At 71.4% G+C, this 115,343-nt stretch carries 89 protein-coding genes and 1 tRNA gene (1 of these 90 running past the window's edge); 33 read left to right on the forward strand and 57 right to left on the reverse strand.

Annotated features, from left to right (window positions below):
- Positions 1-95: 95 nt before the first annotated feature.
- From KHP12_RS24690 to KHP12_RS24700, 3 genes are all read right to left on the reverse strand, one after another.
- Positions 96-1,364 carry a cytochrome P450 gene (locus KHP12_RS24690; RefSeq protein ID WP_211833759.1) on the reverse strand — a complete coding sequence of 423 codons (1,269 nt, stop codon included), beginning with the start codon at positions 1,362-1,364 and terminating at the stop codon, positions 96-98.
- Between the two features lie 16 nt (positions 1,365-1,380).
- The gene (locus KHP12_RS24695; protein WP_211833794.1) at positions 1,381-13,548 is read right to left on the reverse strand and encodes a non-ribosomal peptide synthetase; all 12,168 of its coding nucleotides are present in this window, start codon (positions 13,546-13,548) and stop codon (positions 1,381-1,383) included.
- A gap of 247 nt (positions 13,549-13,795) precedes the next feature.
- Entirely contained in the window at positions 13,796-24,796 is an 11,001-nt protein-coding gene (locus KHP12_RS24700) for a non-ribosomal peptide synthetase (protein ID WP_211833796.1), read from the reverse strand.
- A gap of 288 nt (positions 24,797-25,084) precedes the next feature.
- Between KHP12_RS24700 and KHP12_RS24705 the strand changes: the two genes are divergently transcribed.
- Both KHP12_RS24705 and KHP12_RS24710 read left to right on the forward strand, forming a co-directional pair.
- Positions 25,085-26,302 (forward strand): cytochrome P450 family protein, encoded by a 1,218-nt coding sequence (locus KHP12_RS24705; RefSeq protein ID WP_037961521.1) that lies wholly within the window; start codon positions 25,085-25,087, stop codon positions 26,300-26,302.
- Positions 26,303-26,382: 80 nt separating this feature from the next.
- Positions 26,383-27,456, forward strand: a complete 1,074-nt coding sequence (locus KHP12_RS24710) for a MupA/Atu3671 family FMN-dependent luciferase-like monooxygenase (protein WP_211833797.1) — start codon at positions 26,383-26,385, stop codon at positions 27,454-27,456.
- 104 nt (positions 27,457-27,560) lie between these two features.
- On the opposite strand, the gene KHP12_RS24715 is transcribed toward KHP12_RS24710, so the two are convergent.
- Genes KHP12_RS24715 through KHP12_RS24725 form a run of 3 tightly spaced genes read right to left on the reverse strand, consistent with a single transcriptional unit; the run spans position 27,561 to position 30,610 of the window.
- Positions 27,561-28,355 carry an ABC transporter permease gene (locus tag KHP12_RS24715; RefSeq protein ID WP_086879648.1) on the reverse strand — a complete coding sequence of 265 codons (795 nt, stop codon included), beginning with the start codon at positions 28,353-28,355 and terminating at the stop codon, positions 27,561-27,563.
- Positions 28,352-29,338, reverse strand: coding sequence for an ATP-binding cassette domain-containing protein (locus KHP12_RS24720; RefSeq protein ID WP_086879649.1), 987 nt, complete (start codon positions 29,336-29,338; stop codon positions 28,352-28,354). Before KHP12_RS24720 ends, KHP12_RS24715 begins: the two co-directional genes overlap by 4 nt.
- A gap of 45 nt (positions 29,339-29,383) precedes the next feature.
- Positions 29,384-30,610, reverse strand: a complete 1,227-nt coding sequence (locus tag KHP12_RS24725; RefSeq protein WP_211833798.1) for a cytochrome P450 family protein — start codon at positions 30,608-30,610, stop codon at positions 29,384-29,386.
- Positions 30,611-30,935: 325 nt separating this feature from the next.
- On the opposite strand from KHP12_RS24725, the gene KHP12_RS24730 reads away from it, so the two are divergent.
- The 4 genes from KHP12_RS24730 (at position 30,936) to KHP12_RS24745 (ending at position 36,521) form a co-directional block, all read left to right on the forward strand.
- Positions 30,936-31,547 (forward strand): hypothetical protein, encoded by a 612-nt coding sequence (locus KHP12_RS24730; protein WP_143677807.1) that lies wholly within the window; start codon positions 30,936-30,938, stop codon positions 31,545-31,547.
- Positions 31,548-31,813: 266 nt separating this feature from the next.
- The gene (hppD, locus tag KHP12_RS24735; protein ID WP_167442338.1) at positions 31,814-32,845 is read left to right on the forward strand and encodes a 4-hydroxyphenylpyruvate dioxygenase; all 1,032 of its coding nucleotides are present in this window, start codon (positions 31,814-31,816) and stop codon (positions 32,843-32,845) included.
- Positions 32,842-35,415 carry an aminotransferase class I/II-fold pyridoxal phosphate-dependent enzyme gene (locus KHP12_RS24740; RefSeq protein WP_211833799.1) on the forward strand — a complete coding sequence of 858 codons (2,574 nt, stop codon included), beginning with the start codon at positions 32,842-32,844 and terminating at the stop codon, positions 35,413-35,415. Before hppD ends, KHP12_RS24740 begins: the two co-directional genes overlap by 4 nt.
- Positions 35,412-36,521 carry a prephenate dehydrogenase gene (locus KHP12_RS24745; RefSeq protein ID WP_037961506.1) on the forward strand — a complete coding sequence of 370 codons (1,110 nt, stop codon included), beginning with the start codon at positions 35,412-35,414 and terminating at the stop codon, positions 36,519-36,521. Before KHP12_RS24740 ends, KHP12_RS24745 begins: the two co-directional genes overlap by 4 nt.
- A 232-nt stretch (positions 36,522-36,753) precedes the next feature.
- Here the strand turns inward: KHP12_RS24745 and KHP12_RS24750 are convergent, their stop codons facing one another.
- From KHP12_RS24750 to KHP12_RS24810, 13 genes are all read right to left on the reverse strand, one after another.
- Positions 36,754-38,841: an ABC1 kinase family protein gene (locus KHP12_RS24750; RefSeq protein ID WP_211833800.1), complete on the reverse strand. Its 2,088-nt coding sequence runs from the start codon at positions 38,839-38,841 to the stop codon at positions 36,754-36,756.
- Positions 38,842-39,002: 161 nt separating this feature from the next.
- Positions 39,003-39,209, reverse strand: a complete 207-nt coding sequence (locus KHP12_RS24755) for an MbtH family protein (protein ID WP_014061551.1) — start codon at positions 39,207-39,209, stop codon at positions 39,003-39,005.
- Between the two features lie 114 nt (positions 39,210-39,323).
- A complete protein-coding gene (locus KHP12_RS24760) occupies positions 39,324-40,037 on the reverse strand; it encodes a 2-hydroxychromene-2-carboxylate isomerase (RefSeq protein WP_086883602.1) in 714 nt (237 codons plus the stop codon).
- 26 nt (positions 40,038-40,063) lie between these two features.
- Positions 40,064-40,810 (reverse strand): 3-oxoacyl-[acyl-carrier-protein] reductase, encoded by a 747-nt coding sequence (gene fabG, locus KHP12_RS24765; protein WP_086883601.1) that lies wholly within the window; start codon positions 40,808-40,810, stop codon positions 40,064-40,066.
- 56 nt (positions 40,811-40,866) lie between these two features.
- On the reverse strand, positions 40,867-41,361 hold the full coding sequence (locus KHP12_RS24770; RefSeq protein ID WP_086883600.1) for a 3-hydroxyacyl-ACP dehydratase FabZ family protein: 495 nt from the start codon (positions 41,359-41,361) through the stop codon (positions 40,867-40,869).
- The gene (locus KHP12_RS24775) at positions 41,361-41,888 is read right to left on the reverse strand and encodes a 3-hydroxyacyl-ACP dehydratase FabZ family protein (protein WP_245010120.1); all 528 of its coding nucleotides are present in this window, start codon (positions 41,886-41,888) and stop codon (positions 41,361-41,363) included. Before KHP12_RS24775 ends, KHP12_RS24770 begins: the two co-directional genes overlap by 1 nt.
- A complete protein-coding gene (locus KHP12_RS24780) occupies positions 41,885-43,012 on the reverse strand; it encodes a beta-ketoacyl synthase N-terminal-like domain-containing protein (protein ID WP_086886045.1) in 1,128 nt (375 codons plus the stop codon). The genes KHP12_RS24775 and KHP12_RS24780 overlap by 4 nt, the downstream gene beginning before the upstream one ends.
- Before the next feature lie 31 nt (positions 43,013-43,043).
- Complete coding sequence (locus KHP12_RS24785) at positions 43,044-44,063, reverse strand: hypothetical protein (RefSeq protein ID WP_086886046.1); 1,020 nt, start codon at positions 44,061-44,063, stop codon at positions 43,044-43,046.
- Positions 44,060-44,983: an alpha/beta fold hydrolase gene (locus KHP12_RS24790; protein WP_037961487.1), complete on the reverse strand. Its 924-nt coding sequence runs from the start codon at positions 44,981-44,983 to the stop codon at positions 44,060-44,062. The genes KHP12_RS24785 and KHP12_RS24790 overlap by 4 nt, the downstream gene beginning before the upstream one ends.
- Complete coding sequence (locus KHP12_RS24795; RefSeq protein ID WP_086886047.1) at positions 44,983-45,993, reverse strand: beta-ketoacyl synthase N-terminal-like domain-containing protein; 1,011 nt, start codon at positions 45,991-45,993, stop codon at positions 44,983-44,985. Before KHP12_RS24795 ends, KHP12_RS24790 begins: the two co-directional genes overlap by 1 nt.
- Entirely contained in the window at positions 45,990-47,123 is a 1,134-nt protein-coding gene (locus KHP12_RS24800; protein ID WP_086886048.1) for a beta-ketoacyl-[acyl-carrier-protein] synthase family protein, read from the reverse strand. Before KHP12_RS24800 ends, KHP12_RS24795 begins: the two co-directional genes overlap by 4 nt.
- Positions 47,120-48,361: a beta-ketoacyl-[acyl-carrier-protein] synthase family protein gene (locus KHP12_RS24805; protein ID WP_037961481.1), complete on the reverse strand. Its 1,242-nt coding sequence runs from the start codon at positions 48,359-48,361 to the stop codon at positions 47,120-47,122. The genes KHP12_RS24800 and KHP12_RS24805 overlap by 4 nt, the downstream gene beginning before the upstream one ends.
- A 55-nt stretch (positions 48,362-48,416) precedes the next feature.
- Entirely contained in the window at positions 48,417-48,668 is a 252-nt protein-coding gene (locus KHP12_RS24810; protein ID WP_014061562.1) for an acyl carrier protein, read from the reverse strand.
- 589 nt (positions 48,669-49,257) lie between these two features.
- Here KHP12_RS24810 and KHP12_RS24815 point away from each other — a divergent pair.
- Positions 49,258-49,755, forward strand: a complete 498-nt coding sequence (locus KHP12_RS24815; RefSeq protein ID WP_086886049.1) for a hypothetical protein — start codon at positions 49,258-49,260, stop codon at positions 49,753-49,755.
- A gap of 119 nt (positions 49,756-49,874) precedes the next feature.
- Positions 49,875-50,141, forward strand: a complete 267-nt coding sequence (locus KHP12_RS24820) for a hypothetical protein (RefSeq protein WP_143678463.1) — start codon at positions 49,875-49,877, stop codon at positions 50,139-50,141.
- A 161-nt stretch (positions 50,142-50,302) separates the two neighbouring features.
- On the opposite strand, the gene KHP12_RS24825 is transcribed toward KHP12_RS24820, so the two are convergent.
- The 8 genes from KHP12_RS24825 to KHP12_RS24860 all read right to left on the reverse strand — a co-directional run bounded on the left by KHP12_RS24825 (position 50,303) and on the right by KHP12_RS24860 (position 56,974).
- Positions 50,303-52,174: an AfsR/SARP family transcriptional regulator gene (locus KHP12_RS24825; RefSeq protein ID WP_308016941.1), complete on the reverse strand. Its 1,872-nt coding sequence runs from the start codon at positions 52,172-52,174 to the stop codon at positions 50,303-50,305.
- 85 nt (positions 52,175-52,259) lie between these two features.
- Positions 52,260-52,988 carry an IclR family transcriptional regulator gene (locus tag KHP12_RS24830; RefSeq protein WP_086884555.1) on the reverse strand — a complete coding sequence of 243 codons (729 nt, stop codon included), beginning with the start codon at positions 52,986-52,988 and terminating at the stop codon, positions 52,260-52,262.
- 4 nt (positions 52,989-52,992) lie between these two features.
- Positions 52,993-53,736, reverse strand: a complete 744-nt coding sequence (locus tag KHP12_RS24835) for a thioesterase II family protein (RefSeq protein ID WP_037961530.1) — start codon at positions 53,734-53,736, stop codon at positions 52,993-52,995.
- 157 nt (positions 53,737-53,893) lie between these two features.
- A complete protein-coding gene (locus KHP12_RS24840) occupies positions 53,894-54,703 on the reverse strand; it encodes a helix-turn-helix domain-containing protein (protein WP_086884556.1) in 810 nt (269 codons plus the stop codon).
- A gap of 114 nt (positions 54,704-54,817) precedes the next feature.
- Positions 54,818-55,546: a helix-turn-helix domain-containing protein gene (locus KHP12_RS24845; protein ID WP_244203212.1), complete on the reverse strand. Its 729-nt coding sequence runs from the start codon at positions 55,544-55,546 to the stop codon at positions 54,818-54,820.
- A gap of 651 nt (positions 55,547-56,197) precedes the next feature.
- Positions 56,198-56,455: a LysR family transcriptional regulator gene (locus KHP12_RS24850; protein WP_014061570.1), complete on the reverse strand. Its 258-nt coding sequence runs from the start codon at positions 56,453-56,455 to the stop codon at positions 56,198-56,200.
- A 214-nt stretch (positions 56,456-56,669) separates the two neighbouring features.
- A complete protein-coding gene (locus KHP12_RS24855) occupies positions 56,670-56,852 on the reverse strand; it encodes a hypothetical protein (RefSeq protein ID WP_211833801.1) in 183 nt (60 codons plus the stop codon).
- Between the two features lie 49 nt (positions 56,853-56,901).
- A tRNA-Thr gene (locus tag KHP12_RS24860) sits at positions 56,902-56,974 on the reverse strand.
- 176 nt (positions 56,975-57,150) lie between these two features.
- Between KHP12_RS24860 and KHP12_RS24865 the strand changes: the two genes are divergently transcribed.
- The 3 genes from KHP12_RS24865 to KHP12_RS24875 all read left to right on the forward strand — a co-directional run bounded on the left by KHP12_RS24865 (position 57,151) and on the right by KHP12_RS24875 (position 59,886).
- A complete protein-coding gene (locus tag KHP12_RS24865) occupies positions 57,151-58,287 on the forward strand; it encodes an ABC transporter ATP-binding protein (protein ID WP_037961528.1) in 1,137 nt (378 codons plus the stop codon).
- A gap of 297 nt (positions 58,288-58,584) precedes the next feature.
- Positions 58,585-59,004, forward strand: a complete 420-nt coding sequence (locus KHP12_RS24870; RefSeq protein WP_020870433.1) for a hypothetical protein — start codon at positions 58,585-58,587, stop codon at positions 59,002-59,004.
- A gap of 81 nt (positions 59,005-59,085) precedes the next feature.
- Positions 59,086-59,886: a nucleotidyltransferase family protein gene (locus tag KHP12_RS24875; protein WP_210609457.1), complete on the forward strand. Its 801-nt coding sequence runs from the start codon at positions 59,086-59,088 to the stop codon at positions 59,884-59,886.
- A gap of 821 nt (positions 59,887-60,707) precedes the next feature.
- On the opposite strand, the gene KHP12_RS24880 is transcribed toward KHP12_RS24875, so the two are convergent.
- The 6 genes from KHP12_RS24880 to KHP12_RS24905 form a co-directional block, all read right to left on the reverse strand.
- Positions 60,708-62,480 (reverse strand): DoxX family protein, encoded by a 1,773-nt coding sequence (locus KHP12_RS24880; RefSeq protein ID WP_211833802.1) that lies wholly within the window; start codon positions 62,478-62,480, stop codon positions 60,708-60,710.
- A 193-nt stretch (positions 62,481-62,673) separates the two neighbouring features.
- Positions 62,674-63,624 (reverse strand): 23S rRNA (guanosine(2251)-2'-O)-methyltransferase RlmB, encoded by a 951-nt coding sequence (gene rlmB / locus KHP12_RS24885; protein WP_086881484.1) that lies wholly within the window; start codon positions 63,622-63,624, stop codon positions 62,674-62,676.
- Positions 63,625-63,775: 151 nt separating this feature from the next.
- Positions 63,776-65,173 carry a cysteine--tRNA ligase gene (gene cysS, locus KHP12_RS24890; RefSeq protein WP_086881485.1) on the reverse strand — a complete coding sequence of 466 codons (1,398 nt, stop codon included), beginning with the start codon at positions 65,171-65,173 and terminating at the stop codon, positions 63,776-63,778.
- A gap of 182 nt (positions 65,174-65,355) precedes the next feature.
- Positions 65,356-65,847 carry a 2-C-methyl-D-erythritol 2,4-cyclodiphosphate synthase gene (gene ispF, locus KHP12_RS24895; protein WP_086881486.1) on the reverse strand — a complete coding sequence of 164 codons (492 nt, stop codon included), beginning with the start codon at positions 65,845-65,847 and terminating at the stop codon, positions 65,356-65,358.
- Positions 65,837-66,631, reverse strand: coding sequence for a 2-C-methyl-D-erythritol 4-phosphate cytidylyltransferase (ispD, locus tag KHP12_RS24900; protein ID WP_037961461.1), 795 nt, complete (start codon positions 66,629-66,631; stop codon positions 65,837-65,839). The genes ispF and ispD overlap by 11 nt, the downstream gene beginning before the upstream one ends.
- A 328-nt stretch (positions 66,632-66,959) precedes the next feature.
- Entirely contained in the window at positions 66,960-67,442 is a 483-nt protein-coding gene (locus KHP12_RS24905) for a CarD family transcriptional regulator (RefSeq protein WP_009716930.1), read from the reverse strand.
- A 632-nt stretch (positions 67,443-68,074) separates the two neighbouring features.
- Between KHP12_RS24905 and KHP12_RS24910 the strand changes: the two genes are divergently transcribed.
- On the forward strand, positions 68,075-68,782 hold the full coding sequence (locus KHP12_RS24910; RefSeq protein WP_086881487.1) for a DUF461 domain-containing protein: 708 nt from the start codon (positions 68,075-68,077) through the stop codon (positions 68,780-68,782).
- 242 nt (positions 68,783-69,024) lie between these two features.
- On the opposite strand, the gene phoP is transcribed toward KHP12_RS24910, so the two are convergent.
- On the reverse strand, positions 69,025-69,705 hold the full coding sequence (gene phoP / locus KHP12_RS24915) for a two-component system response regulator PhoP (RefSeq protein ID WP_037960596.1): 681 nt from the start codon (positions 69,703-69,705) through the stop codon (positions 69,025-69,027).
- On the reverse strand, positions 69,702-70,997 hold the full coding sequence (gene phoR, locus KHP12_RS24920) for a two-component system sensor histidine kinase PhoR (RefSeq protein ID WP_086881488.1): 1,296 nt from the start codon (positions 70,995-70,997) through the stop codon (positions 69,702-69,704). Before phoR ends, phoP begins: the two co-directional genes overlap by 4 nt.
- A gap of 324 nt (positions 70,998-71,321) precedes the next feature.
- Here phoR and phoU point away from each other — a divergent pair, with 324 nt between their 5' ends.
- The 4 genes from phoU to KHP12_RS24940 all read left to right on the forward strand — a co-directional run bounded on the left by phoU (position 71,322) and on the right by KHP12_RS24940 (position 78,489).
- Positions 71,322-71,999 carry a phosphate signaling complex protein PhoU gene (phoU, locus tag KHP12_RS24925; protein WP_086881489.1) on the forward strand — a complete coding sequence of 226 codons (678 nt, stop codon included), beginning with the start codon at positions 71,322-71,324 and terminating at the stop codon, positions 71,997-71,999.
- A gap of 473 nt (positions 72,000-72,472) precedes the next feature.
- The gene (locus tag KHP12_RS24930) at positions 72,473-72,703 is read left to right on the forward strand and encodes a hypothetical protein (protein WP_037960586.1); all 231 of its coding nucleotides are present in this window, start codon (positions 72,473-72,475) and stop codon (positions 72,701-72,703) included.
- A 472-nt stretch (positions 72,704-73,175) separates the two neighbouring features.
- Positions 73,176-77,318, forward strand: coding sequence for an nSTAND1 domain-containing NTPase (locus KHP12_RS24935; RefSeq protein WP_107471741.1), 4,143 nt, complete (start codon positions 73,176-73,178; stop codon positions 77,316-77,318).
- Positions 77,319-77,565: 247 nt separating this feature from the next.
- Positions 77,566-78,489: an FkbM family methyltransferase gene (locus tag KHP12_RS24940; RefSeq protein ID WP_086881496.1), complete on the forward strand. Its 924-nt coding sequence runs from the start codon at positions 77,566-77,568 to the stop codon at positions 78,487-78,489.
- Between the two features lie 28 nt (positions 78,490-78,517).
- Here KHP12_RS24940 and KHP12_RS24945 read toward each other — a convergent pair whose 3' ends face one another.
- The 5 genes from KHP12_RS24945 to KHP12_RS24965 form a co-directional block, all read right to left on the reverse strand.
- The gene (locus tag KHP12_RS24945) at positions 78,518-79,132 is read right to left on the reverse strand and encodes a dihydrofolate reductase family protein (protein WP_211833803.1); all 615 of its coding nucleotides are present in this window, start codon (positions 79,130-79,132) and stop codon (positions 78,518-78,520) included.
- A 92-nt stretch (positions 79,133-79,224) separates the two neighbouring features.
- On the reverse strand, positions 79,225-79,986 hold the full coding sequence (locus KHP12_RS24950) for a glycosyltransferase family 2 protein (protein ID WP_086881497.1): 762 nt from the start codon (positions 79,984-79,986) through the stop codon (positions 79,225-79,227).
- Between the two features lie 2 nt (positions 79,987-79,988).
- Positions 79,989-80,774, reverse strand: a complete 786-nt coding sequence (locus KHP12_RS24955) for a GntR family transcriptional regulator (RefSeq protein WP_086881491.1) — start codon at positions 80,772-80,774, stop codon at positions 79,989-79,991.
- A gap of 318 nt (positions 80,775-81,092) precedes the next feature.
- The gene (locus KHP12_RS24960; RefSeq protein ID WP_086881492.1) at positions 81,093-82,067 is read right to left on the reverse strand and encodes a CU044_5270 family protein; all 975 of its coding nucleotides are present in this window, start codon (positions 82,065-82,067) and stop codon (positions 81,093-81,095) included.
- Positions 82,060-82,677, reverse strand: a complete 618-nt coding sequence (locus tag KHP12_RS24965; protein ID WP_037960569.1) for an RNA polymerase sigma factor — start codon at positions 82,675-82,677, stop codon at positions 82,060-82,062. Before KHP12_RS24965 ends, KHP12_RS24960 begins: the two co-directional genes overlap by 8 nt.
- A gap of 405 nt (positions 82,678-83,082) precedes the next feature.
- Between KHP12_RS24965 and KHP12_RS24970 the strand changes: the two genes are divergently transcribed.
- The 3 genes from KHP12_RS24970 (at position 83,083) to KHP12_RS24980 (ending at position 85,632) form a co-directional block, all read left to right on the forward strand.
- Complete coding sequence (locus KHP12_RS24970) at positions 83,083-83,601, forward strand: HAD domain-containing protein (RefSeq protein ID WP_211833804.1); 519 nt, start codon at positions 83,083-83,085, stop codon at positions 83,599-83,601.
- A 119-nt stretch (positions 83,602-83,720) separates the two neighbouring features.
- A complete protein-coding gene (locus KHP12_RS24975) occupies positions 83,721-84,902 on the forward strand; it encodes a DUF262 domain-containing protein (RefSeq protein ID WP_211833805.1) in 1,182 nt (393 codons plus the stop codon).
- Positions 84,903-84,909: 7 nt separating this feature from the next.
- Positions 84,910-85,632, forward strand: a complete 723-nt coding sequence (locus KHP12_RS24980) for a HEPN domain-containing protein (protein ID WP_211833806.1) — start codon at positions 84,910-84,912, stop codon at positions 85,630-85,632.
- A 362-nt stretch (positions 85,633-85,994) separates the two neighbouring features.
- On the opposite strand, the gene KHP12_RS24985 is transcribed toward KHP12_RS24980, so the two are convergent.
- From KHP12_RS24985 to KHP12_RS24995, 3 genes are all read right to left on the reverse strand, one after another.
- Positions 85,995-86,408 carry a hypothetical protein gene (locus tag KHP12_RS24985; protein ID WP_211833807.1) on the reverse strand — a complete coding sequence of 138 codons (414 nt, stop codon included), beginning with the start codon at positions 86,406-86,408 and terminating at the stop codon, positions 85,995-85,997.
- Entirely contained in the window at positions 86,402-86,788 is a 387-nt protein-coding gene (locus KHP12_RS24990) for an ATP-binding protein (RefSeq protein WP_308289506.1), read from the reverse strand. Before KHP12_RS24990 ends, KHP12_RS24985 begins: the two co-directional genes overlap by 7 nt.
- A gap of 84 nt (positions 86,789-86,872) precedes the next feature.
- Positions 86,873-87,280: an NUDIX hydrolase gene (locus tag KHP12_RS24995; protein WP_102935581.1), complete on the reverse strand. Its 408-nt coding sequence runs from the start codon at positions 87,278-87,280 to the stop codon at positions 86,873-86,875.
- Between the two features lie 111 nt (positions 87,281-87,391).
- Here KHP12_RS24995 and KHP12_RS25000 point away from each other — a divergent pair, with 111 nt between their 5' ends.
- The 11 genes from KHP12_RS25000 to KHP12_RS25050 all read left to right on the forward strand — a co-directional run bounded on the left by KHP12_RS25000 (position 87,392) and on the right by KHP12_RS25050 (position 94,676).
- Entirely contained in the window at positions 87,392-88,177 is a 786-nt protein-coding gene (locus KHP12_RS25000) for a GntR family transcriptional regulator (RefSeq protein WP_211833809.1), read from the forward strand.
- Between the two features lie 185 nt (positions 88,178-88,362).
- Entirely contained in the window at positions 88,363-88,713 is a 351-nt protein-coding gene (locus tag KHP12_RS25005; RefSeq protein WP_030836282.1) for an SCO3933 family regulatory protein, read from the forward strand.
- A gap of 5 nt (positions 88,714-88,718) precedes the next feature.
- Positions 88,719-90,095 carry an FtsK/SpoIIIE domain-containing protein gene (locus KHP12_RS25010; protein WP_211833810.1) on the forward strand — a complete coding sequence of 459 codons (1,377 nt, stop codon included), beginning with the start codon at positions 88,719-88,721 and terminating at the stop codon, positions 90,093-90,095.
- 82 nt (positions 90,096-90,177) lie between these two features.
- Positions 90,178-90,387, forward strand: coding sequence for a hypothetical protein (locus KHP12_RS25015; RefSeq protein WP_211833811.1), 210 nt, complete (start codon positions 90,178-90,180; stop codon positions 90,385-90,387).
- 23 nt (positions 90,388-90,410) lie between these two features.
- Positions 90,411-91,037, forward strand: a complete 627-nt coding sequence (locus tag KHP12_RS25020; RefSeq protein ID WP_211833812.1) for a DUF2637 domain-containing protein — start codon at positions 90,411-90,413, stop codon at positions 91,035-91,037.
- 11 nt (positions 91,038-91,048) lie between these two features.
- Complete coding sequence (locus KHP12_RS25025) at positions 91,049-91,234, forward strand: mobile element transfer protein (protein WP_211833813.1); 186 nt, start codon at positions 91,049-91,051, stop codon at positions 91,232-91,234.
- A gap of 15 nt (positions 91,235-91,249) precedes the next feature.
- On the forward strand, positions 91,250-91,444 hold the full coding sequence (locus KHP12_RS25030) for a hypothetical protein (protein ID WP_020869652.1): 195 nt from the start codon (positions 91,250-91,252) through the stop codon (positions 91,442-91,444).
- A gap of 24 nt (positions 91,445-91,468) precedes the next feature.
- Positions 91,469-91,765 (forward strand): hypothetical protein, encoded by a 297-nt coding sequence (locus KHP12_RS25035; RefSeq protein ID WP_211833814.1) that lies wholly within the window; start codon positions 91,469-91,471, stop codon positions 91,763-91,765.
- 163 nt (positions 91,766-91,928) lie between these two features.
- Positions 91,929-93,218: a replication initiator gene (locus KHP12_RS25040; RefSeq protein WP_211833815.1), complete on the forward strand. Its 1,290-nt coding sequence runs from the start codon at positions 91,929-91,931 to the stop codon at positions 93,216-93,218.
- Positions 93,211-93,450 (forward strand): helix-turn-helix domain-containing protein, encoded by a 240-nt coding sequence (locus KHP12_RS25045; protein ID WP_211833816.1) that lies wholly within the window; start codon positions 93,211-93,213, stop codon positions 93,448-93,450. Before KHP12_RS25040 ends, KHP12_RS25045 begins: the two co-directional genes overlap by 8 nt.
- Positions 93,450-94,676: a tyrosine-type recombinase/integrase gene (locus tag KHP12_RS25050; protein WP_211833817.1), complete on the forward strand. Its 1,227-nt coding sequence runs from the start codon at positions 93,450-93,452 to the stop codon at positions 94,674-94,676. The genes KHP12_RS25045 and KHP12_RS25050 overlap by 1 nt, the downstream gene beginning before the upstream one ends.
- A gap of 671 nt (positions 94,677-95,347) precedes the next feature.
- Here KHP12_RS25050 and KHP12_RS25055 read toward each other — a convergent pair.
- Positions 95,348-96,109, reverse strand: coding sequence for a phosphoglyceromutase (locus tag KHP12_RS25055; RefSeq protein ID WP_086881493.1), 762 nt, complete (start codon positions 96,107-96,109; stop codon positions 95,348-95,350).
- Positions 96,110-96,300: 191 nt separating this feature from the next.
- Between KHP12_RS25055 and KHP12_RS25060 the strand changes: the two genes are divergently transcribed.
- Positions 96,301-97,614, forward strand: a complete 1,314-nt coding sequence (locus tag KHP12_RS25060; protein ID WP_086881494.1) for an MDR family MFS transporter — start codon at positions 96,301-96,303, stop codon at positions 97,612-97,614.
- Positions 97,615-97,640: 26 nt separating this feature from the next.
- On the opposite strand, the gene KHP12_RS25065 is transcribed toward KHP12_RS25060, so the two are convergent.
- The 6 genes from KHP12_RS25065 to mshA all read right to left on the reverse strand — a co-directional run bounded on the left by KHP12_RS25065 (position 97,641) and on the right by mshA (position 104,695).
- A complete protein-coding gene (locus tag KHP12_RS25065; protein ID WP_211833818.1) occupies positions 97,641-99,668 on the reverse strand; it encodes a M48 family metalloprotease in 2,028 nt (675 codons plus the stop codon).
- Positions 99,665-100,348, reverse strand: a complete 684-nt coding sequence (locus KHP12_RS25070) for an RNA polymerase sigma factor (protein WP_245010121.1) — start codon at positions 100,346-100,348, stop codon at positions 99,665-99,667. The genes KHP12_RS25065 and KHP12_RS25070 overlap by 4 nt, the downstream gene beginning before the upstream one ends.
- On the reverse strand, positions 100,345-100,635 hold the full coding sequence (locus KHP12_RS25075; protein ID WP_210609461.1) for a hypothetical protein: 291 nt from the start codon (positions 100,633-100,635) through the stop codon (positions 100,345-100,347). The genes KHP12_RS25070 and KHP12_RS25075 overlap by 4 nt, the downstream gene beginning before the upstream one ends.
- Before the next feature lie 139 nt (positions 100,636-100,774).
- The gene (locus KHP12_RS25080; RefSeq protein ID WP_210609463.1) at positions 100,775-102,538 is read right to left on the reverse strand and encodes a glycoside hydrolase family 55 protein; all 1,764 of its coding nucleotides are present in this window, start codon (positions 102,536-102,538) and stop codon (positions 100,775-100,777) included.
- Positions 102,539-102,696: 158 nt separating this feature from the next.
- Entirely contained in the window at positions 102,697-103,167 is a 471-nt protein-coding gene (locus KHP12_RS25085) for a type III secretion system chaperone family protein (protein ID WP_037960618.1), read from the reverse strand.
- A 166-nt stretch (positions 103,168-103,333) separates the two neighbouring features.
- Positions 103,334-104,695, reverse strand: coding sequence for a D-inositol-3-phosphate glycosyltransferase (mshA, locus tag KHP12_RS25090; protein WP_107471917.1), 1,362 nt, complete (start codon positions 104,693-104,695; stop codon positions 103,334-103,336).
- A gap of 164 nt (positions 104,696-104,859) precedes the next feature.
- Between mshA and KHP12_RS25095 the strand changes: the two genes are divergently transcribed.
- Positions 104,860-105,672, forward strand: a complete 813-nt coding sequence (locus KHP12_RS25095) for a class I SAM-dependent methyltransferase (RefSeq protein ID WP_037960548.1) — start codon at positions 104,860-104,862, stop codon at positions 105,670-105,672.
- Here KHP12_RS25095 and KHP12_RS25100 read toward each other — a convergent pair.
- Positions 105,635-107,164, reverse strand: a complete 1,530-nt coding sequence (locus tag KHP12_RS25100; RefSeq protein WP_086885778.1) for an APC family permease — start codon at positions 107,162-107,164, stop codon at positions 105,635-105,637. The genes KHP12_RS25095 and KHP12_RS25100 overlap by 38 nt on opposite strands.
- A gap of 187 nt (positions 107,165-107,351) precedes the next feature.
- A complete protein-coding gene (locus tag KHP12_RS25105; protein WP_086885779.1) occupies positions 107,352-108,200 on the reverse strand; it encodes a helix-turn-helix transcriptional regulator in 849 nt (282 codons plus the stop codon).
- A 174-nt stretch (positions 108,201-108,374) separates the two neighbouring features.
- Here KHP12_RS25105 and KHP12_RS25110 point away from each other — a divergent pair, with 174 nt between their 5' ends.
- Positions 108,375-109,400, forward strand: a complete 1,026-nt coding sequence (locus tag KHP12_RS25110) for an aldo/keto reductase (protein ID WP_086885780.1) — start codon at positions 108,375-108,377, stop codon at positions 109,398-109,400.
- A gap of 32 nt (positions 109,401-109,432) precedes the next feature.
- Here the strand turns inward: KHP12_RS25110 and KHP12_RS25115 are convergent, their stop codons facing one another.
- From KHP12_RS25115 to KHP12_RS25140, 5 genes are all read right to left on the reverse strand, one after another.
- On the reverse strand, positions 109,433-109,939 hold the full coding sequence (locus KHP12_RS25115; RefSeq protein ID WP_211833819.1) for an NUDIX hydrolase: 507 nt from the start codon (positions 109,937-109,939) through the stop codon (positions 109,433-109,435).
- Between the two features lie 119 nt (positions 109,940-110,058).
- Positions 110,059-111,807 carry a CHAD domain-containing protein gene (locus KHP12_RS51280; protein ID WP_308016937.1) on the reverse strand — a complete coding sequence of 583 codons (1,749 nt, stop codon included), beginning with the start codon at positions 111,805-111,807 and terminating at the stop codon, positions 110,059-110,061.
- A complete protein-coding gene (locus KHP12_RS25130; protein WP_086885781.1) occupies positions 111,791-114,043 on the reverse strand; it encodes an RNA degradosome polyphosphate kinase in 2,253 nt (750 codons plus the stop codon). Before KHP12_RS25130 ends, KHP12_RS51280 begins: the two co-directional genes overlap by 17 nt.
- Before the next feature lie 267 nt (positions 114,044-114,310).
- A complete protein-coding gene (gene mshD, locus KHP12_RS25135) occupies positions 114,311-115,243 on the reverse strand; it encodes a mycothiol synthase (protein ID WP_086886598.1) in 933 nt (310 codons plus the stop codon).
- A gap of 62 nt (positions 115,244-115,305) precedes the next feature.
- Positions 115,306-115,343 carry the final stretch of a PDDEXK nuclease domain-containing protein gene (locus KHP12_RS25140; RefSeq protein ID WP_086884520.1) on the reverse strand. It continues 1,030 nt past the right edge of the window, so 38 of the gene's 1,068 nt are visible here — the last part of the coding sequence; its start codon lies off the right edge, out of view; it ends in the stop codon at positions 115,306-115,308.

The following is a 115,343-nucleotide window of genomic DNA, read 5'->3' on the forward strand; positions in this document are numbered from 1 at the left end:
GTGCTGACGGGCCCGACGACGGACAACAGGGCCGCCCGGCGCCCCCTCGTGGGGGCGCCGGGCGGCCGTTCGTCCGGGTGCGGTGCCGGGGCCGGTCAGCCGTCGGCGGCGGTGGCCAGCCCCGCCTCGTCCGGCAGGAACCGGACCGGCAGGGTCGACATCCCGGTCATCAGATTGGAGTGGATCCGGCGCGGCTCACCGGTGAGCTCGACACCGTTGCTGAACGTCCGCATCGCGTCCAGCATCTCCTTCACCTCGACCCGCGCCAGATAGGCGCCGAGGCAGAAGTGCGGACCGTAGCCGAAGGTGATGTGCTTGTTCGGCGAACGGCCCAGGTCCAGGACGTACGGGTCGTCGAAGACCGACTCGTCGCGGTTGGCCGAGGTGTTCCACAGCGTCACCACGTCGCCCGCCTTGATGGTCCCCCCGGCCATCTCGATGTCGACCAGCGCGGTGCGGCCGAAGTTCATCGCGGGGGTGGCCCAGCGCAGCGCCTCCTCGGTGGCCGACTCCAGCGTCACCGAACCTTCCTTGAGCCGCTTCCACTGCTCCGGCTCACGGCTGAGGGTGTAGAGGGAGTCGATCATCGTGAGCCGGCTGGTCTCGTCGCCGCCCAGGATGAGGCTGTAGCAGTTGAAGACGATGTCCTGATCGGTCAGCGGCACACCGTTGATGTCACTGGCGGTGAGCGTGCTGATCACGTCGTCCTGCGGATCGGCGCGCCGCTCGGCGACCAGATCGCTGAAGTACAGCAGGATCTCGTTGCGCGCCAGGAACGCCTCCTCCGGGGCCTGGTCCGCCTCGTCCGAGCTGAGCGAGGACTTGGTCAGACCCAGCAGATAGGCGTGGTCCTTCACCGGCACCCCGAGCAGACCGCCCACGGTGGTCAGCGGGATCACCTGGGCCACCTCGGCCGCGAAGTCCCCCTCCCCCCGAAGGACCGCTTCGGCGATCATCCGGCGGGCGTTGACCCGGACCAGCGCCGCCACCTTGGACAGGGCTCGCGGCGAGAACGCCTTGAGCATCACATTGCGCAGGTCCTTGTGGCGCTGGCCGTCGGTCACCGCCAGCATCTGGCCGGCGGCCGAGTCGCCGCCCGCCAGCAGCGTCACCAGCACGTTGCCCTTCTCCGAGGTGAGCCGCTGGTTGTCCCGGTAGAGCGCCATCACATCGGCGTAGCGGCTGACCACCCAGAAGCCGGGAGCGCCGTCGACCGGCGGATGCCAGTGCAGCGGGTGGTCGGCGCGCAGCCGGCGCCAGTACGCGTCCATGTCGTGCTCGAGGTAGGTCTTGGGGTCGACCAGGTTGACCGCCGAGATCTCCTCCGGTACCTCTTCGCGGCTCATCGCTGTCTGCACGCTCATCTCTCCACCAATCGGGTCACTTGAGTTCCCGGAGCTTCTCGTTGAGTACGCGGCCGATCTCGGCGGCCGGTTCGGGCCGCATCAGATACGGGTGGGCGTAAGGGATCCGCCGGTACTCGATCCGTCCGTCGACAAAGGGCCGCCACCGCTCGGCGCGCCCGGCCAGGTCGGCCGCGGGCACCGACGGGTCCTCCTCGGCCACCAGCACCAGCAGGTCGCCCCGGTAGCGGGCCGGTTCATAGGCCAGGAACAGCCGGCGGTTGTTGGCGAAGGCACGGGCCAGCGCGGCCACGTTGTCCTCGTCCAGGCTGGCCAGCACCGACTGCCGCTCCCGCAGCATGGTCACCACCTGGCCGTGAGTCAGCCGCGCGTCGCCCAGGGCGGTCACGTCGTACCCCTCGAAGTCCAGCAGCACGCGCAGCGCGTCCTGCTCGTCCGGCAGCCGGTCGGGCAGCGGCTGGGAGCGGTCGAGCGGGTACTCGTCCAGATTGACCAGCAGCGCCACCTCCTCGCCCTCGGCCTGGAGCAGCGCCGCCATGGCGTGGATGACCGTGCCGCCGAGCGACCAGCCGAGCAGGACGTACGGTCCGGTGGGCCGGACCCGGCGGATCTGGGCGACATAGTCGGCCGCCATCTCCTCCAGGGTCCCGGGGAGCGCGTCCCCCTCGCCGTCGAGTCCGCGGCACTGGAGGCCGTAGACCGGGTGCTCGGCGTCCACGCTCCGCAGCAGCGCCGAGTAGCTCCAGCTCAGCCCGCCCGCGGGGTGGACACAGAACAGCGGGACGCGACTGCCGTGCTCGCGCAGCGGAAGCAGCACATCGAGCGAGTCCTGCTCCGCGTCGCCGCCGAGCCGCTGGGCCAGTTCGGCGACGGTGGGCGCGGTCAGCACCGTCCGCATGCCGAGCTTCACGCCGAACGCCGACCGGATCCGGTTGACCAGGCCCATCGACATGATGCTGTCGCCGCCCAGGTCGAAGAAGCTGTCATGGATCCCCACCACGTCAAGACCCAGCGCCTCCCGGAACAGCCCGCACAGGATCTCCTCCTGCGGGGTGCGCGGTCCGCTCCACTCGCGGGGGGTGTAGTCGGGTGCGGGCAGCGCCTTGCGGTCGACCTTCCCGTTGGCGTTCAGCGGGAGCTCCTGAAGGACCGTGAACGCGGCCGGGACCATGTAGTCCGGTACCGCCGCGGCCAGCCGCTCGCGCACCGCGGCGGGGTCCAGCCCGCCGCCCGCCGCCGGCACCAGATAGGCGGCCAGCCGCTTGCCCGCGCCCTCGTCCGAGCGCAGCACGACCGTCGCCCGGCCCACCTCGGGATCCCGGGCCAGCGCGGCCTCGATCTCGCCGAGTTCCACGCGGTAGCCGCGGACCTTGACCTGCTCGTCCACCCGGCCCAGGTACTCCAGCTGCCCGTCCGCGTTCCAGCGCGCCAGGTCGCCGGTGCGGTACAGCCGGCCGCCCGGCGCGCCGAACGGATCGGCCACGAACCGGGCCGCCGTCAGCGCGGGCCGGTTCAGATAGCCGCGGGCCAGCTGGCCGCCGCCGATGTAGAGCTCGCCGACGGCGCCGCGCGGCGCGGGCCGCAGCGCCGCGTCCAGCACATACAGCCGGGTGTTCGGGGTGGGCCGGCCGATCGGCACCGCACCCGACGGTGTCTCCTCGCCCGGTTCCAGCCGCAGCACCGCGCAGCCGACGGTGGCCTCGGTCGGCCCGTACTCGTTCACCACGGCCACGTCCGGGTGGGCGGCGCGCCAGGGGGCCAGCGCCTCGCCCAGCAGCTGCTCACCGCCGATCACCAGCTCCCGGGTCGGGGAGCACTCCGGGTCCACACCGGCCAGCAGCGGCAGATGGGAGGGGGTGACCTTGCAGAACGCCGGCCGGACCCGCCCTTCCGCGGGCTGCTCCAGCTCCGCCACATGCACACAGCCGCCGGTCGTCAGCGGGCCGAACAGCGAGGTGACCGCCATGTCGAAGGAGACCGGCGAGTGCAGCAGGGCCCGCTCTCCCAGCGACGGGTACGCCTCGGCGGCGTAGTCGAGGTACTGGGCGAACGAACGGTGCTCCACCACGACGCCCTTGGGCCGCCCGGTGGACCCCGAGGTGTAGATGACATACGCGGGGCTCTGGGCCTGCCACCGGTGGCCGCCGGAACCGGCGGGGGCGGCGGAACCGGCGGGGGCGGCGGAACCGGCGGGGGCGGCGGAACCACCGGAACCGCCGGAGACGGACTCGGCCGGCTCACTCGTACCGGCCTCGTCCAGCAGCCGCACCGGCGCCGCCGTCCGCGGCAGGCCGGGCGCGATGTCCGAGCGGGTCAGCACCAGCACCGGAGTCGCGTCGGTGAGGACGTGCGCCAGCCGGTCCGCCGGGTCGCCCGGGTCCACGGGCAGATAGCCGCCGCCCGCCTTGAGCACCGCGAGGGCGGCGATCACCAGGTCGGCCGAGCGCGGCAGGGCCAGTGCCACCAGCCGCTCGGGGCCCACTCCGGCGCCGATCAGCTCGGCGGCCAGCCGGTCGGCGGCCGCGTCGAGCCGCGCGTAGCTGAGCCGGGTGCCGTCCGCGGCCAGCAGCGCCGGGGCGTCCGGGGTGCGGGCGACCTGGGCCTTGAAGCGCTCGGGCACCAGGGTGACGGGCGCGGGCCGCGCCGTGGCGGTGAACTCCTCGAGCAGCGTGCGGCGTTCGTCCGTGGCCAGCAGATCGACCCGGTTCACCGGCTGCTCCGGCGCGTCGATCATGGCCTCGAACGCGCGGACCAGCCGGCCGCCGATGGCCTCCACGGCGTCGGGGGCCACGAGGTCCGGCCGGTAGCCCAGGCGCAGCCGCAGGGCGCGTCCCGGCATCGCCACCAGACTGATCGGGTAGTGGTTGGCGTCCGAGCCGTACAGGCCGACGATGCGCAGCCCGTCCTCGACGGCGGGCATTCCGTCGCCGTCCAGCGGATAGTTCTCGGTCACCACGATCGTGTCGAACAGCGTGTCCGGCTCGACCAGGCGCAGCACGTCCTGGAGGCCCAGGTAGTGGTGGTCCATCACCGCCGTCTGCTGGGCTCGCAGCCGCTCCAGCAGCGTCGTCCAGGTGTCGGTCGTCCTCAGCTCGGCGCGGACCGGGACGGTGTTGATGAACAGGCCGACCATGGTCTCCACACCCGGGAGGTCCGCGGGGCGGCCGGAGACGGTGGCGCCGAACACCACGTCGGTCCGGCCGGTGAGCCCGGACAGCACCACGCTCCAGGCCGCCTGCACGACCGTGTTCAGGGTCGCGTCGTGGCGTCGGGCCAGCGCGGTCAGCTCCGTGGTGGTGCGCTCGGGGAGTTCCACGAGCAGATCGCCGGGGACCTCGACGGTCCGTCCGTCGCTGTCGGACGCGATGAGCGTCGCGCCGTCCACCCCGGAGAGCACCGTGCGCCATGCTTCGCGTGCCGCCTGCTTGTCCTGCCGGCCGAGCCACGCGAGATAGTCGCGGTACGGGGTGACCTCCGGCAGCGCCGACTCGTCGCCGTCCGCCTCGTACAGCGTGAACAGCTCACGCACCAGCAGCGGGCCCGACCAGCCGTCGAGCAGCAGATGATGGTTGGTCATCAGGAACCGGGCCAACTGGTCGCCCATGTGGATCAGGGTGAAGCGCAGCAGCGGCGGCCGCTCGGGGTCGAACCGGCGCACCCGGTCCTCGTCCATCAGCGCGTCCAGCCGGGCGGCCCGCTCCGCCTCGGGCAGATGGCCGAAGTCCAGTTCCACCCAGGGCAGTTCGACGTCGGCGGCCACCACCTGTACGGGGCGGCTCAGCCCCTGCTGGCGGAAGCCCGCGCGCAGGTTGGCATGGCGCCGCAGCAGGGTCCGCGCCGCGCCGCGCAGCCGGTCCGCGTCCAGGGGGCCCGCGAGGTCGATGCCGAGCTGCACGGTGTAGAGGTCGGGCTCGTCCTCGTCGAACTGGGCGTGGAAGAGCAGCCCCTCCTGCATCGGCGTGAGCGGCAGGACGTCCTCCAGCCGCTCCGCCCCCGCGGACTCGACCGCCTCGATCTCGTCCTGGGTCAGCGGGACCAGCGTCAGGTCGGAGGGGCTGTAGCCGCCCGCCTCCGGCCCCTCGGCGTGCCTGACCAGGGCGGTGAGCGCGGTCAGCCAGTTCTGGCCCAGCTCGTGGACCTCGTCCTCGCTCAGCAGCTCGCCCGCCCAGGACACATCGGCGACCAGATGCGGGCCGTCCGGCAGGTCCTGGGTCATCGCGGTGATGTCGATGGTGTGCGCGATCGGGCGCCCGGGGTCGCTGCCGCCATCGAGGTCGAAGCCCTCCGGGGCCGGTCCCCAGTCGGCCGGGGCGGTCTTCTCGGTCGCCACGGCGCCGGGGAAACGGCCCAGGTAGTTGAAGCTGATCTGGGGCTCGGGCAGCCGGATAAGCACCGGAGCGGTCTGCGGGTTGAGGTACCGCAGCAGGCCGAAACCGATCCCGTTGTCCGGCAGGGCGCGCAGTTGCTCCTTGACCCGCTTGAGCACCCGGCCGGTCGCCGGACCGCCCGCGCGGTACTCGGCCCAGTCGTGCGGGCCGGGGTCGAGCCGTACCGGGAACAGGCTGGTGAACCAGCCGACGGTCCGGGACAGGTCGACGCCCTCGTCGAGCTCCTCACGGCCGTGGCCCTCCAGGTTGACCAGAACATGGCCGGCTTGGTGGCCCCGCTGTGCGCGCCACTGGACGACGGCGGCCGCGAACGCGCTCAGCAGGACGTCGTTGATCCGGGCGTGGAACGCGGCGGGCACCGTGGTGAGCAGGGCCGAGGTCTGCTCGGCGGGCAGCGTGAGCAGCAGCCGCTTCGTCGTCGCGGTGATGTCCCGCCGGGGGTCGAGCGGCCGGTCGGCGAGCGCCGGGTCGGGCTCGGCGAGGGTGTCCAGCCAGAACGTCAGCTCCTCGATCCGCTCCGGCCGCTGGGCGGCGTCGGAGAGCCGCTGCGCCCACTCCCGGAACGAGGTGCCGACGGCGTCGAGCCCGGAGGTGCCGCCGCCGTTCAGCCCGGAGGTGCCGCCCTCCGTCTGCGCGGACCACGCCGTGGTCAGGTCCGGCAGCAGGATGCGCCAGGACACCCCGTCGACCGCCAGGTGGTGGACGGTGAGCAGCAGCCTGCCGGAGACGTCCGGGCCGGCGTCGAACCAGACCGCCTGGAGCATCAGCCCCGCCTCGGGGTCGAGCCGGTCCCAGGCGCCCTTGGTCTCCTCGGCCATACGGGCACGGGCCCGCTCCTCGTCGAGACCGGTCAGATCGACCCGGCGCAGGCAGTCCGCCACCTGGACCGCGCCGCGCTCGGGCACCTCCAGGCTCCACACCACGCCACCGGTGCGGCGCAGCCGCATCCGCAGCGCGTCGTGGTGGTCGAGCACCGTCTGCAACGCGGACCGCAGGCGCTGCTCGCCGACGTCCGCCGGGACCACGATCATGTTGGTCTGGCTGAACCGGTCGGGGCGGCCGCCCCGCTCGCGCATCCAGTGGATGATCGGCGTCAGCGGTACGTCGCCGATCCCCGCCGAGGCCGCCACGGGCTCGGCCGCGGGGCCTTCCGCGGGGCCTTCCGCGGGGGCGTCCTCGACGGCCGTGGCCTTGGCCAGCGCGGCCACCGTCTTGTGCTCGAACACATCCCGCGGCGTCAGCTTGACGCCCGCGTCACGGGCCCGGCGGACCAGCTGGATGGACATGATGCTGTCCCCGCCGGTGTCGAAGAAGCTGTCGTGGATGCCGACCCGCTCCAGCCCGAGGACCTCCGCGAACAGCCCGCGCAGCAGCTCCTCGTGAGGAGTGCGCGGTTCGTCGGCGGGGCCGGTGGCCGTGGTGGTGTACTCCGGCGCGGGAAGCGCCTTGCGGTCGGTCTTGCCGTTCGGGGTCACCGGCAGCGAGTCGAGCACCACCACCGCCGCGGGCACCATGTACTCGGGCAGTTCCGCGGCCAGCTGAGCGCGCAGGTCGGCACCGGTGAGCGGCCCGGCCGCGCCCTCGGCCACCGCGTAGGCCACCAGCCGCGGCTCACCGGGGCGGTCCTCGCGCACCATCACCTCGGCCTGCCGGACCGAGGTCCCGCGCAGCAGCACCGAGCGGATCTCGCCGAGCTCGATCCGGAACCCGTGCAGCTTGACCTGCTCGTCGGCGCGGCCGACGAACATCAGCACCCCGTCGCGGGTCCACTTGGCCAGGTCACCCGTGCGGTACATACGGGTGCCGGGCGGGCCGAACGGGTCGGCGACGAAGCGCTCCGCGCTCGCCGCGGGCCGGTTGAGGTAGCCGCGGGCGAGCCCGGGACCCGAGAGGTACAGCTCGCCGACCACCCCGGGGGCCGTCGGCCGCAGCGCCGCGTCGAGCACCCGCACCCGGGCGTTGGGGATCGGTGTGCCGAGGGGCGGTTCGGCCACGCCGGACAACGGCGCGCTGATGGTGGCGCACACCGTCGTCTCGGTCGGACCGTACGCGTTCACCATCCGCCGCCCCGCCGACCAGCGGCCGGCCAGCTCCGGCGGGGTCGCCTCCCCCGCCACCAGCAGGGTGACGCCCGCGGGCACCTCACCGTCCGTCATGACACCGAGCGCGGCCGGCGGGATGGTCGCCTGGGTGACGCGCTGCTCGGTGAGCAGCGCGGCCAGCGGGGCGCCGGGGTCCAGGCGCTCGGACGGCGCCATCACCAGCGTGGAGCCGGAGAGGAGCGCCTTGCACAGCTCCGCGAAGGCGGCGTCGAAGCTCGGCGAGGCGAACTGGAGGACGCGGCTGCCCGGACCGAGTCCGAGCGCCTCCGTATAGCCGGTGAGCAGACTGGCGAAGCCGGTGTGCGGGACCACCACGCCCTTCGGCCTGCCGGTGGAGCCGGAGGTGTAGATCAGATAGGCCGGGTGGTCCACCGACAGCCGGACCTCCGGCGCGGTCTCCGGCGCCTTCGCGATCCTGGCCTCGGTGGCCTCGTCGTCGAGGAGGAGGACCGTGGTGTCGCCCATGGGGGGCAAGGTCTCGGCGATCGGCCGGGTGGTGACGACCACACCGGGCCGGGCGTCGGAGAGCATGGAGGCGAGGCGCTCGGCGGGGTACGCCGGATCGAGCGGCAGATAGGCCGCGCCCGCCTTGTGCACGGCCAGGACCGCGGCCGGCCAGTCGGGGGACCGGGGGAGCGCCAGGGCGACGAACCGCTCGGGGGCCGCGCCCTCGGCGCGCAGCACATGCGCGAGCCGGTTCGCCCTCCGGTCCAGTTCGGCGAAGGACATCTCGCGGCCCTCGAAGGCCACCGCGGGGTCGTCGGGCGCCTCGGCCACCCGACGGGCGAACAGCGCGGGGAAGGTCGCCGGGGGAAGGTCGCGCGCGGTGTCGTTCGCGGCGGCCAGCACGGCGTGCTCTTCCTCGGTGAGCGGGGAGATGTCGCCCACCCGCAGGTCCGGATCCTCGGTGACCCGCTCCAGAAGCCGCGTCAGACGCTCGAACAGGGCCTCGACCGTCTCCCGGTCGAAGAGGTCGAGCCGGAAGTCGATCAGCGCCTGGAGACCGGCCGGGGCGCCGCCGGGACCGGTGCTCTCGTTGAAGGTGAAGGCCAGGTCGAACTGGGTCGCGTTGACCGGCACCGGATACGCGACGGCGTCGACCCCGGGCAGACCGGTCGGCGAGGTGGTGGTGGTCTCGAGGTTCTGTACGTTCAGCCAGATCTGGAACAGCGGGTGCCAGGCCAGCGAGCGCTCGGGGTTGAGCAGCTCGACCAGGCGCTCGAAGGGCACCTCCTGGTGGGCGTACGCGGCCAGGTCGTACTCGCGGACCCGGTCCAGCAGTTCGCGGAAGGTGGGGTCGCCCGAGGTGTCGGTGCGCAGCACCAGTGTGTTGACGAAGAAGCCGATCATTTCCTCGAGCGCCTTGTCGTTGCGCCCGGCGATCGGCGAGCCCATGGGGATGTCGGTGCCCGCGCCGTGCGCGGAGAGCAACGAGGCCAGACCGGCCTGCAACACCATGAACAGGCTGGTCCCGGTCGTGCGGGCGACGCGGGCCAGCGCGCGGTGCAGCTCGGGTGAGATCCGCCCCTCGACCGTCTCGGCCGTGTAGTCGGCCTCCGGCGGACGCGGGCGGTCGGTCGGCAGCCGCAACACATCGGGGCTGCCCTCGAGGCGCTGCCGCCAGAATTCGAGCTGCTCGCTGACCAGGCTCCCGGGGTCGCTCTCCTCGCCGAGGACCGAGTAGTTCCAGATCGTGTAGTCGGCGTACTGGACCGGCAGTGGCTCCCAGTCCGGGGCCCGGCCGGCCGTCCGCGCCAGATAGGCCGAGGTGAGGTCGGCGGCGAAGGGGCCGACCGACCAGCCGTCGCCCGCGATGTGGTGCAGGATGATCAGCAGGACGTGGTGGTCCGGGGCCACCTGGAACAGCGTCACCCGCAGCGGGGTCTCGGTCGCCAGGTCGAAGTCGCGCGCCGCCTGTTCGGCGATCGCCGCGTCCAGCGCCCGCTCGTCGACGGTGGTGACGACCATCTCGGCCGGGCACTGGTCCGGGGGCAGGATCAGCTGCCGCGCGGCGCCGCCGGTCTCCGGGAAGATCGTGCGCAGCGTCTCGTGCCGGGCCGTGACGTCCCGGACGGCCGCCCGCAGCGCCTCGTGGTCCAGCGTGCCCGTCAGCCGCAGCCCCAGGCTGATGTTGTGCGCCGCGGCGCCGTTCTCGAACCGGTTGAGGAACCACAGCCTGCGCTGGGCGTAGGACAGCGGGATCCGCTCCGGGCGCTCCACCGGGACCACCGGCGGCCGCGCGGTGTCGGCGTCACGGAGCCGTTCCGCCAGCTTCGCCACCGTGGGCGCCTCCCACAGCGCACGCAGCGGCAGTTCCACGGAGAAGGCGGTCCGGGTCCGGCTGACCATCCGGGTGGCGTGCAGCGAGTGCCCGCCCAGCTCGAAGAAGTCGTCGTGAATGCCGACCGAGTCCAGCTCCAGCGCCTCCATGAACAGGCCGCACAGGATCTCCTCCTGCGGGGTGCGCGGGGCCACGCTGGTGGACAGTGCGGTGAGGTCCGGCGCGGGAAGCGCCTTGCGGTCGGTCTTCCCGTTGGGCGTCAGCGGCATCTCGTCGAGCACCATGAACGCCGAGGGCGTCATGTACTCCGGCAGCCGCGCGGCGACGGCCCGGCGCAGCGCGGGCACCGGCACCGCCGCGCCCGGGGCCGCGACGACGTACGCCACCAGCCGCTGCTCGCCCGACCCGGCCTCGCGGGCCACCACCGCCGCCTGGGCGACCTCGGGCAGTTCGGCGAGCACGGTCTCGATCTCGCCCAGCTCGATGCGGAAACCGCGCACCTTGACCTGGTCGTCGGTGCGGCCGCCGAACTCGAGCTGGCCGTCGTCCGTCCACCGGGCCACGTCACCGGTCCGGTACATCCGGGTGCCGGGCGCGCCGAACGGGCAGGCGACGAACCGCTCCGCGGTCAGGTCCGGACGGCCCGCGTAGCCGCGCGCCACGCCCCGCCCGGCGATGTAGAGGTCGCCGAGGACCCCGGGCGGGGCCGGGGACAGCCCGGCGTCCAGGACATAGACCTGGGTGCTCGCGATGGGCCTGCCGATGACTGGTGCGGTGCTCGGTGTCCCAGTGCCGTCAGGTCCCCCGTCGGGCCCGGCGAGACGGGCGGCGGTGGGCTGCACCGCGTTACTGCTCAGTGTGGTGCTCGGCGTTCCACTGCCGGCGGGCCCGGTGAGACGGGCGGCCGTGGGCTGCACCGCGTTACTGCTCAGTGTGGTGCTCGGCGTTCCACTGCCGGCGGGCCCGGTGAGACGGGCGGCCGTGGGCTGCACCGCGTTACTGCTCAGTGTGGTGCTCGGCGTTCCACTGCCGGCGGGCCCGGTGAGGCGGGCGGCCGTGGGCTGCACCGCGTTACTGCTCAGTGTGGTGCTCGGCGTTCCACTGCCGGCGGGCCCGGTGAGACGGGCGGCCGTGGACCACACGGTGGTTTCGGTGGGGCCGTACAGGTTCGTCACCTCGGAGCCGAGTTCGCACAGCCGGGAGGCGAGCCCGGCGGGCAGCGCCTCGCCGCCGACGAGCACGCGCAGCCCGGAGAGCGCCTCGGGGTGCTGGGACACCAGCGCCTGCCACAGGGTGGGCGTCGCCTGCATGACCGAGGCGCCGGTGCTCTCCAGCAGCGCGGCCAGCGCGGGGACGTCGATCACCTCGTCGCGGGTGGCCAGCACCACCGCGGCGCCGGACACCAGCGGGGTGTACAGCTCCAGGCCCGCGATGTCGAAGGCGATGGTGGTCACCGCGGCCAGCCGGTCCCCGGGCCGCAGGGCGAACCGGTCCCGCATGTCCTGGACGAAGTTGGTGAGGTTGTCCCGGGTGACGACGACGCCCTTGGGCCTGCCCGTGGAACCCGAGGTGTAGATGGTGTAGGCGGGGTGGTCCCCCGCCACCGGGGCCGGTTCCGGGGCCTCGCCGGACAGGGCGGCCAGCCGGTCGCGGACCGCCGGGTCGTCCAGCAGCACCCGCGCCGCACCACCGGTCGCGGGCACCGAGGACACCGAGGAGTCCGTCACCACGACCGCGGGCGCGGCGTCGGTCACGATGTACTCGACGCGCTCGGCCGGGTATTCGGGGTCCAGCGGGACGTACGCGCCACCGGTCTTCAGGACCGCGAGCAGGGTGGCCACCAGATCCGCCCCGCGCGGCAGCGCCACCGCCACCCGCGTCTCGGGGCCGACGCCGAGCCCGGACAGCAGCCGGGCCAGCCGGTTGGCGCGGGCGTCCAGCTCGCCGTAGGAGACCTCGGCCCCGTCCGCGACCAGGGCCACCGCCGCCGGGTCGGCGGCCACGGCGGCCGCGAACAGCTCGGGCACCGAAGTCTCCGGCGCCCCGGCGTCGGGCTCGTTCCAGCCGTCCAGGACGGTGCGCAGCAGCTCGGGCGCGAGCACCTCGGTGCGGCCCACCGGGAGGGACGGGTCCGCCTCGATCCGCTCCAGCATCCGGCAGAAGCCGTCCAGCAGGGCCCGCGCCCGCCTCGCCGGGTACAGATCGGGGCGGTATCCCAGGCGCAGCCGCAGGGTGGGGCCGGGGGTCGGGAACAGGGTGAGCGCGTAGTGGGTGGCGTCCTGGCCGGTGATGTCGGTGATCCGCGGCCCGTCGACGCGCTCGGTGATGCCGTCGGAGTCCAGCGGGTAGTTCTCGAAGACGACCAGCGTGTCGAAGAGTTCACCGGTGACCGGCGTGGACTCCTGCACGGCGGACAGCGGCAGGTGGTGGTGGTCGAGCAGCGCTGCCTGCTGCCGCTGGACCGCGGTCAGCAGGTCGGTCCAGGAGGCGCCGTGGTCCACCCGCACCCGGACCGGCAGGGTGTTGATGAACAGCCCCACCATGGACTCCACACCGGGGATGTCCGCCGGGCGCCCGGACACGGTGGCGCCGAACACCACGTCGTCGCGGCCGGTCAGCCGGCCGAGCAGCACCCCCCAGGCGCTCTGCACCAGCGTGTTCAGGGTGACACCGGCGGAGCGGGCCAGCTCGCCGAGGCGGGCGGTGAGGTCCGCGTCCACCTCGGCGACCAGGTCCTCGGGCAGCACCTCCGCGCCGGGGCCCGCCTCGGGCACCACCAGCGTGGCCGAGTCCACCCCTTCCAGCGCCTCTCGCCAGGCCCGCTTCGCCGCGTCCTTGTCCTGCCGGGCCAGCCAGGCGAGATAGGTGCGGTAGGGGGTGACCGGCGGCAGGGTGGTGTCCTCGCCGCCCGCGCGGTAGTGCTGGAACAGCTCCTGCATCACCAGCGGGGCGGACCAGCCGTCCAGCAGGATGTGGTGGGCGGTGAGGACCAGCCAGAAGGCGTCCGCCGCGACCTTGATCATGGTGACCCGCAGCAGCGGCGGCCGCTCCATGTCGAAGCGCCGCTCACGGTCCCCGGCGGCGAACTCCCGGACCTTCGCCCGCTGCTCGTCCTCGGAAACACCACTGAAGTCCAGCTCGGTCACAGGGAGTTCGAGGTCCCGGAGGATCACCTGCATCGGGTCGCCGGTCTTGCGGCGCCGGAACCCCGCGCGCAGGCTCGCGTGCCGCCGCACCAGCGCGGCCGCGGCGCGGCGCACCGCCGGAGCGTCCACCGGGCCCTGGATCCGCACCGCCAGCTGGACGGTGTAGACGTCGAGCGCGTCCGCGTCCTCGGAGTACTGCGCGTGGAAGAGCAGCCCTTCCTGGAGCGGCGACAAAGGCAGAAGGTCCTCGATACGTGTCTGCTTCACTGCACAGGCTCCCTGGGCGTCTTCGTGATGCGATGTGTGACGAGTGCGCAGTCGAGATCGGCGGGGCCCCTCTCGCCCGTCGGCGAGGCCCGCCGATCCGACCGTAACGGCGCCGCGGCCCGGTGAAAGCCGCACATAAACAACTCGGAAGTGGGGCTACTGCCAGTCGCCGCCAGTCGTCCAGCTCGCTCGCGAGCTGGACGACTCGTCCTGGCCGAAACCGCACACCAACGACTCGGAAATGGGGCTACTGCCAGTCGTCCAGTTCGCTCGCGAGCTGGTCCAACTCTTCCTGGCTTACGTCGATCAGATCCATGTCGGAGGGGGTGTGGCGGACGGCCTGCGGGGTGTCGGCATGGCGGGCCAGCGCCTCCAGCGCCCGGATCCACGCCTGTGCGAGGTCCCGCACCACGGACTCCTCCAGCAGCGCCGAGGGCCACTGCCAGAGCACCGACAACTCGGGGCCGTCGCTGCGGTCCTGGGTGGACGCGGTGACCTCCAGCGCGTGGGCGACCGGCATGTCCGGGTCCTCGCCGCCGACGGCGCCCGCCTCGGGGGCGAGCGCCCAGTCGGCGGCCTCGGGCGCGGCCGAGGTGTCGAAGCGACCGAGGTAGTTGAACCCGATCTGCGGCTCGGCCAGGCCCCGCAGCGAGGGCGCGGTGTCCGGGTTGAGATGGCGCAGCAGGCCGTAGCCGATGCCGTTGTCGGGCACCTGGCGCAGCTGCTCCTTGATCCGGGCGAGGACGTCGCCGACGGTCGCCCCGCCGGTCCACACCTGGCCCCAGTCGATCCGCCCGGGGTCCAGGAACAGCGGGTACACGCTGGTGAACCAGCCGACCGTACGGGACAGTTCGGTGTGCTCGGCGATCTCCTCGCGGCCGTGGCCCTCGAGGGCCACCAGCAGCCCGCCCGTGGCCCCGCCGAAGTGCCGGCGGCGCCAGTCGGCCACCGCCAGGGTCAGCCCGGTGAGCAGCACGTCGTTGACGGACGCGCGGAACATCTCGGGCAGCCGGGTGAGCAGGGTCCGGGTGGTGTCCGCGGGCAGCGCCATGGTGATCGAGCGCTGGGTGCGGGTGAGGTCCCTGGACGGGTCGACGGTCAGCTGGGCCAGGGGCTCCGGGGCCTGGGCGAGGCGGCCGCGCCAGACCGGGAGTTCGGCGATCCGCTCCGGTGTGACGGCCTCCTCGGCCAGCGTCCGCGACCAGCGGCGCAAGGAGGTGCCCACCGGGTCGAGCCGGGGGGTGTGCCCGTCCCGTACCGCCTCCCAGGCCCGTGCCAGGTCCGGCAGCAGGATCCGCCAGGAGACGCCGTCGACGACCAGGTGGTGCAGCGAGAACCACAGCCTGCCGCGCTCACCGGACCCGGCGTCGAACCACACGAACTGCGCCATCGTGCCGTGCTCGGGGTCGAGCCGGCCCACCGCCGCGTCGCTGTGCTCGGCGAGGCGGGCGCGGCGCTCCGCGTCGTCCAGGCCGGTGAGGTCGACCCGCCGGATCAGGTCCGCCGCGCGGACCGCGCCGCGGGCCGCCACCTCCAGCGACCACTGCCTTCCGGTCCGGTTCAGCCGCGCCCGCAGGGCGTCGTGGTGGTCCAGCAGCGTCTGCACGACGGTGACCAGTCGGTCCAGGTCCAGCTCCGCGGGCGTCTGGAGCAGCATCGACTGGTGGAACCGGCCGATGGGCCCGTTCCGCTCGCTGAGCCAGTTGAGGATCGGGGTCGCGGGGATCTCCCCGATACCGGCGTCCGGGTCCTCCGCCTCGGCCTCGGGGACGGTGCCCGCGGCGGCCGCGAGGGCCGCGACCGTCTGGTGGCGGAAGACGTCCTTCGGGGTGAAGAGCAGACCCGCGGCGCGCGCCCTGGCCACCAGCTGGATCGAGACGATGCTGTCGCCGCCCAGGTAGAAGAAGCTGTCGTCGACGCCGACTTCCTCGACTCCGAGCCCCAGCACCTCCGCGACCAGCCTGCGCAGGGTCTCCTCACGGGCGCCGCTCGGCGCCCGGGACGTGCCGCCCTGTTCCGGGGCGGGCAGCGCCTTGCGGTCGATCTTTCCGCTGGTGGTCAGCGGAAGCGTCTCGAGCGTCACGAACGCCGCCGGAACCATGTAGTCGGGCAGGCGTCGCGCCAGCCCGGCCCGCAGTTCGTCGATGTCGATGCCGCCCGCCCCGGCGGTGGGCACCACATAGGCCGTCAGCAGCCGCACCCCCGGGCGGTCCTCGCGCACGACGGTGGTGGCGCGGTGCACCCCGGGGTGGTCCGAGACGGCCGCGGTGATCTCGCCCAGCTCGATCCGCAGCCCGCGCAGCTTCACCTGGTCGTCGGTGCGCCCGACGAACTCCAGCTCGCCGTCGGCGCGGCGGCGCACCAGGTCGCCGGTGCGGTACATCCGCGATCCGGGCGGGCCGAACGGGTCGGCCACATAACGCTCGGCGGTCAGCCCGGGGCGGCGCAGATAGCCGCGGGCCAGTGAGACGCCCGCGATGTGCAACTCGCCCACGCAGCCCAGCGGCACCGGACGGAGCCGCTCGTCCAGCACATGCAGCCGCGAGTCGGCCACGGGCGCGCCGAGCGCCGGTACGGCGTCGTCGGTCAGCAGCCCGCTCATCGCCGCCACACAAGTGGCCTCGGTCGGGCCGTACACATTGTGCATCCGCACCGTGTGCCGCCACCGGCCGATCAGCTCCGGTCCGAAGGACTCACCGCCGACGACGATCTCCATGCCCTCGGGCAGCCCGCCCTCGGGCAGCGCGGCCAGCGAGGCGGGGGTGATGAAGACGTGGGTGACGCCGTATTCGGCGCACAGGTCGAGATACGCCTGTCCGGACGTCGGCCGGTCGGCCGGGACCACCACCAGCGCGCCGCCCACCAGCAGGCTCATGGACATCTCCAGGAACGCCGCGTCGAAGCTGGCCGAGGCCAGCTGCGGCACCCGGGCGCCCGGGCCGACGCCCGCCCGCTCCACCAGCGTCGCGCACAGGTGCGCCACTCCGGCGTGGGTCACGGTCACGCCCTTGGGCCTGCCGGTCGATCCGGAGGTGTAGATGACGTAGGCGGGGTGCTGGGGCGACAGGGCGGCGGCGGGCACGGGCGCGTCGGCCGCGGGCTCCGTCGCGTCCAGCGTGTCGAACAGCACCGTGGGCACGGTGGTCCGCGGCAGCCGTCCGGCGACGGCGCCGGAGGTCAGCAGCAGGGCGGGCGCGGCGTCGTCGAGCATGTACCCGATGCGGTCGCGCGGCAGGTCCGGGTTGACCGGCAGATAGGCCGCCCCGGCCCGCACCACCGCGAGCAGCGAGACGATCAGCTCCGGGGAGCGCGGCAGCGCCACCGCCACCAGCTTCTCCGGTCCCGCTCCCCGCGCGGCCAGCGCCCGGGCGATCCGCTCGGCCCGCGCGTCGAGTTCGGCGAAGGTCCAGGTGCGGTCCTCGGCCAGCAGGGCGGGCGCGTCCGGGGTGCGGGCCACCCATCCGGCGAACAGCTCCGCCATGGTCGCCGGGGGCACCTCGCGCACCGCGGCGTCGTTCCACTCCTCGACGATCCGGTGGCGCTCCCCGGGCAGCAGGACGTCCAGCTGGTCCACCGAGCGGGACGGATCGGCGACGGCGGCGGCCAGCAGCCGCGCCAGCCGGTCCACCAGCATCCGCACCGTGTCCCGTTCGAACAGGTCGGTGCTGTAGGTGAGCGCCCCCTCGATGCCCGCGGGCGCGCCGTCGTCGGTATGGGTCTCCGACAGGGTGAAGGACAGGTCGAACTTGGCCACGTCCTGGCCGATCGGCTGCGGCCCCGCGACCACCCCGGGCAGCTCGACCCTGCCCTCGGCGGTGTTCTGGAACGCCAGCATCACCTGGAACAGCGGATGCCGGGACGCCGAGCGCTCGGGGTTGATCAGCTCGACCAGCCGCTCGAACGGCAGGTCCTGGTGGGCGTACGCGGCCAGGTCGGTCTCCCGCACCCGCTCCAGCAGCTCGGTGAAGGTCGGATCGCCGGAGACGTCGGTGCGCAGCACCAGCGTGTTGACGAAGAAGCCGATCAGGTCGTCCAGGGCGTCGTCGGTGCGGCCCGCGATCGCCGTGCCGAGCGGGATGTCGGTGCCCGCGCCGAGCCTGCTGAGCAGCGCGGCCAGACCGGCCTGGACGGCCATGAAGAGGCTGGCCCGGTGCTCCAGGGCCAGCTCGCGCAGGCCGCGGTGCACCTCGGCGTCGAAGCGGAAGGTGACCATATCGCCGCGGTAGCTGATGGCGGGCGGACGGCGGTGGTCGGCGGGCAGCGCCAGCTCCTCCGGCGCGCCGTCCAGGGCCGACCGCCAGAACGCGGCCTGCCGGGAGATGGTGCTGTCCGGGTCGTCCTCGCTGCCCAGCACCTCGTGCTGCCACAGCGTGTAGTCGGCGTACTGCGCGGGCAGCGGGGTGAACTCCGGGGCGCGGCCCGCGCTCCGGGCCGCGTAGGCGGTGGACAGATCGCGGCCCAGCGGGGCCATCGACCAGCCGTCGCCCGCGATGTGGTGGACCACCAGCGCCAGCACGTGCTCGGTCCGGCTCAGCGCGAACAGCCAGGCCCGGACCGGGATCTCGGTGGCGATGTCGAACGCGTACCCGGCGGCCTCGGTGAGCGCCGCCTCCAGACCGGCCTCGGTGACCTCGGCCACCGGCAGTTCGGGCACCACGTCCAGCACCACCTGGCGGGGGCGGCCGTCCACCTCCGGGAAGACGGTGCGCAGGCTCTCGTGGCGGCTGACCACATCGGCCAGCGCCGCGCGCATCGCCTCCCGGTCCAGCTCACCGGTCAGCCGCAGAGCCATCGGCAGGTTGTAGGTGGCGCTCGGCCCCTCGAACCGGCCCAGAAACCACAGCCTGCGCTGGGCGAAGGACAGCGGCACCTCCTCGGGCCGCTCCCGCTTGGTCACCGCGCGCCGCGCCCCGCCCGCGTCGCCGATCAGCCCGGCCAGTCCGGCGGGCGTCGGCGACTCGAACAGGTCGCGCACGCCGAGCTCCGCGCCCAGGGTCGTACGGATCCGGCTGGTCAGCCGGGTGGCGAGCAGTGAATGGCCGCCGAGGTCGAAGAAGTTGTCGTCCACGCCGGCCTCGGCCACCCCGAGCACCTCGGCGAACAGCGCGCACAGCGCGGCCTCCCGCGGTGTGGCCGGCTCCCGCCGCTCGGCGTCCTCCCGTACCGGCGCGGGCAGCGCCCGGCGGTCCAGCTTGCCGTTGGGGGTCAGCGGCAGCGCGTCCAGTACGACGAACGCGCTGGGCACCATGTAATCGGGCAGCGTGGCGGCCAGGTGCTTGCGCAGCTCGGCCGGGGCCGGGGCGGTCCGTCCCGTGGGCGGGACCAGATAGCCGACCAGCTGGTGGGCCCCGGGCCGGTCCTGCCGGGCCAGGACGGCCACCGAGGCGAGGTCGGGGTGGGCGGCGAGCGCCGTCTCGATCTCGCCGAGCTCGATCCGGAAGCCGCGCACCTTGACCTGGTGGTCGGCCCGCCCCACGAACACCAGCTGTCCGTCCTTGCCCCAGCGCACCAGGTCACCGGTGCGGTACAGCCGGGACCCGGCCGGGCCGAAGGGGTCGGCCACGAAGCGCTCCGCGGTCAGGCCCGGCCGCTTCAGATAGCCGCGGGCCAGCCCGGCGCCGGCGAGGTACAGCTCCCCGACGACCCCCGGGGGCACCGGGCCCAGCGCGTCGTCCAGGACATAGACCTGGTCGTTCCAGATCGGGCGGCCGATCGGCGCCGTGGCGGGCCACGTCGCGGGGTCGCCGGGCAGGGTGGTGGCCGTGATCACATGGCTTTCGGTGGGGCCGTAGTGGTTGTGCAGCCGCAGCCACGGGCGGTCGGCCTGGAAGGCGCGCAGCCGCGGGGTGAGCGCCAGCGCCTCGCCCGCCTGGGCGATCACCCGCAGCTCGCCGAGGGCGGCACCGCTCTCGACGGCGGCCTCCGCGACGGCGTCCACCACCAGGTTGGGGGCGTACAGCTCGTTGATCCGGTGCTCCTCCAGCCACCGGGTGAGGGCGGCGGCGTCGCGGCGCACCGCGTCGTCCGGGACCACCAGCGTCTTGCCGGTGAGCAGGGTGGTCAGGATCTCCTGGGCGGAGACGTCGAAGCTGATCGCGGTGAACTGCGCGACCCGCGTCCCGGCGCCGCCGCCGATCTCACCGTGGTGCCAGGCGACCAGGTTGGCCATGGCGCCCGCGGGCATCACGACGCCCTTGGGGCGGCCGGTGGAGCCGGAGGTGTAGATGACGTAGACCGGGGCGGCCGGGTGGAGCGGGCGGGTGCGGTCCGCGTCGGTGGGGTCGGTGTCCGCCTGCCCGGCCAGGAGGGCGGCGGTCTCCGGGGTGTCGAGGGCGAGGAGCGGGGCCCGGTGGCCGTCCGGCAGCACCCCGGTCCGGGTCAGCACCACCGAGGGCGCCGCGTCGGCCAGCATGAAGGAGACGCGCTCGGCCGGGTACTCCGGGTCGATGGGCAGATAGGCCGCTCCGGTCTTGACCACCGCGCACACCGCCACCAGCAGCTCCGCCGAGCGCGGCAGCGCGATGCCGACCGTGTCCTCGGGGCCGGTGCCCCGTGAGATGAGCAGATGGGCCAGCCGGTTCGCCGCCGCGTTCAGCTCGGCGTACGACATCACCGTGTCGCCGTGCACCACGGCCGGGGCGTCCGGCAGCGCGTGCGCCTGCCGCTCGAGCAGTTCCGGGAGGAAGGCCCCGTCGAGCTGGTGCGCGGTGTCGTTGTAGGCGGTCAGCTGGCGGTGCCGCTCGATCGGGTCGAGCAGGTCCAGGGAGCCGATCGGCCGCTTCGGGTCCTCGGCCGCCCCGGCCAGCACCCGGATCAGACGGTCGGCGAGCCCCTGGACCGTCTCCCGGTCGAACAGATCGGTGCTGTACTCCATCCACCCGGCCAGACCGTCCGGTGCGCCGTCGGGGGTGCGCCGCTCGGTCAGCCCGACGAACAGGTCGAACTTGGCCATGTCGCCGAGGTGGTCGTACTGGTCCACCCGCAGGCCCGGCAGCGAAAGCTCGGCCGGGCGGTTGTTCTGCACGGTGAACATCACCTGGAACAGCGGGTGGCGCGCGAGGGAGCGCTCGGGGTTGAGCTGCTCGACCAGCCGCTCGAACGGCACGTCCTGGTGGGCGTACGCGGCCAGGTCGGTCTCCCGCACCCGCTGGACCAGCTCGCGGAAGGTCGGGTTGCCGGAGGTGTCGGTGCGCAGCACCAGCGTGTTGAGGAAGAACCCGACCAGCCCGTCGAGGGCGTCGTCGGTACGACCGGCGATCGGCGTGCCCACGGGGATGTCGGTGCCCGCGCCGGACCGCGACAGCAGCACCGAAAGACCGGCCTGGACCACCATGAACAGGCTGGCCTGGGAGGTACGGGCGATGGTGAGCAGCCGCTTGTGCAGCTCCTCGGGGAGGTGGAACGTCACGGTGTCGCCCGCGTAGCTCGCCACCGCGGGGCGCGGCCGGTCCACCGGGAGGTTGAGCTCGTCGGGGATCCCGGCCAGGGCGTCCGACCAGTAGCCGAACTGCCTCGCGATCGCGCTGTTCTCGTCCGCCTCCTCACCCAGTACCCGCCGCTGCCACAGCGTGTAGTCCGAGTACTGCACGGGCAGCGGCTCCCACGACGGCGCGGTGTCCTTCAGCCTGGCCGTGTAGGCGAGCGAGAGGTCGTGGCCGAAGACGCCCAGCGACCAGCCGTCCCCGACGATGTGGTGCATCACCACGAGCAGGACGTACGCATCGGCGCCGGTGCGGAAGACGCGCACCCGCAGCGGGAGTTCGGCGGCCAGCCGGAACCCGGCGGACGCCTCCTCCTGGAGTGCCTCGTCCAGCCGCTCCGGTGCCGCGCTCAGATCCACCAGGGACAGGTCGAGCTCGGCCTCCGCGGGATCCAGCACCCGCTGGTACGGGTCGCCGTCCACGTCCGGGAACACCGTCCGCAGGCTCTCGTGCCTGGCCAGGACGTCCTCAAAGGCATGGCGCAGCGCGTCCAGGTCCAGTTCACCGGTCAGCCGCACGGTGAGCGGGACGTTGTAGATCGACTTGGCGCCCTCGAACCGGTCCAGGAACCACAGCCGGTGCTGGGCGAAGGACAGCGGTACCCGTTCGGGGCGCGGCCCCGCCTCCAGCGCGGGCCGGCCGTCCACGGCCTGGTGCAGCCTGCGGGCTATCCCGGCGGGCGTGGCCGTCTCGAACACCGCGCGCAGCGACAGCTCCTCGCCGAAGACCGCGCGGGTCCTGGTGACCAGCCGGGTGGCCAGCAGCGAGTGGCCGCCGAGGTCGAAGAAGTCGTCGTCCACCCCCACCTCGGGCACGCCGAGCAGTTCGGCGAAGAGCGCGCACAGGATCTCCTCCTGCGGGGTGCGCGGCCCGCGCCCGGCCGGACCGGCCGCGCCGCCGGGCTCGGGCAGCGCCTTGCGGTCCAGTTTGCCGTTGGGGGTGAGCGGGAGGGCGTCGAGGGCGACGAACGCCGAGGGCACCATGTACTCGGGCAGCGAGGCGCCCACGTGGTCGCGCAGCGCGGTGGGGGCGGGCACCTCTCCTCCGCTCACCGGCACCAGATAGGCGACGAGCCGCTTGTCGCCCGGGGTCGGCTCACGCACCACGACCACCGCACGGTCGATCCGCTCGTGCGCGGCCAGGACCGACTCGATCTCCCCCAGCTCGATCCGGAATCCGCGGATCTTGACCTGGTCGTCGGCCCGGCCGGCGAACTCCAATACCGGATGCTCGCCCTCGGTGTTCCAGCGCACCAGGTCACCGGTGCGGTACATCCGCTCGCCGCCGCCCCGATACGGATCGGCGACGAAGCGCTCGGCGGTCACACCGGGCCGGTTCAGATAACCGCGCGCCAGGCAGGGTCCTGAGACGTACAGCTCCCCGGTGACACCCGGCGGCACCGGCCGCAGCGCGCCGTCGAGCACCCGCAGCCGCGCGGTGCCGAGGGCGGTGCCCATGGGCGGCGCCACCGCGCCGGAGAGCGGCTCGCTGAGGGAGACGCAGACGGTGCTCTCGGTCGGCCCATAGGCGTTGATCATCGTCCGGCCGCCGGACCACGCCTCGACCAGCTCCGGCGCGGACGCCTCACCGCCGACCACCAGCAGGCGTATCGACGGCAGGTCCTCGGTGAGCACGGCCAGCGCGGCGGGCGGGATGAGCGCGTGCGTGACCTGGTGCTCGGCGACCAGCTCGACCAGCGCCCGGCCGGGTTGGAGCCGTGTCGCGGGGGCGAGCACCAGCGCGGCGCCGGTGAGCAGGGCGGTGTAGGTCTCCCAGACGGCGGCGTCGAAGCTGGGTGAGGAGAACTGGAGCACCCGGCTGCCGGGTCCCACGCCGAACCGCTCGACATTGGTGGCGACCAGACCGGCGAGACCGGAGTGCGTCACCATGACGCCCTTCGGACGGCCGGTGGATCCCGAGGTGTAGATGACGTAGGCGGGGTTGGCGGGCGTCGTCGCCCCCCGCCGCTCGCCCGGCTCGATCTCGGTGTCCGGCCGGGCGTCGGTCTCGCGGACGGTGGCCGGGTCGTCCAGCAGCACCCTCGGCGCGGCGCAGACGTCCGGGATCACCTCCGCCGACGCGGCGGTGGCCAGGACCAGCGCCGGGCCTGCGTCGGTGAGCAGATAGGCGATCCGGTCGGCCGGATAGGAGATGTCCACCGGCAGGTAGGCCGCGCCCGCCTTGAGCACCGCCAGCATGGCGACGACCAGCTCGGGAGAGCGCCGCAGGGCGAGCGCGACCACCCGCTCCGGCCCCGCGCCCCGCTCGATCAGGGTGCGGGCCAGGCGGTTGGCGCGGCGGTCCAGTTCGGCGTAGGAGAGCGAGGTGTCCTCGTGGACCAGGGCAACGGCGTCCGGATGGAGCCGTACCTGTTCGGCGAAGAGCGCGGGGATGACGTCACCGCCCGGCAGCGGCTGTGCGGGCATGCCCAGGGCGAGCATGCGGTCCGCCTCGGCGTCGCTCAGCAGGGGCAGTCGGCCGATCAGCTGCTCCGGATCGTCCGCGAAGGCCGCGAAGAGGCGGCGGAAGCGGTCGCCGAGCACCTCGATGTCCTCACGGGTGAAGAGCTCCTGCCGGTAGCCGAAGTGCAGCCGCAGCCCGTCGCCCGGCAGGGCCGCGATGCTCAGCGGGTAGTGGTTGGCGTCGGTGCCCCTGGCGCCCGTCAGCGTGAGGTCACCGGGCAGCTCGGGCAGGTCGTCCCCGCCCATGGGGTAGTTCTCGGTGACGGTGAGCGTGTCGAAGAGGGTGCCGCGCCCGGCGGCCCGCTGGATGTCCGGGAGGCTGAGGTGGTGGTGCTCGACCATTCCGGCCGCCTGGCGCTGCATCCCGGTCAGCAGGGACAGCAGGCTCTCGTCCGGGCGCACCCGGACCCGGACCGGCACCGAGTTGATGAACAGGCCGACCATCTGGTCCGCGCCGGCCAGCTCGGCGGGGCGCACCGATACGGTCGAGCCGAACACCACGTCGTCACGGCCGGTCAGCTGCCCCAGCAGCAGCGCCCAGCAGCCCTGGAACACCGCGCTCAGCGTGAGGTCGTTGCGCCGGGCGGTCTCCCGCACCCGGGCGGCCAGCTCATCGGGCATGGTGATGACCAGCTCGGCCGGCACGGTCCGCGCCCCGGCGTCGTCGGGCGCGAGCAGTGTGGGCTCCTCCACCTCGGCGAGCACGGTGCGCCAGGCGTTCTCCGCCGCCGCCCGGTCCTGCCGTTCCAGCCAGCTCAGGGCTTCGCGGTACGGCGTCACCGGCGGCAGGCCCGAGTCGTCGCCGCGCCGGTGGTAGATCTCGAAGAGCTCGAACATGAGCCGGGCGGTGGACCACCCGTCGAGCAGGATGTGATGCGAGTTGAACATCAGCCGGCTGGTGTTCGGGCCCAGCTTGATCAGCGTGAAGCGCAGCAGCGGCCCGGCCCCCAGGTCGAACCGGTGCGCCGCCTCCTCGGCGGCGAGCCGCTCCAGCTCCCGCTCCTGGGCCCGCTCGTCGAGCCCGGTGAGGTCGAACTCCCGCCAGGGCACCGGGACTTCGCGCGCGATCACCTGCACCGGCCGGCTCAGCTTCTCGTACCGGAAACTGGCCCGCAGATTGGGGTGCCGGCGCAGCAAAGTGGCCACCGAGTCGCGCATGGCCCCGGCGTCCATGGGGCCATCGAGGTCGATCAGGATCTGGGCGACGTAGACATCGAGTTTCTCTTCCCCGTAGAGGGTCTGAAACAGCAGACCCTCCTGGAGTGGCCACAGCGGAAGGACGTCGTCGATGGCTGCTCGCGTCATTATGGAAATCTCCACTCGTCATTCCGGGTCGCCGACAAAAAGGGCTCGGTCGCCTGCCACCAGCCTGGATCGCCGAGTCTCATCTCCGGCCGGCCCACCGGGCAACGGCGCTGCAAAAACTTCGTTTTGCGCGCCGCGGGGGCGCGGAAGTGGCCCACTTCGCCGTCCACTTCGAAGAATTCACACTGCCGCTGACCGGTCGGGCCCGGCCGTGCTGTCATCGGTTCGGCCGCGCGCCGTCAATCGCCCGCGGGCCCGCCACCCGCACCGCGACTTCAGGGAGTACTGGTGACGAACACCGGCACGCTGTCCCGCTATTGGATGTTCAGCGACGAGTACACACAGAATCCCTATCCCTTCCTCGCCCAGCTGCGCGAGGAACAGCCGGTGTGCCGGGTGGAGACCCCGGACGGGGTGCGGGCGTGGGTGGTGAGCCGCTACGACGACGTCCGCGACGCGCTCTCCGACCCCCGGCTCGGTCGGGACATCGGCAAGCTCTACGCGGCGCTCGGCAAGCAGCTCGGCCAGGAGATCAAGCCCGCCGACGAGATCAGCAACCATCTGGCCAACTCCGATCCGCCGCGCCACACCCCGCTGCGCAAGGCGCTCACCTTCGCCTTCACCCCCAAGCGGGTGCGCGGACTGCGCGACGGCTGGGAGAAGGTGGTCGACGATCTGCTCGACGACATGGTGCGGACGGACAACCGGGACCTGGTCTCCGGGCTCAACGAACCGCTTCCGATCATCACCATCGCGCAGTTGATGGGCGTGCCCGACGCCGACTGGCCGCGGTTCCTGGTGTGGACGAACACGCTGCGCCGGGTGGACGCCAGCGATCCGACGGGCATCATCGCCGAGCACACCCGGCAGCTTTCGGACTACCTCAAGGCGCTGATCGCCACCAAGCAGCGGACCCCGCAGGACGATCTGATCTCCGCGCTGGTCCACGCCGACGAGGACAAGCGGCTGACCGCCGCGGAGGCGCTGTCCACCGCGTTCGCCCTGATGACCGGCGGCAACGACACCACGACCAGCCTGCTCAACGGCTCCTTCGCGGCGCTGCTCACCCATACCGGCGAGGCCGACAAGATCCGGGCCGACTGGAGTCTGCTGCCGAACGCGGTCGAGGAGCTGCTGCGGTTCACCAGCCCGCTGATCAACTCCCTCCAGCGGGTCACGCTGGAGCCGGTCGAGCTGTGCGGGGTGAAAATCCCCAAGGACGAGATCATCATCATTTCGCTGGCCGGGGCGAACCACGATCCGCACGCTTTCCCCGACGGTCCGTCGGAGCTGGACATCACCCGTCCCAAGCCCGCGCATGTGAGCTTCGGCCACGGAATCCACTACTGCCTGGGCTCGCATATGTCCAAGGCGCTGACCGAGCTGGCGATTCGACGGGTCTATGAACGCTTTCCCGGCATCCGGCTGGCCGTGCACCCCTCGGAGGTGCGTTATCGGCCCGGCCTGATGGTCCGCCCGATGATCGACCTGCCGGTGCGTTTCTGAACGGCGCACAAGCAGCGACACCGCCCGGGACCCGCCCTCAGCGCGCCCCGGGCGCTTTTCTTTCGCTTTCCGGAGGACCCATGGATTTCAGCCTGTTCTACTTCGCCAACAACGACACCGAGGAGCGCGACCGCTACCGGCTGCTGCTGGACGGCGCCCGGTTCGCCGACGACAACGGCTTCACCGCGGTGTGGACCCCCGAGCGCCACTTCCATCCGTTCGGCGGGCTCTACCCCAACCCCTCGGTGACGGGCGCCGCGGTGGCGGCGGTCACCCAGCGGGTCGCGGTGCGCGCCGGAAGCGTCGTGGCGCCGCTGCACCACCCGATGCGGATCGCCGAGGAGTGGTCGGTCGTCGACAACCTCTCGGGCGGGCGGGCCGGGGTGGCGCTCGCCTCCGGCTGGCACGCCGCGGACTTCGCGCTCCGCCCGGAGAACTACGAGACCCGCAAGTCCGGGCTGATGGAGACGGTCGAGACCATCCGCCGGCTCTGGCGGCGGGAGAGCGTGTCCCTGACCGACGGGGCGGGCGAGACGGTGGAGCTGACCATGTTCCCGCCGCCCGTCCAGCCCGAGCTGCCGATGTGGCTGACCAGCGGCGGCACCCCGGCGACGTTCACGCTGGCCGGTGAGCACGGGATGGGGATGCTCACCCATCTGCTCGGCCAGGAGGTCGAGGTCCTCGCCCGGCGCATCGAGGAGTACCGCCGGGCGCACCGGGAGCACCAGCCCGCCTCGGCCGGGCAGGGGCATGTGGCCGTGATGGTGCACACCTTCGTGGGCACCGACCGCGACACCGTGCGGGAGACTGTGCGCGAGCCGTTCTCCCGCTATCTGGCCAGCTCCTTCGATCTGCTGATCAAGGCGGCCGAGGCGGCGGGCGCCCAGGGCGCGGACATGTCCCGGGAGCTGAGGAGCATGGGCCCGGAGGACCGTCAGTTCCTGGTGGCCCAGGCGTTCGACCGGTACTTCGAGACCAGCGGGATGTTCGGCACCGTCGACGACTGCATGGCGATGCTCAAGCAGCTGAAGGACGCGGGGGTGGACGAGGTCGCCTGTCTGGTGGACTTCGGTGTGCCGACCGATGAGGTGATCGGCGGCTTCGAGCACCTGGCCCGCCTCCATGACACCTGGCGTGCGCATCAGGGGAGCTGACCGACCCGGCGGCGCCCACGCCGAAGCCCGGACGACCGCTCCTCGGTCGTCCGGGCTTCTGGTTTGGGGCTCGGGGCTTGGCCCGGGTGTCGTGCGGCCGCGGCTCAGCGCGCGGCGGCCCGCTCGTAGGCCCGGTTGGCCAGCGGGATCACGACGATCAGCAGAGCCACCACCATGATCAGCGAGGCCGCCACCGGATGCCGCAGCGGGAACGCCGGATCGGCGCCGTTCCCCGTGGGGTTGCCCCACAGCTCACGCATCCCGGTGGTCAGGGTGGTCACCGGGTTCCATTCGGCCACCGGACGCACCCAGCCCGGCAGGTTCTGGGACGGGTAGAAGGTCGCCGACAGGAAGGTGAGCGGCATGGTGATCACCATGGCCACCGAGTTGACCGCCTGGGGATCGCGCAGCAGCAGCCCGACGAGCGAGCCGAGCCACGCCGTGGCGTAACCGAGCAGCAGCAACAGACCGAAGCCCGCGAGGGCCTTGAGCGGCCCGCCGTGGATGCGCCAGCCGATGAGCAGGCCGACGGAGAGCATCGCACAACAGGAGATCGCGTTGAGCAGCACGTCGGAGAGGGTCCGGCCGAGCAGCACCGAACCCTTGCCCATCGGCAGCGAACGGAACCGGTCCACCAGGCCGTTGGAGAGGTCCTCCGCCACCCCCACACCGGTGTTGATGACGCCGGCCAGCATCATCTGGGTGAAGATGCCCGCCATGATGTATTCGTGGTAGTCGCCCTCCGGCACGTTCATCGAACTGCCGAAGAGATAGCCGAAGAGGAACACGAACATGATCGGCATCAGGGTGATGCTGAGGATCCGCTGCGGTGCCCGCCTCAGATGCCGTATGTGGCGGCCCGCCAGGGCGAGCGCGTCGCTCAGGACATAGGTGGTCATCGGCTCGTCGTCTCCAATTCGGCCTCGGGTCCGGCCTCGGGTTCGGCTCCGGTCAGCTCCAGGAACACGTCGTCGAGCGAGGGGCGCCGCACGAGGAAGTCGACCACCTCGACCGAGGCCCCCTGGAGCTCCGACGCCGCCGCGGAGACACCGGCGATACCGGTCTCCAGCGCGATCGACACCCGCATCCCGCTCTCGTCGACGACCGGTGGGGCGGAGCCCCGCGGGGAGATCCGGGCCAGCGCGACCCGGGCGGCCTCCACCATCTCGGTGGTCCGTACGGTGATCTCCAGCCGCTCGCCGCCGACCTTCCGCTTCAGCTCGTCGGGCGTGCCCTCCGCTGCCACCAGCCCCTTGTCGATCAGCGCGATACGGTGCGCGAGCTGATCGGCCTCTTCCAGGTACTGGGTGGTCAGCAGCACGGTGACCCCCTCGGCGACCTGCTTGCGCACCATGTCCCACAGCGCGTTCCTGCTGACCGGGTCCAGACCCGTGGACGGCTCGTCCAGGAAGATCACCGGCGGGCTCCCGGTCAGGCTGGCGCCCAGGTCCAGCCTGCGGCGCATACCGCCCGAGTAGGTCTTGACGACCCGGTCGGCGGCATCGGTGAGGTCGAACATCTCCAGCACCTCATCAGCGCGGGCGCGGGCCCGCTTGCGGCCCATGTGCAGCAGCGTTCCCATCAGCACCAGGTTCTCGCGGCCGGTCAACTGATTGTCCAGCGCGGCGTACTGACCCGTCAGCCCGATGCTGCGGCGCACCTCGTGCGCCTGGCTCAGCACGTCGTAGCCCGCCACCATCGCGGTGCCCTCATCGGGCTTGATCAGCGTCGACAGCGTCCGCACCGTGGTCGTCTTGCCGGCGCCGTTGGGGCCCAGGAGCCCGTAGACCGTGCCCGCCTCGACGGACAGGTCGATGCCGCCCAGCACCTCGTTGTCGCCGTAAGCCTTCCGCAGACCCGCCGCGGAGATTGCGATATCCATCAGACTCCTCATCATCGGCCGGTACGCCGGTCCGGTCCGTCCCGCTCAGCCGAGCCGGACCGGCAGTGACTCCAGCCCCCGGGTCAGGTTCACCTCGCGGCGCAACTCCTCCGGCGCCACGGCCAGTTCGATCCGCGGGAAGCGGTCGAGCAGCGCGCCGACGGCGATCTCGGCCTGCGACCGGGCGAGGGGCGCGCCCATGCAGTGGTGGATGCCGTGGCCGAACGCCAGATGCCCGCCGGCCTCCCGGCGGATGTCGAACCGTTCGGGGTCCTCGAAGCGTTCGGGGTCGTGATTGGCCGCGCCGAGCGAGACGATGACGAACTCGTCGGCCGGGACGCGGACACCGGCGATCTCCACCGGTTCCGAGGTCACCGAGAGCGTGTTCAGGTGCAGCGAGTTGTCGTAGCGGCAGAACTCCTCGACCGCGCCCCGCAGCAGCGACCGGTCCGCGCGCAGGGCGGCGAGCTGGTCCGGGTGGCGCAGCAGGGCGAGCATCCCGTTGCCGATCAGATGCGCGGTGGTCTCGTATCCGGCCACCAGGAGCTGGAAGACCATCGACACCAGCTCGTTCTCGCTGAGCCGGTCCTCGTCGTCCCGCGCCTGGATCAACCCGCTGATCAGGTCGTCGGCCGGGGCGGCCCGCTTGGCGGCGATCAGCCCGGTGAGGTACTCCGCCATCCGGTCGGCGATGCGGTGCATCTCCTGCGGCTGGACGGCCACGGTCAGCGCGTTGGACCACGCTCCGAAGGCGGCCTGGTCGGCCTCGGGGACGCCGATCATCTCGGAGATCACGGTGAGCGGCAGCGGGAAGGCGAACACCTTCAGCAGATCCACCTCGCCCTGCCCGGCGACGTCGTCGAGCAGGGCACCGACCGTGTGCTCGATCCGCGGCCGGAGCGCCTGGATCTGCCGTGCGGTGAACGCCTTGGCCACCAGCTTGCGCAGCCGGGTGTGGTGGGGCGGGTCCATGCCCAGCATGTGCTCCACCAGCATCCGCCGGCCGGGCGACTTCTCGGCGGGCTGCCCGACGGGGTCGATGCCCGCGTGCTTGGCGGCCAGCCGGGCACAGCGCTCGGGGTCCTTGTGCAGTTTCGGCTCGGTCAGCGCGGCGCGCGCCGCCTCATGGCGGAGCACCAGCCACATCGGTGCCCCGCCGAGCACGACCCGCGCCACCGGGGTCCGCTCGCGGAGCCGGGCGTACACCGGGTACGGGTCGCGGATGAAGTCCTCACCCAGCACCTCCGGCGCCCGGCTGGTCTCCTCGGCCATGTGTCCGGTCCTCTCGGTCGGCCCGTGCCGCATATCGCGGACGCAGGGTGGGTGAACTTACGTCTCCGACCCGTTGATAGCAGGCTTTTCCGCGCTTCCCCGGCGCACTTCGAGGATTTCTATCGAGCTCCCACGGAGCGTGTTCGAAAGCCGTTCATCCCCTCCCTCTCGGTCATCTGGACGGAGGAGGGAGCGAAGGGGACTCCACCCGGCGGCGAGTGGGTTTGCCTCCGTGGGAGGAGTCGCGCGCGGGACGCCCTATGCCATCCTCCTGGCAGCGATCCAGCAACGGACGCACGTTTCCCGGTGTTTCCTGGAGGGCCCCGTGTCCGGAATCCTTACCGCCGTTTCCCGTGGCTATCGAAAGCTGCACGGCACTCCCGCCGAGGGGGTGCCCCTCTGGGCCCGGCGCGCGGCCTTTCTGATCCCGTTGGTCGTGCTGCCCTCGGGGCTGTGGCGCATCGCCCAGGTCACCTTCGGTGTTCCGCTCACCAAGAACGTGGACGTCGGCCGGGGACAGCTGCCGGGCTGGCTGCCGCTGGAGATCTACGTCGTCATCCTGTCCATCATCGCCGAGGGGCTGGCCTTCCTCGCCGTGGGGCTGGTCTCCACCTGGGGTGAGGTGTGGCCGCGCTGGGTTCCCTTCCTCGCCGGGAAACCCGTACGGCCGCTGTCCGCGATCATTCCCGCCGCGCTCGGGGCGGTGATCCTCACCTTCACCTGGACCATGACCCTGGTCCTGTCACTCCAGGGGCGCGCGCTGGACGGCCGCGAGTTCGAGGGCGGCGGCTGGCGCGGATCGCTCATGCATGACGTCGGCGAACTCGGCTGGCGGGCCTGGGTGTTCGTCACCGCCTATCTGCCGCTGCTCGCCTGGGGGCCGCTGCTGGCCGCCGTCACCTACGCTTACGCGGTGCGCCGCAAAGCGTTCAAATGAAGAGAATCGAATAAGCCATTGCCAGGGTCCGCCGATCGTCTTCACGATCACCGCCGATCGCCCGAAAAGAGGCGATTGACGCGGTCGGCGGACCTTCTCGGCGGTAGCCACTCGGCCGCCTTCCGCGAAAGTGCCGCAGCCGTCTCTTTCCGTCTATAGAAGAATTCTTGGCGGCCCATGGCTCCGCTTCCCGGTCCCGGTACCGTGCGATTCCACGAGTTGCACACACACATGTGTGGCGAGGCAATCGTCGGATGGGGAGCATCGTGACCGCGCATGACGTCGAGTACATCGAGATCTACACCAGCGATCAGCGGAAAACCACGGACTATTTCGTGTCCGGTATGGGTTTTCAGGAAGAGGCCCGGTGCCGGACCGGCGCGCTGGAATCGATCCTGCTCCGCCGACAGGAAATCCAGCTCGTCATCACCTCGGGACCGGGCACGGCCGACTTCCTGGCCGCACACGGTGACGGCATCGCCGACATCGCCTTCGCCTGCGAGGACCCCCTCGCGGCCCACCAGGGCGCCCTGGCCGCCGGCGGCCGCGATCTGACCTCCGGCAACCCGGCCGGCCCCGCCGTCTCCGGCTTCGGCGCCGTCCGCCACACCCTCCTCAAGCGCTCCGCGGGCCGGCCGCAGGGGCTGCCCCCGGGCCGGGACTGGGTCACCTCGCCGAAGGACGCCGCCCAGGCCGGCACCACGACCGAACTGCGGCTGCTCGACCACATCGCGGTCTGTCTCGACGCCGGCACCCTGCACGACACCGTCCGGTACTACATGGACGGATTCGGCTTCGAGCAGTACTCCAGCGAATACGTCGCCGTCGGCGAGCAGGCCATGGACTCCATCGTGGTGCGCAGCCCCTCGTCCGGGATCACCTTCACCATCATCGAGCCCGACAGCACCAAGAAGCCGGGCCAGATCGACGAATTCCTGGAGCGGAACGGCGGCCCGGGGGTGCAGCACCTGGCATTCCTCGTGGACGAGATCATCCCGGCCGTCGTCGAGTTCGAGACCCGGGGCATCGAGTTCCTGCAAACCCCCGGCACCTACTACGACGCCCTCGCCGAGCGGATCGACAACCTCGACGAGACGATCACCGATCTGCGCAAGACCAATGTGCTCGCCGACCGCGACGAGTGGGGCTACCTGTTGCAGCTCTTCACCCGCTCGCCCTTCGAGCGGCGCACGCTGTTCTTCGAACTCATCCAGCGCCACGGGGCCCAGGGCTTCGGAAGCTCCAACATCCGCGCGCTGTACGAGGCCGTCGAGCGCGCCCGGGCGGCCAACTCGTGACCGGCCGCACGGCCCCCTCCGGCGTCTCCCGGCCGCCGCTGTCCCTCGACGAGTACGCCGAGCGGGCGCGCACCCGACTGGGCCCGGAGATCTGGGACTTCATCGAGGGCGGGGCCGGGGAGGAGCGGACGCTCGCCGCCAACCGGGCGGCGTTCGACCGCACCCGGCTCAGCCCCCGGGTCCTGACCGGAGTGGGTGAGTGCGACCCGTCCACCACGGTCCTGGGACGGCGGTGGGGGGCGCCGGTGGCCGTGGCGCCCATGGCCTACCACACCCTGATGCACCCCGACGGCGAGACGGCCACCGCGCGGGCGGCTGGCGCGGCCGGGCTCCCGCTCGTGGTGAGCACCTTCGCCGGGCGGACCTTCGCCGAGATCGCCGCGGCCGCCACCTCGCCGCTGTGGCTCCAGGTCTACTGCTTCCGCGACCGCGACACGACCCGGCGGCTCATCGAACACGCGGAGGCCGCCGGGTTCGAGGCGCTGGTCCTGACCGTCGACACCCCGCGGCTCGGCCGCCGACTGCGCGACCTGCGCAACGACTTCCGGCTGCCGCCGCACATCGCGCCCGCCAACCTGCCCGCCGACGAGGCCGATTACTCGTCCCCGTCCGAGCACGGGCGCACCGGCCTCGACCCCGCGCTCGACTGGTCGGTCATCGCCTGGCTGCGCTCGGTCAGCCGGCTGCCCGTACTGGTCAAGGGCGTCATGACCGCCGAGGACGCCCGGCGCGCGATCGCCGCCGGTGTGGACGGCATCGTGGTCTCCAACCACGGCGGACGGCAGCTGGACGGGGCACCGGCCACCCTGGACGTGCTCGCCCCGATCGCCGCCGCCGTGGACGGCCGCTGCGCCCTGCTCCTGGACGGCGGCGTCCGCCGCGGCCGGGACGTCCTCGGCGCCCTCGCCCTGGGGGCGGACGCCGTGCTGCTCGGCCGCCCGGTGCTGCACGGACTGGCCGTGGCGGGCGGGGCCGGCGTGGCGGGCGTCCTGGGCCTGGTCCTGGACGAGCTGTCGGAGGCCATGACGCTGACCGGCACCGCCACCGTCGCCGACGCGGACGCCTCGCTGCCGGCCGGGCCGGAGGACACCGCCGCGGCGCGCCACCGCCGCTCCGGCGAGGCACCGCTCCCCGACCGGCCGGAGCCGACGGGCACCGCCACGGCGACCCTGCACAAGGAGAATCTGCACCGCAGCGTGACGGACACCTCGCCACCGACCGCACCCGCAAACACCCCCACGGCCGGACTGCGCAAGCAGGATCTGCACCGCAGCGTGTCCGACCCGGTGCTGGACACCATGAACTTCCTGAACGAGATCACCGGCCGCTTCCCGGACGTGGTCTCCTTCGCCCCCGGAAGGCCGTACGAGGAGTTCTTCGACAAGGACGAGATCCTCGAGCACATCCGCCGCTACCTCGACCACTTGGCCGCGGGCGGTGCCTCGGACGAGGCCATCCGCACCGCGCTGTACCAGTACGGCCCGACCGCCGGCCAGATCCGCGAGCTGATCTCCGACTCGCTCCGCGCCGACGAGGGCATCGACGCCCCGCCGGGCGCGATCGTGGTGACGGTGGGCGCCCAGGAGGGGATGCTGCTGGCCCTGCGCGCGCTCTTCGCGGACCCCGGGGACGTCCTGCTGGTCGCCAGCCCCTGCTACGTGGGCATCACCGGGGCCGCCAGTCTGCTGGGGGTGCCCGTGCACCCCGTCGAGGAGCGGGCCGACGGTCTTGACGTGGCCGATGTGGAGGCCGCCGTCCTCGCCGAGCGGGCCCGGGGCCGCCGCCCGCGCGCCTTCTACGTGGTGCCGGACCATTCGAACCCGTCGGGCAACACCATGTCCCGGCGCGCCCGCGAGGAGTTGCTGGAGCTGGCGGCCCGGCACGATCTGCTCATCCTCGAGGACAGCCCGTACCGGCTGGTCAGCCCCGGCGTCCAGCTGCCCACGCTGAAGTCGATGGACCACGCGCGTCGGGTGATCCACCTCGGGTCGTACTCGAAGTCGGTGTTCCCCAGCGCCCGCGTCGGATTCGTCGTCGCGGACCAGCCCGTGCGGGATCCGTCGGGGGCCGAGAGCCTGCTCGCCGACGAACTCGCCAAGATCAAGAGCATGGTGACGGTGAACACCCCGGCGCTGAGCCAGGCGGCCGTCGCCGGTGCCCTGCTGGCCTGCGGCGGCCGGCTCACCGAGCGCAACGCGGTGCCGGCCAAGCACTACGGCGAGGCGCTCCGCGTCACCCTCGAGCAACTGGACCGCCACTTCCCCGAGGACGTCCGCGACCGGCTCGGCATCGGCTGGAACCGGCCCAGCGGCGGCTTCTTCCTCACCGTCCGGGTTCCGTTCCCCGCCGACAACGCCGCGCTGCTGCGCTCGGCCGAGGACCACGGAGTCATCTGGACACCGATGGCCTACTTCTACCCGGGCCCCGGCGGCGAACGGTCGATCCGGCTCTCCTTCAGCTATCTGAGCCCCGCGGAGATCGAGGACGGCATCGCACGGCTCGCCGCCTTCCTGCACGCGGAGATCGAGCGCCCCGGCGCCACCGGACCCACCTCGGGACGTGACACATGAGAACCGCCGTCGTCGTCGGAACCGGGCTGATCGGCACGTCCATCGCCCTCGCCCTGAGCCGCTGGGGCGTCCTGGTGTACCTGGACGACGCCGACACCACGGCCGCCAGGACCGCCGAGGCCCTGGGGGCGGGCTCGCTGGAGATGCCCACCGGGCCGGTGGACCTCGCCGTCCTCGCGGTGCCGCCCGCGAGCATCGGCACCGTGCTCGCCCGCTGTCAGCGGGACGGGCTGGCACACACCTACACCGATGTGGCCAGCGTCAAGGTGCGGCCGCACGAGGAGGTCCGCGCGGCCGGTGGCGATCCGTCCCGCTACATCGGCGGACATCCGCTGGCCGGCGGCGAGCGCTCCGGTCCGCTCGCGGCCCGCGCCGACCTCTTCGAGGGGCGCCCCTGGGTGCTGACCCCCTCGCCCCTCACCGATCGCTCGGCGCTCAACCGGGGGCTGGAGCTGGTCTCGCTGTGCGGTGGTGTCCCCGTCCTGATGGACACCGACGCCCATGACCGCGCCGTCGCCCTGACCTCGCACGCACCGCATCTGGTCGCCTCGATGATGGCGGCCAGGCTGGAGCACGCCGAGGCCGAGCACATCCGGGTGTCGGGACAGGGGCTGCGGGACGTCACCCGCATCGCGGCGGGCGAACCCGCCCTGTGGAGCGACATCCTGACCGCGAACGCCGACGCGGTGGCCGACGTCCTCGACGACTACGCCAAGGACCTGGAACAACTGATCGCCGTCCTGCGGGCGCTGCCCGGGGCGGAGTCCGAGGGGCGCCGGCAGGCCGCCGCCGATCTCCAGGAGTTGCTGCGGCGCGGCAACCGGGGCCACGCCCGCGTACCGCACAAACAGCGTTCCCGGCCCGCCGAGTACGTGGCGATCCCGGTGGCCGTCCCGGACCAGCCCGGAGCGCTGGCCCGGCTGTTCTCCACCGTCGGCGAGGCCGGGGTCAACATCGAGGACGTGCGCATCGAGCACTCCCTCGACCAGCCGCGCGGCCTGGTCGAACTGCTCGTGGATTCAACCTCGGTAGCGGGCGTACGGCGGGTGCTGGACGCCAACGGCTGGACCATGCGGGAGAAGCCACTGCTGGTCGGCGACGCCTGAGGAATCCGGACCGGCTCCGCCTGCTTTCCCCTCCCCGCCCCTTCCCGCAGCATGCATGTGCGGCTCCGCCGCGTGGCAGGGACTCCGCCCCTGGACCCCCGGGCCTGGAGTGAAGCCCCGGCCCGGGGCCTGGGGCAGAGCCCCACCACGCGGCGGAGCCGCATGTCGATGCTTCGGGAAGGGGCGGGGAGGGGAGCAGCCCGCCACAGGCGTCAAGATCCACCGACACCCCCTAGAACGTGTCGTGGGTGTTCGGCCGGCGCAGCGCGGTGTAGAGGGCGCGCAGCATGAGGATCGCGCTGACCGCGAGCATCTGATAGCCGAGCAGCGGGAACAGCTCCACCTCCGCGGTGACCCGGGGCCCGCGCCCGGTGCCGAACACCACCAGGACCACCCCCATCAGCCCGGTGCAGGCCCCCAGCAGCGTGACCGTCATCTGGTGGATCAGCCCGGAGACGAAACGCCGCTCCCGCTCGTCGGCGAGCACCCGCACCCGGACCGTGAACCGCCCCTCCTCCAGCGACGCGCCGATCCGCTCCGCCCTCCGGGGCAGCCGCCGCAGCATCGGCAGCGCGGACAGGAACTCATGGGTCGCGCTCCGCGCCAGGGACGAGAACCCGGACGCGAACCCGCCCTCCTCCTCGCTCCCGGTACCCGTGGCGCGGAACCGCAGCCGGTCGGTGAGGAGGTCCACGGCGATCGACCGGGCCTCGTCGATCATGTTGAAGTCGGGGGTGATCCGGCCCAGGGTGCCCTCGATGGTCGCCAGGGCCCGGAAGACGGCGGCCACCTCCGGCGGCACGGCGAGACCGAACCGGGCGAGCAGCTGGAACAGCGCGGTGAACATCTCGGTGTCCGGCCGCGCCCCCGCCCCCAGGTGCTGGGCCATGAACTGCCCCAGCTCGCGCTCCAGCAGCAGCGAGTTGAGCATCAGGTCCTCGCTCCTGGTGGCCCTCGTGCCGAGCAGGGCCATCAGCGCGTCGTGCAGACCGGCCCGGTCGCCGCGGTCGACGGCCACCAGCATCTCCTGGAGGGCATGGCGTACGGACGGGTCGATACGGCCCACCGAGCCGAAGTCGAGCAGGCCGATGCGCCCCTTGTCGAGCAGCAGCACATTGCCCGGATGCGGATCGGCGTGGAACACCCCCGCCTTCAGGATCTGGTGGAGCATGGCGGCGAAGGCGGTCCGGGCGATCTGGTGGCGGTCCAGCCCCTTGCGCTCCGCGACGGCCGCCGCACGGTCGAAGGTGACCCCCTCCAGCCACTCCTGGACCATCACCCTGGCCGTGGTGAACTCCTCGTGCACCCGGGGCACGCGCACCGGGGCGTCCGCCTCGTACCCGCCGCAGGACGCCGCCACCACCGCGGCGTTGTTGGCCTCGATCCGGAAGTCCAGCTCCTCCCGCACGGAGGTGGAGAAGCCGTCGCCCAGATCCCGCAGCCCCATGGCGTGGGAGGACCGGGACCGCTGCTGGAGGCCGCGGCTGACCGCGACGACGATGTCCAGGTCGCGCTCGACCATCTCGCGGATCCCCGGGCGCTGGACCTTCACCACGACCACCGGGCCTCCGGTCAGCTTGGCGCGGTGGACCTGGGCGATCGAGGCGGCCGCGAGCGGGACCTGCTCGATCCACTCGAAGGCGTCCTCCACCGGCCTGCCCAGCTCCGCGCGCAGCAGCGCCGCCACGTCCCCCCACGGCGCGGGCGCCACATCGCTCTGCAATCGGCTGAGTTCGTCGATGAAGTGCGGGGGCAGCAGATCGCGCCGGGTGGACAGCAGCTGGCCCAGTTTGATGAAGGCCCCGCCGCACTCCTCCAGCGCCAGCCGCAGCCCCCTGGCCATCCGCTCGCCGAACTCGCCGGGCCGCAGGGCCCGTTCCAGACTGTGCCGGCTGCGCAGCGGACGGCTCAGCCCGTGGCGCATGAAGATCCGGCTGATCTGCGAATAGCGGCGGGTGCGCCGCAGCCGGCTGCGCATCGCGCGCCACAGCCGCATGGGCAGCGCCCAGCTGCCGCGCGGCAGAAAGACCTCGGCCAGCACCAGGGTGGCCATCGCGGCGAGGACGGACACCCCGACCTGCACGCCGTACAGCACGCCCATGCTCTGCTGGTCGTGCATGGTCGGCTTGAAGACGAGCATCGCGCCCAGCCCGACCAGACCGGCGCCGAGGGCGCGCAGCGGGCCCACCCGGATGCCGAGCAGCCGACCGGAGATCGCCGAGACGCCGAAGACGAAGACGCCCAGCGACGACACGGCGATCAGCACGATCAGCAGCCCGAAGGACAGATCGTCGATGCTGGTGGCAGCCAGCCAGGTCATGGCACGTTCCCCCGGGTGCGATGAGCAGTGCGTCAACAGTAGTCCGGCTCATCCCCCTCGGACCGTGCTGCCCGCATGTCACGCAGCAACCTGCCAGACACACACCACGGGGCCCGACATCGGGATGTCGGGCCCCGTGGCACGGGAGGACGTGGCGGGCGTCAGCCCATCGCCTCGATCAGGCTCTTGGGCCGCATGTCGGTCCAGTTCTCGTTGATGTAATCCAGGCACGCCTGGCGGTTGTCCTGGCCGTGGACGACGGTCCAGCCCGCGGGCACCTCCGCGAAGGCCGGCCACAGCGAGTGCTGCCGCTCGTCGTTGACCAGCACGTAGTAGCTGCCGTTCTCGTCCTCGAAGGGGTTGCTCATGGCGTGATCGCCTTTCTGACGGATCTATCGGGCTCAGCAGGTCTATTGGGTCTATTGGGTCTGTCGGGTCTATCGCATCTATCGCGTCTGCCGGGTCCTCGCGGACAGGTCCGGTCAGCCGCAGCCACCGGCGTGGCCGGCGTCACCGGCCGGGACGAGCAGGGCGGGCTCGACCCCGCGGTCGTTCTCCGGCTGTTCCATGACGGCGGTCCGGGTCTTGGCACGGACGCTCGCGACAAAACCCGAGAGCCGGTCCAGCCCCCAGAACTTGTCGTGCCGGTGGATGAAGAACGGCACTCCGAACACTCCGTCGCGGTCCACCGCCCGCAGCGCCTCGATGCCCCGACGGCGGATCTCCGGATCGTCGACCGCACCGGCCAACGCATCCGGGTCGAGGCCGAGTTCATGGCCGATCGCGGCCATGGTGGCACGTTCGGAGATGTCGATGCCGTTCTCCCAGCGGGCCCGGTACACGGCGTCGATGAAGTCCCGCCCGCGGCCGGCGTCCTCGGCGACCAGATAGGCGAGATGGGAGACGTCCCAGTTGGGAGCGGTGTCGATCGGCCAGGCCATCGACAGACCACGCTCGATGGTCGCCCGCTTGACGTCCTGGAGGATGTAGAAGTGCTTCTCCTTCGACATCGCGACGTAAGGGAGGTGGACTCCGGCGTCGGCCAGCATGCGCTCGCTCACCTCGTCCGGCTCCCAGTACGGGCGCCATTCGATCGCGTCCGCGACATCGGGCGCGTTCTCGGTGAGTTCACGGTAGGCGAGCCAGGAATAGGGGCTGCGGAGTGAGAAATACCAGCGCGGTGGTTTGACGGCCAACGAAACCTCCTGGGTTCGGGGCGAAGCTAGATGGTGATGCCGCCGTCGATCTGGACGACGGAGCCGGTGACATAGGCCGCACGGTCCGAGACGAGGTACGAGACGAGATCGGCGACCTCATCGGCCCGCCCCAGCCGCCCGAGCGGCACCGACTCCAGCGCCTTGTCCTTCACCTGGCCGGTGAGCACGGAGGTCATATCGGTGTCGATGAACCCCGGGGCGACGACATTGGCGCGGATCCCGTACCGCCCGACCTCCTTGGCCAGGGCCCGGGAGAACCCGATGATCCCGGCCTTGGAGGCCGAGTAGTTGGACTGGGTGGCGTTGCCGTACACACCGGCGACCGAGGAGATATTGACGATCACCCCGCTCTTCCGCTTCATCATCCCGAACACCACGGAGCGGCAGACGTGGTAGACCCCGTCGAGGTTGACGTCCAGCACGTCATGCCATTCGTCGTCCTTCATCAGCAGCAGGGGATTGTCACGGGTGATACCGGCGGCGGTCACGGCCACGTCGATCGGACCCAGCGTCTGCTCGGTCTCCGCGACCAGCGCACGCACCGCCTCGGGGTCACGGACGTCGACCTTGCGGCTGAGTACCCGAACGCCGGTCTCGGTGACCTCCTTCTCCAGCTCCAGGGCGGCCGCCTCGTTCGACTGGTAGCAGAAGGCGACATCGAAGCCGTCCCGCGCCAGACGCTCCACCGTCGCCCGGCCGATTCCCCGTGAACCGCCGGTGACCAGCGCCACCCGGGATGCGTTCTCTGCCATTGGTTCTCCAAAGCGATTCGGCCGGCCGCGTGGGGCCGGATGTCTGTTGCCAGGGGTCAGGCGAGGGCGGGGGCCGGGTCCCCGGGCCGCAGCTCTCCCGCCGGGCGGAAGGCCAGCACCGCGAGGCCGACCGTCAGAGCGGGCTCACCGGCCACCGTGGAACCGCCCTCGATGATCACGGTGTCGTCCACTCTCCGGGTGATGGACGCCCGGTGTTCCAGTACGTCCCCCGGCAGCACCGGCCGGTGGTACTCGACCCCGGACACGCTTCCGAAGAGCATGACCTGGCCCTCGAGCACATCGGGGTCCGGCGACTCCCAGGTGGCCAGCAGCCCGGCCGACTGGCACCAGGACTCCAGCAGCAGCACCCGCGGATAGGCGTAAGCCTCCGCCGCCGCGTCCGGGCCGAGCCCCTGGTACCAGGGCTCATTGCAGGTCACGGCCTTCACGGCGGTCACCCGCTGCCCCGGGACCACGTCGGTCACCCGGTCCAGCAGCAGCATCGGGAACCGGTGCGGCAGCACCTTCCTGATCTCGGACTGACCGAACATCACGCCTCCTCGGCCGTGAACCGCAGTCTGACCTGGGCGGCGGCACCGCGCTCGGTGGCCACCTTGGCGGCGCACCGCCACGTCCCGGACCCACCGGTCCACACCAGGTCCACCTCCAGCCGGTCGCCCGGGAAGACCGGACTGAGGAACCGCGTGCTCTCCACCGCCACCAGCTCCAGACCGGCCGCGCCCGGCGGAGGGGTCCGCAGACCGCTGAGGTGCACACACTCGATCACGCAGACCCCGGGGAAGATGGGGAACCCCGGGTAGTGCCCGGGGAAAACCGCCTCGTCCTCGCCCACCGTGACGGCCGTCGCCGCGCGCACCTTGCCCCGGTCGTCGGCGGCGGCCGGACGAACGACCTCCACCCGGGCGGCGATCGGGCTGCTCGGCCGGGTGCCGGTCGCCCCGGCGGCCCCGGACCCGACAACCACACCGCCCGACTCGGCACCCGTCACCCCGGCGGCCCCGGACCCGACAACCACACCGCCCGACTCGGCACCCGTCACCCCGGCGGCCCCGATCATCGCGGACCGGCCAGCCGCAGCAGGGCGCAGCCGACCGCGCCGTCACGGTCGACGGAGGTCACCAGCGCCACCCGGTCGGCGGCCTCGGGGGTGGTTTCGGCGTGCACCAGCACCGCGGCGATCTGGAACGCCGCCGCCGCGGCCCCGGTGTCCCCGATGAGCGCGGCCTGGGTGAGGTGGACCGGGTCCGCACCCTCGGCGGCCTCCGCCACGGCGGCCCGCTCCTGCTCCCCGGACGGGCCGGGCGCCTCACTGGTGGAGACCGCCCAGATCTCCTCCGGGCGCACCCCCGCGCGGGTCAGGGCCCGGCGCAGACAGGCCGCCAGCGCGGGACGGACCCCGCCGTCCAGCGCGATGCCCATCTCCACCGCGAGGATCTCCGCCAGCACCGGCTGCTCGGCGTCGTCCCGCCCGCCGGGGCCGCGCTGCTCCACCAGCAGCAGTCCGCAGCCCTCACCGGGCAGTTGCGCGGGCCCCTCGGTGTCCGGCCGGTGTGCGTGCCGCTCCAGCCAGGAGCGGGCGTGCGAGAACTCCTCGACCGCACCGCACAGCACGGTCCTGGCCCGGCCGAAGGTGAGCAGCCGGCGCGCGTAGTTGAGGGCGTACAACCCCGCCGCGTGGCCACCGGCGATCGTGGTGTTCGGCCCCTTGAGCTGGTGCCAGATCGCGCTCTGCCCCGCGGCGCAGTTCATGACGGCGTTGGGAAAGCGCGCCGGGTCCACCAGATACGGCTTCTCCCCGGTGAGCGAGTCCCGGGTGAAGTCCATCTGGCTCTGCACACTGCCAGTGGTGGTGCCCAGGACGAGGGCGGCGTCCTCGCCGGTGGCCACCCACCGGTTGCGCGGGGCGTCGTCCAGCAGCCGGGCGACCGTGGTGACCGCGAGGCCGGTCACCCGGTCCATCGAGCGGACCCCCTTCTTCCCGAGCACCGTGCGCAGGTCGAAGTCGGGCACCAGACAGGCGCGGTCCCCGGCCGCCTGCCACTGCTCGTCGTCGAGTCCGGCCGCCGCGGGCCGGCGTTCCCTGATCCCCTCGGTGAAGGCCGCGCGGCCGATCCCGAAGGGCGATACCGCCGACCAGGCCGTGATGACCGGTCGATTCACAAGAGCTGTGCCGCCACTCATGTCTGCTCCGTCGCTCCGTCGCCGTCGTCGGTCAGGACTCGCCGCGCAGCGCCTTGGAGACGCGCTCGTCGAAGTTGATCAGGTTCCAGTCCCGCCGGTTCTCGATCAGGGCGTAGCCATGGGTGACCTTGCCGGTCGCGGTCGGCACCAGCCTGCCGTCGCGCACCACATAGCAGTCCATGCGGGAGGTGTAGGTGAAGTCCTTGAAGACGTTCTCCACGGTGTAGACCGTGTAGAGGTCCTCCTCCATCAGCGCCTCGTCCAGGATCTGGATCCGGGAGTGCGGACAGGCGGGGATCCACCGGCGCTCGTCCAGCAGGGTCTTCACCGAGATGCCCCGGTCGGCGAGGAAGAGGTCCACGACCTCCTCCATCTGCCGCAGATAGCTGGACATCTGGAGCCGCTCCGAGAAGTGGCAGTACGGGTAGGGGATCCGCCACTTCCAGCCGAACGCGTTCTTCCCCGAGGTCAGCAGGTCGAGCACCGGGTCCGGGCCGGAGGTGCCGCGCCCGGCCGACAGCGAGGTGGTGACGGCCGTGAGGTCGGCGCCGGTCAGCTCCGGCGGCTCGGGTGCGGCGGCGCCCGGGGTGCTCAGCCGGTCGGTGACGAACCGGGCGAGCTCGGCGGGCGGTTCACCGGCCGCCTCGACATAGCTGTCCGAGCGCAGCACCACCTTGGCGTTGGCGCCCACCACCTTGGTGTCCGCCCCGTCCCGGTCGGCGTGCAGGGACACCGTGAACGAGATGAAGGTGTCGTCGTCCCCGGCCGTCGGCACCACCCGCGCCTGGACCGTCTCGTCCATGTAGAGGGCGTGCAGGATCCGGGTGTCGAGGTCGACGATGTCCACGCCGAGGCCGTGTTCGGCGTACAGCGCCCGCGCCGGGAGGTCCGCGTCGGCGAAGTGGCAGAGGATGGCCTCCTCGACCAGGTAGTTGATGTGCTTGAACCCGATCCAGGTGCAGATGTTGGAGCCCTCGTACCGGGTGCGCAGCGACGCGGTCGTCTCGCTGGTGAGCAGCCTCTTGACGGCGCCTTCGGCCACTGTGGTCATCGAACGTGCTCCCATGGGAATCCGGGGCCGGGACCGCCGTGCGGACGGACGGCCGAACAGGTGCTGACGAAGCGGTCGAGCAGGGCGGCGAACTGCCGGGCCCGCTCGATCATCAGGAAGTGCCCGCAGTCGGGCAGCAGGTGGAACTCGGCGTCCGGGAGGCCGTCCGCGAGCGCGCGGCCCTCGGCCGGCGGCGCGGCGAAGTCGTCCGCGCCGGCGAGGACGAGGCACGGCACGGTGAAGCCTCCCAGCCGCAGGGCGGGGGTGCGCAGATAGATCTCGAAGAACCGCATCCAGCCATAGGGGCCGACCCAGTCCCGGATGCGCTCGGCGAGGTGGTGGCGGGCCGCCCGGGGGACCCGGTCCCCGGCGTGCACCCGGATGCCCTCGGCGATCAGCGGGGCCATGTTGTCCACGGAGTGCGCCAGGCTCGCCCAGTCGAACTCCTCGGCCGTACGCCGGTAGAACGGGGCCACCAGCACCAGGCCGTGGACGCCGAACTCGGTGAACGGGTCCAGGCCCTCCTCGATCCGGCGGCCCAGGAACTCCATCAGGACGTTCGCGCCCATCGAGTGGGCGACCACCACGGTGGCGCCGCCCGGCACCGCGCGCAGGGCGTCGCCCAGGTACGGCACCAGATCGCCCCGGGCGCTCCACCCGGCGACGCTCCGGCCCCGCCAGGGCAGGTCGGCGGCCCACATCTCGGGTCCGCCGGCCCGCCGACCGTGCTCGACGCAGGCGTCCCACACCGAGCTGCTGTTGGACAGTCCGTGCAGGAAGAGCACCCGGCCCCGCCCGGGGTCGCCGGGGGCACGCCGGGTCACCACCACGGGGCTCTCCTTGTCGCCCCGCGCGGACGCCTCGGCGGGCCCACCGTCCTCCTGGGCGAGTCCCCGCACGAGGCGGTCACCGGCAGACATCAGGCCGCTGCCCGCCCGCGCAGCGCGATACCCGCACTGGCGTCGTCGGCGTCGGTGCCCGCGGTGGCGTACACCGGACCGGCTCCGCCCCGGGCGAACCAACCGACGGCCGCGGCGCACTGGAGTACTCCCAGCGCGCCCGAGCCCAGGCCGAAGACCTCGCCCAGATCGTGCCGGTCCACGCCCTCCAGCAGGGTGTCCGGCACGGCGGCCGCCCGCCGTTCGGGCAGGTGCCACAGGGCCGGCCGGTCGCCGGGCAGGGTGTCCGGCACAGTGGCCGCCCGCCGTTCGGGCAATTGCCACAGAGCCGGCCGGTCGACGGTTGTCTCGGCCAGCCGTTCCAGACAGCGGCCCAGCCCGGCACCCCGGACGTAAGTGCCGAGCACGGCCTGCGCGCTCGCTCCCCGTTCGGCGGCCGACTCCTCGCTCTCCACCACCAGCGCGGCCGCCCCGTCGATGGTCCGCGACCCGCCGGTGAAGGCGCGCACGGACTCGTTGTCGGGTTCGACGCCGAGGACCAGCGCCCGGGAGGCCCGGCCGCCGCGGATCAGCGTGGCCGCCCAGTGGACGGCGTCCAGTCCGGAGGTGGCGCCGTTGCACAGCATCAGGTTGGGGCCGCGCAGCCCGAAGCGGATGGCGACGGAGGAGGCGATGACATTGCTCGAGGCGTTCGGCAGGTCCATGGCGCTGCCCGCCGCCGCCGTGTGCTCGGCGATGGTGTCGATCGCCCGGCAGATGGTGTCGAGATTGCCGTAGTTGGAGCTCGCGACCATCGCGACGCTTCCACCGGGGACGCGCAGGCCCCCGTCGTCCAGCAGACCGGCGTTCCGCAGGGCCGCGTCGGCCGCGCAGTACGCGAGTTGCGTGGCCCGGTCCTTGTACCGCAGGCCCTTCCGGCCGACCAGGTCCCTCGGCTCGACCGGCGGGGCGTCCGCCGCCGGTGCCATCAGCTCCGGTGCCGACCTCGCGCGGGGCAGCACCACGCCGACCCCGCTCACCACCACGGTCATCGGGCCGCCTCCAGGATCGCGACGGCGTTGATGCCGCCGAAGCCGAATGCGTTCAACTGCGCCACGGTCAGCGGCCGGTGGGCCGCCTCGCCGGTGACGAAGCGGAATCCGGCCGCCTCGTCCACCGGGTTGTCCAGGCCCACGGTCGGCGGCACCCGCCCCTCGGCGAGGCAGCGGAGGGTGACCACCAGGTTGAGCAGCCCGGAGGCGCCCGAGGTGTGTCCGGTCATCGACTTGGTGGCGGTCACCAGGGGCTTGTCCCGGTCCGGGCCGAAGACGTCCGCGAGCGCGGTCGCCTCCGCCTCGTCGTTGAGCAGCGTCCCGGTGCCGTGCACCATCAACAGGTCGACGTCCGCGGGCTTCACCCCGCCCCGGCTGTGCGCCTCCCTGATCGCCTCCGCGATACCGGCCGGGTCCGGCGCCGTCACATGGAAGGCGTCGCAGTTGACCGCGACATCCCGGACCAGGCCGTGCACCGGACGTCCGCCGGGGACCCGGCTGAGCACGACCGCCGCCGCGCCCTCGCCCATCAGGACGCCGTCCCGGTCGCGGTCGAACGGCCGCACCCGGGTCGGGGGCACCGGCTGTACCCGCTCCAGCAGGCCGTACATGGTCTCGGTGAGCACATCGACCCCGGCCACGACCACCGTGTCCGCCCCCTGCGCCAGCAGGTCCACGCCCAGCGCCAGGGCGTACAGCCCGGCCGAGCACGCGTTGGACAGGGTGTGGGTGTCATCGGCCTGGAACGCCTCGCGCAGCGCGGTGCCGAAGTGGAGCTCGGAGGCGGGGAATTCGGCGCCCTGGGTGCGCCACAGCTCCACCGAGCGCAGCTCGCGCAGCCCGGTGCCGACCAGGACCGGCACCCCGCTCAGATCGCTGTCGTCGAGGCCCGCGTCGCGGACCGCCTGGCCGACCGCGTCCAGCAGCAGTCCGGTCGCCCGCCGGGTGACGTCCACCCCGGGTGCGGGGCGGTTGTCCACCTCGTACGCGTGGTGGGCCGTGTGCCGGGTGTGGTCGAAGCCGCGCAGCTCGGCCACTCCGGAGCGGCCCGCACACAGGTTGCGGAAGAGCTCGTCGACATCCCCGCCCAGCCCGGCCACGGCTCCCATGCCGGTCACCGCCCAGCTCATGCCGGCACCCCGTCGTACCGGCCGAGCAGCACCACCGCGTTGTTGCCGCCGAAGGCCAGGCCGTTGTTCTGCACGACCTTCAGCTCCGCCTCGATCGCCACATTGGGCACGCAGTCCACATCGCACTCGGGGTCGGTGGTGGTGTGGTTGATGGTCGGCGGAATGAACTTCTCGGTGATCGCCAGGGCGCAGCCGATGGCCGACAGCGCGCTGGCGGCGCCCATGGTGTGGCCGATCATCGACTTCATCGAGATGGTCCTGGGCGGACGGCTGCCGAAGACCTCGCGGATCGCGCGTGCCTCGGTGACGTCGTTGGCCTTGGTGCCGGTGCCGTGGGCGGAGATGAGGTCCACCTGGTCGGCCTTGACCCCGGCGTTCTCCAGGGCCAGCTGCATGCACCGGCCGACGCTGTCCTGGTTCGGCGCCACCTGGTGGTAGGCGTCGCAGTTCAGGCCGTACCCCAGCACCTCGGCGTAGATCCGGGCGCCACGGGCCAGCGCGGACTCCAGGCTCTCCAGGACCAGCACCCCGGCGCCCTCGCCGGTGAGGATGCCCTTGCGGTCGACGTCGAACGGCCGGCACCGGTCCGGCGCGATGGTGCCCAGCCGGTAGAAACCGGAGAACGTCTTGCGGCACATCGCGTCGGCGCCACCGCACAGCGCGTACTCCGCGTCCCCGGAGCGGACCGCGTCATAGCCGTAGCCCAGGGCGTAGTTGCCGGCCGCGCAGGCGGTCGGAATCGTCACCGCCTCCACATCGGACAGCTGGAGCTCCTGCGCGATGGCCGCCGACAGACGGCCGGCCGGAACGCGGCGGGCGAGTTCGGGCGACATGTGCTCGGGACCGTGCGCGATCTCGGCCTCGACCAGGTGGTCCAGGTCCCTCGATTCACCGTCGGTGGTCCCGATGGAGATCAGACCCGGCAGCGACCGCCAGTCCGCGATGGACACCCCCGCGTCCTCGATCGCCATCCGGGCCGCGGCGACCGAGTACTGCGTCGCCCGGCCGAGGTGCTCGACCGCGAGGTGGCGTATCCACCGCTCGGGGTCGAAATCCTCCACCTCACAGCCGTTCGCGTGGTCGAACCCCTCGACGTCGAACACCGTGATCGGCTTGGCCCCGCTGCTTCCGGCGCGCAGTCCCCGCCGGAACTCATCGACGCCCATACCGATACTGGAGACCACACCGAGACCGGTGATCACCACTCTTCGCGGGCTCGCATGCCCCGACTCCGCCATCCCGACCCCTTAAGTCCGCTGTTCCGGCCGTGTCCGCAGATACGAAAGCGCCGCTTTACCAGCCGGCGGACTCGGCGACTACCTCGTAGACGCCCTTGAGGTGCACCATCCGGGGGAGTTCCGACTGGTCGATGGTGACGTGGAATTCCTTCTCGAGGTTCGCGAGAATTTCGATGGACCGCAGCGAGTCAGCCGAGTGGTCCTCCTTGAAGAGGCTGGTCTCGGTAACCTCGTCCTCTTCGATCTCCAGAACGTCGCAGACGATCTCCTTGATCTTCTGCACCCGCTCCTCGTGAACCGAACTCATGATGGATCCCCCACTTTCGAACAAGGCCGACCCACGGCCCGTTTCCATTTCGGACTCGGATCTTTCTATGGCACCCCGCGATACCGCGCAATGCCCACTGCATAAAGCTGCCACATCCCGGTCGGCAGACCTGCTCGCTACCCGGATTCCCGCTCATCGGCGGTTATTTATCGGCGCTTCCCAACAGAACTATCCGGGCGGCCGGTACCGCGCAACAGCCGGTACAGGAAGCTGCCAGCGCATCGTTCTCGTCCGCCGGCATCCCCTGATCAGGGGCCCGGTCCCGTGGACGGCTCACACGGTGGGTCCGAGCCCCTGACCTCCTCCTCCCGGCATGCCGCGGCGGGTGCGCGAAGCACCGCGGGCGCGCCGAGGGGAGGCACCGGCGGTCGTTCGGGGGATGACCACCGCCGGAGTCGGATCTCCCGCCGTCCACTTCCGGGACACGGGGTCTTCCGCCAACTGACTGGATTTCTATCCGAGTCCGTTGATCTTCCACAATGGCGCTAACAGGAAGGTGCCAGCACAGGTGCCGGCGCAAGGCCCGCCCCCGCCGCGGGCCGGCGGGACACCATGACACCATCGGTCGGTGATCGAGCTCGGCTACTCCCTCTCCCACCGCTTCCCGGACCCCTCGCAGACGGACTACCGGGGCGCACCGGTCCAGGCCCTGCGCCACGACCTGTTCTGCGGCGATGTCCACCTGGCGGACACCTCGACCGGCCGCGAACTGTCCACAGCCTGGGGATGGGTGCCGGTGCTGGACTTCGCCTGGGCGCTGTGCGACATCGTCGAACTGCTCGACCGGGATCCGCGCGGCAGCCGCTCCGCCACCCCCGTCCGCGCGGAACTGGACTTCACCGAATCCACCGACCGGATGCGCTTCGAGCGGCGCTTCGGATGGGTGGACATCACCGCCGACTGGGCACCGGCCACGGAGCCACCGCTGAATTTCTCCCATGCCGCACTGCGCCGCGAGGCCCGGGACTTCCTGCACGATCTGGTCGCGGATCTGACGGATCTGCACGAGGAGCTCGCGGACAACCCCGCGATCTGGAATCTCCAGGCCCGTTTCCCTCGCGTCTAGCGCCCGTCTATCACCGGCCTATAGTCACGGACCTCCACTGGAATAGGACGGCCATAGGCGGGCATTCCATGCTGGTCCCGCGGACTTGGATGCCGGTCCGCACGAACCAGGGAGGTGCAGTGGAAAACGTATCGACCACTGAGATTCCGGCCGGAGTGGAACTCGATTTCACGGCCTGGCTCCAGCACCTGGAACGCCGGGACCTGGACGATCCGGCGGAGTTCGCCGCGGTCGTCAGGGAGCTGGCGCTCGACCCGCACCGCACCGAGTACGCCGAGTACATCGGGCCCCGGCAGTCGCTGATGAGCGACGCGGGCGCCCGCTGGGCCAGCCTGGTGGCCATGCTCATCAACGCCGTCCACAGCACCATCGCGGACACGCCCTGAGGCGTCTCGAGCCGGATCGGCCGGGGCCCGGGCCCGCCAAGGAGCGCCCGGGGCCCGGCAACCGCCACGACCGCCCGGGTCAGCGACCGCCACGACCGCCCGGGTCGGCGACCGCCACGACCGCCCGGGGCCCGGCCCGGATCAGCCCGACCCGGCCCGGATCAGCCCGTACCGCCGCCCGGCGGTGACTGCGGCCCCGGTCCGCGGCCCCGCTGCTCACGGGCGAACAGCCACACCAACGGGCGGTACCGGTACCGCAGTTGATCCCCGTCGGCGATGATGTCCAGCAGGCGGACCTCCGAGATCGACTCCAGTACGTCCTCGGCCCGCCCCTCCGGCCACCGCAGCTCCACGGCCGCCTGACGCGCCGTGAACGCGGAGTCCCCGTCCCGGTACGCCAGCACCCGGAACGCGTACCGGGCCGTCGGCGCCAGCCGGGCGTGACAGCGGCTCAGGGTCGCCCGCACATCGAGGCTGCCCAGGGACAGCTCGCCCAGCCGCCGCTCCGCGGGCGCCAGCCGGTCCGCCAGATGCGCCAGCCGCCACTGCGGGTAGGCCGCCAGCCGCGCCGCGCAGATCCGCAGCGCCAGGGGAAGCCCGTCGCACCGCGCCACGATCCGGTCGGCCGCGTCCGGCTCCGCCGCCACCCTCCCGGGCCCGGCGAGTGCCGCCAGCAGCAGCCGCCCCTCCGCGGCGTCCAGCGGATCGAGCCGCACCAGGCGCACCCCCTCCACCGAGGCCAGCGAGGAGTGACCGGTGATCAGCGTGCGACAGCCGTCGCCGTTCACCAGCAGCGGGCGCACCTGGCGGTCCTCGACCGCGTTGTCCAGCACCACCAGCGCCCGGCGGCCGGCCAGCCGGCTGCGGTACAGCTGCGCCCGTTCGTCCAGGGCGGCGGGCAGATCGTGGTGGCCGACACCGAGCGCCCGCAGGAACCAGCCGAGCACATCCAGCGGATCCTTGGGCCCGCCGTCCTCCTCCCTCAGATCGGCGTACAGCTGCCCGTGCGGAAAGTCCGCGCGGCACCGGTGCGCGGCGTGCACCGCCAGCGCCGAGGTGCCCGTCCCCGGAGCGCCGGTCAGCACCGTCGCCCCGCCGCGCCCGGGGGCTCGCAGCCCGTCCGACACCATCGCGAGCTGCTCCGCGCGCCCGCTCAGATCGGCGATGTCGGTCGGCAGCATGGCGGGCATCAAACCGTCCCAGATGTCCCCGGCCATCGGCTCGGACCCGGGAACACCCGCCCGCCCCGCCTTGTGCAGCCGCACCCGGACCGGCTCCGGGGCGGCGGGGCCGGGCAGATCGCCGCGCAGCACACCGTGGTGGACGTGGCGCAGCCCCGCGCCGGGGTCCATCCCGAGCTCGTCGCGCAGCACCCGCCGGCCACGCTCGTAGACCGCCAGCGCGTCCGCCCGCCGGTCGCACCGGTACAGGGCGGTCATCAACTGCCCGCGCAAGCCCTCCCGGAGCGGATGCTCGGCCACCAGCCGGGTCAGTTCGGGTACGGACCGGGCGTGCCGGCCCAGCGCCAGCTCCGCCTCCAGGCGGTGCTCCACCGCGCTGATCCGGGCCTCCTCCAGCCGCGGCAGCTCCGTCTCCTCCAGGAAGCCGGTCACATCCGACAGGGCGGGCCCCCGCCACAGCGCCAGCGCGGAGTGCAGCCGCTCGGCGGCGTCCGCGTACCGGCCGTCGGCGAGTTCACCGCGCCCCTGCTCGGCGAGGCGCTGGAACTCCTCCCAGTCGAACCGCGCCCCGCTGTGGTCCATGGCGTACCCCGGGCCCCGGCGGGCCAGCTGGAGCCAGGGGGCGCAGCGCTTCCGCAGCCGCGAGATATGGGTGTAGAGCTGCGCGGTCATCGTGACCGGCGGATTGCGCCCCCACAGCAGCTCGCTGAGCCGGTCGTCCGAGACCACCCGGCCGCCGGACAGCAGCAGAGCGGCCAGCACGGTCCGCTGTTTGGCGCCGTCGACGGGCAGCAGCAGCCCGTCCACGCGCACCTCCACCGGCCCCAGGATTCCGAACTCCACCTGCCGCACAGCTGCCTCCCCACGGCCTCGGTGTCGTTCGGCCCGACCACCCCCGCCCTCGTTCGTCCCACCCCGCCCCGCCGTCCGCGGGACGTCAGCAACCTGACAACTCGGCGATCCGCACCGCCGCGTCGATCGCCTCACAGCCGAGCTGATGCCCCGGATTGCGGCTCACCCGGCTGATCGGCCCGGAGAGCGACAGCGCCGCGATCACCCGCCCCTCCGGGGAGCGCACCGGCGCCGATACGGTCGCCATGTCCGGCTCCCAGCCCCCGACGCTCTGGGCCCAGCCGCGCCGCCGTACACCGGAGAGCATGGCCGCGGAGAACCGGGCCCCGCGCAGCGCCTCGTACAGCACCTCGGGTTCCTCCCATGCGAGCAGCACCTGGGCCACCGCCCCGGACTTCATGGGAAACGCGGTGCCCACCGGCATCGGCTCACCGCCCAGCACCTCGGAGGAGGCCACGCAGATCCGCATCCGGCCGCGGCGCCGGTGGAGCCGGGCACTCGTCCCGGTCCGGGCGCTCACCTGCGCCAGCACCGGGCCCGCCTGGGCCTTCAGCCGGTCCTGGCGCGCCTCGACGACCATGTCGCCCAGCCGGGGGCCGAGGGCGAAGCGCCCCTGCCCGTCGCGGGCGACCAGTCTCAGCCGCTCCAGGGCCACCACCAGCCGGTGCACGGTGGGCCGTTTCAGACCGGTGTCGGAGACCAGCCGGGCCAGCGTGGCGGGGCCGCTCTCCAACACGCCCAGCAGCAGGGACGCCTTGTCGAGCACGCCCACGCCGCTCATCTGCGGCGGTGAGGTCATCGTCGAGTGGGCCATGAGGTCAACCCAGATGCGCGGCGAGCGCGCGGACGACGGCGTCGCGCTGCTCCACCAGGTAGAAGTGGTTCCCCGGCAGCACCCGCAGTTCGAAACCCGCCGGTGCCACCTCGCCCCAGGCAGCCATGTCCTCCGCCGTGATGTGCGGGTCGCCGTCCCCGACATGGGCCACCACCGGGCAGCCGACCGGCACCGCGGTACGGGGGCCGTACGTCCCGACCGCCTTGAAGTCCGCCCGGAGCGCGGGCAGCACCACCTCGCGCAGATCCGGGTCGTCCAGCAGCTCGCCATCGGTGCCGCCGAGCCCCCGCACCTCCTCCAGCAGCGCCTCGTCGCCGTCCAGGTAGGTGGCCTGGGGCGTCAGCTTGTGCGGGGCCTTCCGGCTGGAGACGAAGAGCGCCTGGGGGAGGATGCCGTACCGGCTCTCCAGCCGCAGCGCGACCTCGTACCCCACAGACGCGCCCATGCTGTGGCCGAAGAGGGTCAACGGCACGTCCGCGAAGGGCAGCAGGGCCGCCGTGACCTCGTCGGCGAGGTCCTCGACGCGGTCGATGCCCGGTTCGGCGAGCCGCTCCTGCCGGCCCGGATAGCGCGTGGCGAGCACTTCCACCCCGTAGTCGAAGGCGGTCCCCCAGCCGTGGAAGAACCCGGCGGATCCCCCCGCGTGCGGCAGGCAGACCAGCCGCCTGCGCGGTGCCGCCCCGGTCCCGTATCTGCGGAACCACTTGCTGTCGATGCCGACGGCCATCGTCTCCACGCCCCTCCCCGTCATCGTCGGCCGATCCCCCGTCGCCCTGGTGACCCGCCCGCATTCCTTGCGGCCAGTTCTAGCCGCGCCCCGATGCACCGGGCAACGGCCGGTCATGAAGCTGCCATGGGGCCGCTGAAAAGAATGCGATGGTCTGTCACCGGCGCTCGCCGGCGGATTGCGAGATGAGCAGACCGAGTTCCGCGGCGCGCACCCCGGCCTGAAATCGTGAATTCGCCCCGAGTAATGCCATGATCTCCGCGACATATCTTCGGTAGGTCCGCACGGACATCGCGAGTTCCCGAGCCGCGACCTCGTCGGTCACTCCGGCCCGCAGCCGCTCGAGTATCTGCTGTGCGATATCCGCCCGCGTCTTGTCACCGAATTCGATGCGGTCGGAGACCTCGACCGCGTTGCGCCACACCCCGTCGAACAACGCGACCAGCGGCTGGATGACACCGGGGGCGCGGACCACCGAGGCCCGGCGGCCGGCCACCGACGCGGCGCACACCAGCGCGTGCTCATTGTCGGCGATCACGGCGACCAGCGCGGGGATCCGGGCCACCCGGGTCCGTACCCGCGGTTCGGCGGCGTGCGCCGAGACGAACCGCCAGTCGAGCGTCGAGGGCGTGCACAGCAGCCGCACCCGGGAGGTCTTCCGCGCCGTACCGGACAGCAGCGCGGTCAGGGCGCCGTGGACCGCCTCGGAGTACCCGGGCTCCGCGGCGAGCACCACGTCCACGCGCTTGGCCGCGTCCGTGACCAGCCGCGCCGCCGTCTCGACGGCGTCCTCATGGGCGTCGACGACGTCCACCATGGAGTCGCGGTGCAACTGATTACGGCGTCTGTCCACCGTGGACGCGAGGAGCGCGCTGACTTCCAGCAGCTCCCGTTCGAATTCATCGGCGGCCTCGACCGGAACGAGGTCGACCTCTCGACGGCTGCTGCCCGAAGAGCTCTCGGGCACCCCGGATGGCACACCACTCACCCCCGCGTGAGTTCTTCATCGCGTATCAACCGCGGAACACCCACTCGTGTCCGCCCATCGGCACGGCCCGCCCCGTACCGCGTCACTCCACGGTCAGTCGGCCGTCGACAGCAGGCCGAGCTCGACCGCCCGCACCCCTGCCTGGAACCGGGAACTGGCCCCCAACGCCCGCATGATCTCCGCGACATGGCGCCGGTAGGTGCGTAACGACACCTCGACCTCACGTGCCGCGACATCGTCGGTGTAGCCCTTGCAGAGCCGCTCCAGGATGCGCCGGGCGGACTCGGTCCGCAGCCGCTCGCTGATCCAGCGGTGCTCCGCGAGGCGCACCGCGCCCGACCACGCACCGGCGAACAGCAGATCCAGAGCCCGGACGGACGCCGTGTCCTCGATGACCGACACCACGTCCCCTCCGCCGCGCTCCACGGAGGACCGGACCATGGCCACGCTGCCGTCCACGATCAGCATCTCCATGACCGCGTCGACCACCTTGACCTGCGTGTTCACACCGCTTTCCACGGCGGCCCGGGTCGCCGGGTCGGCGAGCGCACCAGGAGTGCACAGCAGCCGCACCGGAATGCGCCCATGGCCCGGCCCGGTCAGCCGACGCAGCGCCGACACCATGACCTCGGCCCGGTCGCCGCCGGCGGGGAGCGCGATGCTGATGCCGTGCCGGGCCCGGTCGACAAGCCCCTCCACGGCGTGTCCGACGGCCGCGTCATTCCCCTTCATCGTCACCACGGCGTGCCGGGCCACGGTGCGACGGTGCAGATTCACCGTCGAATCGATCAATTTACGGGCCTGGAGCAGTGCCTGCACCACACCGTCACGCCCCGGTTCGGGACCACAGGCCCCCGAAGCCGCGCTTACCGCCGCCGGTTCCCCCGCTCTCGCGGAAACAGGCGCCATCGCCAAACCTGTCACGCTTTACCCCCGTTATGACACAACGATCACCAGCGGACATCGGACCGGTAGGTCCGGGATGCGGCTGGGAGGTTGAAGTGAGTGACCATCCCCCTGAATGGCCAGGTATGTTCCGTTCGCCAAAGGTTGAAAGGCGGAACACTTCAATTATCGATGCGCGGCCGACAGTAGTTCCCACTCCTACGCCAGTCAACGCGTTCGAGTCGGCCCAGAAAGAGTAGGCGCGCCTCCCCCCTTATCGGCCCCCTCGATCCCCCGCGCGGACCCCCGAAGTTGTCAGCTAGCTGTAGCGCGACCTCCGGGCTCCCCCGCCTCTGACGTCGTGATCATCACTGTACGCATCGGTCCGGAGGCTTTCAGCGAGCGTCCCGGGTTGTTTCTGTCCTGTTACTGCCAGCCAACGTAGGGAATCGGAGAATGACTCCGACAAGCCGCGAACCAGCGGGTCATACCACTCCAAATCCATGTGGCGATCATTCACATGAGGAGTTCCTCATTCCTGAGTGACCGCCGCCACAATCCTGACCGAAGTGGCGATTGCAGCATGCGTCAGGCCGCCGCGCAGACGCCCTTCATGCTGTCGATCAGCGCGAGCACCGCCCGCGCGGACGGAAGAATCATGCGACCTTCCCTGGTGAGCTGGGCACCGGTGGAGTCGCGGGTGAAAAGCTTGGTGCCCAGCATCTGTTCCAGGCACTTGATCTGGTAACTAATGGCCGGTTGTGAATAGCCGAGCGCCTTGGCCGCCTGATCCATACGCCCTATCTCAGCGATGGAAACGAAAGCGCGGAACTCCCGCTCATGCATTTTGCCCCCTGTCCGGCGGCCATCATCCGATGGCCGTCGAGAACCCGTCGCCGAGATGGCACGGGTTATCCGATCCGTCGAGACCATATCAACGTACTCAATCTTGGAAGGCAACATCCGGTGCAGGAAGCTGCAATGCGACGGGCCGCGAAGACTTCACAAGAGCGGAACATGCTGCAACGCCGGAGGTGAAGAACCCGGCCCCGATGAAAGTTCACCCGCCGTTCACGGCAGTGGCGGTCCACGGGCGGTCCACATCGCCGTCCACATCGCCGTCCACATCGCCGTCCACATGGCGGTCCACGTGGTGGTCCACCGGGCCGGGCGGTTGCGAGGACGAGAAGGAGGAGGCGGGGAGAGGGGAGGCGAGGAGAGAGAAGGCGGGGAGAGATGGCAAACGCCCCGGAGGGCAGACCGTCCGGGGCTTCTTCCCTGCTCGGGCTCAGAGCCGACTGTCGGGTTCGAACCGACGACCTTCGCTTTACAAGAGCGGTGCTCTACCAGCTGAGCTAAGTCGGCGTCCCCCGTAGTGTACCCGGCCCCGGGGGGTGATCCGTTCGAAAATTCTCGGGTCCTGGCTAGAGACATGGCCACCCTCGCCGGTATAGCGTCACGCCAATCCACCTCCGGTGGACTAGACCCCTCCTTTACTCGGATCGTCCGGCACGTTCCTGCCGGTGAAGGGACAGATCACCATGGCCACCGTCACGTACGACAAGGCAACCCGGGTGTACCCGGGCACCGAGAAGCCCGCTGTCGACCAGCTCGACATCGGCATCGAGGACGGCGAGTTCCTCGTCCTCGTCGGCCCCTCCGGCTGCGGGAAGTCGACCTCCCTGCGGATGCTCGCGGGGCTCGAGGACGTCAACGGCGGAGCCATCCGGATCGGGGACCGCGATGTCACCCATCTGCCGCCGAAGGACCGGGACATCGCCATGGTGTTCCAGAACTACGCGCTGTACCCGCACATGACCGTCGCCCAGAACATGGGCTTCGCGCTCAAGATCGCCGGCGTCAACAAGACCGAGATCCGGCAGAAGGTCGAGGACGCGGCGAAGATCCTGGACCTCACCGAGTACCTGGAGCGCAAGCCGAAGGCGCTGTCCGGTGGTCAGCGGCAGCGTGTCGCGATGGGCCGGGCGATCGTCCGGGAGCCGCAGGTGTTCCTCATGGACGAGCCGCTGTCCAACCTGGACGCCAAGCTGCGTGTGCAGACGCGCACCCAGATCGCCAGCCTCCAGCGGCGGCTGGGCATCACGACGGTGTACGTCACCCACGACCAGGTCGAGGCCATGACCATGGGCGACCGGGTGGCGGTGCTCAAGGACGGGCTGCTCCAGCAGGTCGACTCGCCGCGCAACATGTACGACCGCCCCGCCAACCTCTTCGTCGCGGGCTTCATCGGCTCGCCCGCGATGAACCTGGTCGAGGTGCCGATCGCCGACGGCGGTGTGAAGTTCGGCAACAGCCTCGTCCCGGTCTCGCGTGAGGCGCTGAGCGCCGCGTCCGACAAGGGCGACCGCACGGTCACCGTGGGCGTCCGGCCCGAGCACTTCGACGTGGTCGAGCAGAACGGCGGCGCCGCCCAGGGCCTCACCAAGGCGTCCGACGACGCCCCGGCCGGTCTCGCCGTCACCGTCAACGTCGTCGAGGAGCTCGGCGCCGACGGTTACGTCTACGGCACCGCCGAGGTCGGCGGCGAGGTCAAGGACCTGGTCGTCCGCGTGAACGGGCGCCAGGTGCCGGAGAAGGGCGCGCAACTGCACGTCGTGCCGCGGCCGGGCGAGACCCACGTCTTCTCGACCTCGTCCGGGGAGCGGCTCAGCGACTGAGGCCGCTGGCCCGTCAGTTCGTACCGACGGCGCCGTTCGTCCGCTTCCCGCGGACGGGCGGCGTCGTCGCGTTGGGTGGGAGCGGAGCGCGTGTGCCGCGGTGTTGCGTTGTCGATAAATTACCCGACATTTCGAGCATTTCGCCCCCGAGCGTCAACCCTCCGCACGCCAAGAGGGGGTTTCCATCACCCGGCCCGGTGACGGAATGTCGCCAAATCGTCGCTCCTCGCTACGATCACCGCGTACCGCAGTTCCGTACCACCCACTCCGTACCACCCACCCGCGAGGAACCACCCCGTGAACCACGCAGCCCGCCGCATCGGCAGAACGCTCGCCCTCGTCCTCCCCGTCGTGCTCGTCCTCTCCGGCACCCTCGCGGTCACCCGCGTCCCCTGGGCCTCGCCGAGCGCCGAGTCGCAGATCCTCACCGCCTCCTCCGACCGGGCGTCCACCCATGCCACCCACCGGGCGCCGCATGAGCTGCTGCGGGACCGACTGCTCGCCGAGCTCCAGGAGAAGAACCCCTCCGTGGCGCTCACCCACCTCCAGGTGGCGACGGCCGAACGGCCCTCGCTGGCCAAGCACTGCGCCTCCATCGCCCGTGCGCTCGGCCGCGCCGCGGTCGCCAAGTACGGCGGTGTGAGCCGCGCCCAGGCGTACGCACGGCCCGTCTGCGACACCTCGTTCGCGTCCGGGACCACCCAGGCGTACCGCTGACCGCGTCCCCCGCCGTTCCGCCGGGGCCCTTCCCCCCTTGTTCACCCTTCGGCGGTCCCCGCACCGCATATGGTGCGGTTCATGAGCGATGACGACGAGCGCAGGCCCGGGCATCACCACCAGACCGCGCGCCCCACACAAGCCGTCGTCCTGGCCGGAGGCCAGGGCTCACGGCTGCGTCCGTACACCGACGACCGCCCCAAGCCGATGGTCGAGATCCCGGGCACCGGGACTCCGATCATCGGCCACCAACTGGCCTGGCTGGCCGCCGAGGGCGTCACCGACGCCGTGGTCTCCTGCGGCCACCTCGCCGCCGTCCTCCAGGACTGGCTCGAGGCGGCGGAGCTGCCGCTGCGGGTGCGGACCGTCGTCGAGAAGGAGCCGCTGGGGCGCGGCGGCGGCCTGAAGTTCGCCGCCGCCAGGCTCCCGGAGCCCGACCAGCCCTGGTACGCCACCAACGGCGACATCTGGACCCGCTTCTCGCTCCGCGACATGGCGGACTTCCACGACGAGCGCGGCGCCACCGCCACGCTGGCGCTCGCCCGGCCGCGCATTCCGTGGGGGGCGGTGGAGACCAACGAGTTCGGCCACGTCCTGGACTTCATCGAGTCGCCGCCCTCGCCGTACCTCATCAACGCGGGCGTCTACGTGTTCTCCGCCGCCTTCACCGCGCTGCTGCCCGACCGGGGCGACCACGAACGCACCACGTTCCCGCGGCTGGCGCGGGAACGCCGGCTGGCGGGTTTCCCGCTGCCGCAGGGTGCGTACTGGCGGGCCATCGACACCGCGAAGGACCTGACCGAGGCAGCCAAGGAACTGGCCGCGGGCCCCCCACCCCACGGCCACGGCCCCTTCGACACGACGCCTGTGCCACACGCCTGACCTGCGGGCGGTACTGGGCTGCGGCTCGGGGTCGGAGCCCTTCCCGGCAGCGCCTGCGGCGTGCTGCTCCCCTCCCCGCCCCTTCCCGAAACTGGGGCTCCGCCCCAGACCCTGCGGCCCAAGAGCGAAGCTCCTGGCGCGCCAGCGCGCCAGGAACAGTCGCGATATGCGGCTCCGCCGCGGGGTCGAGGTGGGGCTTCGCCCCAGCCCCGGGGCCCAGGGAAGCCCCGCACGCGGCGGAGCCGCAACCGGGCCCCAGACACCCCTGGCGTGCTGCCACGGCAGGGAGTGTCCGGGCCCCGCCCCCGAGCCCCGGGCCCAGAGGCAAAGCCCCTGCCACGCGGCAGAGCCACACACCGACCCCCCGGCGTGCCAACACACCAGGGGGAACGTCCCGGGCCCCGCCCCCGAACCCCCGGCCCAGAAGCAGAACCCCTGCCACGCGGCAGAGCCACACACCGACCCCCCGGCGTGCCAACACACCAGGGGGAACGTCCCGGGCCCCGCCCCCGAACCCCCGGCCCAGAAGCAGAACCCCTGCCACGCGGCAGAGCCACACACCGACCCCCCGACCCCCCGGCGTGCCAACACACCAGGGGGCGTCCGGGGCCCCGCCCCGAAACCGGGGTCCAGGGGCAGAGCCCCTTGTTACGGGAAGGGGCGGGTAGGGGAAAGCCCCGCCTACCCCGCCATCACCGCGAGCCAGCACGCCACGGGGTGTCCGGGGCCCGCCCCCGAGCCCGGGGTCCAGGGGCGGAGCCCCTGCCACGCGGCGGAGCCGCAGAGCGTGGGCACCGCTGGGCGCGGGAGCGGGAGCGTTCTCAGCCGAGGAGGCCGCCCAGGGCGGCTTCCTCGGCGGCCGGATCGCTGTAGTTGTATGTGTTGTCCTCCGGCGGCCCGCCCTCCGGGCCACCCGCGGACAGGCCGCCGCCGGCGCCGCCCAGCGAGGACGGCCCCGGCGCCGTCGGGGCGAGGGGGTGGCGCGGGGAGCGGGGGGTGGTGCCAAGGCCCGGGCGGGGCCGGGAGGCGCCGCTGGCGCGGCCGGACGTGCCGGACGCCGAATCCGTCGCGCTGGGCACCCCGGACGAGGACGTCGACGCCGAGGAGTCCGACGCGGACGGCCGGGGACGGTGCGACAGCCGCTCGCGCGGCGACGGCGCGCCCGCCGTGCCACCGCCCGTGCCCACCGTCCCGCGCTGCCCGCCGCGCGGGCTCTCCGCGGGCTTGCTGGGCAGCGGTGAGCCGGGCAGGTTGTTCGTCGGCATATCGCTCGGCTCCGGCGCCTTCACGACCTCCGAGGACCGCACGGCGGCGCCCAGCATCGAGCCCACCAGCAGCGTCAGCCCGGCGACCACCATCGCCATCACTCCGCCGCGGCGCAGCACCCGGCGCCGCAGCTCCCACAGTTCGGCCCGGGGGCCGAGCCGCCGCCACGCCTCCCCGGCGAGGCGGCCGTCCACCGAGTAGACCGGCGCGCCCGCGATGATCAGCGGGCTCCAGGCGGCGAGGTAGATGATGTCGGGCGCGTCGTAGACCGGCACCGTGCGCCAGCTCACGGTGACGATCAGCGCGGCGGACAGCAGCGCGCCGAACGAGGCGGCCAGCCGCTGCCACAGCCCGAGCACGGTCAGCAACCCGACCACGATTTGCAGAAACGCCACGGTCAGCCCGGCGCCCACCGGATGCTCCAGCGCCAGATCGCGCAGCGGCTCGGCGATCGGCCAGGGGTGCAGCCTGCGCAGCCAGGTGACCATCGAACCGCGCTCGCCGCCGTCGAAGTAGACGGGGTCGGAGAGCTTGCCCATCCCGCCGTAGATGGAGATGAAGCCGAGGAAGATGCGCAGCGGGAGCAGGACGACGCCGAGGTTCATCCGGCGCCCGGGGTAGTAGGCGTGGCGTACGGACTCGGAGTGGCGGCGCGGGCGCGGAACCGCGGCGCCCCGCGACTCGTCCCGCTCGCCGTCGAGGGCGCCCGGCCGTCCGGAGGACGCGCCGCGCCGCTCCGCAGCGGCCGCCCTGGCCACCGCGCTCGCCCGGCCCGCTCCGCGCGCCCCGCCCGCCTCGTGCGCCCCACCAGCCTTGTGCGGGCCGTCCGCGCCCGGACGCCGCCGACCGCCGGACGACCCGCCGGACGACCGGGGCACGGACTCCGTACGGGGGCTGCGCGGGCCGATGACCGTGGGCGGCGTGTCGTCGTCGAGGGCGATCCTCGGCAGCACCTGCGTGGCGCCCGCGTCCTCGGCGCCCTCGCCCGCCCGGGACCGGCCCAAACCGTCGTTCAGGCCATCGGACAGACTGTCGGTCAGACCCTCGGAGGAGTACCGCACGGCCTGGAGCAGCCGGGTCGCCGCGGTGTCCCCGCCGGGGCGGGTACGGCCGCTCCACACCACGGGCGGCCGACGCCGGCCGGGGGCCGGGACGCGGGCGAGCCGTGCCGTGTCCGTCAGCGTGTTGCTGACGACCGGGACGCTGAGCTGCACCCGGAAGCTCGGGGCATTGACGGCGACCTGCGCCGGATCGCATGGCACCTTGGCCATGGTCAGCTGTGGTTCGTCGTCGAATCCCCCCGCGCGTCCCGCCAGGGGCGAAGGCATGCGGGCTTTTCTGGTCTCCACGCCCAACTAACCGAGTGACGGACGGGAAAGACACTGCCGGGGACGTCCCGATCTGTCCGAGGCCCGTCAAGATCATCGGCCCGGGGGCGCGCCACGAACCGAGGCACCCGCGCCCCGGCCCACGCCCGCGTCAGACCCGCCCACGCCCGGCGGCGCACCGCTCGCCCCAGGGTCAGCCCCGGCGCCGCGCCGCCTCGTACAGAACGACGCCCGCCGCCACACCCGCGTTCAGCGACTCCGCGCCACCCGGCATCGGAATCCGCACCCGCAGATCGCAGGTCTCGCCCACCAGCCGCGACAGCCCCTTGCCCTCGCTGCCGACGACGATCACGACCGGGCCGTCCAGCACCTCGAGGTCCTGAAGCTCGACATCGCCGTCCGCCGCCAGTCCGACCACCGTCAGGCCCGCCTTCTGGTAGCCCTCCAGGGTCCGGGTGAGGTTGGTCGCGCGGGCGACCGGGGTGCGGGCGGCGGTGCCCGCGGAGGTCTTCCAGGCGCCCGCGGTCATCCCGGCCGCGCGCCGCTCCGGTACGACCACGCCATGGCCGCCGAAGGCGGACACCGAGCGGACCACCGCGCCCAGGTTGCGCGGATCCGTGACGCCGTCGAGGGCGACGATCAGCGGGTCCTCGCCCTCGTCGAAGGCGGCCGCGCTCAGGTCCTCGGGGTGGGCGTACTCGTACGGCGGGACCTGGAGCACCAGGCCCTGGTGGTTCAGCCCGTTCGTCATCCGGTCCAGCTCGGCCTTGGGCGCCTCCATGAGGTGGATGCCGCCGCGGTCGGCCGCGACCTTCAGCGCCTCGCGCACCCGGTCGTCGCTGTCGACGAACTGCTGCACATACAGCGTGTTCGCCGGAACGCCCTCGCGCAGCGCCTCGACCACCGGGTTACGGCCCACCACCAGCTCGTTCGTGCCCTTGCCGCCGCGCCGCGGAACGGGGCGCTTGGCGGCCTGGCGGGCGCGGGCGTTGGCCATCCGCTGCTTGGCGTGTCCCTTGCGCATCTCGGCGGGCGGGGTCGGCCCCTTGCCCTCGAGGGAGCGGCGCCGCTTACCGCCGCTGCCGACCGTCGCGCCCTTCTTGTTGCTGGTACGGCGGTTCCTGCGCTGGCTGTTGCCGGCCATGAATGTCACCTGTCTCTTCACTGCTCAGCGCTGCTCGGCAAACGGCAACGGCAACGGAAAACGTCGAACGCCACACGCCTCTACGGTCGTACGGTCGTATGTACGGTCACAAGTGTGCCGCCCAACGCGGTGGGCGGCACAAACAGCCAGGTCAGCGGCTGCCCAGCTCCCAGCGCGGCCCGGACGGGGTGTCCTCGATCAGCAGACCCGACTGCTGGAGCTGATCGCGGATCGCGTCCGCCGTCGCGTAGTCCTTACGGGTCCGCGCGGCCTGCCGCTGCTCCAGGACCAGCCGGACGAGGGAATCGACCACGCCGTGCAGATCCTCACCCCGGTCCGAACCGCCCGCCCAGTGCTCATCGAGCGGATCGAGGCCCAGCACCCCCAGCATGGCCCGCACCTCGGCGAGCCGGGCGACCGCCGCCTCCTTGTCGTCGGCGGTCAGGGCGGAGTTCCCCTGGCGGACGGTGGTGTGGACGACCGCGAGCGCCTGCGGCACCCCGAGGTCGTCGTCCATCGCCTCGGCGAAGGCGGGCGGCACCTCGGCGGCGGGCTCCACGTTCCCGGCCTTCTCCACCACGCGCTGGATGAAGCCCTCGATCCGCGCGAACGCCGACTCGGCCTCGCGCAGGGCCTCCTCGCTGTACTCGATCATCGACCGGTAGTGCGGGGTGCCCAGGTAGTAGCGGAGCACGATCGGACGCCAGCGCTTGACCATCTCGGAGACCAGCACCGAGTTCCCGAGCGACTTGCTCATCTTCTCGCCGCTCATGGTCACCCAGGCGTTGTGCGCCCAGTAGGCGGCGAAGTCGTCGCCGAACGCCTTGGCCTGCGCGATCTCGTTCTCATGGTGCGGGAAGATCAGGTCGACGCCGCCGCCGTGGATGTCGAAGGCGCGCCCGAGGTACTTGTGCGCCATCGCCGAGCACTCCAGGTGCCAGCCGGGGCGGCCGCGCCCCCACGGGGTCTCCCAGCTGGGCTCCCCCGGCTTCGCCGCCTTCCACATGGCGAAATCGCGCCGGTCGCGCTTGCCGGTCTCGCCCTCGCCCGAGGGCTGCCGCAGCCCGTTCAGATCCTGGTTGGAGAGCTTCAGATACTCGGGGAACGAGCGCACATCGAAGTAGACATTGCCCTCGGCGGCATACGCATGGCCCCGGTCGATCAGCTCCCGCATCATCTCGATCATCTCGGGGACATGACCGGTCGCCCGCGGCTCATAGGTCACGGGCAGGCAGCCGAGGATGTCGTATGCCTGGTTGAAGGCACGCTCGTTCTCGTAGCCGATCGCCCACCAGGGGCGCTTCTGCTCCGCCGACTTGGCGATGATCTTGTCGTCGATGTCCGTGACATTGCGGATGAACGTCACGTCATAACCGCGGTGGGCGAACCAGCGGCGCATGATGTCGAAGTTCAGCCCCGACCTGATGTGCCCGATATGCGGGGCGGCCTGCACGGTCGCGCCGCACAGGTAGATCGAGACGCAGCCCGGCGTGAGCGGGGTGAAGTCACGGATCTGCCGGGCGCTGGTGTCGTACAGGCGAATAGTCACGCATCAAGGGTAGTGGGAAGTGAACGGTGCCCCGTGCCCCTTCCCCCACGGGGACACAGAAGCGTGACACTCGGGACGCGGGTGACACTCCGGACGCCCCCGCGCGCCCCTCCCTGAGCGCCGGGCGGCGCCACCATCGCAGCGCCCACGCCTCCGGTGCGGACCACCGGTCGCCGCTGCCGCTACCGCCGGAACACCAGCGCCGTCGCGATCGCCGCGAGCCCCTCCGCGCGGCCGGTCAGACCCAGCCCGTCCGTGGTGGTACCGGACACCGAGACGGGGGCGCCCACGGCCGTTGTCAGCGCCTTCACCGCCTCGTCGCGCCGTTTGCCGATCTTCGGGCGTACGCCGATCACCTGGATCGCCACATTGCCGATCTCGAAGCCCGCACCCCGGACGATCCGGGCCGCCTCGGCAAGCAGCGTGGTGCCGGCCGCGCCGGACCACTCGGGGCGGTCGGTGCCGAAGTGGGCGCCGAGATCGCCGAGCCCGCCGGCGGAGAACAGCGCGTCGCAGGCGGCGTGCGCGGCCACATCGCCGTCGGAGTGCCCGGCGAGCCCGTACTCCTCGCCCTCCCACAGCAGCCCGGCGCACCACAGCTCACGGCCCTTCTCGAAGGCGTGCACATCCGTGCCGATGCCCACCAGGGGGAGCATCGCCGCGTCAGAAGCCATCGTTCGCCCTCCTGCGGGCCAGAACCGCCTCGGCCAGCACCAGGTCCAGCGGCCGGGTCACCTTGAACGCCTCCTCATGGCCGGGGACGACCACGACCTCGACGCCGAGCCGCTCGACCATGCCCGCGTCGTCCGTGGCGCCCTCGCCCTCCAGGGCGATCTTCTCGTGGGCGGCCACGAGCGTGGCGCGGTCGAAGCCCTGTGGGGTCTGGACGGCGCGCAGCAGGGCGCGCGCGGGGGTGCCGACCACCGGCTCGGGCTCACCGGCCCGCTCCCCGGTGCGCGGATCGACCTGCTTCACGGTGTCGGCCAGCGGCAGCGCCGGGACGACGGCGGGCGCCCCGTCCCGTACGGCGGCGACGACCGCGTCCACCGTGTCCACGGGCACCAGCGGCCGCGCCGCGTCGTGCACCAGCACGGTGGTGACGGTCTCGGGGACGGCGGCCAGCCCCTTGCGCACCGACTCCTGGCGGGTCTCGCCGCCGGGCACGACGACCACCTCGGTGGTGTCGCCGAGGCTGCCGCTCAGCGGATACGCGTCCAGCAGCCGCCGCACCTCGTCGGCGCCGTCCGGCGGGGCGACCACGACGACGAGGGAGACGGAGCGTGATCCGGCCATCGCCCGTACGGCGTGGACGAGCATGGGCGTACCGCTCAGCGGGCGCAGCGCCTTGGGGGCGCCCGGGCCCAGCCGCACTCCGCGGCCCGCGGCGGGGATCACGGCGGCGGTGCGGGCGGTTCGCCCGGACGCGCCGGAGCCGCCGTGATCCGGTGTTGCGGACATTGAGTTGGCGTTCAGGTTTGCTTCCTCAGCCGAAATGGGTATGGCCACAGCGTGCCGGGCGCGATGCCCCGACCGGCCCCTTCCGTGACGACTGGTCGAGCCAGCTGCCCGGGCCCGGCACACCTACACCGCGCACCGTGCGCGCGGTGGCGCATCGACACCAGGTGCGATGAGCGGGGGCTCGATGACCGGGGGCTCAGAGATCGCTCGGGGAATCAAACTCGGGGGATCAATGACGTCCGGTACGTACGCATGCCGCAGCGCCCGGCGACAGACGATTTAGCGGGAATTCACGTCTGAGTCACTCGGGCACCACGGCATTGATTTGTCAGGACGCGAGAACCTCGTCGAGCAGGGCCTCGGCCTTGTCTTCGTTGGTGCTCTCGGCGAGGGCGAGCTCGCTCACCAGGATCTGGCGGGCCTTGGCGAGCATGCGCTTCTCACCGGCGGAGAGTCCGCGCTCACGCTCTCGGCGCCACAGGTCACGCACGACCTCGGCAACCTTGATCACATCGCCGGAGGCGAGCTTCTCGAGATTTGCCTTGTAGCGACGGGACCAGTTCGTCGGTTCTTCCGCATATGGTGCGCGCAGCACCTCGAAGACCCGGTCCAGCCCGTCCTGGCCAACCACATCACGCACACCGACGAACTCCGCATTGTCCGCCGGCACACGAACCGTCAGGTCACCCTGGGCGACCTTCAGCACCAAGTAGGTCTTGTCCACGCCTTTGATCTGACGAGTTTCGATGGCCTCGATCAGCGCGGCCCCGTGATGGGGATAGACCACGGTGTCGCCAACCTTGAACGTCATGTGACAGGTACCCCTTCCGTGGCTATCCAGGGTAACACGGGAACGCCTTCTTCTGAATGGCGTTTTCGCAGGTCAGGGCATATCTCGGGGCTTGACAAGTGCGGCAGGGACGTGCTGCACGAGGTCTGCGGAACCGGGTATTCGCAGGTGGGAGCGGCTGTCCGGGCACCCCGAAACCCACCCGTTACACACCCGAAGACGCCCGGACGAGTGGCCGTACGTCCCGTTTTGCCGGAGTCCAGTCGATGGACTTCCGCTACTCCGTTCGGATCAGGAGCGAGGGATCCGGCCCCGATTCGCGAATTGATCACGGAGTTGATCAGGCACGGCGGATCAAGTCTGTGATCAATTCTCGGACATGCATGGATTCCCTACCGATAATCTCCCGCACGGCCGGTCGAGACGATATTCGGGAGTTCGGGACGGCGCCGTACGGACCGCGTAACGCACCCGGGAAGCACACCCCGGCCGTGTCCGCACCACGCCCGGACCACACCGGAACCGGCAGCGTACGGGCCTGCCGCCCCGGGGCCGGTCGCCTTGGGGCGGGTCGGGTGCGGGTCGAAGAGGGCGGATCGGTAATCTAAGCGCGCTGATCCAACCTTTACCTCGTCCTAGGAGATGCCGCCGCCGTGAGCAGCAGCCTTCGACGCGGCGCCCTCGCCGCAGCCGCCATCGTGGTCTCGGTCGCCCCGCTCTCCGCCTGCGGAGCCGGGAACGACGCGCAGACGCTGGAGGTCAAGCCCGACAACGCCGCGACGTCCGTCGGGGACATCAAGATCCAGAACGCCACGGTGGTGACCCAGCCGGACCGCACGGCCAAGGGCCCGGCCGTCGTCACCGGCCGGATCTTCAACAACGGCAAGAACGACCAGACCGTCAAGGCCATCACCCTCCCCGGCACCAGCGCTCGGGTGAAGCTGTCCCCGGCCAAGGGCAAGGGCGCGGTCGTGGTGCCGCACGGCGGCTCGGTGGCCTTCGGCGGCAAGGGCAACGCCTCCGCCGTCATCAACGACGGGCGCGAGGCCACCCAGGACGGCAACGCGCAGCGGGTCGTCTTCGACCTCAGCTCGACCGGCAACATCCCGATCACCGCGTTCGTGGTCCCGGCGAAGAGCTACTTCAAGGGCTGGGGCCCGTCCGAGCTGCCGACCGCCAAGCCGTCGGGCTCGGCGACGCCCAGCGGCAAGCCCAGCGGGACGCCCACCGGCACCGCCAGTGGTAAGCCCAGTGGCACCCCGTCCGGCACGGCGAGCGGCCAGCCCGCCGGCGAGGAGAGCAGCGGCGCCCCCAACGGCGTCGCCTCCGGCGAGCCCAACCCGAACGGCGGCGGTCACTGAGACCCGTCCTCGGGTCTCCGCGGGTCTCTGAGACCCGCCCAGGCATGCGCGAGGGCGGCCCTGGACCTTTCCAGGGCCGCCCTCGCGCATGAGCCGCTTGCCGCGGCTCGTCCGAGCCGGTCTCTTTACGGCTCGAGCCCCCTTCCGCGTGCGCCCCTCGCACCGCTCGGCCCTGGCGGGCCTCACGGGCTTCGGCACGCTGTGCCGGACTCCGTCCGGCGGTCCGGGGCTCAGGCCCGGTTTTACGGCTCGAACTTGTAGCCCAGCCCCCGCACCGTCACCAGGTACCGGGGCGCGCCCGGGTCCGGCTCGATCTTGGCCCGGAGGCGCTTGACGTGGACGTCGAGGGTCTTGGTGTCGCCCACGTAGTCCGCGCCCCAGACGCGGTCGATCAGCTGCATACGGGTCAGCACCCGGCCCGCGTTGCGGAGCAGCATCTCCAGCAGGTCGAACTCCTTCAGCGGGAGGTCCACCTTGCCGCCGCCGACCGTGACCACGTGCCGGTCGACGTCCATCCGGACCGGTCCGGCCTCCAGGGCGGCCGGGGTGACCTCCTCCGGCTCGCCACGGCGGCGCAGCACGGCTCTGATCCGGGCGACCAGCTCGCGCGAGGAGAAGGGCTTGGTCACATAGTCGTCCGCGCCTATTTCCAGCCCGACCACCTTGTCGATCTCGCTGTCCTTGGCGGTCACCATGATCACCGGGACATTGGACCGGCCGCGCAGCTGGCGGCAGACCTCCGTACCGGGCAGGCCCGGCAGCATCAGGTCGAGCAGCACCAGATCGGCGCCGTTCCGCTCGAACTCATCGAGCCCCTCGGGGCCGGTGGTCGCGATCGCGACCTCGAATCCCTCCTTGCGAAGCATGTACGACAGCGCGTCGCTGAACGATTCCTCGTCCTCGACGACCAGAACTCGGGTCACGGAAGGACCTCCGGGGCTGAGAGTGGTTCATTGGTGAAGGTCTCGTACGGCCGGCCTTGGTCCTCGCCATCGAGGTCTCCGGTGTCGTACGACTCGCTCGACTCGCGCGTCTCGCTCCGCGAGCGGTCCCGGTCCCGCGCCGCACCGGCTTCCGGGAGTCTCAGGGTGAAGGTGGAGCCCTGTCCCTCGGCGCTCCACACGGTGACCTCCCCGCCGTGCGAGGCGGCCACATGTTTGACGATGGCGAGCCCGAGCCCGGTCCCGCCGGTCTGCCGCGAGCGGGCCGGGTCGACCCGGTAGAAGCGCTCGAAGATCCGCTCGCGGTCCTTCTCGGAGATGCCGATGCCCTGGTCGGTCACGGCGATCTCGATCAGGTCCCCGCCGGTCGCGGGGATGCGGCGGGCGGCGATGCCGACGCGAGTGCGGGCCGGGCTGTAGTTGACCGCGTTCTCGACGAGATTGCCGAGCGCGGCGGCCAGCTGGCCCCGGTTGCCCCAGACGTGCAGATCGGCGGTGCCGCCCGTGGCCATCGTGATCTGTTTGGTGCCCGCCTGGTGACGGCACCGGTCGATGGCCTCGGCGACGAGCTCGTCCACCCGGACCGGCTCGGCATCCTCCAGCGGGTCGTCGTTCTGCACCCGGGAGAGGTCGATGAGCTCCTGGACCAGGCTGGTCAGGCGGGTGGCCTCGACCTGCATCCGCCCGGCGAAGCGGGTGACCGCCTCCGGGTCGTCGGACGCGTCCATCACGGCCTCGGACAGCAGGGACAGCGCGCCGACCGGGGTCTTGAGCTCATGGCTGACGTTGGCGACGAAGTCGCGTCGTACGGCCTCGATCCGGCGGGCCTCGGTGAGGTCCTCCACGAGCAGCAGGACCAGCCGGGAGCCCAGCGGGGCCACTCTCGCGGAGACCGCGAGCGCGTCGCCGCCCCGGCCGGTGCCACGGCGCGGCAGATCGAGCTCGATCTGCCGGATCTCGCCGTCCCGCCGGGTGTCGCGGGCCATCGCCAGCATCGGCTCGACGGCCAGCTTGCCGCCGCGCACCAGGCCCAGCGCATACGCGGCCGAGCTCGCCTTGACGACGGCGTCCGCTTCGTCGAGGACGACGGCCGAGGAACGCAGTACCGACAGCACTGTGTCCACGCCGGGTGGCAACACGGCATCGGTATGCAGCGAGGAGCGCGTAGGCTTCGCCTGTTCACGCTCGCTCCAGCGGAACGCCAGCATGGCGATGACGCCGGTGCACAACCCGGCGAGCGCCGCCACTGCGGCGATCGCCGCGTTCACGTTCATGCGTCCAGGTTATGCGGGCGGCGAGACCCCTCCACAGCCCCGTGACGATCCCCTCGGTCAGACGTTGCCGAGAGTTCACCGAGGAGTCGGTATCGGTTCACTCCGGACGTTTCGTCGAGCGGGTGCCACACGAGGCGGCCGGGGCTGCGTTGCCGAGAGTTCACCTGTGCATCAGGTGTGATTAACGCCCGATGCCGGAAGCGGACGCGTTTCGGCCGGAGCGTGGAAGTGTGGGGCCCCGGGGCATGAGCCACGGAGGACTGCCAGGAAACCTGTCAGAGCCTGTCAAAGATCGTCACCGAGAGTCAGTGAAAGAGGTCAGTGATGCGGGACGCGTACCACGAGGAGCTTGATTCGATCGGGGACGGCCTGGTCGACATGGCCCGGCTTGTCGGTTCGGCCATCGGCCGTGCCACCACTGCCATTCTCGACGCGGACCTCAAGCTCGCCGAGAGCGTCATCGCCGCCGATGAGAAGGTCGATGATCTTCAGCGGGATCTGGAGGGACGGGCGATAGCCCTGCTCGCCCGGCAGCAACCGGTCGCCACCGATCTGCGGATCGTGGTGACCAGCCTGCGGATGAGCGCCGACCTGGAGCGCTCCGGCGACCTCGCGCAGCACGTCGCCAAGCTGGCCCGGCTCCGCTTCCCGGAATCGGCCGTGCCGCACGATCTGCACGCCACGATCCTGGAGATGGGCCAGCTCGCCCAGCGGCTGATGGCGAAGGCCGCCGAGGTCATCATCACCAAGGACGTCGACCTCGCGCTCCAGCTGGAGCACGACGACGACGCGATGGACCTGCTGCACCGCACCCTCTTCCAGCACCTGATGGACGACCGCTGGAAGCACGGCATCGAGACGGCCGTGGATGTCACGCTGCTGGGCCGCTACTACGAGCGGTTCGCGGACCACGCGGTCTCGGTCGCCAAGCGCGTGGTCTACCTGGTCACCGGTGAGCATGCCGACGAGATGTCCCCGCAGGGGGACGTCGAGGGGGCGTGACCGTCACGGGGGCGTGACCGCCGAAGGGGGGCGACCGCCGAGTGGGCGTGACCGTCGAAGGGGCGCGGGCGGCTACGGGGCGTGAGCGTCTGCGACGGTGTGCATCAAAGCGCCGTCGACGCGCCCCTGCGCTCGGCCGCCGGGTCGTCGGCACCATGAGCAGCAGATGACGTGACCCCTCCCGAGGAGGAGACGCATGGCGGACCTCTCCAAGCCCGAACCCGCTCCGACCCACCCCGTCGGCGCATGCGGCTGCGGCTCGGGCTGCGGCTGCGGCTGTCAGTCCGGCGGCCCGTGCCAGTGCGGCGGCAACTGCGGCTGACCGGCGCGACCGATACGAACCGCGAATACGAACGGCACGACAGAGGGCCTGGGACCGATGACCGGTCCCAGGCCCTCGCGCGTCGGCCATGGATTCCTCGGCACGTCCCGCCCGAGGTGCGGTCGGCGCCGTAAGCGGCGAGCCTGGTCCTATGGAGGACAAGACCCCGGCCCCGCCTCGCGTCGTGGTGGACGAACCGCTGGACGGCCGCCGCCGTGTGCTGATCGACGGCGCCGACGTCGGAGTGGTGGTGAGCCCGGACGAGCTCCGGCGGCTTCTGCACCGCGCGGGTGTGATGGAAGAGGACGCGCCCCTCGACAACCCCGAGCTGATCGAATGGAACGGCGGCGGCCCCGACGACTGGCCCGCCGCGCCCAGATGACGCACGCCGCCCCGCGTACGCACGCGCCCAGATGACATAGCGGAGACGACAGAACCGCCACAACGTCCGGCGCCGGTCCCTCCCCTCGTGGGGACCGGTGCCGAACGCTGGAGCGGTGCCGATCCGCGCCGTACGGGTGCGGATCAGGGGGCCGGATCCGTGGTCGACGCGACCGCCGTCCCCGAGGGGACCGGCTTCACGGATCTCCGGGGCTCACGCGACGCGCCCGTGACCGCCGTCTCGTGACCGCGACGAAAGCTGACCGAGAACGTGCAGTGCCATGGGTTGTCTCTCCGTGCGCTGAGCTGATGGCCTGGCTGGACGGCTCGTGGTGGCTGGCCTATCGCGCCATGATCCTGCCAGCTGTGCCTCCCACCGAGGAGGTTCCGGTCTCACGCCGCCGGTTTCTCCGCTGGTCAGCCATATAAAGTGAGTTTTCCGGTCCGGATGTCCAGCGCGGGGGAAGTAAGGAGTGGAGACCTTGAGTTCCGACTCGGGGGCACGCATAGCCTTCGCGGAACGCCTCGCGCTGCTGTACAGGGAGGCCGGTAATCCTCCCCTCAAGAGCGTGTCCGAGGCGGTCGTCCGACTCCAGCGAACCGATGAGCGGGGGCGTCCCGTACGGGTCTCCGCCCAGCGGATCAGCGACTGGCGACGAGCAAAGAACGTGCCCGCCCAGTTCGCCGCCCTCGCGGCCGTCCTGCACGTCCTGATACCCGACGCACGGCGCTCGCGGCCCGTACCGGTGTCCCCGGGCCTGTACGACATGGCCCGCTGGCAACGGCTTTGGGAGCGTGCGCTGGCCGACCCGGTCGGCGACCGCCCCGCCCCGTCGGCGGAAGAGGAGGAAGCGCCCCCGGCCGAGGGCCCGGCGGTCCCCGGCGGCGTATGCCCGTACCGGGGCCTGGCCTCGTACCGCCGGCAGGACGCCCGGTGGTTCTTCGGCCGTGAGCGGAGCACGGACGCCCTGGTCACCCAGTTGCACGCGGCGGAGAAGACGGGCGGCCTGGTCGTGCTCGTGGGCGCTTCGGGGGCGGGAAAGTCCTCGCTGCTGAACGCCGGTCTGGTGCCCGCGCTGCGCACCGGGGCGCCGGGCGAGGGGAACGGGGGCGGCCGGGCGAGGGGCGTACTGCAACTCGTGCCGGGCAGCGACCCGCTCGCGGAGCTGACCCGCCATATCCCCGAACTGGCGCGCGTGGTCCCCACGGCGGAGAAACCGGAACCGGACGAACGGGAACCGGACGCGAACGGACCGGGCACGGGCGAACGCACGGCTGACGAACCACCAACAGACGCATCAACAACAGACACGCCGGTAACGGACACGCCGATGACAGACAAACAGGCGGCCGAACCCGGCACCCCGCAATTCACCCAAGCGGTCCGCCAGGCCGTCACCGCTTGGGCGGACCGCGAGACGTCGTCCGCCGACGCCCGCCCCGTCGTGATCGTGGATCAGTTCGAGGAAGCGTTCACCCTCGGGTCGGACGAGGCCGACCGGCGTACGTTCATCCAGCTCCTCCACGCCGCCTGCACCCCCGCCGGCCCCGGCGAGCCGCCCCCCGTGCTCGTCGTCCTCGGCATCCGCGCCGACTTCTACGAGCTGTGCCTGGGCTACCCCGAACTGGCCGACGCGCTCCAGCACCGGCACATGGTGCTCGGGCCGCTGACCACCGCCGAGTTGCGCGAGGCGGTGACCGGCCCGGCCAAGGCGGTGGGCCTGGAACTCGAACCGGGGCTCGCGGAGCTGATCGTCCGGGAGGTGAGCGCCGACGGCCCGCGCGGGTCGCATGACGCGGGCGTCCTGCCGCTCCTCTCCCACGCCCTGCTCGCCACCTGGCAGCGGCGGAAGGGCGGACGGCTGACGCTGGCCGGTTACCGCGCCGCGGGCGGCATCCAGGGGGCGGTGGCGGCGACCGCCGAACGGGCCTGGTCCAGCCTCGACTCCGAGGCGCGCACCGCCGCGCGGCTGCTGCTGCTCCGGCTGGTCCGGCTGGGCGAGGACACCCAGGCCACCCGCAGGCGGGGGACCCGGCACCAGCTGGCGAGGGAGTCGACGGACCCGGGCAAGACGGAGGAATCGCTCGAAACGCTGGTCCGCGCCCGCCTGGTGACGCTCGACGCCGAGACCGTGGAGATCACCCATGAGGCGCTGCTCCACGCCTGGCCACGGCTGCGCGACTGGATCGACGAGGACCGCAACGACCATCTGGTGCGTCAGCGGCTGGAGGAGGACGGCCGGTCCTGGGAGGGCTCGAACCGCGACTCGTCCCTCCTCTACCGGGGCTCCCGGCTGGAGCAGGCCCACACCTGGGCGAAGACCGCCGGCGGCACCTATCTGACCCGTAGCGCGGTGGAGTTCCTGGCCGCTTCGGTCCGGCTGCGCAGGCGCACGGTGTGGCTCCGCCGTGGCGCCGTGTCGGCTCTGGTCGCGCTGGCGGTACTGGCCGCCGGTACGGCGGTGGTCGCGTGGCAGCAGCGGGACGACGCGGTGTTCGAGCAGGTGGTCACCGAGGCCGATCGCTTCCAGAACACGGATCCGTCGCTGTCCGCCCAGCTCGCCCTGGTGGCACACGACTTGCGGCCGCACGACGAGGCCACCAGGAACCGGCTGCTGTCGGTGGTGAACGCCCCGCTGGCCACACCGCTGCACGGCCACACCGGCGCCGTCTACCTCACCTCGTTCAGCCCGAACGGGCGGCTGCTGGCCACCGCCAGCTACGACCGGACCGTCCGGCTGTGGGACGTCAAGGACCGGACCCGCCCCAAACCGCTGGGCAAGCCCCTCACCGGCCATACGAGCTGGGTGAGCAGTGCGGTCTTCAGCCCGGACGGCAACACCCTCGCCAGCGCGGGCGACGACGGCACGATCCGCCTGTGGGACGTGCGGGACCCCCGCCATCCGCGCCCGCTCGGCGCGCCCTTCTCCCACCATGACGGCACGATCTACCTGCTCGCCTTCAGCCCGGACGGACGCACGCTGGCCACCGCCACGGAGAATCGCGTGGTGCGCCTGTGGGACATGAGGCGCCCGGGCCGGCCGAAGGCGATCGGCGCGCTGACCGGCGCCACCGCCGCCGTGCGCTCCGTGGCGTTCAGCCCCGACGGGCGGACCCTGGCGGCCGGTGGCGACGATGCCTCGATCAGGCTGTGGAACATGGCAGATCCGCGCCGTCCGAAGCGGATCGGCAAGGCGCTGACCGGCCACAAGGACCTGATCCACTCCGTGGCGTTCAGCCCGGACGGCCGGACCCTCGCCAGCGGCAGCGCGGACAACACCGTCCGGCTGTGGGACGTCGGCGATCCGCGTCACGCGGAGCCGCTGGGCTCGCCGCTCACCGGCCACATCGGCCCCATCTGGTCGGTGTCCTTCAGCCCGGACGGATCCATGCTCGCCGTCGCCAGCCAGGACAGTACGGCGAGTCTGTGGAACGTCAGCGATCCGGCGTATCCGTCGCAGGTCGGCGAGCCGCTCGCGGGGAGCAGCGGCGAGATGTACGCCCTGGGCTTCAGCCCCGACGGGCGGACCCTCGCCACCGGGAGCGGCGACAACACGGTCCGGCTGTGGTCGATCCCGACGTCGGACATGGTCGGCCGGATGGGGGTGTTCCGCCCGGACGGGCGGGTGCTCGCCACGGCCGGGCGCGACGAGAAGGTCCGGCTGTGGAACGTGGACGATCCCAACCGGCCGGTGCCGCTGGGCGAGCCGTTCGCCCCCGGGGAGGGCTCGGTGCGTGAGCTGACGTTCACCCCGGACGGCCACGCCCTCGCGATGATGACCGGAGACCGCCAGGTGCGGCTGTGGAACGTCACCGATCCGACCCGGCCCGTTCCGTACAAGCCGCCCCTCCCCCTGCGGACCAGGTTCGCGGGCGCGCTGGCCTTCACGCCGGACGGGCGCATGATGGCGACCGCGTACAACGACAACACCATCCAGCTGTGGAACGTCAGCGACCCGTCGCATGTCCGCCGGCTCGGCAAACCGCTCACCGGCCACCGGGGCTACGTCAACGCGCTCGTCTTCAGCCCGGACGGCCGCACGCTGGCCAGCGGCAGCGCGGACAACACCATCCGGCTGTGGAAGGTCACCGACCCGCGCCACACCACCCCACGGGGCGGGCCGGTCACGGGCCACCTCGGCCCCGTCAACGCGCTCGTCTTCACCCCGGACGGCCAGACGCTGGCCAGCGGCAGCGACGACAACACGGTCCGGCTCTGGGACGTCACCGACCCCGGCAGGGTGACCCGGCTGCGGTCCCCGCTCACCGGCCACACCGACGCGATCGTGTCGCTGACCTTCAGCCCGGACGGCAGCACGCTCGCGAGCGGCGGCAATGACAACGCGGTCCGGCTGTGGGACGTCACCGTCCCGTCCAAGGCCACGTCCATCGGCCAGTCGCTGAGCCCCAACGCCAAGACCGGCAATTTCCTGTCGTTCAACCCGCACAGCCGGATGCTCGGGGTGTCCAGCGGCGCGGACACGGTCCGGCTGTGGAGCCTGGACGTGGACGAGGCGGTGCGTCGCGTCTGCTCGATGACCCGAGGCGTGCTGACCCCGGAGAAATGGGACGAATACCTCCCCCGGCTCTCGTATGCGCCTCCGTGCGGTCGGTGACAACGTTGCACGAACGTTGCGTGATCGCGGTCACAACTGCTCGTCGCGGGGGAGGAGTCGTCTCCCCCACCCCGGCGACCGCGTTACTCTTAGGTACAGCCCGACCGCTGGTGCATCCCCCGTCGCCAGCGGTCGGGCGCTTCCATGTCCGGGGGCATGTCCGGGAGACACTGGGCACCGGTGCGGTGACATCGAACGAGACCGCACGCACCACAAGAAGACCCCTCCCCCACCTGGAGACCCCGTGATCCGCAGGCTCGTCGACCAGGCCGCTCTCGACCTCGGCCGTGAGTACGTCCGCCACGCGCCCTGGAGCGCGGGCAAGCGGGCCCTGGTCGAGCGCCACCTCAACGCCGCCCTGCGGGACCGCCCCCTGCACCGCCTGGCCCGTACGCGCTTCGGCGCCACCTTCGCCGTCGACACCCAGGACCTCATCCAGCGGTATCTCTACCTCTTCGGCGTCTGGGAGCCCCATATGACGCGGTGGCTCCAGCGCCGGCTGAAGCCCGGGGACGTCTTCGTGGACGTCGGGGCCAACATCGGCTACTACAGCCTCCTCGCCTCCCGCCTGGTCGGGCGCGGTGGGACGGTGGTGGCGATCGAGGCCTCACCGACGTTCCACCAGCTCCTCCAGCGCCACGCCCGGCGCAACGACTCCACCAACATCCGCGCCCTCAACGCGGCCGTCTCCGACCGCGACGAGCTGCTGACCTTCATCCTCGCCAGCTCCCGCAACATGGGCGCCAACAGCGTCGTCCCCTACGACGGCCCCGCCGAGTCCACCTTCGAGATCGCGGCCCAGCCCCTGCCCGACCTCCTCACCGACGACGAGATCACCAACGCCCGGGTCATCAAGATCGACGTGGAGGGCGCGGAAGGCAGCGTGGTCCGCGGCCTCGTCCCGCTCCTCGACAAACTGCGCCCCGACGCCGAGCTGACCGTCGAGGTCACCCCCCAGCGCATGTCCGACCTGGGCGACTCCGTCGAAGACCTGCTGACCGCCCTCAAGGACCACGGCTTCCACGTCTACCGCCTGCCCAACGACTACGCGGCAGCCAGCTACCCGGACGCCCTGCGGCGCGCCCCGGAGGTCCCGGTCCGCTGGCGGGGGCCGGTCACGGAGGAAAGCGACCTGGTCTTCTCCCGGGTCGACGCGGAGACGCTGCCCTGAGTGGTCGTCGTGGTCGTCCTGGGGGCGTCTACTGGTCGTCCTGGGGCAGGTGGGACTTGGCGTCCTCGTAGGTGGCGTCGGTGGTGGACGCCGCCGGGGCGTAGACGAGGTGCAGTACACCGGTGCTGAAGGTGGCGGAGGAGAGCAGCTTCAGCGGGAGCGTGGTCTCGCTCTCGTCGAACAGCCGCATGCCCTTGCGGACGGCGATCGGGTGGACCAGCAGGTGCAGCTCGTCCAGCAGGCCGTGCGCCATGAGCTGCCGGACGACGGAGACCGAGCCGCTGAGGGCGATGTCCCCGCCCGGTTCGTTCTTCAGCGCGGTGACGGCTTCGGCGAAGTCGCCCTTGAGCTGCTCGGTGTTCCGCCAGGTGAAGCTGAGGTTCTGCCGCGACAGGACGATCTTGCGGGCGTCGCCGAGCTTCTTGGCGAAGTGGGCGTCCTCACCGCCCGCCGCCTCGCGGTCCGGCCAGGCTCCTGCGAAGCTGTCGTAGGTCTTGCGGCCGATGAGCAGGGTGTCGGCCGCGCCGAGGCTCGCGTCGACCGCGGCGCCCATCTCGTCGTTGAAGTAGGGGAAGTGCCACTGGTCGGGCGCCTCCACGACCCCGTCGAGCGAGATGAACAGACTGGCGGTGATCTTCCTCATGATGCCCCTCCGTGGATGCGGTCGGTGAGCTCTTCCTCCTCTCAGACCGAGGAGGCCGCACAAACTCATCGGTGGCGGCGGCGAGCGGGTTTTCAGCGGGTGTCTTCGTAGCGCCAGCCGTCCATGGCGGCCAGGACCCGGGCCCGCGTCTCGACCACCGCGAACCGTGCCGCGCGCTCGGCCGCGTCGGTGTGGGCGGACTGGCTGGTGACCTGGCCGGGCCACTTGCGGTAGAGCAGACCGGTCTCGGCGGTGAACCAGCCGCGGCTGACCGCGTTGAGGGCCATGAGGAGGCCGGTGTCCTCGGAGGCGGGGAGGGCCATCCAACCGCCGAGGGCGAGGAGCAGGTCCCGGCGTACGAAGAGGGTGGCGGGGTGGACCTGGGCGCGGTGGTCGTTCGCCCGCCAGAATTCGAGGACCGCGCCGCGTGCGATGGGCCCCTGCGGCGGGTCGCCCTCGAAGCCGACGGTGGAGCCGTCGGGCAGCAGGTCCAGGGCGCGGGAGGTGGCCCAGCCGAGATCGGGGTGGTCGGTGAGCGCGCGGAGGTCGCGGGCGAGGGCGCCGGGGGTGAGCATGTCATCGGCGTCCAGCACCTTGATGTACGCGCCCTCGGCCCGCGAGAGCCCCATCGTGCGCGCCATCGCGGCCCGGCCGGCCCGGCCCTGCCCGAAGCTGACGCGGGCGTCGTCGGGCACGTACGGCCGTACGGCGTCGGTCTCGCCGTCCTCCTGGATCACCCACTGCCAGTCCCAGCCGTCCGGCAGTTCCTGCTCGCACAGCGACTTGTGGGCGTCCGGCAGATGCGCGGCGCCCGGGGCGTGGACCGCGGTGATGACGGTGATGGTGTTCGGCATGGTCACCACCTCTTCAGGGGCGTGGTGAAGACGAGTTCCGTACGGTCGCCGCACAGCGTCACATCGGAGACCTCGACGACCCGATCGCCGATGTCCGTACAGATCTTCCGGAGGACGATCACCGACACTCCCTTCTTGAGGCCGAGCGCCTCGGCCTCCTCCACCGTCGGCGGCCGGGCCGTGATCCGTTCCTCTATGCGGTCCAGCTCGACGCCGATCGTGTAGAGCTGATTCTGCGTGCCGCCGGGCCAGGGCTCATGGGCGGCGTCGAGCAGGTCGGGGTTGGCGGCCACGACATCGTGGACCAGGTAGGAGTGCACGAGCGCGAACGGCGCGTCCTCCTCACGGCAGTTCGTCCGGTAGATCCGCTCCAGCAGCCGCGTGCCCACGGGGATCCCGAAGACCGACGCCAGGTCCTCGTCGGCCTTCGCGTCGCGGTACTCGGCGTGAAAGGCGAGGTCGCCGACCTCCAGCCCGGTGTCGTGCTCGGTCGACCCGGTCCGCAGCCGCTCCGCCCTGGACCGGCGGGCCCGGTCCTTCTCCCACTGGTGCCGCTCATTGCTCCGCTCGACCCGCCGACGCGGGGTCCGTACGAACGTCCCCACCCCGTGCCGCCTGTCGATCAGCCCCTCGGCCACCAGCTCCGACAGCGCCCGCTGAAGCGTCGGCACGCTCGTCCGATACCGCGCCGCGAGCTTGTCCTCGGCCGGCAGCCGCTCCCCGGGGCCTAGCTGACCTGCGCGGATGCTCTGGCGCAGGGCATCCGCGATCTGCTCGTACTTGGCCATGGGTGCTCACCGTCCCAGATTGCGCAGCCGCTGCGGACGCTTTCAGCGTAAGTCCTCAAGACGTCTTAAGGACTGAACCCGGGGCCATACCCGGGGCCGAACCCAGGGCCGAAAGGGCCACCACCCACCAATTGGCCCGCGACCGGGCACGGCGCGCCTGAGAGGCCGAGCCACCTGCCGTACCCGGGCGGCTGCCTGGCGTCCCAGTACCTCGGCACATGGGTCATAGAATCGCCAAGGCCGCCTACTCGCGGTGAAACCGCGAGTAGGCGGCTTGGGCATTGGGGGCTGAGCGGTCTCAGACCTCTTCGTCCCGAACTACGGGCGCTGCTTCAAGCGGTCGACGATCGCCCAGTCCGCCACGTGCGACAGCTGGATGTACGTCTTCTTCCCGGAACGCGAGGTCCGCTCGTCGCGGAAGCCCAGGAATTCATAGGACTCAGGGTCGAAGATGAGGTACTTGCCCTTCTCGGACGCGCGCTTGGGGTAGGAGATCCCCACCCCGGTGCGCCCGGCGGAGTCCTTCATCCCCGGGGTCGCCTTGACCCCGGGCACCAGGGCCAGCGCCTCGTACGCGGCGGGACGCAGTCCCTCGGGCAGCACCGGCCACTTCAGGAGCTCGCCGAGCATGAAGTAGGCGTCGTACCAGTCCCACGCGGTGAAGTCGTCGATCGGCTTGTCGGACGTGCCGACGCCGATGATGGCCTCGGTGAGCTTCTCCGGGTCGGTGGGCAGCTCCTTCAGCTTGCTCCACTCCCGAGGCGGCCACACGCCCTCGTTCTTCCCCAAGGGCTTCTCCCAGATCACCCGGCCGAGCTCCATGGTCAAAGATCGCTTGGAGCCGTCCACCGAGTCCCAGTTCACGTCCACATAGGTCTTGACCGCGCCGGTCTTCCGCTCCGTCTCCTTGATGATCCGCTTCCAGTAGATGAACTGGTCGTCGCGCGGCGCCACGGGCTTCTCGTGCTTACTCGCCCGCGCTGCCGCCCCGTTCAGCACCGTCACGGCGGCGACGTTGCGCATCCGCGGGGCGTTCGTGCCCGCGCGGTCGGTGCGGCCGCCCTCGTCGGCGCCGTCCTCGGTGAGCAGTACCGCCGTGCCCGTAACCGCCATGGTGACCACCGCGGCCGTCGCGAGGCGCAGCGCGTGGCGGCGGCTGGGTGCGGTGTCGGGGTGCCGCTCCGTGCGCGTCATCGTGTTGAGCAGTCGGTGGCGGGCCTGCGCTCGGGCCGGTTCGGTGAGCGGGGCCGCGTCCGCGTCCCAGTCCCGTAGGAGTTCGAGTTCGTCAGTCATGGCCGGATGCCTCTCGCAGTGTCGTCGGATCGGATCCGCCCAACGCTTCGCGTAGCTTGCTGCGAGCCCGGTGCAGCCGTGATCTGACCGTGCCGATGGGGACACCGAGGGCCTGGGCCACCTCCTCGTAGCCGAGACCGCCCCACGCCACCAGCAGCAGCACGTCCCGGTGCCGCGCGGGCAGTGCGGCCAGTGCCGCCGCCAGCTCGCGGCGTACGGCCTGTGCCCCTACCCGGGCCGCGGCCCGGTCGGCCAGCGGCTCCTCGTGGTCGGCGGGAGCCGGGATGCGGGCCAGGGCCTTGAACCGGCGGGCCTCGGCCCGCCGGTGCCGGCCGACCAGGTTGGTCGCTATGCCGAACAGCCACGGCCGGGCGTCGTTGCCCGTGGCCCTCGCGGGGTCGTACCGGTGCCGCTGCTGGAAAGCAGTGGTGAAGGTCTCCGCCATGAGGTCGTCGGCCGGTTCGCCGCCGAGCCTACGGGCCAGATAACGATGTACCGCATCCGCGTACCGGTCGAAGAGCACGGCGAATGCCTCGGGCTCATCCCGGGACCGTGCAATGACCGAGGCATCGCTCTCCGCCCCCGTGCGGACGCCTGGTTCGACGGTCATCGGGGCTCCTCTCATCCTGGGGAACGCTTCGAAGGCTTGGGCTTTCATCTCTCCTTCGCCTGTCGCCCCCGGCGAGTTCCCTCGGGGCCAGGCGCGGCTTCCGCAAGGGGCCGGGCCCAGGGCCTGTTTCGCATCTCGCGATCGTCGTGCTCGCTCATGAAGAAGCCCCCTGCCAGCGGAAATTCCGCAGGCAGGGGGCTCGTTAGCGGCGCGTTACTTCTTCTTGCCCTGGGTCTTGCCGGGGATCTTGGCGACCTGCGTTTTCCCTGGTGGCCGCCCTGATCACTCCGCTCTGAGCGGCCGTCATCGGTCGTTGTTGGGCACTGCCGAGCGGCCTCGGACGGCCCAGAGACGGCCCAGTAACGAGGGGGCCGCTTCCTTGCTAAGCCGGGCTATCGTGCCCTCGTGACAAGCGCGACGGAGCGTCCCCTTCTCTTCCTCGACGTCGATGGTCCACTCATCCCGTTCGGTTCATCGTCCTGCCACCCGCAGACCGCTGCCGCCGCCTCCCCGACGTCTCCCGATCAGGGGAACCCATTGCTGAACCGGCTCGGCCCGGGGCTCGGATCGCGTCTCATGGCCCTGGGCTGCCGTCTCGTGTGGGCGACGACCTGGATGGAGGAGGCGAACGAGGCTGTCTCCCCACGTATCGGACTGCCGAGGCTGCCCGTGGTGGAGTGGCCGACCCCCTGCGCCGACGAAAGCCCTCGCGGCCTGCACTGGAAGACCCGCCACCTTGTCGAGTGGGCCGACGGCCGGCCGTTCATCTGGGTCGATGACGAGATCAGCGCCATAGACCGCCTGTGGGTCGACGCCAGTCACCTCGGGCCATCATTGCTCCATCGCGTCGACCCAACCAAGGGCCTCGTGGACGCCGACTTCTCCGCGCTCGCCGACTGGCTCCGTTCATTCTTGCTTCCGTGAGGCCCAGTCGGCCGTTGGGGCCGCCTCGAACCCGGTCAACGTCGTGGTCGTCCTCCCCATAGAACCTTGTGTATGGCAGTTCTCAGGTTCTACTGCGCTATGGACTCTGATGCTCTACGATGTTGGTCACTTTTGACGAACCGTCAGGCGACAGGGAAATGATGGAGCAGATCGAGTTCGAATCCAACAGTAGCCGGGATATCGAGGAATCTGAGGCTCAGCTCGATTCCGAATACGAGGAAGACCCGGTCGGTTTTTGGGAAGCCAAGCAGAGAGACCTACTCACAAGCGTCCTAGATTACAACTTGCGCTCCCTGACGGACTTGGTAAAGAATAAGCAAATCGACCTCTCCCCTAATTATCAGCGTCGGAACAGGTGGAAGGACGATCGAAAGTCTCAACTGATTGAGTCTTTCTTGATGAACGTCCCGATCCCCAATATTTTTCTGAATGAAGACGCTTACGGCCACTATTCCGTCATCGACGGAAAGCAACGCCTGACCGCAATCAGCGACTTCCTCTTCGGGCGATTCGCGCTTACGGGCTTGAAGGTTTTTGGAGAAGCCAACGGTCTAAGATTTGATGAGCTGCCCACAACACTTCAAACCATCCTCGAGACGCGCGCCAACTTGCGAGCGGTTATCATTCTTCGCCAGTCCGACCCTGATATCAAATACCAGGTCTTCCAGCGCTTGAATACTGGCGGCATTCGACTTAACCCTCAGGAGATCAGAAACAGCGCCTGGCCGGGAAAGTTGAACGACATGATCCTCGAGGAGTCAATTACGAGCGAGTTTCACAAGCTGCTCGGCATTCGAGACCGAAATCGATCTGCCATTTACAGCGAGATGCGCGACGCAGAGTTCGTATTGCGCTATCTTACATTCCGAAAAAATTGGGATACTTTCGCTGGCGGAATGGGTCGCAAGCTCGATACCTTCATGGCTACTCATCATGAAATGCCTGCGGAAGAGGTGGAGGAAGCTCGGTCCCACTTTCGTGCCGCCGTCAGGAAGGCGAGGGCTGCCTTTGGCGAAAATGCCTTCCAGCGCTGGTCGCCCGAAAAGCAGTCCTGGCGTCGGCAGGTACTCGCTTCCCTGTACGACGCTGAGATTTTTGCCGTCAGTCAGTTTCCCGAGGAGACCTTGCGAGAGCACAGCGCAGAGATCATTGCAGGCGTTCAAGAACTCTTCTCGAACTCCAGATTCCGTCGGGCCGTCGACGCTGCCACTAATACCCCCAGTTACTTCCGTGATCGAATCACCATGATGCGGGACATGATCAGCGAAAAGGTTGGTTGATGTCGCGATGGGGGCGCTGGCTACATTTCACGCTGGGGCGCAGGCGGTTCAAGCGCTGATTGCTCTCGAATCTGTGTATCCGGACCCGCCTGACAGTTTGGAGCTACCCAAGGTATCTGCGCTTCGAGGTGCTTGCACGGTGCTTACTGTGGCGTCTTTCGAGAAGTTCCTCCGGGACCTGTTCGAGGAAGAACTGGACCGACTTCGCACCGCAAAGATCCCAATGGGATTGCTCCCAAAGAAGCTGCAAGTTGAAGCCTCCTTCGCTTCCCTCGAGCTTGCGCTCAAGGGTGACTTCTCCACTAAAGGAATGGACCGCGAACTGCGGTTGGCTAATGTCTTGACTACGGCAAGGCTTTTGGCTAAGGACAGCTTTGAGCCAAAGGCCCTTGCCGCAACAAACAGCAACCCTGACGCGGCTTGCGTTAAGCGGATGTTCAAAGCAGTCGGAATCTCTGAAGTATTCCAGGCCTGCAACGATGAATTCACCAAGCATTGGGGACGGCAAGAGGTTTCTGGATTCGAGAGTCAAAAACTCAACAGCATCCTCGATTCCAGGCACCAGGTGGCACATACGGCGCAGGCGATGCACATATCTAGGCTGGAACTCAGCTACAATTTGAGGTTTGTTGAGGTCCTTACACGGGTTCTCCATGCCCAGTTGAGTCAATATGTGGATGGAATAATCGCTGGCGTCCAGAGTCTGCCCGTATCTCCGTCCGGACCTTGATTACAGGTCGGTGGAGCGGGTTTGGGCGGTGGCCTGCCCGGTCTGGGGTCGGGCATGGTCAGGGGGCCGTACGCTGGTTGGCAACTCGGGCAGGCTTTGGACCTGCCCGGAATTTGAACGAGTGGCCCCCTGGCCTTGCCCGACGCGGGACCCGGACCGGGGAGGTGCCTAAAGCCGTGGAACCGACCGCCCCAGCCACGACGCACCCTGTCTCTGGCATCAGGCGGCTGATTGCTGTGCGCGCGGTACGGGCGCCGGCCGGGCTGGAGCGGGGCGGAGACAGGAGCGCAGGCCCGGCCGGGGGCCGGGCCGCGCGCGGTGAGCGGAGCGAGCCGCCTTGAACCCGTAGAGAAGGTTGTAACTCAGTGGCCGTTGGTCTGGTGTCGGGCGATCTTGTGTGTGGTGGGGCAGGTGAACTGTTCGGCGCATGCCGGAAGGCGTTGGGCCTCGCGGTGGGCAAGGGGTAGGAAGATGACCGGCCGGAGGATCCATTCGATGTGGGTGTCTTGCTGGGTGAGGGCGAACGTGGCTGCTTCGCCGTTGGTGAGGGCGTCTTCGGCTTCCTTGTGGCCGTAGGTGACCCAGTCCCATGCCTTGTGGGCTGTTTGCCGGTCGAGTGCTGAGGCGATGGTGCGCACGGTGACGCGGATCCATCGGGTGGCCTCGGTCGGGCTGTCGGTTTCGATGGAGGCGAGCAGGACCGAGCGGGGTCCTGTGGCTGGTGAACGTGTCCAGCATTCGCACCAGTAGCCGGGTCGTAGCAGGGGCCTCAGCATGTGGTGACTCCTGTCTCGGGTGCTACGAGTTGGGCGGTGACGGTGCGGCCGTGTTGGCTGCCGGTGATGTCCAGGCGGCGGGCGAGTGCCATGACGATGGTTAATCCGCGGCCGTGGGTGTCGTCCGGGTCGGCCTCCGTGGGGCTGACTTCTTCGGGGTGGCCTCCCTCGTCGGTCACGGAGATCGCGACGGTGCGGGGTGAGAGCGACAGCGTGAGCTGGAAGGTGCCGTAAGCGGTGCCGCTTGCGGTGTGAGTGAGGGCGTTGCTGCCGAGTTCGCTCACGATCAATTCGGCGTCGTCTGCGCAGGGGTGTCCGTTGAGGATGTCGCGGGTCCAGCGGCGGGCGCGGGTGACTTCTTCTCGGGATCCTGGGCACATCAGGCCCCAAACTCGCGGAGCACTCATATACTCGTCCATACAAGTTCCTTCGTGCTGGTAGGGGCTATGGGTCGTGGGTGCGTGCTAGATGAGTCGGACGCCGTCGTGGGCGCGGATGGCCGGCGGGCTGGTGTTGTCGAGTGCGTCCAGGACGCGGATCGCGTATGCCTCGTCGGCCAGCTCGGTGATCTCGTCGCGGGTGGCCCAGCGCAGTGCGCGGGTTTCCGCTCCGGTGGTCGGGGTGCCGTCGATGGCCTCGCAGCGGAAGACCATGGAGACGATCAGGCCGGTCATGTTCTTGTAGACGCCGGTGAGGGTCGCGGGAAGCGCGATCTTGATGCCGGTCTCTTCGAGGACTTCACGCTGAAGCGCGTCGGGGATGGTTTCCTCGCGTTCGAGCACGCCGCCGGGCGGTTCCCACTTACCGTTGTCGCGTCGCTTGATCAGCAGCGCACGGCCAGCGTCGTCGACGATGACTCCGGCGACGCTCACGGAGTGCGGGCGCTCATAGCTCACGTTCCTCGGCCCTCTCGGCTGGCTAGGCTCTCCACCGTAGCAATCCCGGTCAGCCGCTCGTCTAGATACCTAAAGGAGTATGTGCACATGCCTTCCCTGACTTCCGTCCTGGGTGTATTGGACCCGACGAGCGACCGGGCGGTGTTCCGGCAGATCGCTGACGCGCTGCGGGAAGCGATCGACAAGGGCCGCTTCCGGGAGGGCGACAAGCTGCCCTCGGAGACTGAGCTGGTCGATCACTTCGGCGTCTCGCGGATGACGGTCCGCAACGCCCTGTCGCTGCTCCAGCAAGAGGGCCTGGCGGTCTCCGAGCATGGCAAGGGGGTCTTCGTGCGGCCCCGGCCACCCGTGCGGCGGCTGGCGTCTGATCGGTTCGCGCGGCGGCATCGGGATCAGGGGAAGGCCGCCTTCACCGTAGAGGCGGAAGCGGCGGGCAGCCGCCCGGAGGTGGACAACCTCGAGGTGAAGGAGGAGCGGCCGTCGCCGGACATCTCCGCCCGGCTGGGCTCGCCTCGTAAGGTGCTGGCCCGGCGGCGCCGGTATTTGCTGGATGGGCGGCCGGTGGAGTTCGCCACCTCGTATCTGCCGCTCGACCTGGCGCGGAACACCCCCATCGCGCAGCCCAACCCCGGCCCCGGCGGCATCTACGCTCGGCTGGAGGAGATGGGGCACCGCCTGGACCACTTCGACGAGGAGATCCGGGCCCGGATGCCCTCCCCTGCCGAGGTACGCACGCTCCAGCTCGCCTCCGGGGTGCCAGTGATCCATCTCGTCCGGACCGCCTACGACAGCGAGGGGCGAGCGGTGGAGGTGTGCGACACCGTGATGGCCGCTGACGCGTACGTCCTCGCTTACCAGCTTCCTGCCAACTGACGCATGGCCGGGGCGTGGTGGCCCCGGGCTGCTTCTTCTGAACTCGTACACACGAAGACACATACTCGTATAGACGAGTGGGCAAGCTGTGTGGCATGGTGGTCCCCGTTCCCGCCCGTTCAGGTTCGAAGGCCGCAACTCATCTACACAAGTAGGTGGGTTGGATGCGAGATGAGGAGAAGTAGTTGCGTTCCATTCGAGTTGAGACCTCCGGTGCCACGGTCCTGCTGACCGAGGCGCCGGAGCCGAAGGTGAAGGACCGGCAGACCGGCGAGATCGCCAAGGACGCCCAGAGCGGCGAGACACTGATGCGGCTCGGCGTCGTCTACATCGACGGCGGGGAATCCTCGCTGCTTCAGGTCACCGTGCCCGAAAGCGGCGTGACGGAGGGGCTGGCCCTCGGTTCGCCGGTCACGCTGATCGGGCTGATCGCCCGGCCCTGGGACACCGTGTTCAACGGGCAGCAGCGGCACGGCATCGCCTTCCGGGCCGAGGCCATCGCCCCGGCCGCCATATCCGTCGGTGCGGGGGCCTGAATCTGATGGCTGACGTGATGACGTTGATGGAGGTGGGTGGTCCGGTCGCCGGAATGGTCGGCGGGGCTACCTACCTCCGGGTCCGGCACCCGGCCGCCTACTGGTCCACGGTCGGGATGCCCATCTCGACTGCCCGGCTGCTGGGGTCGTACGGGTCGGTGATGGATGCATGCGGGCTGACCGTTCCGCCGTCGCGGCTGCGGGCCTGGGCGGTACAGGCGTTCACCCATCGGGATGTGCGGCCGGTGCCGCCCCGTCGGGGGCTGATCCGTCCGACGTCGACCGGGCTGCGGGTCCGGCTGCGGCTCGCGCCAGGGCAGGAACCTGCCGACGTGGCCGCCTCGGCCGAACGGTTGCGGCATGCCTGGGGCGTTCACGGCGCCTACGTGGAGGAGATCAAGCCGGGTGTGGTGGAGCTGCGGCTGATCGGATTCGATGTGCTCCGGAAGGTCCGGATGCCTCGCAAGACCGGTGGCGGCTTCCTGAAGGTGCCGGTGGCGCTGCGGGAGGACGCGACGCCGTTCGTCCGGGACTACCGGGCCATCCCGCACCAGCTCACCCTGGGCGCCACGCTCTCGGGGAAGTCGATGTTCCTGCGCCACCTCATCGCCGGGCTCGCCCGGCAACCGGTCGCGCTGGTCGGTATTGACTGCAAACGGGGGGTCGAGCTGGCGCCGTTCGCTCCACGGCTCTCGGCGTTGGCCACCGATCCTGTGCAGGCGGCGGAACTGCTGCCTGTGCTGGTCGGGCTGATGGAGGACCGGTACGACCTGATCAAGGCTCGGCAGGGCATCGCCCCCAGTACCCCGGATGAGGAGATCACCTCTGACATCTGGGGGCTGCCGGAGGACGAGCGGCCGGTGCCGGTGGTGCTGCTTGTGGACGAGGTGGCCGAACTCTTCCTCGTCGCCACGCGGAAGGACGAGGAACGGCGGGACGAGATGGTCACCCAGCTCATCCGGCTCGCCCAACTCGGCCGCGCGGCAGGCATCTACCTGGAGGTCTGCGGACAGCGGTTCGGAGCCGAGCTGGGCAAGGGCGCGACGATGCTCAGGGCTCAGCTGACCGGCCGGGTCTGCCACCGCGTGAACGATGAAGCCTCCGCCAAAATGGCGCTCGGCGACATCGCCCCCGAAGCGGTCGGCGCGGCCTGCGCCATCGCCCCCGAACGGCCCGGCCTCGCGGTCGCCGGTGATACGTCCGGCGGCTGGTCCCGCATCCGTCCGCCCCATCTCTCGCTCGGCGATGCTGCGGCGGTCTGCCGCGACCATGCCCATCTCGTGCCGGACCTGCCCGCGCTGGAGCCGTTCCGGCCGGATGTACCGGCCGTTCCAGTGAGCGCTCCAACCTCGCTGCTCAAGTCGCTTCCGGCCGCCGAGTAATCAACCCACCTGACGGCTGGCGCGACCGTACCCGCGCCGTGTCCCTACCCCCGCCATGCCTGAAAGCGAAAGGGGAGTCCCTGTGTCTCGTCCCACCATCTCCGAAGTCTCCGCGCTCTTGGCCGACCTGGCCGACTTCCGTACACGCGGGGTCGGGAGTAACGCCGAGTTGATGAACCGCAAAGCGGACCTGCTGGAGCGCATCGCCGCTGCCCAGCCCAACGACGTTGAGGCCGCTGAGGTCGCCGCCGCCGCTCGCGCACGTGCCGACGAACTCACCGCAGACGGCTGACTCACTGAAAGGAGCTTCTCCCCATGCGCGCTTACCTGGCGCGGGTTGACGCGGTGCTCGTGCAAGCGGTCATCGCTGCCGCGCTGTCTTTCGCCCACCTGCATGACCTGGCCTCGGCGGCCGGACAGGACGGGTGGAAGGCGTGGGCCTATCCGGTCTCCGTTGACCTGCTGCTCGTGGCGGCCTGGAAGCGGCTCCGGTCGGGGGCGTCCAAGGCGGCGGGCTGGTGCTGGTTCGTCATCGCCCTGGCCGCGTCGCTCGGGGCGAACGTCGCCACCGCCGGACTGCTCGACCTGGCCGACGTACCGGACTGGCTGCGCATCCTCGTCGCCGGATGGCCCGCCGTCGCCTTCCTCGGCGGAACCCTCCTCGCCCACACCGCACCAACGCCCGAGACCGCGTCGGCTCCGGCCGAACTTGCCGAAGTCGTATCGGTCTCGACCGAGCCGGAAAACGCGGGGCCACCCGCCGATCCGGAGCCTGGGCCGAAACGGCCCGCGCCGCACGTTCCGGCCGCGCTCGTGAACCACGCGCGCAAGCTCGCCGACGACCACCACGCCCGTACCGGATCGCCCATCGACCCTGACACCCTGCGCGCCCGCCTCGGCGTCCCGGCGCCGTTGGCCGACGCCATCGCATCCCGCCTCTGAAGGAGTCCACCATGCTCCGCCGCTTCCGCAACGTCGCCCGTATCGGCCCGGTCCGCGTCGGCACCGCCAACGACCAGCGGGGCCGGGTGAGGCACACCGCCGTGTGCACCGCTCCCCGCTGCGACTTCTCCGCCGACTACGACACCCGCGCCGCCGCCGAGCTGGCCGCCCGCACCCACCGCTGCCCCATCCGCTGAAAGGAGAGATCGCCCATGACCGTCAGCCTGCCCCTGGTCCTCGTCCTCGGCGCCGTCGCCTGGATCGCGATCAAGTTCATGGGCGTCCGCCTGTGGGTCGCCGTCGTGATCGCGCTGTTCGGCTTCTGGCTCGCCCACACCGGCCTCGCCCCGTCCGTGGAGTCCGGTACGCGCTCCGGCGTCGACTCCGTCAACGAACAACATGACTAGACGAGTAGCCGAGAGGAGATCGCAGTGTTCCGACCGAAGTACCCCGAAGCCCCCACGCCGCCGATCGTCCACGTGCCCACCGCCGTCCCGGCGGCCCAGCACCCTCACGCCCCAGCCTGCTCCTGCCAGCACACCCCCGCGCCCGCTCCAGCCCGCCCGGCCGGGGTCTTGAGCGGGATCAACGCCGGAACGGTCGGCGCCGTGGTAACGGTCGGCATCGTCCTGACGGCTCTGCTCGCCGCCGTCGCCGTCACGGCCGTCTCCGTCGCCGTGGCCGCCGTCGTCATGCGCTCGCTCCTGGCCAGCCAGCGCCGCCGCTGATCCCACACCACACGACTGCCGGGGCGGCCTCGATACCGCCAAACATCCACCGCCCCGGCAGCCCACCCCTCCCGACCCAAGAGCCGAAAGAGGAGACCCCATCATCACCCGCACCACCCTGCCCCCGCTGCCCCAACTCGGCACCCTGGCAGCCCTCGGCACCATGCCCGCACTGCTCCGCCAACTCTCCAGCCTCGGCGGCTGCACCAACCCCATCCGCCTCGACGGCCACCGCACCGAACACCACCTCAACCAGGACACCGGCGAGATCGGCCACATCCTCCGCCACCTGGATTCCACCGACCTGCCCGCCGGGCATCTCCTGGTCCGCTGCAACAACCGCCGCGTGACCCGCTGTGCGGCCTGCGCCGAGACCTACCGCCGCGACACCTTCCACCTGATCACCGCCGGACTACGCGGCGGCAAAGGCACCCCCGAGGAGGTAGCCACGCACCCGCGCGTCTTCGCCACCTTCACCGCGCCCAGTTTCGGCCCGGTCCACAATCGGCCCACCGGCCCCGGCGGAACGGTCCGGCGCTGCCGCTGCGGCGTCCGCCACGACCAGGACGACGACGCGCTTGGCGCTCCGCTGAACCCTGACACGTACGACTACGAAGCCGCGGTGCTCTGGAACGCTCACGCCGGGCTCCTGTGGCGGCGCTTCTCGATCTACCTGAGGCGAGAGGTCGCCAAGCGGGCCGGACTCACGCAGCGGACCTTCCGCGACCACGCCCGGCTGTCCTTCGCCAAGGTCGCCGAATATCAGAAGCGCGGCGCCGTCCACTTCCACGCCGTCATCCGGCTGGACGGTCGGGAGGGAGGTGACACCCCGCCGCCGGCCTGGGCCACCACCGAGCTGCTGACCGACGCAATCCGCGCTGCCGCAGCAAAGGCAGAGGTGAAGGGGCCAGTGATCGACGGCCGGGCGCACCGCTTCGCCTTTGGCCGTGAGCTCGACGTACGGCCCATCCGTGGGCCTGAACTCGACGGCGGGACGGCTCTGACTGATCGGGCGGTCGCTGCGTACATCGCCAAGTACGCCACCAAAGGCGCCGAGACAGCGACGGGGGCCCTCGACCGGCCAATACGACTCATCGCCGAACTCGCTCAGATCGACGTCCCCGAACACACCCGCCGCCTCATCCGCACGGCCTGGGCCCTCGGAGCCCGGAAGGACCTGGAAGACCTCCGGCTGCGCGCCTGGGCTCACATGCTCGGCTTCCGGGGCCACTTCTCCACCAAATCCCGCCGCTACTCCACCACCCTCGGCGCACTCCGCGATGCCCGTGCCGCCTGGCGACGGGCCCAAGCCGCCGAGCTGGAGCAGGAAGACACCACGCTCGTCCTTGCCCACTGGGTCTACGCCGGTACCGGCCTCACTCCCGCTGAGGAATGGCTCACCGCCACCATCACCCCCGCCCCCGGAACGGAAGGAGAACCGACCCATGGCTAGCCGACGCCTCGCTGTCGCGGAAGTGGCCGCCGAGTCGCGTGCACTGCCATCGCGGTACCTCACCCCTGACGACCTGGTGGCGATGTTCGACCTGCCCAGCGTTGAGACGGTCTACCAGTGGCGCCGAAAGCGCACCGGTCCGCGCGGCTTCCGGGTCGGGCGACACCTGCGCTTCGACCCCATGGACGTCCGGGCCTGGGTCGAGTCCCTGCGGGAAGGGGCTGCCGCCTGATGGCCGGGCATGTCCAAGACCGCTGGTACAGGTCCGAGACCGGACCGGACGGGAAGGCACGCAAGGTCAAAACGGAGCGCTACGGATCGGGGCTCCGTTACCGCGCTCGTTACGTCGGTCCGGACGGCACGGAGAAGTCCAAGAGCTTCCCAGACCGGCAGAAGCGGCTTGCCGATCAGTGGCTTGCCCACGTCGAGGCGGACATGGCGCGGGGGCAGTACATCGACCCCCGCGCCGCTCGAATCACCTTTCAGCAGTACGCCGAGCGCTGGGTGGCCACTCAGGGAGCCGACCCGAACACGCAAGCCTCGATGGAGTCACAGCTGCGGTTGCACGCCTTCCCGTACCTGGGCACTCGTCCGCTCGGCTCCTTCCAGCCTGCGCATATACGGGACTGGGTGCGTCAGCTTCAGGAGAACGGCGTCCGGGGATCGTACGCGCGGACGATCTACTCCAACGTGCGTGCCGCCCTGAGCGCGGCCGTGGACGACGGGCACCTTCCCCGCAACCCGTGCGCCGCTCGCTCGGTCCGGCCGCCGACCGTCGATACGAAGCGTGTGATCCCGTGGACGTCGGAACGTCTCTTCGCCGTGCGGGCCGCCATGCCGGAGCGGTATCAGGCCATGGTCGACCTGGGCGGCGGCTGCGGGCTCCGACAGGGCGAGATCCTGGGCGTAGCCGTCGACGCGATCGACTTCGAGTCGGACACGCTCCACGTGGTCCAGCAACTGAAGCTGAGCCGCAGCAAGGCCGTGTTCGCCCCGCCCAAGGGCGGCAAGCTCCGGGACGTGCCGCTGCCCGGGCCGGTCGCGGACGCGCTCCGGGAGCACATGAAGCGGTTCCCGCCGGTCGAGATCACCTTGCCGTGGAAGGTGGCAGACGGGCCCCCGGTGACCAAGCGACTGATCTTCACCGGGCCGCGTGGTGGGCACGTCTGGCGTACGTCGCTCAACGAGGAGGCGTGGAAACCGGCACTGGCCATGGCAGGGGTCATCCCGGTGCCCGAGCGAGGTCAGCCGTACGCGGAGTCCCGCGAGAACGGCATGCACGCGCTGCGACACTTCTACGCGTCGGTGCTCCTGGACGCCGGGGAGAACATCAAGGCTCTCGCCGAGTATCTCGGCCACTCGGACCCGGGCCTGACGCTGCGCGTATACGCGCACCTCATGCCATCCAGCCAGGAGCGCACCCGTAAGGCAGTGGCGTCTGTCTTCGATCGCAGGTGACGGACCCACTCGATGGTCAACAGTTCGGCGATGGCGAAGAAGAGCAGTCTTGGCCCAGGACGAGGGCCACAAAACTTGAGGGAATTAGCGACGTCATGAGACATTGCAGTGCAACGTCTGAATAGCTCTGGGTGGCTCGCGTAGGTTTCAGGGCGCGCTCGGACGACCGAGGACCTGGATCCGGCTGCAACCAGACCCAGGCCCTCTCGCAGTCAACGAGCCCGGTCGCGTGAGAGCAGACCGGGCTCGCTGCATGTACAGCGCCCGATCCCGACCGTACTCGCGCGTGACTCGCTCATCGAGCGAACTGCATCACGCCAGTAGCGATGGCCACCAGTAGACCCGCTCCCGCAAGCCAGACCTGCCACTTCTCGGCACTGGTCCACCTACGAGGCTCGTCCTTCTCAAGGGTCACCCCTACCGCCTCCCCTTCTCCTCCAGCCGGCCCGCTTCTCGGGCCGGAGCCTTGGAACTCACGTGCTGCTAGGCGGAGTTCAGGGGGGGTCAGATGAAGCGCGATAAGCATACCGGGCACTTCGTTATTCACCGAGGCACGCGGGGACGCTTGACAGCGGCCCCGAATCCCTTTCACGGCCCAGCGACGGCCCCAATACAGAAACAAGCCCCCTACCCGCAGGAAAACCGCAGGTAGAGGGCTTGACCAGTGCTGCTTACTTCTTCTTGCCCTGGTTCTTGACCGCCTCGATGGCGGCCTTCGCGGCGTCCGGGTCGAGGTAGGTGCCGCCCGGGTTGACCGGCTTGAAGTCGGTGTCCAGTTCGTAGGAGAGCGGGATGCCCGTCGGGATGTTCACGCCCGCGATGTCGGCGTCGGAGATGCCGTCCAGGTGCTTGACCAGGGCGCGGAGGGAGTTGCCGTGGGCGGCGACCAGGACGGTGCGGCCGGTGAGGAGGTCCGGGATGATGCCGTCGAACCAGTACGGGAGCATGCGGACGACGACGTCCTTGAGGCACTCCGTCTGCGGGCGCAGCTCCGGGGGGAGGGTCGCGTAGCGCGGGTCCGCGAACTGGGAGTACTCGGCGTCGCGGTCCAGCGGGGGCGGCGGGGTGTCGTAGGAGCGGCGCCACAGCATGAACTGCTCCTCGCCGAACTCGGCGAGGGTCTGCGCCTTGTCCTTGCCCTGGAGGGCGCCGTAGTGGCGCTCGTTCAGACGCCACGAGCGGTGGACGGGGATCCAGTGGCGGTCGGCGGACTCCAGGGCGAGCTGCGCGGTGCGGATGGCGCGCTTCTGGACGGAGGTGTGGACCACGTCGGGGAGCAGGCCGGCGTCCTTCAGCAGCTCACCGCCGCGGACGGCCTCCTTCTCGCCCTTCTCGTTCAGGTTGACGTCCACCCAGCCGGTGAACAGGTTCTTCGCGTTCCACTCGCTCTCGCCGTGGCGGAGGAGGATCAGCTTGTACGGTGCGTCGGCCATGTCGTCGAGCCTACTGGACCGGCCTGAGGGGGTCGGTTGACGGACCCCGTCAATTGACTGGCGGGGCGAGGGCCGTATCGGTAAGTTGCGGATGCTGGTTGTGGCACTTACATGTCGCGCCGCTCATGGGGTGTGCGGCTTACCGGCTGTCGCATTCACAGGGCTGTGGCTTTCACTGGGGGGAGTCGTCCGTGTCCGTCGTCCGACTGAGGCAGGCCGCGAAGGAGAGTGTCTCGGGGTTGCCCCGGGAGTTCTGGTGGCTGTGGACCTCCACGCTGGTCAATCGGCTGGGCGGGTTCGTGGCCACCTTCCTTGCCATGTACCTGACCGTGGATCGCGGTTATTCGGCGATGTTCGCCGGGCTCGTCGGCGCGCTGCACGGGCTGGGCGGGGCCGTGGCCGCGGTCGTCGCCGGCGTGCTGACCGACCGGCTGGGGCGGCGGCCCACGCTGCTCGTCTCGCAGCTGTCGACCGCGGTCACCGTCGCCGTACTGGGCTTCGTCCAGAACCCGGTCGCCATCGCCGTCGTGGCCTGTCTGGTGGGCATGACCAGCAACGCGTCACGGCCCGCGGTGCAGGCGATGATCGCCGACATCGTCGCGCCCGGGGATCGGGTACGGGCCTTCGCGCTCAACTACTGGGCCATCAACCTCGGCTTCGCCGTCTCCGCGGCGGCGGCCGGGCTGATCGCGCGCCACGGCTATCTCACCCTCTTCCTGGCGGATGCCGGGATGACGCTGCTGTGCGCCGTCATCGTCTTTGGGAAGGTTCCGGAGTCTCGGCCTGAGCGGGAGCCTGCCGCCGATGGTGCGGCGGTGGAGTCGGAGTCGGAGCGCGCGGTCGGGTTGGGCACGGTGCTGCGGGACCGGCGGTTCATGGCCGTGGTCGCGCTGTCGTTCCTGGTCGCGACCCTCATCCAGCAGGCGTTCGTGGCGCTGCCCGTGGCGATGGGGGCGGACGGGCTGTCCAGTACGGACTTCGGCGTCGCCATCGCGATGAACGGCGTACTGATCGTGGCCGTGCAGATCCCGGTGACGCGGTTCCTCGAGCACCGCGATCCCGCGCCGCTGCTGATGGTGTCCGCGCTGCTGACCGGCGCCGGGTTCGGGCTGACCGCCTTCGCCGGGTCGGTCGGGATGTACACGCTGGCCGTGATGGTCTGGACGATCGGCGAGATCATCAACTCCCCCACGCAGATGGGGCTGGTCGCCCGGCTCTCCCCGACCCATGGGCGCGGCCGCTACCAGGGGATGTACACCCTGTCGTGGTCCCTCGCGTCGCTCATCGCCCCGCTCGCGGGCGGCGCCGTCATGGACCGCTTCGGTGCGGATGCCCTGTGGGCGGCCAGCGCCGTGGTGGGCCTCGTGGCGGCCGGGGGGTACGTGGCGCTGGGGCGCGCCCTGCGGAGCCGGCCTGCGGCCGGGGAAGTCGGGGGTGGAGCGGGTGCGGCTTCGGGTTCGGGTTCGGTTACGGCTTCGCCCGCGGTTGGGGCGGGCTCCTCGTAGCGGGACCGGGCTGCCCCCGGTGGGGATCAGGGCGTGGATCTCGGGATGACCGGCTCGATGTGGATGCTCGGCACTGACCGTGGGGGCAGGTGGTACGTCGGGGGCGTCGGCCAGGCCGGGAAGGTGGGCCGCTGGTACGTCGGGAACGGAGTCGGCCCGGGGGCAGTGCCGCCCCCGCCCGGCTGGTAGCGGTCGTTCCAGCGGGTCACCGGGGTCCCGGGGTAGCTCGGCTCGTCCCGGTTCGCCCATAGGACGAACGTCAGCCCCGTCAGCCCCACCAGCACGGTGAGCGCCAGCGCCCGTACGGCGGTGATGCGCTGGCGCGCGGGGCCGGTGGCACCCGGTGCGATGCTGATCCGTCGTGCCTTCTCCCCCGGCGCCGGCCCGTCCGCCGTACCCCCTGCCCTACCGGTGGTGGGCAGCGGTGCGCGTTCGTCCACGCCCAGGGCCGCCAGGTGCAGCCCCAGCCGCTGGGTCTGGCCGGGGAGCCGTACGGCGGTGTCGGCCCAGGTGCGGATGGTCTCGGGGGCGATGCCGTCGGGCGGTACGAGGATGCTGGGGCCGGTCCAGTTCATGGCCCAGTACGCCGTCCCCTGCGCGACCAGCTGCGCCCCGATCAGTACGGCCAGGGCCTCGACCAGGGGGGCGAGTGGGTCCTGTCCGGGCTGATCGCCACGGGGCATTCGCTCGCCCTCGGGCAGCCCGGCGTTGAGCAGCCGGGCGTTGAGCAGCCGGGCGTTGAGCGCGCGGGCCAGTGGCATGCGGCGGCCGCCGTCCAGCAGTCGCAGCACTCGGTGGATTGTCAGCTCCTCCGGCGCCCCGTCCGGCTCCGTCCTCGGCCGGCCCATCCCCTCCGTCTCCTCCACCCCCCGTACCGCCTCCGCCAGCGGGGGCAGGATCCGTGTCGCGCGGTGCTCCGCCAGCTCGGTGAGCCAGTCCCGCCAGGGCACCCTCGCCCCCGCGTCCGGGCCGGACAGCAGGACGCGGCCCAGCGCGACCGCGTACCGCGGCGGTACGGAGAGAGGTCGCGGGGACGAGAAGGGTTCGGCGACGGCCTCCCGCGCGGGCAGGCGCGACAGCCGTTCCAGCCGGACGGCCAGGGCCGGATGCGCGTCGTCGCGGTCCGCGGGCCGCTCCACGGCTCGGGCGCGCAACGCGGCCATCGGCTCCCGCAGTTCGGGCGCCTCGGCCATATGGGCGAAGGCGCGGAACGGATCGTCGGGGATCCGGCCCGTCGCCCGGCGCATCGGGGCGAGGAAGTCCGCGAGGAACTCCTGCCACGCCGCCTCCAGCGCCGCCGTGGAGCACAGCGCGTCGGCGACGGCGCCCGGACCGGCCATCCGCGCCGCCTCGCGATCGGCCTCCAGCTCCTGCCGCCGCCGGACCGGGCGGGTGAGCCAGCGGAAGACGTGGGTGTAGAGGCCGAGCAGCAGTAGTGGCAGGCCCGCGTACAGCCGCACCAGGTCGTTCGCGGCCGACGCGTCCTGGATCGCCTGCCGGGCGGCGACCAGCCCCGCCGCGCCCCGGTGGGCGACCGCGCCGAAGCGGCTGTGGCGGCCGGAGAAGTGGCCCAGCTCATGCGCGAGGACGGCGCGCAGTTCGGCGGGCGAAAGTCCGGCCAGCAGGGGCAGTCCCAGGTAGAGGACGCGTCGGCCGGGGGCGAGGCCGAGGAGCGGTGCGTCCTCGGTGACGGAGGCGTTGACCTCGGCGGTCAGCTTGATGTGGCCGGGCGGCCGGGTGCCGACGTCGAGGGCCAGCTCCTCGACCGTGCGCCATAACTCGGGCGCCCCGCGCCGGGTCACGGTCACCGCGTCCTCGCGCGGGGCGGCGGGGCGGGCGGTGCGGATCACCGCCCACACCATGCCGAAGACGATGGGGGCCAACGCGGCGCAGGCGGTGACGACAGTGGTGGGCGGCGTCGTGGCCTCCGGAGTTCCCGCGGTCCATAAGGCGGCCACGAGGAACGCCGCCCAGAGCAGCACCATGGCCGCGACCAGCGCGTAGAAGACGGCGAGCAGGGCGAGGGCGAGGAGCGCGCGGGCGGTGGCGATCATCGACGCCCCCGGATGCCGTCGGCGCCGTCTCCAGTCCCGCCCCGCAACGACCGGCCCTCGCCCCTGAACCCGGCCGACAGCCACTCCGCGGCCCCGTACAGCGCCACGCTCAGCGGGTCCTTCGGGGTGCGGGTCAGGAGGCGCTCGGTCGCGCGGCCCAGCTCCGGTGAGACGTCCAGCAGCAGGCTCAGCCGGGCGCGGGCCTTGTGGAGGTTGCTGCCGACGCTGCCGACGGAGATGCCCAGCTCGGCGGAGATCGCCTGGTAGCTCATGCCCTCGAGCGAGTGCATGACCACCACCTGGCGCTGGCGCGGCGGCAGCGTGCCGAGGGCGCGCAGGGCGGCCAGTGCCTCGGCGGTCTCCTCCACGCTCGCGGTCGTGGCGGCCGGGACGCTCATCTCGGCCGGCTTCCAGCGGAACCACCAGCGCCGCCCGTCCCGCGAGAGCTTGCGCCGCATGGTGGTGGTCACCCATGCCTCGGGCGAGGCGCACGCCCTGACCTCGGGCCAGCGGCGCATCGCCTCGATGTACGCCTCCTGCACGGCGTCCTCGGCGTTCTGCCGGTTGTCGCTGAGCATCACCGCGCGGGCGGCCAGCCAGGGGTAGGTGCGGGCGTAGAAGGCGTCGAACTCCTCCTCGGGCCGCCCGCCGCGCGTGGTCTCCTCGACGGTGTCGCTCATTCCGATCGACCCCCGCCCCGCTCGTCCCGCCGGCCCCGCCCGCCCCGCTCGTTTCGCTCGCCCCGCTCGTCCCGCCCTTCCGGCCGCCGCCGAATCGTCAGCGCCGCGCCGTCGGGGCGGCGGTCGGTGAGGACCGTGCCCGGCTCCGTTCTGTGCACCAACTCGGCCAGCGTGCGCGCCCGGAGCCGTTCGCCCGAACGCGCCGCCAGCCAGCGGATGACGTCCCCCATCAGCCGTAGCACCCCCACCGTCACGACCGTTGCCACCGTGAGCCACGGATTGTCCATGAGCACCGTTGTGTCTCCTCTTCATGGTTCCCGGCCGCCGGAGCCGGTTCACCATGAAGAGCCCTCATGGACGGTATTTCTTCACCGCTTTCTTCACCGCTTTCTTCACCGCGTTCCTCACGATGTGTCAGGGGAGGCGTCAGCGCAGGGCGCGCTGCGCCTCGTACAGGTTGCGGGGGTGGACCGCCTCCGGGTGGCCGTAGGACTCGATACGGGAGTGGAGCGGCCCGGTGAAGTCCGGGACGTCGATCTGGCCGAACTGCCGCACCTCGCTGATCCCGACCGTCGCGCTGTACGGCGCGATGTCGTCGATCCTGACGCATCCGGCCCGCTGATTGGTGACCGTGACGTTCCAGTGGGCGAACCGCGCGCCGTAGAGCGGACCGGCGCTCGCGTCGCCGCCGTGCGACCCCGTGTTGTCCACGGTGATCTCCGTACGGACGTTGGCGAAGGGCATCCCGCGGTGGGTGTCGAAGGTGCCCATCTCCATCCGGCCGCGCGACCAGACGTTGTAGCTGGACAGCCCCTCCACATTGATCCCGTGCAGCTGTGTCCCCGCCGGGGCCGGAACGGTGCGCTGGGCCAGGACGAAGTCCTCCACGAGGTTGTCGTGCGAGCCCTCGCGACAGCAGTAAGGATGATGGCTGCCGCGGCCCGTCACCCGGGTGCGGCGCAGGGTGCACGCCTTGGCGGCGACGAGCAGGAAGCCGTTGTCGACGTTGTTGACGGTCACGTCGTCCACCCAGCAGTCCCACGCGCACTGAAGCGCGACGCCGTTGTACCCCTTGTCCAGCAGATGCTGCGACTGCGGGGTCTCGACGACGTCGAGGGTGATGCCCTCGACCCCGGAGCCGGTGACCGGGCGCACCAGGGTGGTGAACCGGGGCTTCCAGACGGGCCGGGCGTCGAGCGGCAGCGGCCGGTCGAGGGTCACCCGGCGGCGGCGCCGGTCGACGGCGACGACGCGGCACGGCCACTCATAGGGGACGTACGAGGTGAGCTTGGTCTTGTCGGTCCAGGCGTAGTCGGCGGCGCCTTCGACATCACCGGCCACATGGGCCAGCAGCGAGTGCGCGCCGTCGTCGGTGAGTTGGAGCAGCACGCGGTCGCCGCGGCGCAGGGCGGACGGGTCCTCGACGGTCACCGTCCAGTCGCCGCGGCGGGCGGGGGCGGCGAGGTCGGTGAGGGTGTGCCACTCGTCGCGCCGGTTGCCGGTCCAGCCCTCGAACGGCCATGCCTGGGCCCGGATCGCGTCGGTGAGGGAACGCCAGCGGGCGTCCGGGCAGATCCAGATGAGCCCGCCGGCCCAGGACCAGGACGACTTGTTGCCGCCGTAGCGGCTGCCGTACGGGCCGATCAGCTCGGTGAGGTTACGGGTCGCGTGGAGGGTGGTGCGGCCGCTGCCGGCGCCGCGCAGTACGACGTTGTCGTAGCCGAGGCGGATCACGTCGTCCACGCGGTACGTCCCGGGCGGCACCAGCACCGTGCCGCCGCCGCGGCGGCCGGCGGCGGCGATGGCGCGGTTGATCGCGGGGGCGGCGTCCGTGGAGCCGTCGGGCCGGGCGCCGAAGGCGCGGACGTCCGCGACGACGGGCAGGCGGGGGAAGCCCGTGCGGCCGCCGAGATATCCGGCGCGGCCGACGTACGGGATCTGGGGGTGGGTGTACGGGCGGGCGCGGAACTCGCGCCAGAGGGCGGACGTACGGGCCTCGCCCGACGTGCCCGTCCCGCCCGACGTGCCCGCCCCGCCGGACGTACGGCCACCGCCCGGTGCACCCGGTGCGGCGGCCGCCGCGGCGTCCGTGGCGGTCAGGAGCGGGGCCCCCGCTCCCAGGAGCGTGGCGCCCGCCGCCAGTCCCATCGCACCGCCGAGCAACCGCCTTCTGTCGATCTCCGTGCCCATGAGCCAGCCCCGCCTTCCATGAATGTGAACGCAGTTCAGGTGAGAGACGGCGTGAGAATGCCATGGGGCAGGGGCGCGCGGAAGGGGTCGCGTCAGGATGGGGGTAGGTCAAGCAGAAAGGCGGGTGTCGGACGGAGACCGGGCCGAGGCCCGGCTCTTCACTTCGCCGCGTCGCGGGTCAGATTGCTGAACGCCTCAAGATTCCGGGTCGATTCGCCCCGCGCGGTTCGCCATGCGTACTCCTTGCGAATGGCCGTGGCGAATCCCATCTCCAGCAGCGTGTTGAAGCTGCCGTCCGCGTTCTCCAGCACCGTGCCGAGCAGCCGGTCCACCTCCTCCGGGGTGACGGCCGCGAGCGGCAGCTTGCCCACCAGATAGATGTCGCCGAGCTGGTCGATCGCGTAACTCACCCCGTACAGCCGGGTGTTGCGCTCCAGCAGCCAGCGGTGGACCGCCTCGTGGTTCTCGTCCGGGTGGCGGACGACGAAGGCGTTGACCGAGAGGGAGTGCCGGCCGACCCGCAGCGAGCAGGTGGTCGACAGCTTGCGGGTGCCCGGAAGCGTGACGACGTAAGTGCCGTCCTCCGGGCTCTCCCACTCCAGTTCGGCGTCGTTCAGCGTCCGCTCGATGACGGCCCGGGGGTCGGCATCGGGGGCGGTGTCGGCCTTACCGGTCTCGGGGGCCGTGTCGGCCTTACGGTCGGCCTCGGCCGTGGTGTCAGCCTTACGGTCGGCATCGGGGGCCGTGTCGGCCTTACGGTCGGCCTCGGGCTCGGCCATGGGGTCAGCCTTGGGGTCAGCCATGAGCCGATCGTAGGTGACGCCGCTCGCGCATCGCGTCCGTGTACACCTCGGCCGTGGCCGCGGCGGCCGTGTCCCACCCGAAGGACTGGGCGTGCCCGGCCGCCGCCGCGCCCATCCGGTCCGCCCGCCCCGGGTCCTGGGCGAAGGGGCGCAGGGCGCGGGCGTAGTCGGCGGGGTCGTGGCCGTCGATCAGCGTGCCGCTGACCCCGTCCCGCACGGCCACCGGCAGGCCGCCCACCGAGGCCGCCACGACCGGGGTGCCGCACGCCTGCGCCTCGATGGCCACCAGCCCGAACGACTCGCTGTACGACGGCATGACCAGCACGGACGCCGCCCGGTACCAGTCCGCGAGCTCGTCCTGCGCACAGGGCGGCCGGAACCGCACCACATCGCAGATCCCGAGCCGCGCCGCCAGCTTGTGCAGCCCCTCGGGCTTGGCCAGGCCGCTGCCGCTGGGGCCGCCGACCACGGGCACGACCATGCGCTCGCGCAGCGAGGGGTCCTCCTCCAGGAGGTGGGCGACGGCGTGCAGCAGGATGTCGGGGGCCTTCAGCGGCTGTATGCGCCCGGCGAAGAGGGGTATCAGCGCGTCGGCCGGGAGTCCCAGCCGGGCCCGGGCGGCGGCCCGGCCGTCGGCGGGCCGGAAGCGGTCGAGGTTCACCCCCGGGTGGACGACCGCCACCAGCTCGCGCGCCGCCTCGTAGTGGCGCACCAGCTCCTCCGCCTCCTCGGCGGTGTTGGCGATCAGCCGGTCGGCGGCGCGGACGATCTGCTGCTCGCCGATGACGCGGGCCGCGGGCTCGGGGGTGTCGCCCGCCGCCAGCGCGGCGTTCTTGACCTTGGCCATGGTGTGCATGGCGTGCACCAGCGGCACTCCCCAGCGCTCGGCGGCCAGCCAGCCGACATGGCCGGAGAGCCAGTAGTGGGAGTGGACGAGGTCGTAGTGGCCCGGCCGGTGCCCGGCCCACGCCTGCATGACGCCGTGGGTGAACGCGCACAGCTGCGCCGGGAGGTCCTCCTTGGCAAGGCCCTCGTAGGGCCCGGCGTCCACATGCCGGACGAGCACGCCAGGAGCGAGCTCGACGGCCGGGGGCAGCGCGGCGGTGGTGGCCCGGGTGAAGATCTCCACCTCGATGTCGATGGCGGCCAGGCGCCTGGCCAGCTCCACGATGTAGACGTTCATCCCACCGGCGTCGCCGGTACCGGGCTGATGCAGCGGCGAGGTGTGGACGCTGAGCATCGCGATCCGCCGCGGCCGCCGTGGAATGCGACGAAGTCGCTGGTGGGACGGGGCACCGAACGGTATGTGGGACCGGCCTCGCAGGCCGCCGAGCCGGGACGCGTGCTGGCTCACCGCGCGTTACCTCCTTGCCGGGGCGGACTCCCTCCACGGCGTCAACACCGGAACGTATGGTTCCCATTTCCGCTTTGCCAAAGCATGACGTTCTGATATTCGACGGCCACTCCCCGTCCACCCCGGCATGGGTTCCCCATCGGCCCCGGCATAGGCTCAGCGCCATGCCCGCCCGCGTTCCCCCGCCGTCCCGTCCGATCGGTTCGGCGACCCGCGGGACCACCAACCCCAACCGGCTGCGCCGGATGGACCGGTGGATCGCGGCGGCGCACGGGCCCGCGCTGCGGCGCGCCGCGGAGGCGCCGGTGGCGGTGGACCTGGGCTACGGGGCGGCCCCGTGGACCGCCGTCGAGCTGCTGGACCGGCTGCGGACGGTACGGGCCGGGGCCCGCGTCGTCGGGGTCGAGATCGACCCCGGGCGGGTGCTGGCCGCGCGGCCGTACGAGCGCGAGGGGCTCACCTTCGCGCACGGCGGCTTCGAGGTGCCGCTGCCCGGCGGCGCCCGCCCGGCGCTCATCCGGGCGGCCAATGTGCTGCGGCAGTACGAGGAGGGCGAGGTCGCGGCCGTGTGGCGGCGGCTGTGCGCCCGGCTGGCGCCCGGCGGACTGCTGGTGGAGGGCACCTGCGACGAGATCGGGCGGCGGCACGTATGGGTCGCGCTCGACGCGGCGGGCCCGCGCACCGTGACCTTCGCGGCCCGCCTCGGCTCCCTGGAACGCCCCTCCGACCTGGCCGAACGGCTCCCCAAGGCGCTGATCCACCGCAATGTGCCGGGCGAGCCGGTGCACACCTTCCTGCGCGACTTCGACCGCGCCTGGGCGGCCGCCGCCCCGTACGCGCCGCTCAGCGCCCGTCAGCGCTGGATACGCAGCGCGAGGACGCTGCGCGCCGAGGGCTGGCCGCTCACCGACGGCCCGCGGCGCTGGCGTCAGGGCGAGGTCACGGTGCGGTGGGAGGCGGTGGCGCCCCGGGGGTGACGGCGCCGTCCGGGCCGCCCGCCGTGCCCAGGGTGCCGTCCCCCGTGCCCCGGGTGCCGCCTTCCGCGTCGGGGTCGGCCCCCGCCGCGTACTCCTCGCTGATCTCCTTCGGGCCGAACGGCCACACCTTCTCCACCCGCGCCCACAGCACGAACGCCACGCACCCCGCCGCGACCCAGGCGAGCGACCATTCGATGGGGTGCCGCCCGGGGGAGTTCTTGTCCGCGTAGCCGTAGATCACCAGCCAGCCCACCAGCGCCACCACGCTCGGCAGCGGATAGAGCCACATCCGGTACGGCCGCCGCAAGTCGGGCTGGCGGCGGCGCAGCACCGTGACGGCGACGACCTGCGCCAGGGCCTGCACGATCACCATGACCGTGGTCAGCAGCTGGATGAGTGTGGCCAGATCGGTGTGGCGGCCGATCAGGAAGCCGATCGCCGTCACGACGCCCATCGTGGCCAGGCCCAGCACGGGGAAGCGGTGGCGCGGGTGGAGCGTGCCGAACGGCCGGAAGAAGACCCGGTCGCGGGCGGCGTCGTACGGCACCCGGGAGCCGCCCAGCAGCCCGGCGAAGACGGACGCGAAGGCCGTGATGAGGATGAGCACGGTGACGACGTCGGCCGCGCCCTTCCCCCAGGTCTCCTCCAGCACCGCCGAGGCGACGGACTTGGAGGCCACCGAGTCGGGGTCGGTCATCTCGCGCCAGTCGACGACGCCGAGGGTGCCGATCTGGAGCAGCAGGTAGATCACCATGATCCCGGCGATCGAGGTGACGATCGCCCGCGGCAGGGTGCGGCCGGGGTCCTTGATCTCGGCGCCCATGTACGCGGCGGTGTTGTAGCCGAGGTAGTCGTAGATGCCGATGGTCAGGCCCGCGGCGAACCCGGTCCAGAAGTGACCGCTGGTCAGCTCGAAGGCGTGGTCCGGATAGGTGAACGCCTGACCCGCGTCGAAGTGGCTGAAGGCCGCCACGATGACCAGGACCACGGAGGCGATCATCACGCACCACATGACGGCCGTGATCCGGGCGATGTGCTCGACGCCCCGCCACAGCAGCCCGATGACCAGGACGATGACGCCGAGACCGACCACATCGCCCTGGGTCTGTGTCATATCCGGCCACAGATAGCCCAGATACTGCACCAGACCGACCACACCCGTGGACATGATCAGCGGGATGAACAGCATCGCCGTCCAGACGAACAGGAACGGCATCAGCTTGCCGCTGCGGTACTGGAACGCCTGGCGCAGATACACATAGCTGCCCCCGGCCCCGGGCAGCGAGGCGCCCAGCTCGGCCCAGATCAGCCCGTCGGCGAGCGCGAGCACCGCGCCCGCGACGAAGCCGATGACGGCCTGTGGTCCGCCGAAGGCGGCGACCATGAGGGGGATGGTGACGAACGGCCCGATGCCGCACATCTGGCTCATGTTGATGGCGGTCGACTGGAACAGGCCGATACGGCGGACGAATCCGCCCTCGGTGCCGGACATCCGGACCTCCATTGCCCTCTGGCGCCACTGGCGACGCTGTGGGAGGAAATGAAAGTAAGGAAAGTTTCCAGTCGCGTCAAGGAGGTGGGACGCGGCAAACAGGATGGGCGCCGGGGACGCGATCCCGACCGTAAGGCGAAGCCGTAGGGCGAAAAGGGCGGAGTGCGGCTCGGGCCGTCAGTAGCTGTCAGGCCACCGCCGCCGCGCCGGCCAGCACCTTCAGCGCCTCCGCCGTCGCCGACCCCTCGTCAGCCGTGTAGGTGCACAGCATCTGCCCCGGATCGGCGGGCAGCACGAACGCCTCGAACCGCAGCACCAGCTCCCCCGCCTCCGGATGGCGGAACCGCTTGACGCCCCGCGTCCGCTCCTGCACCTCCTGCGCCTCCCAGCGCCGCCGGAACTCCTCGCTCCGCTCCAGCAGCTCATGGGTCACCCGGCACACCCGCGAACTGCCCGGATGGCGTCCGGTCTCCGCGCGCAGCCCGGCCACCGTGTCATCGGCGACCTCGGCCCAGTTCGGATGGATCTCCCGCATCCGGGGGTCGAGGAAGACCAGCAGCGGGCCGTTGCGCCGCTCCTCGGGGATCGCGGCGTAGTCGATGCCGAGCCGGGTGCCGAGGGTGTTCCAGGCCAGGACGTCCATCGCCGGCCCGTAGACATAGGCCGGGACGGTGCCGTCCATCGCGTTCAGCAGCTGCTGGATCTCCGGCCGCACCCGCGGCCGCGGATCGGGGTCGGGCTCCCCGGCGCGCCGCCGGGGCAGGGTGATGTTGCGCAGATAGGTGCGCTCGGACGGGGTCAGCCGCAGCGCCCGCGCCAGTCCGTCGACCACCGAGTCCGAGACGGCCGGGGCCCGGCCCTGCTCGATACGGGTGTAGTAGTCGACGCTGATCCCGGCCCGCTGAGCGACCTCCTCACGGCGCAGACCGCGCACCCGGCGCCGGACGACCCCCTCCGGCAGCCCCAGCTCGGCCGGGTCGAGCGCGGCGCGGCGCGACTTGAGAAACCCCTTGATCTCCGGTTCGGAATGGCCCATCGCTCCATTATCCGGGCAACGCCGGATTCCGGGGGGACAGGTGGTTCTGGCAGACCCAGGTTGAGCCGGGCCTGGTGACGTATCCGCCCGGAGCCGAGGCTGAGGGCGCAGGACGCCATGGAAGGCAAAGGCCACGTAGGCAAAGGCCATGGAAGGCAAAGGAAGGCAGCTGCCATGAAGCGCAGGATCCTGGGCGGTACCGGCATCTCGGTGAGCGAGTACGCCCTGGGCGCGATGATGTTCGGCGCCCTGGGCAACCCCGATCACGACGACTCGGTACGGATCATCCACCGCGCCCTCGACGCGGGCATCAACTTCGTCGACACCGCCGACGTCTACTCCGAGGGCGAGTCCGAGGAGATCGTCGGCAAGGCCCTCAAGGGCCGCCGCGACGACATCGTCCTGGCGACCAAGGCCCATTTCCCGATGGGCGACGACCCCAACGACGGCGGCAACTCACGGCGCTGGATCACCCAAGAGGTCGAGAACAGCCTGCGCCGTCTCGGCACGGATTACATCGACCTCTACCAGATCCACCGGCCGGACCCGACGACGGACGTCGACGAGACGCTGTCGGTCCTGTCCGACCTGGTCAGGGCGGGCAAGGTGCGCGCCGTCGGCTCCTCCACCTTCCCGGCCGAGCAGATCGTGGAGGCCCAGTGGGTCTCCGACCGGCGCGGCCACGTACGGTTCCGCAGCGAGCAGCCGCCGTACTCGATCCTGGCGCGCGGCGTGGAGGCGGCGGTGCTGCCGACCGCGCGGAAGTACGGGATGGGCGTGCTGAGCTGGGGCCCGCTCTCCGCGGGCTGGCTCACGGGCCGCTACACCAAGGCGTCCGACATCGATCTGTCGGGCGGCCGGGCGGCCGTGGAGAAGCACAAGTTCGACCCGTCGCTGCCCGACAACGCGCGCAAGCTGGAGGCGGTCGACGCGCTGGCCGAGCTGGCGTCCGACGCCGGGCTCTCGCTGCCGCACATGGCCATCGCCTTCGTACGAGCGCATCCGGCCATCACCTCGGTGATCATCGGCCCGCGCACCATGGAGCACCTGGAGGATCTGCTCGCCGGGTCGGAGGTGGAGCTGAGCGAGGACGTCCTGGACCGGATCGACGAGATCGTCCCGCCGGGCACCGACCTCAACCGGGCGGACAGCTACTACGTGCCGCCGGCGCTCGCGGACAAGAGCCTGCGCCGCCGCTGACCGGCTGCCTCCGAGCGGACGCCGAGATCGGTTCAGGACGGCCGCAGGGTGTGCAGCAGCGCGTCGATGAGGGTGCGGTCGTGGTCGTAGCTGAGGCGGCGGCGGGCTGCGTCCGGGGGCAGCCAGAGCAGGCGGTCGACCTCGCGGTTGGGCACGAAGGGCTCGTCGTGGTCGATCGCCTCCGCCGCCCAGTAGCGGACCTGTTTGGGGCGGCCCTTGGCCATGTAGTGGAGGGTGGGCAGCACCTCTCCGGGGGCGCAGCCCATGCCGGTCTCCTCGGCGACCTCGCGCACCGCGCCGTGCAGCGCTTCCTCGCCGTGCTTCAGCTTGCCCTTGGGATGGGACCAGTCGTCGTAGCGGGGGCGGTGGACGAGGGCGACCTCGAGCCCGCCGCCGCGCGGGGACCGTCGCCACAGCACACAGCCCGCCGCCAGGACCGTCCCCGTGTCCGCTCGGGTGTCCGCTCGGGTTTCCGTTCCGGAGTCCGCTCCGGTGTCCGCTCCTGCCAGCCCGTCAGCACGGGAATTCCGCCGGTTCATCCGTCGTCTCTCCCTCCCCGGTTCTCCGCTGTCCTCCGCGTTCTGCTCTTCGGTCCTTCGGCCCTTCGGGTCCGGCGTCAGGCGTCAGGCGTCCGGCGTCCGGCGTCAGGCGTCAGGCGTCAGGAGGCTCTGGCGGCGGACACGCGCCGCCAGATCCGGCCGAACGCGAAGCGGGCCGCCTCGACCTCATGCCGCTGATCGGCGTGGAGCACACCGAGCGCGTACGCCGTCGCCGGGGCGATCCGGGGCGTACGGGCGGCTGCCGCCGCGGCGGCGGCCGCCTCGGCCGCGTCGCGGTGACGCTCGAGCGCCTGCCCGGCGGCCAACAGCCGCACCGACAGCGGCGGCTCGGCGTCCACGGGGCCGGAGCCGCCCGGACCGGAGCCGCCCGGACCGGATCCCTTGGGTCCGCTCGCCTCGTCCGGCTGCTGCCACGCCTGGTCGAGCACCTCCAGCGCGTACCGCCGCAGCCGCAGCAGATGGCGCACGTGGTGCCAGGGGGCGTCCTGGCGCTCGCTGGCCGGTGGGGCGTCCGCCGCCGGGGTCGCCGCCAGGCCGTGGACCAGCGCCTCCGCGTTGTACGGATGCCCGGCGCGGACCAGCGGCAGCGCCTCCACCGCCTCGGCCAGCCGCCGGTTCGCCAGCTCGGCGAGCGGCAGCAGCACCTGCCCGGCGGGGCGGGCGGCGTTGGCCTCGTCGAGCGGGACGTCGGAGGCGAGCAGAGCGACGGTGTCGGCGACCGCGTGGAAGCGGGAGGAGCCGAGCGCCTCCAGGGCGGCGGTGTGGGCCCGGGTCCGGGCCAGCGTGAGCTGGCGCTCCAGCAGCGCTCCGGCGCGGGCCGCGCCCACGGTCAGCGCCCCGCCGCGGGCCTCCTCCTCGGCACCGGCCCGCTGGTGGGTCGCGCCCGGCTGGCCGGACCGCTCGCCCTTCTCGCCCTTGGCGCCCCGGCCGCTCTTGTCGCCGCGCTCACCGCGGCGCCGTCCGGCCGCCCGGCTCTCGTCCCGGTCCCGGTCCCTGTCCCGGTCCCTGGTCGTCCCGGTCGCGCCCTCGGCGCCGCCGCCCGCGTCGGCCGGACCGGGCCGCGCACCCTGCCCCCCGACAGGAGGGTCCGCGGCCCCGCCTCCCGGCGCACCGGCGGCCAGGGAGACGCTGCGGCGGGAGGCACGGGTGGAGCGGGGAATCGGGCCCGCGGTGCCGGAGGGGCCACCCGCGCCGTCGACCGCGACCGTGACCGCGCCGCGCGCGGTGCGCGCGGCGCTGGTGGCATGCGCCGCGTTCACCGGCTGGGTGTCGGAGGGCCGCTCGCCCGGGCTCGCGGTCTCGGCGGCCGTCCCCTCGCCCTGCGGTGACCGGTCCGAGGGGCCGCCCGCGCCCGAGAGCCGGTGCAGGGCGCCGCGCAGCCGGTCCAGCCGCTCCGCGTAGGCGTGCTCCCGCGCCAGCGTGCCGGACAGCCAGGCCAGCTCGGTCCGCAGCTCATCGGACCAGGCCGTGTCGGTGAGCGGGCGGTAGACGTAGAGCGCGCCGCTGATCCGCCGCGCGGCACGGCGCAGCAGCCGGGCGGCCTCGGCCGCCTCCTGGACGTCAGAGCCGCTCTCGCGGTGCATCCGCAGGCTGCGCAGGAAGTCCCCGGCCTGGGCGTGCAGATACGCCGACAGCACCTCCCCGGCCGTCGCCGCCTCCCACGCAGGCGCGCCCGAAGGCGTCCCCGAAGCCGCCGCAGCCTTCGAAACCCCCGCAGCCCCGGAGGGTGCCGCCGTGGCCTCCGCCGCCCGGTCCGTCGCACCGTCGGCACCCGGGCGGGGCGGGTCGGCGGCCGGGTCCGCGGCGCCCGTCAGCCCGGCCGGCGGCAGGTCATGTCGTTGAACCACGCCGTCGCCTCCGGGCGTCGATGAGCATCTCCTGAACATTCCGCAGCGGCTGGCCGTCCGCGTCCGTGGCGTGCCGGGTCCACTCGCCGTCCGGGCCCAGGTGCCAGGAGGAGGTGGAGTCGGCCATCCCGGTCTCCAGCAGGCGGTTGAGGGCGGCGCGGTGACCGGTGTCGGTGACCCGCACCAGCGCCTCGATCCGGCGGTCGAGATTGCGGTGCATCATGTCGGCGCTGCCGATCCACACCTCCGGCTCGCCGCCGTTCCCGAACGCGAACACGCGCGAATGCTCCAGGAAGCGTCCGAGGATCGAGCGGACCCGGATGTTCTCCGAGAGCCCGGGGACGCCCGGCCGCAGCGCGCAGATGCCGCGCACCCACACATCGACCGGCACCCCGGCCTGCGAGGCCCGGTAGAGGGCGTCGACGACGGCCTCGTCGACCATCGAGTTGACCTTGACCTTGACGTAGGCCGGGCGGCCCGCCCGATGGTGGGTGATCTCCTTGTTGATCCGGGTGATCAGCCCGCCGCGCAGCGACTTGGGGGCGACCAGCAGCCGCCGGTAGTTCTCCCGCCTGGAGTAGCCGCTCAGCCGGTTGAAGAGGTCGGAGAGGTCCGCGCCGACCTGGGAGTTCGCCGTCAGCAGCCCCAGGTCCTCGTACAGCCGGGCGGTCTTGGGGTGGTAGTTGCCGGTGCCCACGTGCGAGTAGCGGGTGAGGGTGTCGCCCTCCTGGCGGACCACCAGCGACAGCTTGCAGTGGGTCTTCAGGCCCAGCAGGCCGTAGACCACGTGGCAGCCGGCCTCCTCCAGCTTGCGCGCCCACTTGATGTTGGCGTGCTCGTCGAAGCGGGCCTTGATCTCGACCAGCACCAGCACCTGCTTGCCGGACTCGGCGGCGTCTATGAGCGCGTCGACGATCGGCGACTTGCCGGAGGTGCGGTACAGCGTCTGCTTGATCGCCAGGACGTCCGGATCGGCGGCCGCCTGCTCCAGGAACGCCTGCACGGAGGTGGAGAATGAGTCGTACGGGTGGTGGAGGAGGACGTCCCGCTCGCGCAGCGCCGCGAAGATGTCCGGCGGGGAGGCGGACTCCACCTCGGCGAGGTCCCGGTGGGTGCCCGCCACGAACTTGGGGTACTTCAGCTCCGGCCGGTCCAGCGCGGCTATGCCGAACAGGCCGGTGAGGTCGAGCGGCCCGGGCAGCGGATAGACCTCCGCGTCCGAGACCTTCAGCTCGCGCACCAGCAGGTCCAGCACATACGGGTCGATGGACTCCTCGACCTCCAGCCGCACCGGGGGCCCGAAGCGGCGGCGCAGCAGCTCCTTCTCCAGGGCCTGGAGGAGGTTCTCGGCGTCGTCCTCCTCGACCTCGAGGTCCTCGTTGCGGGTGACCCGGAACATGTGGTGCGCCAGCACCTCCATCCCCGGGAACAGCGCCTCCAGATGCGCCGCGATCACGTCCTCGAGCGGTACGTACCGCTGCGGCGACGCCTCCAGGAACCGGGAGAGCGACGGCGGGACCTTCACACGTGCGAAGTGATCATGACCGCTCACGGGGTTGCGCACCACGACCGCGAGATTGAGCGACAGCCCCGAGATATACGGGAAGGGGTGTGCCGGGTCCACGGCGAGCGGGGTCAGCACGGGGAAGATCTGCTGCCGGAAGAGGGTGAAGAGGCGGGACTGCTCCTTCTCGGTGAGATCCGGCCAGCGGACCAGATGGATGCCCTCCTCGCCGAGCGCGGGGGCGACGTCCTGCTGGTAGCAGGCGGCGTGCCGGGCCATGAGCTCACGGGACCGGTTCCAGATCAGCTCCAGCACCTCGCGCGGCTGGAGCCCGGAGGCGGAGCGGGTGGCGACCCCGGTGGCGATGCGCCGCTTGAGGCCGGCGACCCGCACCATGAAGAACTCGTCCAGATTGCTGGCGAAGATCGCCAGGAAGTTGGCCCGCTCCAGCAGCGGGGTGGACGGGTCCTCGGCCAGCTCCAGCACCCGCTCGTTGAACGCGAGCCAGCTGCGCTCCCGGTCCAGGAACCGCCCCTGCGGCAGCTCCCCGCCCTCCGTGCCGGGCCCGGCGATCTCCTCGTACGAGTCCAGATCGGCGTCGAGATCGGGGTCGAGCGACCGCACCGGTGCGGCGACAGCATGCGGCCGGTGGGCCGCGATGGACCCGACCGAAGGCTGGGAGTGGGGCTGGGGCTGCGGGGAAACCGATGCCTGACCGCTTGTGTGGCTCATGAACTCATTGTTCCGCGCCGGAGGTGAATACGGCGTGGCGGAAGCGGGTGCGGAAACGGCACGGAGCCTCCGGTTCGACGAATTCGGCACAGCGGGCTGCATTCAGTGATGCTCGCAACCAAGGTTGAATCGCCGGTAACGGGCACATGGCGCGTAGGAAATCGGGACCCATCCCCCAGGGGTCCCGCCCTGCACGCCCCCGGGCTCAGATCCCGCCCAGATCCCGCCCAGGTCCCGCTCAGGCGTTGATCAGGTCTCCGTCTTCGCTCAGGTCTCCGTCCGATACATCAGATCCGTCTCATGGGTGACGAAGCCGAGCCGCTCGTAGACCGCGACCGCGGCGAAGTTGTCGGCGTCCACATAGAGCATCGCGGTCGGCAGCCCCTGAGCCGCCAGATGCCGCAGCCCGATCGAGGTCAGCGCCTTGCCGAGGCCGCCGCCCTGCGCGTCCGGCCGCACCCCCACGACGTACACCTCCCCCAGCCGCTCCTCGGCATGCACCTTCGTCCAGTGGAACCCGACGATCTCCCCGCCCCGCTCGGCCAGGAAGAACCCCTCCGGGTCGAACCACGGCTCACCCTTGCGGTCGTCCAGATCACGCTGGGTGAGCGAACCCTGCTCGGGGTGGTGGGCGAAGGCCGCCGCGTTCGCCGCCAGCCACGCGGCGTCGTCCACACCCGGCCGGAAGGTCCGTACGGTCACCCCCTCCGGGAAGACTGGCTCCGGAAGACCAAGCTCCGCGAGCGACCCCAGCGGCCGCCGCATCTGCCGCAGCTCCCGGAACAGCGTCAGCCCCAGCACCTGCGCGAGGTGGCGCGCCGAGGCATGCCCCCCGTGCGCCCAGATCCGCAGCCGCTTCCCCGACTCCCTCAGCAGCGTCACCCCCAGCGCCCGGCCGTGCCCCTGCCCGCGGTGCCCCGGATGCACGACCAGCTCGGCGGCCGGAGCCTCGACCGGGTCGGTGTCCTCCAGCTGCGCGTACCCCACCAGCTCCCCGCTCGGCTCCCGCAACACCAGATGCCGCACCCCTTCCCGCCGCCCCCGCAGCTGGAGCCGCCCCTGCTCGGACACCGCCTGCTGCCCATCGGCCCCCGCGGACTCCGCGACCAGCCGCAGCACATCCTCCACCTCGGCCGACGTCAACTCCTCCAGCACATCGAGCCGCCGGGCCCCGGATGTCTCGTTCACCACGTCATTCATGAGGCCGAGCCTACGGCGGCCCAATTGTGCAGCAAGCCGCTGCACAATTTATTACCGGCGAGTCACCCAGCTGCCCCATCCCCGTCGAGGACGTCGTCGG

Source organism: Streptomyces asiaticus, assembly GCF_018138715.1.
GTDB classification, from domain to species: Bacteria; Actinomycetota; Actinomycetes; order Streptomycetales; family Streptomycetaceae; genus Streptomyces; species Streptomyces asiaticus.

Coding starts and splice junctions, on each gene's coding strand:
- KHP12_RS24830 (WP_086884555.1), bottom strand. CDS start 52,988: ATGGCCCACTCGACGATGACCTCACCGCCGCAGATGAGCGGCGTGGGC.
- KHP12_RS25075 (WP_210609461.1), bottom strand. CDS start 100,635: ATGGACAATCCGTGGCTCACGGTGGCAACGGTCGTGACGGTGGGGGTG.
- KHP12_RS24805 (WP_037961481.1), bottom strand. CDS start 48,361: ATGGCGGAGTCGGGGCATGCGAGCCCGCGAAGAGTGGTGATCACCGGT.
- KHP12_RS24780 (WP_086886045.1), bottom strand. CDS start 43,012: ATGAGTGGCGGCACAGCTCTTGTGAATCGACCGGTCATCACGGCCTGG.
- ispF (WP_086881486.1), bottom strand. CDS start 65,847: ATGGCTTCTGACGCGGCGATGCTCCCCCTGGTGGGCATCGGCACGGAT.
- KHP12_RS24985 (WP_211833807.1), bottom strand. CDS start 86,408: ATGCTGAGGCCCCTGCTACGACCCGGCTACTGGTGCGAATGCTGGACA.
- KHP12_RS24725 (WP_211833798.1), bottom strand. CDS start 30,610: ATGGCCGAGGAGACCAGCCGGGCGCCGGAGGTGCTGGGTGAGGACTTC.
- KHP12_RS25000 (WP_211833809.1), top strand. CDS start 87,392: ATGCCTTCCCTGACTTCCGTCCTGGGTGTATTGGACCCGACGAGCGAC.
- KHP12_RS24775 (WP_245010120.1), bottom strand. CDS start 41,888: ATGATCGGGGCCGCCGGGGTGACGGGTGCCGAGTCGGGCGGTGTGGTT.
- fabG (WP_086883601.1), bottom strand. CDS start 40,810: ATGGCAGAGAACGCATCCCGGGTGGCGCTGGTCACCGGCGGTTCACGG.
- KHP12_RS25055 (WP_086881493.1), bottom strand. CDS start 96,109: ATGGCCGACGCACCGTACAAGCTGATCCTCCTCCGCCACGGCGAGAGC.
- mshD (WP_086886598.1), bottom strand. CDS start 115,243: ATGAATGACGTGGTGAACGAGACATCCGGGGCCCGGCGGCTCGATGTG.
- KHP12_RS24975 (WP_211833805.1), top strand. CDS start 83,721: ATGTTGGTCACTTTTGACGAACCGTCAGGCGACAGGGAAATGATGGAG.
- KHP12_RS24700 (WP_211833796.1), bottom strand. CDS start 24,796: ATGACGCGAGCAGCCATCGACGACGTCCTTCCGCTGTGGCCACTCCAG.
- KHP12_RS24795 (WP_086886047.1), bottom strand. CDS start 45,993: ATGACCGTGGTGGTGAGCGGGGTCGGCGTGGTGCTGCCCCGCGCGAGG.
- KHP12_RS24865 (WP_037961528.1), top strand. CDS start 57,151: ATGGCCACCGTCACGTACGACAAGGCAACCCGGGTGTACCCGGGCACC.
- KHP12_RS24950 (WP_086881497.1), bottom strand. CDS start 79,986: ATGCCGAACACCATCACCGTCATCACCGCGGTCCACGCCCCGGGCGCC.
- KHP12_RS24690 (WP_211833759.1), bottom strand. CDS start 1,364: ATGAGCGTGCAGACAGCGATGAGCCGCGAAGAGGTACCGGAGGAGATC.
- KHP12_RS24755 (WP_014061551.1), bottom strand. CDS start 39,209: ATGAGCAACCCCTTCGAGGACGAGAACGGCAGCTACTACGTGCTGGTC.
- KHP12_RS24800 (WP_086886048.1), bottom strand. CDS start 47,123: ATGAGCTGGGCGGTGACCGGCATGGGAGCCGTGGCCGGGCTGGGCGGG.
- KHP12_RS24810 (WP_014061562.1), bottom strand. CDS start 48,668: ATGAGTTCGGTTCACGAGGAGCGGGTGCAGAAGATCAAGGAGATCGTC.
- KHP12_RS24710 (WP_211833797.1), top strand. CDS start 26,383: ATGGATTTCAGCCTGTTCTACTTCGCCAACAACGACACCGAGGAGCGC.
- KHP12_RS25130 (WP_086885781.1), bottom strand. CDS start 114,043: ATGAGCCACACAAGCGGTCAGGCATCGGTTTCCCCGCAGCCCCAGCCC.
- KHP12_RS24945 (WP_211833803.1), bottom strand. CDS start 79,132: ATGAGGAAGATCACCGCCAGTCTGTTCATCTCGCTCGACGGGGTCGTG.
- KHP12_RS24965 (WP_037960569.1), bottom strand. CDS start 82,677: ATGACCGTCGAACCAGGCGTCCGCACGGGGGCGGAGAGCGATGCCTCG.
- KHP12_RS25100 (WP_086885778.1), bottom strand. CDS start 107,164: ATGTCCGGCACCGAGGGCGGATTCGTCCGCCGTATCGGCCTGTTCCAG.
- KHP12_RS24750 (WP_211833800.1), bottom strand. CDS start 38,841: ATGACCTGGCTGGCTGCCACCAGCATCGACGATCTGTCCTTCGGGCTG.
- KHP12_RS24960 (WP_086881492.1), bottom strand. CDS start 82,067: ATGACTGACGAACTCGAACTCCTACGGGACTGGGACGCGGACGCGGCC.
- KHP12_RS24715 (WP_086879648.1), bottom strand. CDS start 28,355: ATGACCACCTATGTCCTGAGCGACGCGCTCGCCCTGGCGGGCCGCCAC.
- KHP12_RS24790 (WP_037961487.1), bottom strand. CDS start 44,983: ATGTCTGCCGGTGACCGCCTCGTGCGGGGACTCGCCCAGGAGGACGGT.
- KHP12_RS25050 (WP_211833817.1), top strand. CDS start 93,450: ATGGCCGGGCATGTCCAAGACCGCTGGTACAGGTCCGAGACCGGACCG.
- KHP12_RS25065 (WP_211833818.1), bottom strand. CDS start 99,668: ATGATCGCCACCGCCCGCGCGCTCCTCGCCCTCGCCCTGCTCGCCGTC.
- rlmB (WP_086881484.1), bottom strand. CDS start 63,624: ATGGCCGGCAACAGCCAGCGCAGGAACCGCCGTACCAGCAACAAGAAG.
- KHP12_RS25080 (WP_210609463.1), bottom strand. CDS start 102,538: ATGGGCACGGAGATCGACAGAAGGCGGTTGCTCGGCGGTGCGATGGGA.
- KHP12_RS25020 (WP_211833812.1), top strand. CDS start 90,411: ATGCGCGCTTACCTGGCGCGGGTTGACGCGGTGCTCGTGCAAGCGGTC.
- KHP12_RS24930 (WP_037960586.1), top strand. CDS start 72,473: ATGGAGGACAAGACCCCGGCCCCGCCTCGCGTCGTGGTGGACGAACCG.
- KHP12_RS25105 (WP_086885779.1), bottom strand. CDS start 108,200: ATGGGCCATTCCGAACCGGAGATCAAGGGGTTTCTCAAGTCGCGCCGC.
- KHP12_RS25095 (WP_037960548.1), top strand. CDS start 104,860: ATGCCCGCCCGCGTTCCCCCGCCGTCCCGTCCGATCGGTTCGGCGACC.
- KHP12_RS24905 (WP_009716930.1), bottom strand. CDS start 67,442: ATGACGTTCAAGGTTGGCGACACCGTGGTCTATCCCCATCACGGGGCC.
- phoR (WP_086881488.1), bottom strand. CDS start 70,997: ATGAACGTGAACGCGGCGATCGCCGCAGTGGCGGCGCTCGCCGGGTTG.
- KHP12_RS25045 (WP_211833816.1), top strand. CDS start 93,211: ATGGCTAGCCGACGCCTCGCTGTCGCGGAAGTGGCCGCCGAGTCGCGT.
- KHP12_RS25070 (WP_245010121.1), bottom strand. CDS start 100,348: ATGAGCGACACCGTCGAGGAGACCACGCGCGGCGGGCGGCCCGAGGAG.
- KHP12_RS24875 (WP_210609457.1), top strand. CDS start 59,086: ATGAGCGATGACGACGAGCGCAGGCCCGGGCATCACCACCAGACCGCG.
- KHP12_RS24850 (WP_014061570.1), bottom strand. CDS start 56,455: ATGCATGAGCGGGAGTTCCGCGCTTTCGTTTCCATCGCTGAGATAGGG.
- KHP12_RS24880 (WP_211833802.1), bottom strand. CDS start 62,480: ATGCCTTCGCCCCTGGCGGGACGCGCGGGGGGATTCGACGACGAACCA.
- KHP12_RS24785 (WP_086886046.1), bottom strand. CDS start 44,063: ATGACCACAGTGGCCGAAGGCGCCGTCAAGAGGCTGCTCACCAGCGAG.
- phoU (WP_086881489.1), top strand. CDS start 71,322: ATGCGGGACGCGTACCACGAGGAGCTTGATTCGATCGGGGACGGCCTG.
- KHP12_RS24980 (WP_211833806.1), top strand. CDS start 84,910: ATGGGGGCGCTGGCTACATTTCACGCTGGGGCGCAGGCGGTTCAAGCG.
- KHP12_RS24835 (WP_037961530.1), bottom strand. CDS start 53,736: ATGGCCGTCGGCATCGACAGCAAGTGGTTCCGCAGATACGGGACCGGG.
- KHP12_RS25030 (WP_020869652.1), top strand. CDS start 91,250: ATGACCGTCAGCCTGCCCCTGGTCCTCGTCCTCGGCGCCGTCGCCTGG.
- KHP12_RS24990 (WP_308289506.1), bottom strand. CDS start 86,788: ATGTGCCCAGGATCCCGAGAAGAAGTCACCCGCGCCCGCCGCTGGACC.
- KHP12_RS24955 (WP_086881491.1), bottom strand. CDS start 80,774: ATGGCCAAGTACGAGCAGATCGCGGATGCCCTGCGCCAGAGCATCCGC.
- ispD (WP_037961461.1), bottom strand. CDS start 66,631: ATGTCCGCAACACCGGATCACGGCGGCTCCGGCGCGTCCGGGCGAACC.
- KHP12_RS24720 (WP_086879649.1), bottom strand. CDS start 29,338: ATGGATATCGCAATCTCCGCGGCGGGTCTGCGGAAGGCTTACGGCGAC.
- KHP12_RS24745 (WP_037961506.1), top strand. CDS start 35,412: ATGAGAACCGCCGTCGTCGTCGGAACCGGGCTGATCGGCACGTCCATC.
- KHP12_RS25010 (WP_211833810.1), top strand. CDS start 88,719: ATGGCTGACGTGATGACGTTGATGGAGGTGGGTGGTCCGGTCGCCGGA.
- KHP12_RS24770 (WP_086883600.1), bottom strand. CDS start 41,361: ATGTTCGGTCAGTCCGAGATCAGGAAGGTGCTGCCGCACCGGTTCCCG.
- KHP12_RS25110 (WP_086885780.1), top strand. CDS start 108,375: ATGAAGCGCAGGATCCTGGGCGGTACCGGCATCTCGGTGAGCGAGTAC.
- KHP12_RS25025 (WP_211833813.1), top strand. CDS start 91,049: ATGCTCCGCCGCTTCCGCAACGTCGCCCGTATCGGCCCGGTCCGCGTC.
- KHP12_RS25040 (WP_211833815.1), top strand. CDS start 91,929: ATGCCCGCACTGCTCCGCCAACTCTCCAGCCTCGGCGGCTGCACCAAC.
- KHP12_RS25115 (WP_211833819.1), bottom strand. CDS start 109,939: ATGAACCGGCGGAATTCCCGTGCTGACGGGCTGGCAGGAGCGGACACC.